This is a genomic window from Paraglaciecola sp. QJM3NY_14 (assembly GCF_056173245.1).
Genome location: NZ_CM149664.1, coordinates 4,959,745 through 5,075,087 on the forward strand (window position 1 = coordinate 4,959,745; position 115,343 = coordinate 5,075,087).

Annotated in this window: 99 protein-coding genes and 1 tRNA gene (1 of these 100 running past the window's edge); 47 read left to right on the forward strand and 53 right to left on the reverse strand. The window is 45.1% G+C overall.

Annotated elements, in window-relative coordinates; genetic code table 11:
- Positions 1-69: 69 nt before the first annotated feature.
- Together AC0VYA_RS21220 and AC0VYA_RS21225 are read left to right on the forward strand one after the other, a co-directional pair.
- Positions 70-1,113, forward strand: coding sequence for a GGDEF domain-containing protein (locus tag AC0VYA_RS21220; RefSeq protein ID WP_475489596.1), 1,044 nt, complete (start codon positions 70-72; stop codon positions 1,111-1,113).
- Entirely contained in the window at positions 1,106-1,327 is a 222-nt protein-coding gene (locus tag AC0VYA_RS21225) for a histidine kinase (protein ID WP_041714145.1), read from the forward strand. Before AC0VYA_RS21220 ends, AC0VYA_RS21225 begins: the two co-directional genes overlap by 8 nt.
- A 13-nt stretch (positions 1,328-1,340) precedes the next feature.
- Here AC0VYA_RS21225 and AC0VYA_RS21230 read toward each other — a convergent pair whose 3' ends face one another.
- From AC0VYA_RS21230 to AC0VYA_RS21265, 8 genes are all read right to left on the reverse strand, one after another.
- The gene (locus AC0VYA_RS21230; protein WP_475489597.1) at positions 1,341-2,447 is read right to left on the reverse strand and encodes a Fic family protein; all 1,107 of its coding nucleotides are present in this window, start codon (positions 2,445-2,447) and stop codon (positions 1,341-1,343) included.
- A 51-nt stretch (positions 2,448-2,498) separates the two neighbouring features.
- Complete coding sequence (locus tag AC0VYA_RS21235) at positions 2,499-4,673, reverse strand: hypothetical protein (protein ID WP_475489598.1); 2,175 nt, start codon at positions 4,671-4,673, stop codon at positions 2,499-2,501.
- A gap of 396 nt (positions 4,674-5,069) precedes the next feature.
- Positions 5,070-6,674, reverse strand: coding sequence for an ABC-F family ATPase (locus AC0VYA_RS21240; protein WP_475489599.1), 1,605 nt, complete (start codon positions 6,672-6,674; stop codon positions 5,070-5,072).
- A 213-nt stretch (positions 6,675-6,887) separates the two neighbouring features.
- A complete protein-coding gene (locus tag AC0VYA_RS21245) occupies positions 6,888-8,384 on the reverse strand; it encodes a methyl-accepting chemotaxis protein (protein WP_011576871.1) in 1,497 nt (498 codons plus the stop codon).
- 226 nt (positions 8,385-8,610) lie between these two features.
- Positions 8,611-9,171: a DUF6436 domain-containing protein gene (locus AC0VYA_RS21250; RefSeq protein ID WP_475489600.1), complete on the reverse strand. Its 561-nt coding sequence runs from the start codon at positions 9,169-9,171 to the stop codon at positions 8,611-8,613.
- Between the two features lie 72 nt (positions 9,172-9,243).
- Complete coding sequence (locus AC0VYA_RS21255; protein WP_475489601.1) at positions 9,244-10,740, reverse strand: methyl-accepting chemotaxis protein; 1,497 nt, start codon at positions 10,738-10,740, stop codon at positions 9,244-9,246.
- Positions 10,741-10,877: 137 nt separating this feature from the next.
- Positions 10,878-11,963, reverse strand: a complete 1,086-nt coding sequence (locus AC0VYA_RS21260; protein WP_475489602.1) for a DUF2855 family protein — start codon at positions 11,961-11,963, stop codon at positions 10,878-10,880.
- A gap of 1 nt (position 11,964) precedes the next feature.
- Positions 11,965-13,383, reverse strand: a complete 1,419-nt coding sequence (locus AC0VYA_RS21265; protein ID WP_475489603.1) for an NAD(P)-binding protein — start codon at positions 13,381-13,383, stop codon at positions 11,965-11,967.
- A gap of 155 nt (positions 13,384-13,538) precedes the next feature.
- Here AC0VYA_RS21265 and AC0VYA_RS21270 point away from each other — a divergent pair, with 155 nt between their 5' ends.
- The gene (locus AC0VYA_RS21270) at positions 13,539-14,126 is read left to right on the forward strand and encodes a TetR/AcrR family transcriptional regulator (RefSeq protein WP_475489604.1); all 588 of its coding nucleotides are present in this window, start codon (positions 13,539-13,541) and stop codon (positions 14,124-14,126) included.
- 76 nt (positions 14,127-14,202) lie between these two features.
- Here AC0VYA_RS21270 and AC0VYA_RS21275 read toward each other — a convergent pair whose 3' ends face one another.
- The gene (locus tag AC0VYA_RS21275) at positions 14,203-15,450 is read right to left on the reverse strand and encodes a malic enzyme-like NAD(P)-binding protein (protein WP_011576877.1); all 1,248 of its coding nucleotides are present in this window, start codon (positions 15,448-15,450) and stop codon (positions 14,203-14,205) included.
- 607 nt (positions 15,451-16,057) lie between these two features.
- Positions 16,058-16,273 carry a 50S ribosomal protein L31 gene (gene rpmE / locus AC0VYA_RS21280; protein WP_011576878.1) on the reverse strand — a complete coding sequence of 72 codons (216 nt, stop codon included), beginning with the start codon at positions 16,271-16,273 and terminating at the stop codon, positions 16,058-16,060.
- Between the two features lie 225 nt (positions 16,274-16,498).
- On the opposite strand from rpmE, the gene priA reads away from it, so the two are divergent.
- The 4 genes from priA to hslU all read left to right on the forward strand — a co-directional run bounded on the left by priA (position 16,499) and on the right by hslU (position 21,480).
- A complete protein-coding gene (gene priA / locus AC0VYA_RS21285) occupies positions 16,499-18,676 on the forward strand; it encodes a primosomal protein N' (RefSeq protein WP_475489605.1) in 2,178 nt (725 codons plus the stop codon).
- A gap of 131 nt (positions 18,677-18,807) precedes the next feature.
- Positions 18,808-19,338, forward strand: a complete 531-nt coding sequence (locus AC0VYA_RS21290) for an SPOR domain-containing protein (RefSeq protein ID WP_011576880.1) — start codon at positions 18,808-18,810, stop codon at positions 19,336-19,338.
- Between the two features lie 207 nt (positions 19,339-19,545).
- Entirely contained in the window at positions 19,546-20,070 is a 525-nt protein-coding gene (hslV, locus tag AC0VYA_RS21295) for an ATP-dependent protease subunit HslV (RefSeq protein WP_006990951.1), read from the forward strand.
- Positions 20,071-20,148: 78 nt separating this feature from the next.
- Positions 20,149-21,480, forward strand: a complete 1,332-nt coding sequence (gene hslU / locus AC0VYA_RS21300) for an HslU--HslV peptidase ATPase subunit (protein ID WP_011576881.1) — start codon at positions 20,149-20,151, stop codon at positions 21,478-21,480.
- Between the two features lie 116 nt (positions 21,481-21,596).
- Here the strand turns inward: hslU and AC0VYA_RS21305 are convergent, their stop codons facing one another.
- The 5 genes from AC0VYA_RS21305 to nhaA all read right to left on the reverse strand — a co-directional run bounded on the left by AC0VYA_RS21305 (position 21,597) and on the right by nhaA (position 26,969).
- Positions 21,597-22,730 carry a serine hydrolase domain-containing protein gene (locus tag AC0VYA_RS21305; RefSeq protein ID WP_475489606.1) on the reverse strand — a complete coding sequence of 378 codons (1,134 nt, stop codon included), beginning with the start codon at positions 22,728-22,730 and terminating at the stop codon, positions 21,597-21,599.
- 677 nt (positions 22,731-23,407) lie between these two features.
- Positions 23,408-24,451, reverse strand: coding sequence for a PA2778 family cysteine peptidase (locus tag AC0VYA_RS21310; RefSeq protein ID WP_475489607.1), 1,044 nt, complete (start codon positions 24,449-24,451; stop codon positions 23,408-23,410).
- Positions 24,452-24,478: 27 nt separating this feature from the next.
- The gene (locus AC0VYA_RS21315) at positions 24,479-24,853 is read right to left on the reverse strand and encodes a PA2779 family protein (RefSeq protein ID WP_041714147.1); all 375 of its coding nucleotides are present in this window, start codon (positions 24,851-24,853) and stop codon (positions 24,479-24,481) included.
- A gap of 287 nt (positions 24,854-25,140) precedes the next feature.
- Entirely contained in the window at positions 25,141-25,650 is a 510-nt protein-coding gene (locus AC0VYA_RS21320; protein ID WP_011576885.1) for a hypothetical protein, read from the reverse strand.
- Positions 25,651-25,763: 113 nt separating this feature from the next.
- Positions 25,764-26,969 (reverse strand): Na+/H+ antiporter NhaA, encoded by a 1,206-nt coding sequence (gene nhaA / locus AC0VYA_RS21325; protein WP_011576886.1) that lies wholly within the window; start codon positions 26,967-26,969, stop codon positions 25,764-25,766.
- Between the two features lie 122 nt (positions 26,970-27,091).
- Here nhaA and AC0VYA_RS21330 point away from each other — a divergent pair, with 122 nt between their 5' ends.
- The 7 genes from AC0VYA_RS21330 (at position 27,092) to secF (ending at position 36,528) form a co-directional block, all read left to right on the forward strand.
- Entirely contained in the window at positions 27,092-27,979 is an 888-nt protein-coding gene (locus AC0VYA_RS21330) for a LysR family transcriptional regulator (RefSeq protein ID WP_011576887.1), read from the forward strand.
- A 288-nt stretch (positions 27,980-28,267) separates the two neighbouring features.
- Positions 28,268-29,647 carry an N-acetylmuramidase domain-containing protein gene (locus AC0VYA_RS21335; protein ID WP_475489608.1) on the forward strand — a complete coding sequence of 460 codons (1,380 nt, stop codon included), beginning with the start codon at positions 28,268-28,270 and terminating at the stop codon, positions 29,645-29,647.
- Between the two features lie 47 nt (positions 29,648-29,694).
- A complete protein-coding gene (locus tag AC0VYA_RS21340; protein WP_006995027.1) occupies positions 29,695-30,126 on the forward strand; it encodes a 3TM-type holin in 432 nt (143 codons plus the stop codon).
- A 467-nt stretch (positions 30,127-30,593) separates the two neighbouring features.
- Positions 30,594-32,768, forward strand: coding sequence for a glutamine synthetase III family protein (locus AC0VYA_RS21345; RefSeq protein ID WP_475489609.1), 2,175 nt, complete (start codon positions 30,594-30,596; stop codon positions 32,766-32,768).
- Positions 32,769-32,979: 211 nt separating this feature from the next.
- Entirely contained in the window at positions 32,980-33,549 is a 570-nt protein-coding gene (locus AC0VYA_RS21350; RefSeq protein WP_475489610.1) for a hypothetical protein, read from the forward strand.
- Between the two features lie 169 nt (positions 33,550-33,718).
- Positions 33,719-35,545 (forward strand): protein translocase subunit SecD, encoded by a 1,827-nt coding sequence (secD, locus tag AC0VYA_RS21355; RefSeq protein WP_475489611.1) that lies wholly within the window; start codon positions 33,719-33,721, stop codon positions 35,543-35,545.
- A complete protein-coding gene (gene secF / locus AC0VYA_RS21360) occupies positions 35,542-36,528 on the forward strand; it encodes a protein translocase subunit SecF (RefSeq protein WP_473477018.1) in 987 nt (328 codons plus the stop codon). Before secD ends, secF begins: the two co-directional genes overlap by 4 nt.
- Positions 36,529-36,616: 88 nt before the next feature.
- On the opposite strand, the gene AC0VYA_RS21365 is transcribed toward secF, so the two are convergent.
- Positions 36,617-37,417, reverse strand: a complete 801-nt coding sequence (locus AC0VYA_RS21365; RefSeq protein WP_475489612.1) for an RMD1 family protein — start codon at positions 37,415-37,417, stop codon at positions 36,617-36,619.
- Between the two features lie 327 nt (positions 37,418-37,744).
- Entirely contained in the window at positions 37,745-39,094 is a 1,350-nt protein-coding gene (gene gorA, locus AC0VYA_RS21370; RefSeq protein ID WP_011576894.1) for a glutathione-disulfide reductase, read from the reverse strand.
- Between the two features lie 267 nt (positions 39,095-39,361).
- Here gorA and prlC point away from each other — a divergent pair, with 267 nt between their 5' ends.
- From prlC to ubiB, 5 genes are all read left to right on the forward strand, one after another.
- Positions 39,362-41,404, forward strand: a complete 2,043-nt coding sequence (gene prlC, locus AC0VYA_RS21375) for an oligopeptidase A (protein ID WP_475489613.1) — start codon at positions 39,362-39,364, stop codon at positions 41,402-41,404.
- Between the two features lie 30 nt (positions 41,405-41,434).
- Positions 41,435-42,142 carry a DNA-3-methyladenine glycosylase I gene (locus AC0VYA_RS21380; RefSeq protein WP_475489614.1) on the forward strand — a complete coding sequence of 236 codons (708 nt, stop codon included), beginning with the start codon at positions 41,435-41,437 and terminating at the stop codon, positions 42,140-42,142.
- Positions 42,143-42,287: 145 nt separating this feature from the next.
- Entirely contained in the window at positions 42,288-43,088 is an 801-nt protein-coding gene (ubiE, locus tag AC0VYA_RS21385) for a bifunctional demethylmenaquinone methyltransferase/2-methoxy-6-polyprenyl-1,4-benzoquinol methylase UbiE (protein ID WP_011576897.1), read from the forward strand.
- Positions 43,089-43,730 (forward strand): ubiquinone biosynthesis accessory factor UbiJ, encoded by a 642-nt coding sequence (locus tag AC0VYA_RS21390; protein WP_011576898.1) that lies wholly within the window; start codon positions 43,089-43,091, stop codon positions 43,728-43,730.
- Positions 43,731-43,733: 3 nt separating this feature from the next.
- Entirely contained in the window at positions 43,734-45,368 is a 1,635-nt protein-coding gene (gene ubiB, locus AC0VYA_RS21395) for a ubiquinone biosynthesis regulatory protein kinase UbiB (protein ID WP_475489615.1), read from the forward strand.
- Positions 45,369-45,430: 62 nt separating this feature from the next.
- Here the strand turns inward: ubiB and AC0VYA_RS21400 are convergent, their stop codons facing one another.
- Complete coding sequence (locus tag AC0VYA_RS21400) at positions 45,431-46,351, reverse strand: hypothetical protein (protein WP_475491107.1); 921 nt, start codon at positions 46,349-46,351, stop codon at positions 45,431-45,433.
- Between the two features lie 145 nt (positions 46,352-46,496).
- On the opposite strand from AC0VYA_RS21400, the gene tatA reads away from it, so the two are divergent.
- From tatA to hemB, 7 genes are read left to right on the forward strand one after another with little or no spacing between them, the layout of a single operon-like run.
- Entirely contained in the window at positions 46,497-46,751 is a 255-nt protein-coding gene (tatA, locus tag AC0VYA_RS21405) for a twin-arginine translocase TatA/TatE family subunit (protein ID WP_011576901.1), read from the forward strand.
- A 14-nt stretch (positions 46,752-46,765) separates the two neighbouring features.
- Positions 46,766-47,065, forward strand: a complete 300-nt coding sequence (gene tatB / locus AC0VYA_RS21410; RefSeq protein ID WP_006995013.1) for a Sec-independent protein translocase protein TatB — start codon at positions 46,766-46,768, stop codon at positions 47,063-47,065.
- 6 nt (positions 47,066-47,071) lie between these two features.
- Positions 47,072-47,881: a twin-arginine translocase subunit TatC gene (tatC, locus tag AC0VYA_RS21415; protein WP_011576902.1), complete on the forward strand. Its 810-nt coding sequence runs from the start codon at positions 47,072-47,074 to the stop codon at positions 47,879-47,881.
- Entirely contained in the window at positions 47,878-48,462 is a 585-nt protein-coding gene (locus AC0VYA_RS21420; protein WP_475489616.1) for a hypothetical protein, read from the forward strand. The genes tatC and AC0VYA_RS21420 overlap by 4 nt, the downstream gene beginning before the upstream one ends.
- Before the next feature lies 1 nt (position 48,463).
- The gene (locus AC0VYA_RS21425) at positions 48,464-49,252 is read left to right on the forward strand and encodes a TatD family hydrolase (protein ID WP_475489617.1); all 789 of its coding nucleotides are present in this window, start codon (positions 48,464-48,466) and stop codon (positions 49,250-49,252) included.
- A gap of 3 nt (positions 49,253-49,255) precedes the next feature.
- On the forward strand, positions 49,256-51,151 hold the full coding sequence (locus tag AC0VYA_RS21430; protein ID WP_475489618.1) for a sensor domain-containing diguanylate cyclase: 1,896 nt from the start codon (positions 49,256-49,258) through the stop codon (positions 51,149-51,151).
- A 49-nt stretch (positions 51,152-51,200) separates the two neighbouring features.
- The gene (hemB, locus tag AC0VYA_RS21435) at positions 51,201-52,202 is read left to right on the forward strand and encodes a porphobilinogen synthase (protein WP_475489619.1); all 1,002 of its coding nucleotides are present in this window, start codon (positions 51,201-51,203) and stop codon (positions 52,200-52,202) included.
- A gap of 196 nt (positions 52,203-52,398) precedes the next feature.
- Here hemB and AC0VYA_RS21440 read toward each other — a convergent pair whose 3' ends face one another.
- Positions 52,399-53,910, reverse strand: a complete 1,512-nt coding sequence (locus tag AC0VYA_RS21440) for a Ppx/GppA phosphatase family protein (protein ID WP_473477037.1) — start codon at positions 53,908-53,910, stop codon at positions 52,399-52,401.
- The gene (rhlB, locus tag AC0VYA_RS21445) at positions 53,907-55,172 is read right to left on the reverse strand and encodes an ATP-dependent RNA helicase RhlB (protein ID WP_006995006.1); all 1,266 of its coding nucleotides are present in this window, start codon (positions 55,170-55,172) and stop codon (positions 53,907-53,909) included. The genes AC0VYA_RS21440 and rhlB overlap by 4 nt, the downstream gene beginning before the upstream one ends.
- A 101-nt stretch (positions 55,173-55,273) precedes the next feature.
- On the opposite strand from rhlB, the gene trxA reads away from it, so the two are divergent.
- From trxA to AC0VYA_RS21470, 5 genes are all read left to right on the forward strand, one after another.
- Positions 55,274-55,600 carry a thioredoxin TrxA gene (trxA, locus tag AC0VYA_RS21450; RefSeq protein WP_008303866.1) on the forward strand — a complete coding sequence of 109 codons (327 nt, stop codon included), beginning with the start codon at positions 55,274-55,276 and terminating at the stop codon, positions 55,598-55,600.
- Positions 55,601-55,867: 267 nt separating this feature from the next.
- Positions 55,868-57,133: a transcription termination factor Rho gene (gene rho, locus AC0VYA_RS21455; RefSeq protein WP_006995004.1), complete on the forward strand. Its 1,266-nt coding sequence runs from the start codon at positions 55,868-55,870 to the stop codon at positions 57,131-57,133.
- 273 nt (positions 57,134-57,406) lie between these two features.
- Positions 57,407-57,898, forward strand: coding sequence for a 5-(carboxyamino)imidazole ribonucleotide mutase (gene purE, locus AC0VYA_RS21460; RefSeq protein WP_011576909.1), 492 nt, complete (start codon positions 57,407-57,409; stop codon positions 57,896-57,898).
- Positions 57,895-59,037, forward strand: coding sequence for a 5-(carboxyamino)imidazole ribonucleotide synthase (locus AC0VYA_RS21465; protein ID WP_475489620.1), 1,143 nt, complete (start codon positions 57,895-57,897; stop codon positions 59,035-59,037). The genes purE and AC0VYA_RS21465 overlap by 4 nt, the downstream gene beginning before the upstream one ends.
- Positions 59,038-59,121: 84 nt before the next feature.
- Positions 59,122-59,197, forward strand: a tRNA-Thr gene (locus AC0VYA_RS21470).
- Positions 59,198-59,627: 430 nt separating this feature from the next.
- Here the strand turns inward: AC0VYA_RS21470 and AC0VYA_RS21475 are convergent.
- Together AC0VYA_RS21475 and AC0VYA_RS21480 are read right to left on the reverse strand one after the other, a co-directional pair.
- A complete protein-coding gene (locus AC0VYA_RS21475) occupies positions 59,628-60,407 on the reverse strand; it encodes a hypothetical protein (RefSeq protein ID WP_475489621.1) in 780 nt (259 codons plus the stop codon).
- 162 nt (positions 60,408-60,569) lie between these two features.
- Entirely contained in the window at positions 60,570-60,917 is a 348-nt protein-coding gene (locus AC0VYA_RS21480; RefSeq protein ID WP_473477050.1) for a hypothetical protein, read from the reverse strand.
- 125 nt (positions 60,918-61,042) lie between these two features.
- Between AC0VYA_RS21480 and AC0VYA_RS21485 the strand changes: the two genes are divergently transcribed.
- The 3 genes from AC0VYA_RS21485 to AC0VYA_RS21495 all read left to right on the forward strand — a co-directional run bounded on the left by AC0VYA_RS21485 (position 61,043) and on the right by AC0VYA_RS21495 (position 65,275).
- Positions 61,043-61,945: a LysR family transcriptional regulator gene (locus tag AC0VYA_RS21485; protein WP_475489622.1), complete on the forward strand. Its 903-nt coding sequence runs from the start codon at positions 61,043-61,045 to the stop codon at positions 61,943-61,945.
- 354 nt (positions 61,946-62,299) lie between these two features.
- Positions 62,300-64,627, forward strand: a complete 2,328-nt coding sequence (locus AC0VYA_RS21490; RefSeq protein ID WP_475489623.1) for a Tex family protein — start codon at positions 62,300-62,302, stop codon at positions 64,625-64,627.
- Between the two features lie 207 nt (positions 64,628-64,834).
- Positions 64,835-65,275: a hypothetical protein gene (locus tag AC0VYA_RS21495; RefSeq protein ID WP_475489624.1), complete on the forward strand. Its 441-nt coding sequence runs from the start codon at positions 64,835-64,837 to the stop codon at positions 65,273-65,275.
- A 71-nt stretch (positions 65,276-65,346) separates the two neighbouring features.
- Here AC0VYA_RS21495 and AC0VYA_RS21500 read toward each other — a convergent pair whose 3' ends face one another.
- The 3 genes from AC0VYA_RS21500 to bioH form a co-directional block, all read right to left on the reverse strand.
- On the reverse strand, positions 65,347-66,348 hold the full coding sequence (locus AC0VYA_RS21500; RefSeq protein ID WP_475489625.1) for a putative metalloprotease CJM1_0395 family protein: 1,002 nt from the start codon (positions 66,346-66,348) through the stop codon (positions 65,347-65,349).
- A 34-nt stretch (positions 66,349-66,382) separates the two neighbouring features.
- On the reverse strand, positions 66,383-66,646 hold the full coding sequence (locus AC0VYA_RS21505) for a hypothetical protein (protein ID WP_011576914.1): 264 nt from the start codon (positions 66,644-66,646) through the stop codon (positions 66,383-66,385).
- 68 nt (positions 66,647-66,714) lie between these two features.
- The gene (gene bioH, locus AC0VYA_RS21510; protein WP_475489626.1) at positions 66,715-67,491 is read right to left on the reverse strand and encodes a pimeloyl-ACP methyl ester esterase BioH; all 777 of its coding nucleotides are present in this window, start codon (positions 67,489-67,491) and stop codon (positions 66,715-66,717) included.
- Between the two features lie 108 nt (positions 67,492-67,599).
- Between bioH and AC0VYA_RS21515 the strand changes: the two genes are divergently transcribed.
- Positions 67,600-68,274, forward strand: coding sequence for a ComF family protein (locus AC0VYA_RS21515; RefSeq protein ID WP_475491108.1), 675 nt, complete (start codon positions 67,600-67,602; stop codon positions 68,272-68,274).
- Here AC0VYA_RS21515 and AC0VYA_RS21520 read toward each other — a convergent pair.
- Positions 68,258-70,816, reverse strand: a complete 2,559-nt coding sequence (locus tag AC0VYA_RS21520; RefSeq protein WP_475489627.1) for a M14 family metallopeptidase — start codon at positions 70,814-70,816, stop codon at positions 68,258-68,260. The two genes, AC0VYA_RS21515 and AC0VYA_RS21520, sit on opposite strands and share 17 nt — an antisense overlap.
- A 159-nt stretch (positions 70,817-70,975) precedes the next feature.
- On the opposite strand from AC0VYA_RS21520, the gene nfuA reads away from it, so the two are divergent.
- Both nfuA and AC0VYA_RS21530 read left to right on the forward strand, forming a co-directional pair.
- Positions 70,976-71,554: a Fe-S biogenesis protein NfuA gene (gene nfuA, locus AC0VYA_RS21525; protein ID WP_011576918.1), complete on the forward strand. Its 579-nt coding sequence runs from the start codon at positions 70,976-70,978 to the stop codon at positions 71,552-71,554.
- A gap of 12 nt (positions 71,555-71,566) precedes the next feature.
- Positions 71,567-71,845 carry a hypothetical protein gene (locus tag AC0VYA_RS21530; protein ID WP_041714148.1) on the forward strand — a complete coding sequence of 93 codons (279 nt, stop codon included), beginning with the start codon at positions 71,567-71,569 and terminating at the stop codon, positions 71,843-71,845.
- On the opposite strand, the gene AC0VYA_RS21535 is transcribed toward AC0VYA_RS21530, so the two are convergent.
- A complete protein-coding gene (locus tag AC0VYA_RS21535) occupies positions 71,790-73,133 on the reverse strand; it encodes an MATE family efflux transporter (RefSeq protein WP_473477067.1) in 1,344 nt (447 codons plus the stop codon). The two genes, AC0VYA_RS21530 and AC0VYA_RS21535, sit on opposite strands and share 56 nt — an antisense overlap.
- 115 nt (positions 73,134-73,248) lie before the next feature.
- Between AC0VYA_RS21535 and AC0VYA_RS21540 the strand changes: the two genes are divergently transcribed.
- A complete protein-coding gene (locus AC0VYA_RS21540) occupies positions 73,249-74,298 on the forward strand; it encodes a polysaccharide deacetylase family protein (RefSeq protein WP_473477069.1) in 1,050 nt (349 codons plus the stop codon).
- On the opposite strand, the gene AC0VYA_RS21545 is transcribed toward AC0VYA_RS21540, so the two are convergent.
- The 6 genes from AC0VYA_RS21545 to AC0VYA_RS21570 are packed head-to-tail and all read right to left on the reverse strand — an operon-like array spanning position 74,295 to position 78,722.
- Positions 74,295-74,912: a GNAT family N-acetyltransferase gene (locus AC0VYA_RS21545; RefSeq protein WP_475489628.1), complete on the reverse strand. Its 618-nt coding sequence runs from the start codon at positions 74,910-74,912 to the stop codon at positions 74,295-74,297. The two genes, AC0VYA_RS21540 and AC0VYA_RS21545, sit on opposite strands and share 4 nt — an antisense overlap.
- Before the next feature lie 2 nt (positions 74,913-74,914).
- Positions 74,915-75,553, reverse strand: coding sequence for an SCO family protein (locus AC0VYA_RS21550; RefSeq protein ID WP_011576922.1), 639 nt, complete (start codon positions 75,551-75,553; stop codon positions 74,915-74,917).
- On the reverse strand, positions 75,550-76,467 hold the full coding sequence (gene cyoE, locus AC0VYA_RS21555; RefSeq protein WP_473477077.1) for a heme o synthase: 918 nt from the start codon (positions 76,465-76,467) through the stop codon (positions 75,550-75,552). The genes AC0VYA_RS21550 and cyoE overlap by 4 nt, the downstream gene beginning before the upstream one ends.
- Before the next feature lie 9 nt (positions 76,468-76,476).
- On the reverse strand, positions 76,477-77,454 hold the full coding sequence (locus AC0VYA_RS21560) for a COX15/CtaA family protein (protein WP_011576924.1): 978 nt from the start codon (positions 77,452-77,454) through the stop codon (positions 76,477-76,479).
- Positions 77,455-77,464: 10 nt separating this feature from the next.
- A complete protein-coding gene (locus AC0VYA_RS21565) occupies positions 77,465-78,025 on the reverse strand; it encodes a hypothetical protein (RefSeq protein WP_475489629.1) in 561 nt (186 codons plus the stop codon).
- Positions 78,009-78,722, reverse strand: a complete 714-nt coding sequence (locus AC0VYA_RS21570; RefSeq protein WP_475489630.1) for an SURF1 family protein — start codon at positions 78,720-78,722, stop codon at positions 78,009-78,011. Before AC0VYA_RS21570 ends, AC0VYA_RS21565 begins: the two co-directional genes overlap by 17 nt.
- Before the next feature lie 69 nt (positions 78,723-78,791).
- Here AC0VYA_RS21570 and AC0VYA_RS21575 point away from each other — a divergent pair, with 69 nt between their 5' ends.
- Entirely contained in the window at positions 78,792-79,001 is a 210-nt protein-coding gene (locus AC0VYA_RS21575) for a DUF2909 domain-containing protein (RefSeq protein WP_011576927.1), read from the forward strand.
- 61 nt (positions 79,002-79,062) lie between these two features.
- Here the strand turns inward: AC0VYA_RS21575 and AC0VYA_RS21580 are convergent, their stop codons facing one another.
- From AC0VYA_RS21580 to lexA, 6 genes are all read right to left on the reverse strand, one after another.
- Positions 79,063-79,944: a cytochrome c oxidase subunit 3 gene (locus AC0VYA_RS21580; protein ID WP_011576928.1), complete on the reverse strand. Its 882-nt coding sequence runs from the start codon at positions 79,942-79,944 to the stop codon at positions 79,063-79,065.
- An 11-nt stretch (positions 79,945-79,955) separates the two neighbouring features.
- Positions 79,956-80,558, reverse strand: coding sequence for a cytochrome c oxidase assembly protein (locus AC0VYA_RS21585; protein ID WP_011576929.1), 603 nt, complete (start codon positions 80,556-80,558; stop codon positions 79,956-79,958).
- The gene (locus tag AC0VYA_RS21590; RefSeq protein ID WP_475489631.1) at positions 80,555-80,782 is read right to left on the reverse strand and encodes a hypothetical protein; all 228 of its coding nucleotides are present in this window, start codon (positions 80,780-80,782) and stop codon (positions 80,555-80,557) included. Before AC0VYA_RS21590 ends, AC0VYA_RS21585 begins: the two co-directional genes overlap by 4 nt.
- A gap of 18 nt (positions 80,783-80,800) precedes the next feature.
- Positions 80,801-82,399 (reverse strand): cytochrome c oxidase subunit I, encoded by a 1,599-nt coding sequence (gene ctaD, locus AC0VYA_RS21595; protein WP_011576930.1) that lies wholly within the window; start codon positions 82,397-82,399, stop codon positions 80,801-80,803.
- Between the two features lie 10 nt (positions 82,400-82,409).
- On the reverse strand, positions 82,410-83,534 hold the full coding sequence (gene coxB, locus AC0VYA_RS21600) for a cytochrome c oxidase subunit II (protein ID WP_473481393.1): 1,125 nt from the start codon (positions 83,532-83,534) through the stop codon (positions 82,410-82,412).
- Between the two features lie 408 nt (positions 83,535-83,942).
- Complete coding sequence (gene lexA, locus AC0VYA_RS21605; protein ID WP_011576932.1) at positions 83,943-84,566, reverse strand: transcriptional repressor LexA; 624 nt, start codon at positions 84,564-84,566, stop codon at positions 83,943-83,945.
- Positions 84,567-84,759: 193 nt separating this feature from the next.
- Here lexA and plsB point away from each other — a divergent pair, with 193 nt between their 5' ends.
- Positions 84,760-87,195, forward strand: coding sequence for a glycerol-3-phosphate 1-O-acyltransferase PlsB (gene plsB / locus AC0VYA_RS21610; RefSeq protein WP_473477088.1), 2,436 nt, complete (start codon positions 84,760-84,762; stop codon positions 87,193-87,195).
- Positions 87,196-87,288: 93 nt separating this feature from the next.
- Here plsB and ilvA read toward each other — a convergent pair whose 3' ends face one another.
- Both ilvA and ilvD read right to left on the reverse strand, forming a co-directional pair.
- The gene (gene ilvA / locus AC0VYA_RS21615) at positions 87,289-88,839 is read right to left on the reverse strand and encodes a threonine ammonia-lyase, biosynthetic (RefSeq protein WP_475489632.1); all 1,551 of its coding nucleotides are present in this window, start codon (positions 88,837-88,839) and stop codon (positions 87,289-87,291) included.
- On the reverse strand, positions 88,839-90,686 hold the full coding sequence (gene ilvD, locus AC0VYA_RS21620; protein WP_473477092.1) for a dihydroxy-acid dehydratase: 1,848 nt from the start codon (positions 90,684-90,686) through the stop codon (positions 88,839-88,841). Before ilvD ends, ilvA begins: the two co-directional genes overlap by 1 nt.
- A 449-nt stretch (positions 90,687-91,135) precedes the next feature.
- On the opposite strand from ilvD, the gene AC0VYA_RS21625 reads away from it, so the two are divergent.
- The 3 genes from AC0VYA_RS21625 (at position 91,136) to AC0VYA_RS21635 (ending at position 94,733) form a co-directional block, all read left to right on the forward strand.
- Positions 91,136-91,756 (forward strand): TRIC cation channel family protein, encoded by a 621-nt coding sequence (locus AC0VYA_RS21625; RefSeq protein WP_473477094.1) that lies wholly within the window; start codon positions 91,136-91,138, stop codon positions 91,754-91,756.
- 97 nt (positions 91,757-91,853) lie between these two features.
- Positions 91,854-93,368, forward strand: a complete 1,515-nt coding sequence (locus tag AC0VYA_RS21630; RefSeq protein WP_475489633.1) for a YifB family Mg chelatase-like AAA ATPase — start codon at positions 91,854-91,856, stop codon at positions 93,366-93,368.
- A gap of 234 nt (positions 93,369-93,602) precedes the next feature.
- Entirely contained in the window at positions 93,603-94,733 is a 1,131-nt protein-coding gene (locus AC0VYA_RS21635; RefSeq protein ID WP_475489634.1) for a PepSY-associated TM helix domain-containing protein, read from the forward strand.
- On the opposite strand, the gene ilvY is transcribed toward AC0VYA_RS21635, so the two are convergent.
- Entirely contained in the window at positions 94,730-95,584 is an 855-nt protein-coding gene (ilvY, locus tag AC0VYA_RS21640; RefSeq protein ID WP_006994967.1) for an HTH-type transcriptional activator IlvY, read from the reverse strand. The two genes, AC0VYA_RS21635 and ilvY, sit on opposite strands and share 4 nt — an antisense overlap.
- A 144-nt stretch (positions 95,585-95,728) precedes the next feature.
- On the opposite strand from ilvY, the gene ilvC reads away from it, so the two are divergent.
- Both ilvC and AC0VYA_RS21650 read left to right on the forward strand, forming a co-directional pair.
- Positions 95,729-97,213, forward strand: a complete 1,485-nt coding sequence (gene ilvC, locus AC0VYA_RS21645) for a ketol-acid reductoisomerase (RefSeq protein ID WP_475489635.1) — start codon at positions 95,729-95,731, stop codon at positions 97,211-97,213.
- Positions 97,214-97,768: 555 nt separating this feature from the next.
- Positions 97,769-98,101 (forward strand): hypothetical protein, encoded by a 333-nt coding sequence (locus AC0VYA_RS21650; protein WP_011576940.1) that lies wholly within the window; start codon positions 97,769-97,771, stop codon positions 98,099-98,101.
- Positions 98,102-98,257: 156 nt separating this feature from the next.
- On the opposite strand, the gene AC0VYA_RS21655 is transcribed toward AC0VYA_RS21650, so the two are convergent.
- From AC0VYA_RS21655 to AC0VYA_RS21675, 5 genes are all read right to left on the reverse strand, one after another.
- Positions 98,258-98,905: a YiaD family glycine zipper/OmpA-like lipoprotein gene (locus AC0VYA_RS21655; RefSeq protein WP_006994964.1), complete on the reverse strand. Its 648-nt coding sequence runs from the start codon at positions 98,903-98,905 to the stop codon at positions 98,258-98,260.
- A gap of 198 nt (positions 98,906-99,103) precedes the next feature.
- Complete coding sequence (locus tag AC0VYA_RS21660; RefSeq protein ID WP_011576941.1) at positions 99,104-100,336, reverse strand: multidrug effflux MFS transporter; 1,233 nt, start codon at positions 100,334-100,336, stop codon at positions 99,104-99,106.
- A gap of 171 nt (positions 100,337-100,507) precedes the next feature.
- Positions 100,508-101,047: a histidine phosphatase family protein gene (locus tag AC0VYA_RS21665; protein WP_475489636.1), complete on the reverse strand. Its 540-nt coding sequence runs from the start codon at positions 101,045-101,047 to the stop codon at positions 100,508-100,510.
- On the reverse strand, positions 101,047-101,637 hold the full coding sequence (gene can, locus AC0VYA_RS21670) for a carbonate dehydratase (RefSeq protein WP_475489637.1): 591 nt from the start codon (positions 101,635-101,637) through the stop codon (positions 101,047-101,049). The genes AC0VYA_RS21665 and can overlap by 1 nt, the downstream gene beginning before the upstream one ends.
- Positions 101,634-102,530, reverse strand: a complete 897-nt coding sequence (locus tag AC0VYA_RS21675) for a DMT family transporter (RefSeq protein ID WP_475489638.1) — start codon at positions 102,528-102,530, stop codon at positions 101,634-101,636. Before AC0VYA_RS21675 ends, can begins: the two co-directional genes overlap by 4 nt.
- 73 nt (positions 102,531-102,603) lie before the next feature.
- Between AC0VYA_RS21675 and AC0VYA_RS21680 the strand changes: the two genes are divergently transcribed.
- Positions 102,604-104,067 carry a M20 family peptidase gene (locus AC0VYA_RS21680; protein ID WP_475489639.1) on the forward strand — a complete coding sequence of 488 codons (1,464 nt, stop codon included), beginning with the start codon at positions 102,604-102,606 and terminating at the stop codon, positions 104,065-104,067.
- 29 nt (positions 104,068-104,096) lie between these two features.
- On the opposite strand, the gene AC0VYA_RS21685 is transcribed toward AC0VYA_RS21680, so the two are convergent.
- The 6 genes from AC0VYA_RS21685 to proB all read right to left on the reverse strand — a co-directional run bounded on the left by AC0VYA_RS21685 (position 104,097) and on the right by proB (position 112,614).
- Positions 104,097-105,992, reverse strand: coding sequence for a hypothetical protein (locus AC0VYA_RS21685; RefSeq protein ID WP_475489640.1), 1,896 nt, complete (start codon positions 105,990-105,992; stop codon positions 104,097-104,099).
- A 240-nt stretch (positions 105,993-106,232) separates the two neighbouring features.
- Entirely contained in the window at positions 106,233-106,721 is a 489-nt protein-coding gene (locus AC0VYA_RS21690; RefSeq protein ID WP_475489641.1) for an invasion associated locus B family protein, read from the reverse strand.
- Between the two features lie 63 nt (positions 106,722-106,784).
- Positions 106,785-108,194: a nidogen-like domain-containing protein gene (locus tag AC0VYA_RS21695; protein ID WP_475489642.1), complete on the reverse strand. Its 1,410-nt coding sequence runs from the start codon at positions 108,192-108,194 to the stop codon at positions 106,785-106,787.
- Positions 108,195-108,436: 242 nt separating this feature from the next.
- Positions 108,437-109,729, reverse strand: coding sequence for an NAD(P)/FAD-dependent oxidoreductase (locus AC0VYA_RS21700; protein ID WP_041714152.1), 1,293 nt, complete (start codon positions 109,727-109,729; stop codon positions 108,437-108,439).
- Positions 109,730-110,217: 488 nt separating this feature from the next.
- Positions 110,218-111,468: a glutamate-5-semialdehyde dehydrogenase gene (locus AC0VYA_RS21705; protein WP_475489643.1), complete on the reverse strand. Its 1,251-nt coding sequence runs from the start codon at positions 111,466-111,468 to the stop codon at positions 110,218-110,220.
- Between the two features lie 48 nt (positions 111,469-111,516).
- Positions 111,517-112,614, reverse strand: coding sequence for a glutamate 5-kinase (gene proB, locus AC0VYA_RS21710; RefSeq protein WP_473477122.1), 1,098 nt, complete (start codon positions 112,612-112,614; stop codon positions 111,517-111,519).
- Between the two features lie 301 nt (positions 112,615-112,915).
- On the opposite strand from proB, the gene AC0VYA_RS21715 reads away from it, so the two are divergent.
- Positions 112,916-115,343 carry the 5' portion of a M1 family metallopeptidase gene (locus tag AC0VYA_RS21715; RefSeq protein WP_475489644.1) on the forward strand. Its footprint extends 23 nt past the window's final position, so 2,428 of the gene's 2,451 nt are visible here — the first part of the coding sequence; its start codon is at positions 112,916-112,918; its stop codon lies beyond the right edge, outside the window.

The following is a 115,343-nucleotide window of genomic DNA, read 5'->3' on the forward strand; positions in this document are numbered from 1 at the left end:
AGTGGCATCTAAGCTGCTTAAAGAGTCGTTTAAACGTCGAATTACAATCATAAGAATGGGGAAACCACCATGAGCGTATCTAAATTACGCCCCAACCAGGACATCGAACCTAGTGCAACCGCATTGACAGCCGGTACGTCCGTTGCCAATAGCGAATTGCGCAAGCAAACCCTAATGGTGGTGGACGATTATCATTCTAATTTACAGGCGATGAATGCGCTGTTTGAATTTCAATACCAAGTTGTTATGTTCGATAACGCAACAGACGCATTAATACACGCCCAGCAAGAGTCAGTAGATTTAATTTTACTGGATTTAGACATGCCCGATATGCACGGCTATGACGCCTGCACTGAATTGAAATCGAACCCGTTAACCGCGCACATCCCGGTCATCTTCGTCACTGCCTCTGACAGCACTGACGATGAAGCCCACGGCCTACTGTTAGGCGCTGTAGATTATATTACCAAGCCGGTTAATTTGACCATTCTGCGTGCCCGGGTACGCAATCATATGGAGCTGGTGTACTACCGTAAGCAATTAGAAATATTATCCAGTGTTGATGGCTTAACGGGCGTGGCAAATCGTCGCCAGTTGGATACAGTATTGTTGCAACACTTTGCATCAACCATCAGATTTGGTCGCTGTATGACCTTAATGATGATCGATATTGATGATTTTAAACCGTACAACGATTTGTACGGCCATATGCAAGGTGATGATTGCTTGAAACGTGTAGCTCAGGCTATCCAATCAGTTCGTCGTAGAGAAACAGATTTCGTCGGTCGCTACGGCGGTGAAGAATTTGCCATGGTGTTGCCTGATACAGACTTAGATGGTGGGCTTGTGATGGCCAATAAGCTGTTACAAACCGTCAGGAGCTTAAATATTGAACATCAAGGGGCAAGTGCAGCCGACAGAGTGACCATCAGCATAGGGTTGACAGTGTTTGAAGCAAAACACGAACAACCGACACAAATGACAGTGGAAGAGCTGATTGAACTAGCCGATAGGCAATTGTACGCGGCCAAACATGCTGGCAAAAATCGTGTGAGCCATTCTCAAATTCCTGAACTTCCAGCCCAATTAAAAAGCGAAAACGATCATGAATAACGACGAAGCAAGCCAAATTCGTAAACACATCCACAATGTCAGGAACCCCCTAAACAGCATCGCTCTGCACGCTGAGTTAGGGAATATGCTACTTGAAGGGCAAGCCAGTAATCAGGAACTGCAAAATGCTTTCTCAGTCATTTTACAGCAATGCCGGGAATGTGACCGAGAGCTAGGAAAAATCCGCAGTTTAGCGGCGCCTGATCGCCCCTAGCGGTCGTGATTAACTATGAACTCGATACACGGAACAACACTTCATCCATTTCCATCCACGCGTCGAATATTTCCTGACAATCATAAATAATGGTGTTAATAGGTTCTTTCACCCTATGCTCATTCAAAATCCCGCATTCCAGCAGTTCAGTAATCGCTGTACTGGCTTCGAGCAATGTCCATCCAAATTGTCCTGAAAGATAAGCAGGAGTAACGATCGGTTGCTCTGAGATGTGCGACAGTAAAGTGGCTGCATGCTGGCTGAGTTGTCTTAGTGTTAGTTTTTTTTGAATGAATGAATTTGCCACTATGAGCCTTTTGCACAAGGTCTCAGTCGTGTTGATACTCCATTGAATAGCCTCATCCCAAAAATCGAAAACCTGCTGCCATTGCCCTTGCATAATAGCACTTGGCGCATCTAAGTAACCATTATGTTGGTGAGCCAAACGAAATAGAAATGGACTGATATATGCCTTTTCATCCCGCATAATTTGACTCAAAAGCGCATCAACTATTGCTCTGTTAAGGCGCCCATTACCATCATTGAATGGATGGATCAGAATAAATTGATTGGATAACATAATGATATCTTCAATGCCTACTTGCTCGATATTGTTAACGTAGTTAATCCAGTCGGTCATTAAATCCGAGACTTTTTCAGGGGGCGGTGGAACGATATGCGCCGTATCGGGTGAGCGCCCTCCGATCCAATTTTGCACATCTCTGAAACGCCCTCCATTGTGATGATGAGGATCAAGTGACTTATGCACTTCACACAAAGTGCCCAGTGTAAGTGGTCTTTTGCGTAATGATTGTAAAGCGCTTCGATACCGTTCGGATTGTAGTGTTACAGATTCAGCCAACTCATCCTTGCGCTTAAAGCCCAAACGCATCAGCGATAGACGCTTTCGAGAGACTAACCTGCCCTGCTTTAGGCTGAACCCCCCAGCTAAATAACGTGACGTAAAACGCTGCAAGTTGCCGACTTGACAATGCGTTTCTAAAAACGTCGATACTAGTGGTGTTGGTAACGCTAATGCACAAGTTTGATTGGCAAGACTTTCAGGCATTAAGCATCGGTAGTTTGCATTATTGCTTGGCCATACTTTTTCGATATACATAATGTGTTCCAGCAAATGAGGGCTGTCGAGACAGCCCTTAAAGGTTGCTCTTTAGAGTGAATAACCTAAAGTTTGGGTTTGAAATCCGAACATCTGATTGTTCGACTCATATCTTCCCCCAGCGCCAAATCCTCCCTTTCCGAAGACTTCAGCTTTTGCCTTTAAGCAGTAGTTTCCATTTATCTTAGTGATGCTATTACTAGCACTACTGACATTCCACGAGCGATCAACAGTCACTACCAAACCATTAACAGGAGAAGGCGAGTAGCTACTCGTGATCACTGCATTGCGACTGAAGTCAGGAATGATGTCGGTATTCGTGAAACATTGTTGTACTGACTTAGATTTATAGCACCTAAACAAACAACCCCCTTTGGATAAATCTAAACGTACCTGTTCAAGTCTAAATCCTTTGAAACTTATGAGTTCAGGACGCTGCATACACAATCCGTTATTAATTGAATCGATACAGTTCGAAGAATTGGGAAGAAAACACTTATTCCACTCACCCTGATTTGAACAATAGTTTACGAAGCGGTCGACCATGTCTTTCGCAGAGTCACATAAATCTCTTTGGCTAACGTTTCCTTCGTAGAAACTTAACCCCATTGCCTCTTCAATTTGGCCTACTGCGTCTGGGTCAATTCCATTCAAATCTAACATCCAACAACGTCGCTCCAGCTGACTGTCCAACCGTCCCCAAGTCTGCAATATGTCACGGTACTCAGTGTAGTCAGAAAACACGTCAAAATGGCTCGTGCCAGCTAAAGCACTCGGTATAGGGTAATCCCGTTCTGTTGACTCTATATTGACTAAATCTTCATCATTGCTATTGGCAAAACTGGTAAGCACAGTCATATATTCCGTGATGCTATTGAGCCTAAGGAGGTTACCGGAATCTGAACCACCGGTTTGCGTACCAATAATGTCGAATGTATAGCCTTCAAACTCTTGCTCTAAACTACTCGCTTCACTGGAGGTAAAATTGCCATCCGCGCTATAACTTTCCAGCGATGCTTTTAACTCAAGAGTTTTGCTCTTTATTTCACTGTAACTACTTTTTTCACTTACCACACGGATCGTAAATAGAATTTTTCTGCCTGTGGTAACTGTATCAATGAATTTGTCACCACAGAATTTACGAAACTCTTTTGGCTGATTATTCACTAAGTAGTTAACATAAGGAGTAGACATACCTAAAGTGAGAGCTTGTTTAGCTTGATATCGATTTTGTTTATCGATAAACGACGAAACGATAACTGAACTTTCAGTAACCTTGGATGTTTCGCTATATAACGAAGAGCTTCCTGACCCCCCGATAGAAAAACCACCAAACGATATCGAACCGCCTCCTGAACGCTTAACATCTAGTGTTGTAGCGAGAGATTCGTAAGTATCTACTTGGCTGAAGGAGTATTTTTGATCGTTAATATACTGAACAGAATCAAGTTGAGCGGCGCCTGAGAGATCCCAGCATGAATTCCCGTACACCTCACCCTTGAGTGCATCGTAGCCTTTGCTCAGCGCAGCGAGTGCAGTTTCTTGTTCTGTTTGGTTTGTGCTTAAGGCTGAATAGGTTCCTTTGCGAGCTAGTTGATAATTTGTTCTCACACTTTCTAATGGTTTGGTTACCGCGCCCCCATTATCATAGTTCGCATTAATCGAATAATACTGCGATGTTTTGTACGGGCTACAACCAACGCTATTGCATGCCCTAACCGCATATTTGACGATTTTGTCGGCGCCAGGATTTTGGATAGAGCTAAGGTTATTACCAACGGAAACGGTGCTTGAAGGTGCCGTCTGGGTTTGGGTTTCACTATCTTGTGGTATCTGATCTTTATATTGTTGGCGCAGCTCGTAGTGAAAATTAGATCCTCGGCCTGCGTTGCCGCCTTGCCACTTTACTTCTACGGAATTACTTCCTTTGGTTCGAAGTACCGCAATACTTTTTGGTACCGATGGCGCCACATCCGGTGGCGGGTCAATTGGTCCCCCACCTCCACAATCCGAATTGGTATCACACTGTATACTGGCTGACACCGATGTTTTTAATTGCCAACCCCATCCTTCTTCAGATCCCACAGCGGCTTGGTTAAACTCAGCGTCATCCTCATAAAAGCTAGATGTTTCTTGCACTTGGCTCTGGGGAGTTTCGACAGCATATGCATTTCCCACTAAACCTAGACCACTTAATAACAGCACTATTTTATTGTGTTTTAACATTGCGTAACCCTTTTGTTATGCGCGTTTAGGCGCATCAATCAGCTAGTTATTCCGTTAGTTATGCTCGAAAAACTGACACTACTTCGAGCATATTTAGTTACCTGCCTCATACTAAGAAGCAAGTTACACTACGTTAGCAAGGGTAAAAAAAAGTTACAATTAAAGGGTTGTTTTTTTACCTAAATTTAATGAAAACGTCATCTTTCAAAAGTCACTGATGAAGGAATTTTGGCTTTGAAACACCGTCAGCATTTTTCACGATCGAAAATTTTTATGGCAGAAAAACCAGAGGGATATGAATATCGATATTGGGGTGAGGGTTGATAAAGAAGTGTTATGCAGTGTAGTGGCATTATTAGCCTGCGAGAGAACCTCGCAGGCTAATAAATTGAGTTGCTATGCAGCGGCGCTTGTCTCTTGACGGCTTGCGAAGTACTCATCATACGTACCTTGGAAGTTAATCACTTCTCTGTCCTTGATCTCAATAACGCGGGTGGCTAAAGAGGATACAAACTCCCGGTCGTGACTTACGAAAATTAAGGTCCCATCGAATTTTTTAAGCGCCGCATTAAGTGCTTCGATTGCTTCCATATCCATGTGGTTTGTTGGCTCATCCATGATCAGTACGTTGATATCAGACATCATCAACTTGCCAAACAATAAGCGGTTTTTCTCACCACCTGAGCACACGTTCACTTTTTTGTTGAAATCATCTGCGCTAAACAATAAGCGACCTAACATTGCTCGAACCGCTAAGTCATCGTGCTTAGGAGTGCGCCACTGAGACATCCAATCAAACAAAGTGATATCCATGGCAAAATCTGCCGAGCTGTCTTGTGGGCAATAACCAACAACAGCATTTTCTGACCACTTGATAGTGCCCTCATTCAATTTAAGCTCGTCTACCAAGCAGCGTAAAAAAGTCGTTTTGCCCACGCCGTTTTCACCGGTTATGGCTAATCGAGCGCCAGCTTCTAGGATCAACTCGCCACCACTAAACAATGACTCACCGTCAAAACCGTGGCCAAAGTTCTCTAAAATCAAGGCTTGGCGATGTAACTTACGGTGCTGCTTCAACGTGATTGATGGCGTACGGCGACTGGAAGACTTCACCTCATCTAACTGAATTTTTTCTAAACGTTTGGCACGAGAACTGGCCTGTTTGGCTTTTGATGCATTAGCCGAGAAACGCGCAACGAAGCCTTGTAAGTCTTCCATTTCAGCGGTTTTCTTGGCGTTACTGGTTAACAGTTGCTCTTGAATCAAAGATGACGCTTCGATAAAGGCTTCGTAATTTCCCGGGTAAATACGCAACTCACCATAATCGATGTCAGCCATGTGTGTACAAACCGAGTTCAAAAAATGGCGATCGTGAGAAATAATGATCATGGTGCATTTACGCTGATTTAGCACATCAGCCAACCAAGAAATGGTGTAAATATCCAAGTTGTTGGTAGGCTCATCCAATAACAGAATATCTGGGTTTGAAAACAATGCTTGAGCAAGTAGTACTCGTAACTTCCAACCGGGTGCCACTTGGCTCATTAGGCCATAGTGGTAGTGCTCAGCGATACCTGCCTCTAACAGAATGTCACCAGCGCGGGCTTCAGCAGTGTAACCGTCCATCTCAGCGAAATCTGTTTCAAGCTGTGCGACTAACATGCCATCTTCTTCTGACATTTCAGGCTTGGCGTAAATTTCATCTCGTTGCTGTTTAACTTTCCACAAGGCTGAATCGCCCATAATCACAGCATCTACAACACTATACTCTTCAAAAGCGAACTGATTCTGGCTCAAAATACCTAGTTTATCACCAGGGGTGATGGAAATATTGCCAGATGAAGGCACTAAGTCCCCACTTAGAATCTTCATAAAAGTCGACTTGCCGCAGCCGTTTGCACCAATAAGGCCGTAACGATTACCGTGACCAAATTTGGCCGAAATGTTTTCAAATAAAGGCTCAGCGCCAAATTGCATGGTGATGTTTGCGGTAGATATCAAAAGAAAATTCCTAGGGATGGTGTCTGTATTTCAAATAAAGAGGGAGTAACATTATTGCCGTTAAGGCTTAGCGGGGCGCACTATAAAGAAACATGGGGAATATGTCGAGGTATGTTGCTTAATTAATCAACAAAAAAGGCGCTTTGTGCGCCTTCATGCATGGTTTGTTCTATCTTGCCCAAACGTCTAAATCTGGTTGTTTTCCACCGAGCGCTAGGTGGAAAACTGCGATAACTGTAAATTAAGATCTTTGGTTCTGCCCGAGAGCAAGCCTGCTTCGTGATCCATGGCAGCGATCTTTGTGAGCTCATCTTGGTTAATAGACTTCAATCTTGTGGCGGCACTTTGAATTGTCTCGCTGTTGTGTATTTGTTGCTCACTGGATTCCGTCATCATATTGACCGCTTCCGTCATCTGCAAAATATTATGCTGAACCTGGCTCATTAGGTCGCGAGCTTTTTGTGTTCTAGTGTTAGCAGTTCCACTTAACGATAGGCAATCAGCCATAGAATCGCTGGACAATTTTGATGAACTCAACAGGTTCTCAACAATGAGGTTTACCTCTTCCGTGCTCTTTTTAGTGCGCGAAGCGAGCGTTCTCACTTCATCTGCGACCACAGCAAAACCACGGCCATGCTCCCCAGCCCTTGCGGCTTCAATAGCGGCATTCAATGCCAATAAGTTAGTCTGATCTGCTATCGATTTAATGGTCTCAAGTACTTGTGAAATACTTTGGCAATTATCAGCGAGATTGCGCACATTCTCATTCGTTTCACTCAGCTTGGTCCCTAGGTTAGTCACGTCTTCTTTCGTTTCATCCACCGTTTGTTCTGCTTCGTGGACATGGCTGTGCGCCTCTGTAGATTGCTGTTGCACGCGCTTAGTGTCTTCGTTCATGGTGCGTGAGGATTGAGCCAGTTCAATTGAAGCCGTATCAATATACTGCACTTCAGTCATACTTTTTTGCTTAATCCCATGTAACTCCGTGCTATTTTGGTTGGTGATCACGGAGGTACTATTAATTTGCTCTGCAGCCCCGCGCATACCGGTGATCAGATTGTCGAACATGCTAAGTAAATTATTGAACGCCACCACAGAATCGGCATTGAGTGTTTGATCCGCCCTGACCTTCAAATCGATTGCTGCTCTGTCGCTCATGATTTTTTCGATGCTGCTGGTAAGGGCTGCAGCAGAAAGTGACTCAACTTGATTGTCTTTTGCCATTTTAGCCAGCATCAAGGCTTGCACCAGAGCATAAACGGCATGCACGATAATAAGATAAAACAGCAGACCACCATCCGCTAAAACGTACACCCCCATCCCTTTTGATTGCATCACAAAGAAACTAAGATGGTGCACAACCACCACTAAAATCGCGGTCACGTACAACCGCCAATTTCGGTAGTACGCCAAGAACGAAAGCAGCACAAAGATCCCAAAATGCATCTCTACTAGCCCATGCATCTGGTGAATATGAAGTGCCGTAAACAGCATTAAGCCAATGGCCACCACATGTTGAGTTAAACGTGACTGAGGCTTTAGGTGAATAAAGGTTAAACATATAACACTCGTCGAGCCCCCAACCAGAATGGCTTCTATCCAGGTTTGATTAAAATTGGCCAAGGCTAAGCTGATGATCGCTAACGCAATGAAGGTAATTTGCATATTTTTGTTTGCGCTAGTGACCCAAGCATAATGACGGTCTGACATGATTGTTCTCCAAAGACTTGTGCTGCTAACACTACTGACAATATTCACACTTTAACGGCAGCAGAAACAGTTCGTTTAAGATGTAAATTAATGATATTGCGCTTCTTAGTTTCGTCGCGCACTATCGCTAACAGCGTTAAGCGCATCTTAGAAACGCCCCCACGAGTGTGCGTTGTAACCTACGTTGAATAAGCGACTTAGATCATAAAGTAGACTCACTCAGTACTTATGACGTCGTACTTGCGTTCGCACAGTAGCAACCATAGCCATCGCTGACCACAGCGCTTCCCACATGTTTGTTTTCGATAACATTGGTTAAAAACCTATCAACGATGGCCGTGTCAGTTGAGCACAAGTAACCAGAGGAATAAGGCCCGAAATAACCAAGCTGCCCTTGCTCGTCGAACACCATGATGGCAGGCAATGAGGGCAAGATAATTTCTTTAGGTATGTCATTTACCGATGCATGAACAGAATGATAGGCAGATTTGTTTAAAATGGTATCAATACGATTGACGTGTATATCATTGGAAAAATTACAGCTGCAATCGGCTTGCTGAATATGCACCACCGTTTTAGCTAATGATGGATATTGTGCATGCATACTTGACGTTACTGTTGGAGCAAATTCTGCGGACATGGCGGCCAAAGCCAAGGTTTGTGCTGGGTCAAATTCCTTCTGCCTTTGCGCGCTTGTGTATGCCAATCCGCCAAGTGTCAATAAAACCCAAGCGATTAACGCCCCTACTACCACAAGACGTTTAAAAGAGTGTGTTAGCAATGGCATTTAGTTGGTTCCCCATATCACTAAACTAAAAACGTTACTAAGCGGGCTTACAAGCACATTCAAAGCGATGCATTAAGAACGAAAGGCCGACATTTGACGATTTAATGCTTCACTCATGTCATTTAGGACTTGAGCATCTTTATTCATCGATGAAATCGTCTCCAATTCTTTCCTATTACTTTCTTTAAGAGTAAGTGCGGCATGTTGGATCACATCACTGTTGCACGCTTGTTGCTCACAAGACTCGCTCATCTTTGCAACCGAATCAGATACATCTTGGATATTGTGCTGAATTTCACTCATGAGCTCGCTGACAGAACCCGTATGCGCAGTGGTGACCTGACTAAGCTCTACGCAATTTGTCATTGATGAACTCGAGTCTCTTGATGAGCTTACCAGATTAACGATGATCTCGTTGATCTCTTCTGTGCTCGATTTCGTGCGAGAAGCCAAAGTGCGCACTTCATCAGCTACAACCGCGAAACCTCGACCGTGCTCGCCAGCTCTTGCTGCTTCAATCGCAGCATTCAAAGCAAGCAAGTTAGTTTGATCTGCAATAGATTGAATGGTTTCAAGAACCTTGGAAATGTCTTGGCAATCTGCCGCTAATCTTTGAATAGTTTCACTGGTCTGCTGTAGCTTTGTTCCTAACTGTGTAACGTCTCTATGCGTTATCGCCATGGTTTGTTGAGCTTCATCTGTGTTTGCTTTAGCTCTGTCAGATGCGGCCTTGACCTGCTCATTATTACCATTCATGGCATTCGTTGATTGCATCATGTTCTGTGACGACAATTCTATGTGTTCCACCTCTTGAATACTTTGCTCTTTCGCTTGGCGCAGCGAAGCATTGTATTGGCTATTAGAGGTAGAGTTATGGTCGATTTGGTGCGCCGCTGAACGCACATCATTAATCAACTTATTAAATAGGTTCAATAAATTGTTAAAAGCAGAAACTGAGCTCGCACCCATTTTCTCATCTGCTCTTTTGGTTAAATCAATCGCTTGTTTGTCTTGCATGATAGCTTCAACACTGGAAACCAAAGACGCCGTCCCAAAAGATTCTTTACGATTATCGTTGGCCATTTTGCCAAGCATTGTAGCTTGCAAGATAGCATAAAGCGCATGAACAGCGATTAACCAAAATGCTAAGCCCCCCTCAAGCAATATGTATACGGGCAAACCATTCTTTTGTAGAAAAAAGAATGACACATGATGTAAAGCCACGACTGCTATCGCAGTAATATACACGTGCCAGTTTCGATAGTAGGCTAAAAAGGATAGCAACACGAATATACCAAAATGCATTTCAACCAGGCCATGCATTTGATGGATCTGCAACGCGCTGTAGAGCATCAAACCCGCCGCAACAATATGCTGTGTTAAGCGAGATTGTGGTTTAAAGCGAATGGCAGCAATCCCTATAAACGTAGTAGATACACCGACAAGTATGGCTTCCCACCAGGTTTGGTTTACCCCTGCAATGGCTAAACTAATGATAAGCAAAGCAACAAAGGTCACCTGCATTCCTTTATTGGCACTGTTTACCCATGGGCGGTCAATGTTGTTCAATGCGCTTCCCCGCTATCAATACATAAATATAAGACGATTACATGTCTCGCGCTTCTTGATGAGAAGCAATAAAAAAAATCGCGACCAAGCAGACACTTAGCCACGATTCACTTCTACTTACTATCGGAAGATTGGACCTAAAGTTTAATAATTAATCCTTGTTGAGGCGGGATATTACCTTCGCATACTTGTCCGTATGTCTCAGCCAAGCGGCCTAAGCCATTCAGCTCTTTTACTTCAAGCCAGCTTCTACATTTCATCGCAGTTTCTGCCAGAAAACCCATTGTGCGCTGTTCAAAGCCTTGCGGCCCCCAGTCTTTAATGCGTTTTTGAATATGGCCTGGGGCAAAGAAGAATTCACTTCGGTCAGACTCAGCAGCACTTTCTGCTGAGAACTCATCCCAATGGGTCAGGCCTACGTTGATGCAATAGGTAAGATTATCCCCAAGATGCGCACCCAATGTCGTCAAAATATCCGAACTTCCCGACATATCCACAATCACGGTGGGTTTATTTGCGTCAATGTCGCCTATTTGGTTATAGCTTACGACTTGGTCATATACCCCAACTTTTTGCACAAAAGTCATATTTCCATTCGATGTTAAACCCACACTATGAGGCGCAGTAGCATCTGCACTCAGTGCATAACCTAGCCCCAAACTGGTTTTACTCGATGCACTGATGACCACCACTTGCTCGGCGCCAAACCAGTTGTTGTCCTGCAAACGATCCCATAAACAAAATGAGGTGATATGCAGAGGAAACAACAACATACGTTCATTATCAAAGTCTGGATTATAGCCTTTTTCACCCATTAAACGTTTGTAGCTATTGTATCCTGGCGGCAACATTGCGCGGTGCGCTGCGCCATCAACCAAGCGCTGCTGAGAAACGTTAACCGGTGTCATCACCACCTGCTGTGCTGGCGGAAAGTAACCAAATAAGCGCTCGCCCACGTCTATGCCTTCGGCCTTAGATTGGGTAACCTGGGCAAATCCCCATACTGGAATGATGCCCCACTGTTTGTCGTTATTGTCCGCAGGTGGGAAGAACTGCCAATAACCGAGCCTGTCTCCCATCATGGCGTATGTAATATTGTTGGCGGTAAACGAAAAGCTTTCCACTTTAAGTAAAATTTGCCCTTCTCCGACGGTTTCAATGGCCGGGGTTTGCACCAATCGATGGCTCATTAACTGTATTTGTTTTACCTGAAACTCACTCATTTTATGCTCCTTGAGCAGCCTCAGCTGCTAGATATTGTTGCAGTTTAGCCATAGCAGGCATGGCATGTTCACGCAGTCGCCCAAGGATCATCATTTTTTCCGTGTCGGCTTTATCCACGCTGCGCACAAGTTGACTAAAGCCATCTAGGCGATTTTTGAGCAACCACGCTTTTAGGTCGTCGTCTTGAGACCAAATATGCTGATTGCGCATAAAGGCCGCCGTCAATCGCACCCAATCCATCACCGTATTTGGCAAAGGCACTACGCCGCAGATATGGTTTTTAGTTTTTTCATCTGGGTACTTGGCGCTGGCTTCAATATGAGCAATAAACGCAGCACTAAAGGCGGGTTGATAAGAGCGTACCGTTTGCGGCGTAATGGTGTTGCCATTAAAAATAGGCTTTACCTCTAAATTTGTAATGGCACTGGCGGAGCAATCCACGTGAATATGTTGCGGGCTGGTTTTTATCTCGCCTTGTTCAAGTTGGATACTGTCTTGCCCTATGTGGGTCACTCTGCCCATACGCACCACATTTTTGATTCGCTTAAGCTCGGCTAATTCCAATTGACTCACTGTGGCGCCGTGAAACATTTTTGGCCAAACATTTTCATCTAATCGCATAAATACATCGCCCTTCTCAAGGCGCGAGAACATATCATCTACCGAAGTGGATTGGGCGATAGCTTCCATTTGAGCCGCTTGCGCGCCAATCGCGTCAGTAAAAAATTCAGGTGTAGGTTGGGTGTTTTTGCGGTCAATCAGCCAAGCGTCTCGTGGCATTATCCATTGAATATCATCTGGGCTAACCTTATTTTCTAGTAACCATAGGCAAGCATCGATACCGGTTTTGCCACCGCCTATGATCACAAACCCTGCTGGCTTATTGGTTATTTTCACCAAATCGTTTATCGGCATAAATTGGGCGCTATCATCCACAGAAAAATTTGGCGTATGGGTACTTGGCACTGACGTTTTCAAATAAGTCGCATCAACCATTTTTTTGTTAATGATCACCTGGTGCTCATCCCCATTGATAACAGAAACGAACTTGCCATCGCCTTTGTAGTCAGTCATTGGGAAGTAACTCACCCGCCCTGAAGGCAAGAAGCGCTCGCGCATGATGTTATCGAAATAGGCGCTAACTTCAGCTCCAGTAGCCAGTTCATTTAAGCCTTTGTTTAAGCCTCCTTTATCGATACAACCTTTACTTAACTCCGTCGAGCTGACGCCATAAAACGCGGATGGCTGATGCAAAGTAACGAAAGGATATGCCACGTTCCAGTGGCCGCCAGGCTTGTGATATTTGTCCACTATCATAATGTTGGCGTCAGTCTCGCTAAGTAAAACATCGGCAAAAGCCATGCCTACGGCGCCAGCGCCAACAATTAAATAATCTGTTTCATGGGTGAAGGTCGTCATGCTTATTCCTGTGTTGCTTCGATTAAGGTGTTTGCACACGAGATTCAACACGGGTGCAGTCTTTTTACGTTTCTATCGTTGCCAAAAAATAACGATTGAACATAACAGCGTTATATTAAAGAATAACACCGTTATATTTGTCAAGAGAATGTTAATTGAATATTGCGAAACGTAAAATACTTCAAGCCGCATCAGAATTATTTTTAGAAGGTGGAATTGCGGCCTTAAGCGTACGCTCAATAGCCAAGCACGCTGGAGTGTCGACCATAGGCATTTACAGCCACTTTCAAGGCAAAGAAGGAATTTTGGATGAACTGTACATCCAAGGTTTTGAGTTAGTGATGCAAGCTATGGATTTCGAGCAACATGACCTATCGCCAAAAGAAGTCATGCGTCGAGGTATTCGTGGTTACTTCGCCATGGCTGAGGCTCACGAAGGTCATTACCGATTGATTTTCGGCGAGAATGACAGCCGCTATACTCCCTCAGAAGAAGCGAAGGCTGTGGCCGAAAAGGCGTTTGGCCAATTGCTAAAAGTGACAGCTCTTTTACTGCCCGATGATGCCAACATGGCCCTTAAACACAAAAACGCCTTAGAAATTTGGGCTTTTGTGCATGGCTACGTCAGTTTAAAGCACCATGCTGTTGCCAGCATTTTCGAAACACCTGATTGGTATGCCATGGCGGAAGATGCTTTATGCATGCACATTGACGCGATCCTAGCCACACGCACTCATCAATGAGTAACTCGCTAATAAAAAAGCGCTAATTGTAGAGAAAATGTGTCATTAGCGCTCTTAAAGTCGATTAACCAACAAGCTAATCTTGCATATAACCCGGTGGCAGCGCTTTCAATGTGGTGACACCTGAGTCAATCGCGGCCTGCGCGACTGCGGTAGCCACTCGTTGCAACAAACGCGGATCCATTGGCTTAGGAATAATATACTCACGACCAAAGGTTAAACTCGTTAAATTACTGGCGGCCAATACTTCTTGTGGCACCGGCTCGCGCGCAATACTTCGGATCGCTTCAACAGCCGCTATTTTCATTTCATCGTTAATGACCGATGCGCGTACATCCAAGGCACCACGAAAAATAAACGGAAAGCACAGCACGTTATTCACCTGATTCGGATAATCTGAGCGCCCTGTAGCCATGATCACATCATCACGCACAGCATGAGCCAACTCTGGTTTTATTTCTGGATCAGGATTTGAGCAAGCAAAAATAACTGGGTTAGGTGCCATCAATGCCAATGCTTCGGGCGGCAACACATCAGGACCAGACACCCCAACAAATACGTCTGCGCCGTCTAGCGCATCTTCCAAGGTACGCTTGTCAGTATTATTAGCGAATAACTTTTTATGGTGAGTAAGGTTATCGCGTCTGGTATGAATAACGCCTTTGGTATCAAGCATATAAATACGTTCTCGCTTGGCACCACATTTAATCAATAACTCCATGCAGGCAATAGCCGCTGCACCCGCTCCCATACAAACGATGGTAACGTCACAAAGTTCCTTACCTTGTACCTCCAGCGCATTGAGCATTCCTGCTGCGGTCACAATAGCGGTACCGTGTTGGTCATCGTGAAATACCGGTACATTGCAGCGCTTAATCAATTCTTGCTCTATTTCAAAACACTCGGGGGCTTTTATATCTTCTAAGTTGATGCCACCGAATGTGTCGGCAATATTCGCCACGGTGTTAATAAAGTCTTCAGTGGTGTTGTGCTTTACTTCTATATCGATGGAATCTAGCCCAGCAAAGCGTTTAAACAATAGCGCTTTACCTTCCATAACCGGTTTCGAAGCCAGTGGGCCTAAATTGCCAAGGCCAAGAATAGCGGTACCGTTTGAAATAACGGCGACCATGTTGCCTTTGGCAGTGTATTTGTATGCCGCATTTGGGTCTGCAGCAATCTCTCGTACAGGTTCAGCGACGCCAGGGCTATAAGCTAAAGCTAAGTCGGTCACAGTTTCCGCGGGCTTTGTTAGCGCAATCGCTATCTTTCCTGGTACTGGCTTAGCATGGTAGTCCAATGCTTGTTGACGAAAATCAGACATCGTGGTCTAGATCCTTAAAGTGTAGGGTTGAATCAGAGTACGTTAGCTTTCTTATGGTCTTATTCCCGACTCACGGTTCCACAATTCGCTTAAGTGAAATCACGTGTCCGAACGGCTTATTATTATTTTAGTGAAAGCCCGTTTAACGTTAACTTATCAGGTATGTATCTACATAGCTGATATGCCTGACTACATCATAAATTAAGCAAGATAGCCAAGGCTAATAACCGTGGTGAATTATGAGTAATACCAATCCGCATTAACAAGTGCCCGCCTCAGAATGCGTCCAGCGGTTTTTGATTAAGGCGTCGCTATGCCGTAATGGTTGTTCCCTTTCAAATAGTGAGAACGCAGAGCAAAAGCCGCTGGGGCATTCCTTTCAGGCGAGTTTTAAAAGGGCTTACACTGCGTTGCATGACTTCGAAAGAGAATAACTATTCATTCAGTCATGCGCCTTGTTTAAGCCCTTTTACACTCTCGCTGAGTGAACACTTATTAACGTGGAATGGTATACTATTTGTCTCAAGAACTGAGAACGTTATAAGGTTGTTAAATTGCGGGCACAAAAAAAGGCGCTAGAAGCGCCTTTTTCGTCACGTTTTTACGCTTACTTCTTAGTGCTAAGTGCGCTGAAACGTTTGTTGAACTTGTCAACACGACCGCCAGTATCAACGTTACGTTGCTTACCAGTGTAGAAAGGGTGACACGCTGAACATACGTCCAGGTTAAGATCTTTCTTCAAAGTTGAACGAACAACGATAACATTGCCACATGAACAAGTTGCTTTCATGTCTTGGTAGTCTGGATGTATACCTGTTTTCATGGATTACCCCTAAGTAAGGCCGTATCGCTATCCAACCCGAAGTTGAACACCATACGAAAATTAAATTCGATTTATGCGATCAATGCGGCTTGCCGCAAAGAGCCGGGCATATTAATGTAACGCCTTGCCCTGATCAAGCTCTATTGGCGAATATATGGTCAAATAAGCAAACTTCAACCGCCAATTCACTTTAACACCACCAACTTACAAGATGATTAGCCCGTTATGCCCATTATCCGCGTTGCCGTTCCTGTTCCTAAGCGCCAGTTTTTTGAGTACCAACATAGTAGCGCGCTAGAACCAGGTATTCGGGTACGTGTGCCATTTGGGCCGCGCAAACTAATTGGTGTGGTGCTTGAAACCACCGAAGAATCACAATGGCAAAGCGACAAACTCAAAGCCATTCTTGATGTACTCGACGAAACATCCATATTCAGTTCAGTACAACTTAAGCTATGCCAATGGCTCAGCCAGTATTACCAACATCCTATTGGAGACGTATTGCATAGCGCTATGCCTGTTTCCTTACGTAAAGGCGGTTCGAGTCAACCTAAGCCAGTGAGCTTTTTACGTACCACCGACGCAGGCCAACAAAGCGCCCCTGAAAATTTAGGCAAGGCCCGCAAGCAACAGCAACTACTTGCTCAGTTACAACAGGGCGAAGCTAGCTATTCCAGTATTCTTGCTCAATATGCTAGCACCACTGTCAAGGCCCTAGTGCAAAAGACGTTAATTGAGCAGGTTGAGCGCATTCCTTCCCTTGATACCCAATGGCTGGCCCACTTAAATATTGGCGAAAAACCACTTCCGAATGTTGAGCAAGCCATAGCCATTAGCCAAATCACGGCAAAAATAGGTGAATATGCGAGCTTTTTAATTGAAGGGGTGACCGGCAGCGGCAAGACCGAGGTTTACCTGCAAGCAATAGAAAGCGTGCTTACCCAAGGTAAACAGGTACTTATTCTGGTACCAGAGATCGGCTTAACGCCGCAAACCGTTGAGCGCTTTGCCAAACGCTTTAATGTACTTGTGGGCATATTACATTCTAATTTAACCGACAATGAACGTTTACTGGTGTGGCAGCAGAGTCAGGCGGGGCAACTACCAATCATCATTGGCACCCGCTCCGCTATTTTCACGCCAATGAAAAACCCAGGCATGCTGATTGTTGATGAAGAGCATGACTCATCTTACAAACAGCAAGATGGTCTGCGTTACCACGCAAGAGATTTAGCGGTGATGCGCGCCGCGCAAGAAAAAATCCCGCTTATTCTAGGCTCAGCCACGCCCGCGTTAGAATCGTTGAACAATGCGCTAAATGGCAAATACCAACACCTGCTTTTGAATGAACGCGCAGGCAATGCCTCTCATCCTAAGCAACAAGTGCTGGATATTCGAAATCAGCCATTAGAATTTGGATTAGCGAAAGGCATCATCGAGCGGATTGGACAACATTTGGCTCAAGAAAGTCAGGTGATGCTCTTTATTAACCGCCGAGGATATGCTCCTGCCCTTGTCTGCCATACCTGCGGCCATGTAGAAGAATGCCCTGGTTGCAACAAGCCTTACACCCTGCACAAACAATTATATAAGTTGCAGTGCCACCATTGCGGCAGCGCCAAAGCAATACCTAAGCGTTGCCAAAGTTGCAACAGTACCGAGCTCAGCGCTATGGGTTTAGGCACAGAGCAACTCGAACAAGGCTTACAAGCACTCTTCCCCCAATACACCAGTGTGCGTATCGACAGCGACAGTGCCAGAGGCAAAAATCGCCTAAACGATATGCTGGATAAAATTAACCGTAACGAGTATCAAATATTAATTGGTACGCAGATATTGTCTAAGGGTCACCATTTTCCCAATGTGACCTTAGTGGTAATCCTCGAAGTCGATGGCGCTTTGTTTAGCGCCGATTATCGCGCAGCTGAGCATTTAGCCCAACTAGTGACTCAGCTGGCTGGCCGCGCAGGGCGTGCTGAAAAACCCGGGGAAATGTGGTTGCAAACACATGACCCAAGCCACCCCTTGTTGCAAGATTTGCTCAACAATGGCTATTCGCACTTCGCTCGCTATGCCTTACTTGAACGTGAGCAAGCCATGCTACCGCCACACACTTACCAAGCGTTATTCAGAGCGCAATCAAGCGACCCGCGCTTGGCGAATCAATTGCTTATGGATATTTCCATGCAGTTTAGCTATTCCAAGCATGTACAGTGTATTGGCCCTTTGCCCGCATTAATGGAAAAGCGCCAAGGGAAGTTTCGTATGCAATTGGTGTTAAGCAGTGGTAATCGCGCCGCTTTGCAACATGCCTTGAGTCAAGCCATGCCCAATATTGAACAACTCCCTCTTGCCAGCAAAGTACGCTGGGCGCTGGATGTAGACCCGCAAGATTTTATGTAAATAGCTCTAGGACAAGGTGACGCGGTTCATCTTGTTAATAATATTTCACTGATTAACCAAATTCTGATTGAGGATTAGGCTGAGCAAGGTAAAATCCGCGGTTCTTCTAGCCTTAGTATTCGGATGTAAAGATGGCTCACAAAGATTATGTTGCCCGCGGGCGCAACCCCAAAAAGGCCCCAGAGCCTGAAAAGCGCCCGTTACCATGGGCGCGTATCGTTATTACTTTGGCCCTCGTTTTTGGTTTTGGTTATTTTTTATGGTCAATCAACGATAAGGCTGAAGATCCAGCCAACAAAAAAGACAATGCCCAAGCAAAACAAGTGGACCCACTGCCAGAAGTTCCTAAAGAAGAATGGGAGTTCATCAAAACATTACCCGAATACAGCGTTGAAGTTGAAGTTGAAGAGCAAGCCGCTTCAGACAAGCGCTATTTAATGCAATGTGGCTCATTTAGAAAACAAGGCCAAGCAGAAGAGTTGAAAGCACGCATTGCCTTTCAAGGCTTTGAAGCTCAGGTTCGCCCTAGCGAAGGCAGCTCTGGTCGTTGGTATCGAGTGATTATTGGCCCTTACGAAAGCAAACGCCTAGCTGAAAAACAGCGTCACACCTTACAGCGCGCAAAAATCAATGGCTGTAAAATTTGGTTGTGGAATTTGTAATACTCGCCGACTCACCTTTGTCCCCCCTTTGTGAAAATAGCCGCAGTAATAATGCGGCGCTGTTCTGATTTACAGTGTTTACCTCGTTTACGTTTTGACACTTTCTTATTACTTGAAAATTTATGAATCCTCCCCACATCTAACTCAATTGTCGCAGTGCCCCGTCCTATTAAGGAAGCATTGCAGTTAAACCATTGAGGAATTCCTGTGACTACAATCGTATCTGTACGTCGTGGTAACCAAGTTGTTATCGCTGGCGATGGCCAAGTTTCACTTGGCAATACCGTAATGAAAGGCAACGCTAAAAAAGTGCGCCGCCTATATAACAACAAAGTCCTTGCTGGCTTTGCCGGTGGTACCGCTGATGCCTTTACCTTATTTGAGCGCTTCGAATCAAAACTCGAAATACATCAAGGTAATTTAACCCGAGCTGCGGTCGAACTGGCCAAAGATTGGCGAACGGACCGCATGTTACGCAAGCTAGAGGCCCTGCTCGCGGTAGCCGACGAAACCGCATCTTTTATCATCACCGGCAACGGTGACGTTGTTCAGCCTGAAAATGACTTGATCGCCATTGGTTCAGGAGGCCCATTTGCCCAAGCTGCCGCGAGTGCATTGTTAGATAACACAGAACTGTCCGCCGAGGAAATCGCTGAAAAAGCCTTAACCATAGCCGGCAATATCTGTGTGTTTACTAACCATAATCACACCGTAGAAAAAATCGATTATTAACCCAGTGTTTGCGCAAAAAATGCTGCTATTACGCCGTTTAACGGCTGTTTAAGACCAAATTAGATAAGGGTTGAATGTATGTCAGAAATGACCCCAAGAGAAATCGTCCACGAATTGGACCGCCACATCATTGGCCAGAAAAATGCTAAGCGCGCCGTATCAGTTGCACTGCGTAACCGCTGGCGTCGCATGCAGTTAAGCGGTGATCTTCGCCAAGAAGTCACCCCGAAAAACATCTTGATGATCGGCCCTACCGGTGTGGGTAAAACTGAAATTGCTCGACGCCTAGCCAAGTTAGCTAACGCGCCTTTTATCAAGGTTGAAGCCACTAAATTCACCGAAGTGGGTTACGTGGGCAAAGAAGTTGAAACGATCATTCGTGATTTAGCTGACATCGCCGTGAAAATGGCCAAAGAGCAAGAAACTAAAAAAGTAAAATACCGCGCTGAAGAAGCCGCTGAAGAGCGTATTTTAGACGTGCTATTACCGCCAGCTGAAAATCAGTGGGGCGAAAAAGAACAGAACGAAGATAAAGGGACGCGCCAAACCTTCCGTAAAAAATTACGCGAGGGTCAACTTGACGACAAGGAAATCGAAATCGATGTTGCTTTGCCTCAAGTCGGCGTAGAAATTATGGCGCCTCCGGGTATGGAAGAAATGACCAATCAACTTCAAGGCATGTTCCAAAACTTATCTGGCTCACAAAAGAAAAAGAAAAAGTTAAAGATCAAAGAAGCCTTCAAGTTATTGATTGAAGAAGAGGCAGCGCGCCTAGTCAACCAAGAAGACTTGAAAGCCAACGCCATTGAATCTCTTGAGCAAAACGGCATAGTGTTTATCGATGAAATAGACAAAATCTGTAAGCGCGAAGGCTCTAACAGTGGCGGTGATGTATCACGTGAAGGCGTACAGCGTGACTTGTTACCATTAGTCGAAGGCTCAACCGTGTCGACTAAACACGGTATGGTTAAAACCGACCACATCTTGTTTATTGCTTCGGGTGCATTCCAAATGGCTAAGCCATCAGACTTGATCCCTGAGCTACAAGGTCGCTTACCCATTCGCGTTGAATTAGAGGCATTAACCGCTGGAGATTTCATTCGCATTTTGACCGAGCCAAATGCTTCGTTAACTGAGCAGTACATCGCTTTGCTCAAGACAGAAGGCGTAGACGTTGATTTCACTCAAGATGGTATTGAGCGCATTGCTCAAGCTGCATGGCAGGTTAATGAACGTACTGAGAATATCGGCGCACGTCGTTTACACACTGTGATGGAGCGTTTGATGGAAGAGATTTCATTTGATGCATCAGAAAAAAGCGGCGAGCAGCTAACGGTTGATGCCAAGTACGTGAACGATCACCTAGAAATGCTGGTAGAAAACGAAGACTTAAGTCGCTTCATTTTATAAGGCCAACTCCATTAAAAACGGAATTTAACGACAGAAAACTTAAAGGGCGAATTCAGTGTACTGTATTCGCCCTTTTTATTTGTGTTGCCCTAAGGTCTAATTTTTGAGAGATAAATTTAGCCTAAACACGCATAGGCTTGTTCAATCAAACTCTGACTGCGCGTATCGCCCACTAAATCTGGGCTCATTTGACTGCACACGTAACCGATAGATAAACCGTTGGCTGGATCATGACAGCCAAACGACCCACCCCAACCACTGTGCCCAAAAGTACTCGGTTCTTTGCCATAGGTATTCGCTAACGCATTGACGACTAAGCCCATGGCCCAGTGGACGGGCAAGCCAAGTAAGTCATCCGTTCTTGTGCTGTTTACCTCCGTGGTTTTGGCGAGCGTAGATGAACTAAGGAAACCATTTTCAGGGCGATAAAGTTCGTACAACCTCGCAATTGACGCAGCGGTTCCATGACCATTAATGGCAGGCAACTCAGCTTGGCGCGCTTGTGGGGTAAGCATGAAATCGGCACGCAATAATGGGTTTGTCATCCCCTTCAATGCATGAGCAGGCATGTTCTTAGGCATATAAGGGGCACGCGTTGGTGGCAGCAAATCCGCAACTCTAGCGTGTTGGCTTTCAGGCAAGCCGATGTGAAAGTCGATATTATTTGGCTGACAGACCTCTTTATTAAGATACTCCCCCAGCGTAACGCCTGACACTCTTCGAACAACTTCCCCCACTAAAAAACCAAAGGTGACAGCCTGATAACAGGTTCTTGACCCCGGCGGGAAAAATGGCGTTTGGGCGGCAAGTCGCTTGCAGCAATCATCCCAGTCAAGTAAGCCCCCAACCGATATCGGCAGGTCAAAGGCGTTCAAACCGCTTTGATGTGATAACACCTGAGCTACGGTCATATCTTGTTTACCGTTTGCTGCAAATTCAGGCCAATATTCAGCAACACGGTCACTGTACAGAAGCTGCCCTTTTTCGACTAAATGCGCGACACATAACGCGGCAACACCCTTGGTCGTAGAGAAAACATTGACTAACGTGTCTTGCTGCCAAGGCGCTGAAGCACCTGATTGGGTATAGCTGCCTGCATAGATATCAACCACCGGTTTACCTTGGTGAAACAAAGAAAATCCGGCACCTTGCTCAGGCGTAGCACTTTGCGGATCAAAATTCGCTTTAAAGGCTGCAACCACTGGCTCAAACTTTGGATCCCAACTACCTTGTACTTCAACAAACGACATAATGTTCTCCCACTGATTCGGTCACTACCAGTGGGTAATAACCATACGAATGCTCTGTTTTATCACGGTTAAAAACACAAGTAACATCAGCTTTTTTTATGCCTAATTATTAGCCTCACCTGAATATCGCTATACCAATCAACCCGGCGACCATTTCGCTTACGATCCCCCTTTTTTACATGGACACCCATGATAATAAATTTATGCTTTCTTCCTCATGCGTCTTTAAAAATAAAGTGAAGAGCACATGAACTAGCGCGTAGTTGTTATGGGTGTCTTGATAATTTTATTGATAATTTTCCGCCTTTAAAAATAAGGTTTAGAGCACATGAACTAGCACTTAGTTGTTATGGGTGTCTCGTTAATTTGTTATGGGTGTCTCGTTAATTTGGTTATGGGTGTCTCGTTAATTTCGACGAACATTTCGCTTACAACCCCCTCTTTTTATATGGACACCCATGATAAGAAATTTGTAATTTCTTCCTCATGCGCCTTTAAAAATAAGGTATAGAGCACATGAACTGGCACTTAGTTGGTATGGGTGTCTTGATAATTTTCTTGATAATTTTCGACAGATGCTTTGATACGTATCAAGTTGCTAGGCTACAAACGAGAAAGGTCGATTGCTTGGGCAATCGACCTTTGGCTTCGCGCTCTACTGTTGTCGCCAGTTGTGGTCAGCGGATCAGCGGGCATTGAGTTGCTGCGCTTTCGTTACGATTTTGCCCTTTTTGGATTAACTCGGGGATCTGTTTTTGGGTATCAAGCAAGTTGGCGTTGTTTGGTTCATAGGCCAAAGCCCGACTGATTAATATGTTCGCTTGAGGGGCGCACCCTAACGAAGCCAGCGCGTACGCGTAGTTGTTTAGATAAGGAAGGTTTTCACTAATCTCGAAGTGATTTTCGGCGTTATTTCCAACGTTAGCATTATCTCTCTTTGCATGGCTGTACTGGTAACCTTGCTGAAACCAATTCACCGCTTTTTTTGGGCTGTCAGCAAGGTAATCATTGGCGAGTAGAAAGTAGTTCAACCAATTCTCAGGCCAAGTCTTAATGGCAGTTTGCAGCGCCTCTCGCCCTGCTTTTTTCTGACCTGTAGCAAGCAAATCTTGCGCGGCTTGAGTGTAATTAAGTGAGCTAAATTGATAGCTCATTTTATCTGGCGGGACAGCGGCTAACAGCCAGTAATCAGCGCGCGCCCACGTGCGCTCAAATGTGGTGAAATTCAGTCGGTGATTTTCAGTTTCACCTGTATGTAAAATCACTTCTTTGGTGTTCAAGTCGTAACCAATCACTAATGCATAATGCCACATAGGCAACAGTGCTACAGAAACGTTTTGCAGCACCACTACAGGCACATCATCACGAATTAAACCCAATAGGGTCTGTAAATTACCTTTTTCAGCATAAGCAAGTAAGCCCTGTTGACGACTCGCCGAGACCATTTCAAGCTGCAAGCTGCCTTCTAATTCAGGAACAAATAGGTTCGGCGCTATCTCATCGGGAGTGCTTTCATCACCGTAATAATTGAACACCTCAGCCAATGTCGTTGGGCCGCAATAGAATGCTCGTTGAGGGTAAAAAGGTACATTTTCGATGAGATGCGTCGCTGCAAAGTCATTTTTCTCAGCAAACAGCTTTTCTGTTTGCGGTGCGTTTTGACAAGCACACAACATACACAAAAGGCTGACAATAATGCCAACCTTAACGTTATGAAACATATAGGTATATCTCGAGTTAAATAAGCTCTAGCTGTTGATGGGGCGAATAAACGGGTACACATCTGTTACGCCGAGTAAATCGAGTAAAGCAACCACGGCAAGAACGGTCACAATAGCCCCCACAATGCCACCAGCTGGCATATTGTTCATTTGCTCGTTCAATGCGTTTAATTCATTTTGTGTCATATGGTTGATACGACTCTTTGCGTCAGCTGTGCTTACACCTAGCGCCTCGAGTTGAGCTTGTACTTCGCTGCTATCAACCATTGATAACACTTGCTGCTTATTGAATTGATAATGGGCTTGATTAAGTACATCGCTTGAGCTGTAAACACCTGCTGAGGCGGTTCCTAACGATATGGTCAAAAATAGGGCGGTTACTAGTGTGATAATTTTAGTCATTAAGTTCTCTTTGTAATTTTGCAGTGAGTTAAGCGTTACGTGGCACTTACCTCTCACTTTGTGAAACTGAACTAGCACATTACAAGTCTTATGCCATCACTAAAAAACTTAAAAAATTTAGAATTAACTGTTACTTATCAAACAATTAGATTGAAGACAGGTAAAGGTGAAAAAGTATCCTGTCGCAAATAACCAACGAAAAAGGGAAAAGCTGCAAACTGAATGTAATAAGTTCACAGCCCACTAAACTCCCTCTACCCGCCGACCTATAAGCTTACAGCCAGCAATTAACGTTGCTGGCAGGGATAGGTCGTTTTGATTGCTTGGTAAATCTCCTCAGCGACACTTTTCCTCGCATCGATTTTGTTGGGTAAGGCCCCCACTATAGCCATCACTACCTCAGGATCCACATCTGCGTTGGGCAAACAAAATTCAGCTAAATAGGTATCAGCATCAGTAGCCCGTGAGCTGCCCAGTCTCGTGCGAATCGCTCGCTTAGAAAAGCTATTCATATCGTTTCCGCGCTCTAGGCCACGCATAATTTGGGCGTCTGTCAGTACAGCACCATGCAGAAACCCCTTAATGAATTGATAACAGGTTGAGTCAACGACTTGAGATAATTCAGACTCGCGCTGGTCTGACTGATGCTTCAGATTCTGGCAGTTTTGCCAGACGCCTAGCTTAGTATTATCGGTCGAAGCCAAAAGCGAATGAGGGATGAGCATACAAGCCAAAGTTAAGAATACGGCACTGTATACGCGTATGCTGAATATGTTAGATATCGCAAATTTACACATAACGTTCTCCTAATTATCGCACTGCCTAGGTACTGTATTGAGTGACCTTATTGAGCGACCTTATTAAATGACCTAATTCGGCAATCTTTAAATAACCTTACCGGTCACTGTCATTAAGCGTCTCTGGCAGCTTCTCGCTCAGCACGCTCTTTTGATTTCGCATTACTTCTGGCCAACAACACAGCGCCCAGCACAGCTGAGACTAACGACCCTAGCAATACCCCTGCTTTCACACTCGTTTGATAAGCCAAACCTTGCTCTTCAAACGCTAAGCTGCCGATAAACAAACTCATGGTAAAACCAATACCGCACAGCAAACTCACGCCATATAACTGCACCCAAGTGGACCCATCAGGTAATTTGGCTAATCCTGTCTTAACCGTTATCCAGCACACACCAAATATCCCTAGTTGCTTACCGACAAATAGCCCCACTGCAATGCCTAAGGTAATGGGGTTTAGCAAATCAGATATGCTTGCACCAAATAGCGATACCCCAGCGTTTGCAAAGGCAAAAATAGGCAGCACCACAAAGCCTACCCACGGATGCAATTTATGCTCTAGGTGCGGCAGCATTGGGTGCCCATCTTCATTCTTAAGTTTAAGAGGGATAAACCACGCCAGCGCGAAACCGGCTAATGTTGCATGAACGCCAGATTTAAGCACTGCAGCCCACACCACTACGCCTATCAAGACATATGCAGCCTGGCGACGCACGTTAAATCTGTTGAGTAAAAATAGCGCTACAAAGCCTGCGCACGCCACGATTAACGATGTGGTTGAAAGATCTTGTGAGTAAAACAAAGCAATAATAACAATTGCCCCGATGTCATCGAATATCGCGACGCTAAGTAAAAACAGCTTTAAGCTCAAAGGCAGAAACTTGCCAAAGATGGTGAATACACCAACAGCAAACGCAATGTCAGTAGCAGATGGAATAGCCCAACCGTTTACAGCGACTGGATCGTCAATGTTGAACCAAACGTAAATGAGTGCAGGAAATACAATTCCCGCTATTGCGGCAACAGCAGGCAAGGTTATTTGTGAAACAGATGATAACTGCCCGCCTAGCACTTCGCGTTTTACTTCTAGGCCGACTAAAAAAAAGAATATCGCCATTAAACCGTCGTTAACCCATAGCAACAGCGGCTTGGCGATTTCAAAGGCTCCAAAACGAATACTGACCGGAATTTCCAGCAGCCCGTTGTAAAAATCATATGCAGGTGAGTTGGCAAGGACCATGGCAATGGCTGCAGCTATCACCAGTAATACGCCACCGGCTGCTTCATGTTGAATTAATTTGCCGAGATAAGACTGCATAATTCCCCCCCTCAAACGAAGATAATCTTAATTAATATACGCAGAGGCCTCTGTTAGTTATAGTCGTTTTCATCTTCGTTTCGATCAGGTTTTTCCTGATAACAATTAAGTGAGTTCAGAACGTGAATCAGTTAAATTACCAGCACTTATATTACTTTTACGTCACGGCGACCGAAGGCAGCATCATAAAAGCAGCCAGCGTTCTGCACCTCACACCACAGACCATCAGCGAACAAATTCGTACCCTTGAGGCATACTTCGGTTTTGACTTGTTTGACAGAGTGGGTAAACGCTTACAGCTCAATAGCCAAGGTCAACTCACCTATAATTTTGCTAAAAACATTTTTAGTATGGGTAACGAGTTACTGCTTTCAGTGAGACACCAACAGCAAAACCAACAACACGTGTTGTCCATAGGGGTGACCGATGTGTTGCCTAAAATTCTTGCATTCGAAATGTTTCAACGCAGCTTAACAGTCCATCCGAATGTGCGCCTGGTATGTAAAGAAGGGGATCTAAATAGCCTTACCGCAGAGCTGGCACTGAGTAAAATTGATGGTATTTTATCTGACCAACCACTACTCAATACCAGCAATGTTAAAGCTTATAATCACTTGCTTGCTCGCAGTGGATTAAGCTTTTTTGTTGCTCAGGACCTAGCAGAGAAGTTCGTTGACTTCCCCCAGTGTCTAGATAACCAACCCTTCTTATTACCCGGCGATAAATCAGCCCAAAAGCTATCGATACTTGCTTGGTTTGCCAAACACAATATCAATCCACAGATTGCAGCTGAATTTGACGACTGCGCACTAATGAAACTATTTGCTCAACGCGGCTACGGGGTATTTTGTGCACCAACTTCCGTAGAGCATCATATAGAAAAACAATACAAGGTACGGGTGATTGGTCGCACTGATATGATCACGGAACATTTGTATCTGATTTCCCCGGAGCGAAAAGTCACCAACCCTCTATTATCACCGTTAGTCATTAAAGGCGCGGCTCGTTAAAGGCATTGCTCAATGAGGGCACAGCTTAATGAAGGCACAGCTTAATAAAAGAGCAGCGTCTTAAAGGTATTGCCATTTAGTCATCGGGCGCACAGCGTAAAAATGCTACAGAAACACTCTGTATGTTTTTTGTACAAAAAAACTGGCTTAACTGGCTAAACCTGCTATCAATTTAATTGAAGGTCATTGATATGCAGGAGGCACCGTCATGTTCCCTTTTAAGCGCAGAATATTCACTTCACCATCCGACTTACCACATTTAACAATGCTGACATGGGTGAGCACCTTATGCTAGATGCTGTCAGCGCCGACGTACTTAACGTGCGAAGTTTGCCGTCAACCACCAGCGCCATCGTCGGACAGCTCACGCGGGGTATGGTGATGGTAACCACCCCGATGCAGCAGGGTTGGGTGCAATTTCGTTTCGGTGGCACATTCGGCTTTGTATCAGGTCACTATCTGCAAGCCGTACGCGACTTAACCCGCCTAACGGGCACAGTAAATACACAGCTGCTAAACATTCGCCAAGAACCACATGCAGGCGCAACCGTACTAGCTAGCGTTGCCCTTGGGGCTTCAATTAAAACCTTAGCGGTGGTGGGCGATTGGTTAGAAGTTGAGTTTAATGGGCACCAAGCCTACACGTTCGCAAAACACGTCGATTTGGTGTACGCCGATAACGGCTATTACGCGAGTGTCACTGCCAGTGCATTGAACGTGCGCAGTGCTCCGCATCATCAAGCTAGCATTTTTGGTCAACTCGCTGCTAATAGCCTCGTTTGGGTGGAAGGAGATCAGCAAACTTGGTCGCAAATACGCTTTAATGGCAATCGCGGGTATGTGGCCAGCACCTATTTGCAAGTCGCGCCGGTAGCTGACGATGGCACGCCTGCAAAACAAAATGATCACCAGGATCCGAATGACGAATTACTCGATAACGAGCTTCCTACTGCTGCTACAGCCCTAGAGCCGGCAGAACAATTAACCCCAAATCTTATTCTCACGGTGGCTGGTAGCAAAGAGCAACGTGCTGTGGCTGCAACCTGGAATCGCTGGGGTGCGCTGCTAACAACGCTCTGTGCTGAAAAGGATATTGATGTGGCCTGCGCGGTCGCTGTTTTGTGTGTAGAAAGCCGAGGTAAAGGTTTTGAGCAAAACAACAGTGACCGTTTGATTATTCGGTTTGAGAATCATAAATTTTGGAAATATTGGGGCAAGCACCACCCTCAGCAGTATCGTCAGCACTTTTCGTATGATCCGAAAAAAGTCTGGACTAAGCATCAATGGCGAGCAAATCCAAGTGATCCATGGCAGAACTTTCATGGTGTGCAATCAAAAGAGTGGCAGGTATTCGAGTTTGCACGCAGTTTAGATGAAAATGCCGCCATGTTATCGATCAGTATGGGTGCACCGCAAATAATGGGCTTCCATTATGAACGCATTGGTTATCAATCTGTGGTCGAGATGTTCGACGCCTTTTGCCAAGGCATACCCGCGCACATACACGGCTTATTTGAGTTTTTTGACCACATTATGCATCAGCATTTACGCGACCATGCTTTCGAGAACTTTGCAGCCTTATACAACGGGAGCGGTCAAAAAGCCTTATACGGCCGGCTGATAAAAAACCACAACGACGCATTTACCAAATTACACCCGAATGCATAACTCAAGCACCACAAATCACCTCACGGACACACCCGAGGAGCAAGAACATGAACGTATTTTCATTTATCAGTAATTTGTTTGAACCTGCCGTAAAGCTAGTTGACGATCTACATACCAGTGATGAAGAACGCTTGCAGTTACAAAGCCAAATTAAAGCCGTTGAAAACGAACTGTTAGCCAAGGTCATAGACTATGAAAATCAATTACTACAAAGCAAGACCGCGATCATCACAGCGGAGTCTACTGGGCAATCTTGGATCCAGCGCAACTGGCGTCCTATCACCATGCTCACGTTTTTAGCTCTAGTGGTACTAGACAGTTTCGGTTGGTTACCCAACCCCTTGGCTGATGAGGCTTGGACATTGTTACAAATAGGCTTAGGTGGTTATGTTGCGGGTCGTTCAGCTGAGAAAATCACCCAGCAATATTTACAGGCCAGACCTGCTGATGGCAAAGCAGCTTCATCGGCAAAGGGTTAGTGAATGCGTTAACGAGAGCGACCCTGCTATATTCTGCGGGTCGAGCGTATAAGATATGTTCGCTCTTCACTTAATGAGTGATGCATTGCGTCCTTTACTGTCACATTTCACCTGTTCGGCTTTACCTCATATTCCCCCTCTCTTTTCGCACCAATAAGAAGCAAAGATTGATAAGCCCTCTTTTTTAGCACCAATTTGGTGCGAATTCCAAGATGATATGACACTTAGTTGCCCTTCGCCCTGCTCGCTAAGCCCTGCCTTCTGTGCGCTGGTAAAGGCTTTAGATAGGCTCAATTGCTTGCTAAACAGGCAGTTCCGTTAACATATTGGATATTTTCAAATTTGCTCGTTAAAACAGCAGTTTTTGGCGCAGTTATTGTATAGCACAAGTTATATCCAGAAGACGCATAACACTGGTCTCACCGCCGCTGCGCTCACAACCCATTACTTATCAACAAGGAATACCTATGTCGGGTCATGCTTCACGCCTTAACGCTATTACGCAAATCACTAACAGAGCACCAAAAGAGTGCGCCGGTACTAAGCCGCTAACAGATATTTGGGCGACAGATGTATTTGGTCTAGCAAAAATGGAAGAAGCCCTGTCGAAAAATGCATTTAAAGCGATTAAAAATACCGTCACGACTGGCGCGCCGCTCGATCCAGCTACCGCGGATGTAGTTGCCTCAGCGATGAAAGTATGGGCTATCAGCAAAGGGGCAAAGTTCTTTTCGCATGTCTTCTACCCTATGACCAACATCACGGCCGAAAAGCATGATGGCTTCATCATTACTAATCCAGAAGGTGCTGCCATAACTGAGTTTACGGGCAGCCTGTTGATTAAGGGGGAGCCTGACGGTTCATCTTTCCCTAATGGTAGTTTACGTATGACCAATGCGGCACGTGGCTATACCGCGTGGGATCCCACCAGCCCCGCTTACATTATGCATACTGCTAATGGCGCGACGTTGATGATCCCTAGCGTATTTATTTCGTGGACTGGGGAAGCGCTGGATAAAAAGATCCCATTGTTGCGCTCAAATGCCGCCATGGATAAAGCAGCCCGCAAAGTACTTAGCCTTATGGGCGAAGAAACAATTGCGCCGTTGAACGCTAGCTGTGGTGCAGAGCAAGAATACTTTCTTGTGGATGAGCATTTTGCCAACTTGCGTCCAGATTTGTTACTTGCAGGTCGCAGTTTATTTGGTGCAGCTCCTGCGAAAGGCCAGCAGTTCGATGATCATTACTTTGGTGCTATTCCAGCCCGTGTTCAGGTGTTCATGCAAGCCTTTGAGGACAAGCTTTACCGTTTAGGTATACCGGCTAAAACTCACCATAACGAAGTGGCGCCCGGGCAATTTGAAATAGCGCCTTACTTTGAATCCTCAAACGTGGCCGCTGATCATCAACAATTAATGATGACATTGATGAAAAGCACGGCTAAAGAGCACGGTTTCTTGTGCCTGTTACATGAAAAGCCTTTCGCTGGCGTCAATGGCTCTGGTAAGCACGTAAACTGGTCAGTGGGCAACGCCACCCAAGGCAACTTGCTAGACCCAGGTAGCACACCACACGATAACCTAAACTTCTTGCTGTTCTGTGGCGCGGTTATTCGCGGTGTGCACAAACACGGCGGTTTATTGCGTGCGGTTATTGCTTCGGCATCAAATGACCATCGCTTAGGTGCAAACGAAGCACCACCAGCCATACTTTCGGTGTATTTAGGCGACCAATTAGAAAGCGTATTCAACGACATCAAAGCCGGTAAATTACTTGAAAAAGCCAAAGGCGGTTTGATGGACCTAGGCTTGTCGCAAATATTAAAGTTTGAACGTGACCCAGGGGACCGTAACCGTACCTCACCTTTCGCCTTTACCGGAAACCGCTTTGAATTCCGCGCGGTAGGCTCGTCTCAGTCAGTTTCTGGGCCACTGGTCGCTATGAATACCATGCTCGCCGATTCATTAGATTGGATAGCGGAAAGGCTTGAGGCTGCACTTGCCAACGGAACAGATAAAACTGCGGCGGTTATTGTGGTGCTAAAAGAGCTAATGGAAATGCACGGTGATGTGGTTTTCGGTGGTGACGGCTACAGTGAAGAATGGCATAAAGAAGCGGTAGAAGTTCGCTGCCTCAAAAACCTACCCACCAGTGCCGATGCCCTACCTGAATTTAAAGCGCCAGAAGTAATCGATTTATTTGTTAACACAGGCGTGTTGTCACAAGACGAGTTATTTAGCCGTTTTGAGGTGTACGCTGAGCAATATATTTTATCTCTTGAGGTAGAAGCAAAACTCGTTATTGATATGGCGACCACGCAAATATACCCTGCAGTGACTCAGCATCTAACCCACTTAGCGGATGTCAGCCAAACCTTATCAGGCCTAAGTTTAAGTCTAGAGAACACCGACTTAAACGAAGCGGTAGAACAGGCCAATGGCATGATGAGCGCGGTAAAAGAGCTGAAAGTAGCACTAGCAGAACATAATTTTGCGAGCACGGAAGAACACATGTCGTTTAGCGCGAAAACCTTGTGCCCATTGTTGCTAAAAGTACGTGAACACGCAGATACACTTGAAGGCATGGTAGCTGATGACTTATGGCCGCTGCCTAAGTATCAAGAGATGTTATTTATTAAGTAACCCTGAGCCAAGTTGCGCTCGATGAGACGACTTACATGCTAATGGCTAAGTAAGCTAACAAGTAGATAAGTAAAAAGGAGCCTAGGCTCCTTTTTTATTGCTCACGCAAGTTCGCCGCAGGACAACGTATTTTGTCACACTTTATTACTTGTCTTTATGCTACTCACCTTTATCATGGCGCGACTTTTGTTTATGGAAAATGTTTAATTTTATGTTGGTTTGGCGCGCGTTTATATTCAGCATAGGTATTGCTCTTTTTACAGCAATAGCAAGCCCTGCCTGCGCCACAGCAAATATCAGTTCTCCACTAAATTTAGTAAGTGATGTTGTATATTCACAGGCAATGTCTGACAGTGACTCTGTCGTAAACGATAGTGCGCTGCAGCACAGCTTAACCTTAGGTCAGGCACTATTAGCTGACGTATCGTTTTCCAAACGGTCAAAATCCCCCCAACTGCCTGACAATACCGATGAAGATCGTTTGTCAGGGAGCAAGAAACCGACATTTCAAGTTAGATTTAATCACAATGTCAGCTTACCGCCTTTTGAGCGTCAAGCTGCGAGCGCGTTTGGGTCCGTGTTTCAAAACGAGCCAAGCTTTGTATTGGTATACGAATTTTTACCTGAAATTTTAGGCCTAAAACACTTTTTAGCGCCATTAACCACACACATTTCCGTTCCTTGGTATTTGCGTGCTGATATGTCAAATAGCCACAGTCGCCTTGCAGGCTGGAAAGACAGTAACGCTCAGTATACTGCTGCCATTACCTACCTTAGTTAAACCGTTCTCTCGCCCTTTTACGGGCGTCACTTTCTTATGCTGTTTAAGTGCCGGTGAGTGCTTAAGCAATAGATTTTTTGCGTTCGCGTGTCAAAACGCTAACGCCTCCTAGCGAGTTTGCGCTGCAACATCACACAGCCAAGCCTACTGGGTAATGAAGAGAACGAACATGCGAAAAACAACAGCAAAGCCCAAGTACACTTGGCAAATTTTGGTGATTATCGTCACCGTTATCATTTTAGGCTTAAATGCCATTCCGACGTTTTATGGCAATCACAATGCCTTACTCGTCAGTGCAGTTAACCCAACACAGTCATTGCCCAATACACAAACGTTACGCAAGGCAGTACAACAGCAGAACATCAACGTAGAGCAAATCATCAATAGTGAATCGAGTAGTAAAATCGTTATTGACGGAGACGACGAAGCTTTACTCGTAGCGCAAACCCAACTTAAAACGACCTTAGGCGACGACTTTCAAGTACGCTTAGGCAGCCAGTCAGCCGCACCAAAATGGTTACAAGGCATGGGAATGTCCCCCATCAAGCTTGGCTTAGATTTAAGCGGCGGCGTGTTATTTGTGCTTGAGGTCGATACTCATAAAGCCGACCAAGAACGTTTAGGCAACGCAAAGGACGAAGCGCTGCAGCTTATCCATGATAAAGGTTTGCGTGGTATGAGCGGGAAGCTAGCCGACTCACAAGAGAAGATTAACCTTCACTTTCTCACTCACCAAGCAAGCCAAGTCAAAAAGGTGGTCAATGAGTTACAACAGCAACTACCCGGCATAACCTATACCGCAAGCGGCGATCGCGATGCCGCGCTGGTATTTTCAGATCAAAGTGTCACTACCTTTCATCATGAAATTATGGCCCAAGCTCTGACCACCCTGCGCGGGCGTATTGAAGAGCTTGGCATCACAGAAGCCGTTACCCAGCGCCAAGGTCAAAACAGAATACGTATTGAGTTACCAGGGGTGAAAGATCCAGAGCAAGCCAAGCGTATTATCGGTGCCACCGCATCGCTGGATTTCTACGAAATGGCCCAAAGCGGCACAGTGGGAGCCAAAACCTTTACTGATGAAAATGGTCGTCGTCTGCGCTTGGCACCTAAACCCATTTTCACTGGCTCAAATATCGAAAATGCGACCTCAGGGCGTGATGAGATGGGTATTGCACTAGTAAACCTAGCGCTTGACGGCATCGGCGGTAAGAAGATGTCTGACTTCTCTAAAGACAATATTGGCAATCCTATGGTCACAATATTCTCTGAATACCATAAAAACAGCGCAGATGAGATGGTCAAAAGCAGCAAGGTCATTAGTGTAGCAACCATTCAAAGTCAGTTAGGCAACCGCTTTAGCATCACCAATTTAGATAGCCCACAAGCGGCTTCCGATCTCGCTTTATTATTGCGTGCAGGCTCACTAGATGCACCTATCACCATAGTGCAGCAACGCACCATTCAAGCGTCGTTAGGACAAGAAAACGTCGGTAATGGCATCATGGCACTCGCTATAGGCTTGGGTTTTACGTTGGTCTTTATGGGCTTGTGGTACCGCAAATTAGGGCTTATCGCCAATACCAGCTTGATTCTTAACTTAGTATGTTTATTAGGCTTAATGGCGCTATTGCCCAATGTTGTACTCACCCTACCCGGCATCGCTGGTTTGGTGCTCACGGTGGGCATGGCGGTCGATACCAACGTGCTGATCTTTGAACGTATAAAAGAAGAGCGAAAACGCGGGCGGAGTAACTTTTTGGCGATTGAAACGGGCTACAAAGAAGCCTTCGCCACTATTTTAGACGCCAACGTCACGACCATGATCACCGCCCTCATACTGTTGAGTATCGGTTATGGGCCGGTCAAAGGATTTGCGATGACCTTAAGTTTGGGCATTTTAACCAGTATGTTTACCGGCGTATTCGTTGCTCATGTATTGACGTCATTGGTTAAACCGCAAATAGCCATCAAACAAAAGGAGCTAAGATCATGAGCGCAAACACATTGAAAAATGCAACCAGTACGCAAGAAGCGACAAACACAATCAGCCAATCTACGGGAGTCCACTCACCCATGGCCATGTTCAGTAAGGTACGTTTGGCTGGTTTTTATCTCGCCATCTCATTGATGCTGCTTTCGGCTATCGGCTTAGGCTTTAAAGGGCTGAACCTCGGGCTAGATTTCACGGGTGGCTACATGACTGAGTTCACTACCTCGCAAAGTATCAATAAAGAGCAAATGCAAGACCAGCTTGCCACGCATCTAACTGGCGATTTTGAGTTAAACAGTAGTGGGGCAAACACCCAATGGACGATTCGCCAAGCTGATGGTGCCAACCATGTCATCGACAAAGACTGGCTTAACAACTTCGCGGCGCAATCGGGCTATGACATCAGCCCACAAGACTCGGTTTATATTGGCTCACAAGTAGGCTCTGAGCTGATTGATAATGGCGGATTGGCTTTGATCGTCGCTGCAATTGCCATGATGATATATCTAACATGGCGCTTTGAATGGCGCTTAGCCTGTGGCTCGCTCATGGCGTTAGTGCATGATGTACTCGTGGTTTTAGGGTTATTCGCCTGGCTGGGTTTACCGTTTGATTTGACGGTATTGGCGGCCGTGCTGGCCATCATTGGTTACTCGCTGAATGACTCTATTGTCATCGGTGATAAGTTACGTGAAGTGATGCGCGCGAAAACCAATATGAGCATGAGTGACATAGTCGATACAGCCGTAAAATCGACCTTAACACGCTCACTAATTACCTCCGGTACTACACTCGCTACCATAGGCGCCATCTGGATATTCGGCGGTCAGCCGCTACAAGGTTTTGCTATTGGGCTGTTCGCCGGCGTGGTATTTGGTACCTTGTCGTCTATTGCTGTATCGGCAACGATCCCTCAGCTTATCGGCTTAAATCCTGAGTTTTATCAGCACAGAGCCCAAGAGTTGTTGCTTAACGATGAACCGTAAACCTAACCGTTAGCCCTTCTGGTTATTAGCGTATAAAAAAGCCCGCTCTTTAGCGGGCTTACATCATTAATATAAGTCACTTATTGGCTCATAGGCCTAAGAGTATCTGCATTTCCTTTGCGCCAAACATCACAATTTCCACTGCAATTAGAATGATAATGATCCATTCTAAGAACGATGAATGTTGGTGATTCTGTTCACCCGCAAGCATGTCGAATAATTCATGTATGGTGGCTAACTTTTTGGACAGCAACTCAACCCGTTGATGAATTTCTAAATAGCGTGCGGCCAAATTGTAGGTGCTTTCATACTCTGGGTATTCCCAGAAAAATTCAGGGGTATCAAGCAATCCATAATGCAAAATAATATCGCTTTTGGTACTGAACAACGTACCGCGGATCTTCGCTATATTGCGTCGCGATAATTTGATTTTACCGGTTTTAGCCAACGTTTGCGGAATATGCGCGTGGTCTTGGATTGTTTGTTGTGCCTGACTTTCATATTCGTTTAGCTTTAACGATTGTGCTAACGCATGGCTCACCGCCAAACGCGACAAATGATCATCTTGGGCCAAACTCACGGTATCCTGACTGATACGAGATTCAGGTGCATCTAACACAAAGCGAAAATGCTCTTGGCTAGCGGCAGTTAATAAACCTTCAGCCAAACTTAACCGATGCAATAACGCTAACCGTTCATCTTCATCCACACCCCAAAATACGGCAATACCGTAGTCAAATAACCACACTTCACCACCAGGTAACGCAATATGTACCGCGTCGCGATAACGCGCGCCGCGCTCTGCATTTAACCAATCTTGTTCAGAACTTAAAATCGACTCTTCATTACCTAAGTAAATGGCTGAAATGCGATTATTACTAAATTTCACAATGTATCCGGTAGGCCCATGGCCAGTAAGAGAAAATCGCGCTAATGTAAGGCCGAATTCAATCCGTGTACAGTGGAATTTTTGTGCAATTTGAAAATATTTTTAAGATGATTTTTTCGTCTGAAAGCCCGCTGTTAAATCGTAGATTTCACACTCATGGAACTCGCTCAACACGCCTTTATTAGAGCGACACAAGCTGCTTTATGCGCTATAAAGTCGGCTCATAAAAAACGCCCCTGTTAGCAAAAATAACAGAGGCGTTGAGAGAGTATTTTCGTTTATCTTTTTAAAAGTGTTTAACGACACCTCAAGCGGATAAAATCGTGACTAGTTAAGCGTAACGAACTCTTCAGCGCTAGTAGGATGAATGGCCACACAGGCATCAAAGTCCGCTTTAGTTGCGCCCATTTTCATCGCCACCCCAAAGCCTTGCAGTATTTCATCCATACCGTAGCCAATACCATGTAAGCCAACGACTTTTTGCTCTTCACCCACGCAAATCAGCTTCATGCGCGTCATTTGTCTGTGGCTGGTCACCGCCGTGTACATGGCGGCAAAACTCGAGTTATACACTTTGACATTATCTTTGCCAAACTCGGCTTCCGCTTCAAGTTCAGTTAAGCCCATTGTACCGATAGCTGGGTGACTGAAGACAACGGTTGGGATCAGAGTGTAATCCATGTGTGCGTCTTTCTGACCGTTAAACAATCGCTCCGAAAGTAAACGACCCGCTTTAACCGCCACAGGTGTAAGTTCTACTTTACCTATGTTATCGCCCACCGCATAAATACCATCAACACTGGTGTTCTGGTATTTATCCACTGCGATATAACCACGTTGATTCACCGTCACTCCGGCTTTGTCTAACCCCATGTTGTCGTTTGCTGGTGCACGACCAATAGCCCAAATGACGCTATCCGCTTCGATTTTCTCACCGCACTCGAAAGTCAGCGTTAAGCTGCCATCTTCGTTCTTTTCAAGTTTCTCTGGTATACGATGGGTATGTAGCGTTGGGCCGTCTTGAGCCATTATCTCAACCAAGGTTTCACTTAACATGGTATCAAATGAACGAAGTGGCGCATGCTTGCGCACAACTAGGTGGGTTTCGCTACCAAGAGAATGTAATACACCTGCTAGTTCAACGGCGATATAACCGGCACCTACTACCACAACGCGTTTAGGTTGTTCCGTTAATTCAAAGAAACCGTCTGAATCGATGCCTAACTCTGCACCAGGAATGCTTGGTGTAACAGGGCGACCACCAGTGGCAATAAGGATGTGGTCAGCGGTGTAATGCTTGCCGTCAACTTCTACGGTATTTTTATCCACGAAACGAGCAAAACCATTGATCACCGTGATGTCGTTGTTGCCCAACACGCGATCGTAAGAGGCATGGATACGTTTGATATATGCTTCGCGACTGTCTACTAGTTTTTTCCAGTCGAATTTATTCACCGTCACGTCGAAACCGTAATCGGCGGCATAATGATTAATGGCTTCAGCGACCTGAGCACCAAACCACATGGCTTTTTTAGGCACACAACCTACGTTAACGCACGTGCCACCAATATGGCGTGCTTCAATTAACGCTACTTTTTTGCCGTGCTTGGATGCTCGGTTTGCTGAAGCAATACCGCCACTGCCGCCGCCGATACATATATAATCAAAATCTGCCATTTTTACTCATCCTAAATTAACTAGCTGTGACTACACGATATAAGGTTCGTCTGATTAAAGACAAATGAATTTTTTAATCGGGTTAATCGAAAATAATAAACCTGAGCATTATAGACCTATCAAGCAGAGAATAACTTGCAACAAAACTACAGCTGCTCAAATCGCCTATAAACGCATTGATTTTAGCCTAGATCCATACAAACACTTGAATTCGCGTATGAACTGCCTTACTTACTAGTCATTATTCCCTCTACTTGAGAGTTCATTATGTCCCTAAGCCCGTTGCAAGATTTGTCTGGATTACCACGTTTTTCAGAAATTAGTCCCGAGCAAATTCAGCCCGCTGTTAAGCAAGCGATTGAAGATGCTAAACAAACCATAGAAACCTTGCTTGCCCAGCCAACTTACACATGGGACAACTTCGCCGCTAAATTAGAAGACAAAGACGATGAACTTGGTCGCATGTGGTCACCGGTTTCACACATGAATTCAGTGGTCAGCAATGACGAACTGCGTGAAGCGCACGACGCTTGCTTACCCTTGTTATCTGAATATGGCACTTGGGTTGGTCAGCATAAGGGCTTATACCAAGCCTACCTGCATATTCAAAATAGTGCGGAGTTCGCTGAACTGGATGAGGCAAAACGTAAAGTCATTGAGAACACAGTGCGTGATTTCGAGTTATCGGGCGTCGGCTTAGATGACGAGAAAAAACAGCGTTACGGCGAGATAAAAAGCCGCTTGTCAGATTTATCCTCAACGTTTAGCAACAACGTGATGGACGCTACGCTAGGCTGGCAAAAACACATCACCGATGAAACTGAGTTGGCCGGTTTACCCGAGTCCGCCTTGTCCGCTGCCAAACAACTTGCTGAAAGCAAAGAGTTGGATGGCTGGTTGTTCACCCTTGATATCCCTAGCTATTTACCTGTGATGATGCATGCAGATAACCACCTATTGCGCGAAGAAATGTACCGCGCATTTACTACACGCGCGTCTGACCAAGGGCCAAATGCAGGCCAATGGGATAACGGCCCACTCATCGATGAAACCATGGCATTGCGCCAAGAGCTCGCCAACTTATTAGATTTCGCCAATTACGCAGAACGCTCTTTGGCCACGAAAATGGCAGAATCGACCAGTCAGGTAAAAGGCTTTTTGCAAGACTTAGCGCAGCGCTCTAAACCGCAAGCCCAACAAGACTTAACCGAACTGGCAGAATTCGCCAAAACCCAATATGACAAGCCTGAGCTACAAGCGTGGGATTTGGCTTATTACAGCGAAAAACTCAAAGAGCAGAAATACGCCATTTCAGATGAAGCCCTGCGTCCGTATTTCCCTGCCCATAAAGCAGTGGATGGCTTATTTGAAGTGGTATCACGTTTATACGGTCTACAAATTAGCGAACGTGATGGTGTAGACACTTGGCACGAAGATGTGCGCTTCTTTGATATCAAAGACGCAAAAGGTGATTTACGCGGCAGCTTTTACTTAGACCTGTACGCTCGCGAACACAAACGTGGCGGCGCCTGGATGGACGAGTGCCAAACGCGTCGCGCCAAACCTGATGGCACAATGCAACTGCCGGTGGCTTATTTAACGTGTAACTTCAGTGGCCCAGTAGGCAACAAGCCTGCGTTATTCACTCACGATGAAGTGATTACCTTATTCCATGAGTTTGGCCACGGCATTCATCACATGTTGACCCAAATCGACGTTGCTGGCGTATCAGGCATCAACGGTGTTGCATGGGATGCGGTTGAGTTACCCAGCCAGTTTTTAGAAAATTGGTGCTGGCAGCCTGAAGCATTGGCGTTTATCTCAAGCCACTATGAAACGGGCGAGCCACTCCCCCAAGACTTGTTGGATAAAATGCTAGCGGCACGTAACTTCCAATCAGCCATGCAGATGGTGCGTCAATTGGAATTTAGCTTATTTGATTTCAGCTTACACGAGCAATATAACAGTGAGCAGAAAACCTCAGTGCAAGGCTTGTTAGATGACGTACGTAGCAAAGTAGCTGTGGTTATTCCACCTGAGTTTAACCGCTTCCAGAATAGTTTTGGGCATATTTTTGCTGGTGGTTATGCAGCAGGTTATTACAGCTATAAATGGGCTGAGGTGTTGTCATCAGACGCATTTAGTCGATTTGAAGAGGAAGGCATATTTAACCAGCAGGTAGGTCAAGATTTCTTGAACAACATTCTTGAAAAGGGTGGTAGTAAAGAGCCCATGGAATTGTTTGTTGCGTTTAGAGGCCGTGAGCCGAAAGTTGATGCATTATTGCGCCACAGCGGTATTGAAGGGTAAACAAGTAGATTTTTAATGTTAGGAGTCAGGGTGAGCGACAACGTTTTAGCCAATTTGGAACATTATCAGGCCATTTACCAACGTGCCTGCGAACGAAAAGGCGGCCCTGGCGCCGTTGAAAGTTTACTTAGTGACCCCCTTGCCGATAAAGACATCGCTCAATTGGGTGATGATCGTTTCTTAGCTGAATTTAGCAAAAAGGTCTTTCAATCAGGTTTTGTATGGCGAGTGGTACGCAATAAGTGGCCTGAGTTCGAACGTTTGTTTTTCGAATTTAATATCGACAAAGTACTGCTTATGCCGGATGAAATGCTTGAAAAGCGCGCTCAAGATCCAGCCATTATTCGCAACTATAAAAAAGTGCAAACCATTCGCGACAACGCCATCATGATCGACTCTGTTCGCCGTGATCACGACAGTTTTGCGCAGTTTGTCGCTAACTGGCCTGTGGCTGATATCACTGGTCTGTGGGGCTATTTGAAGAAGCATGGCGCTCGCTTAGGTGGCAACACAGGTCCTTACGCGCTGCGTGCATTAGGCAAGGATACCTTTTTGCTGACCCGCGATGTCACGAGCTACTTTAGCCAACGGGATATTATTTCAGGTGGAGTGACATCCAAGCGTAGCTTAAGTGCAATCCAAGCAGCGTTTAATCAGTTACAGGCGCAAAGTGGCCGCTCTATGCAAGCCCTCAGTACGCTTATTGCTATCAGCGTAGGAGACAATTTAGCAGCCTGATCTGCCAGTGTATTAGCGCAAGGCAATAACGCATGTGCCGGTGAATAATCTTTTGCGCCAGTTTAGACGTATAACGCTGTAATTTTTTTAGATTGGCACTGTGAATTTCGATACACTAGCGCCATGAGTTTATTAAGGAATTGACATGAGCGTTAGCGAGCAACACGGGGCTTCAGATACCAGCCACGAGCAAGCCCCAGAATCATCAGAAAAAACCCACTTTGGTTTTCAACAAGTCGATAAGAATGCCAAAGCCTCTATGGTTGCTGAGGTTTTTCAATCGGTCGCCGCGAAATACGACATCATGAACGACGTCATGTCTATGGGTATTCACCGCTTATGGAAACGCTTTACCATAGACTGCAGCGGTGCAAGAGCCGGCCACAAAGTACTCGATTTAGCCGGTGGCACAGGTGACTTAACCGCTAAGTTTTCACGTATTGTAGGCGACAGCGGTGAAGTGGTGTTAGCCGATATCAATGATGCAATGCTACGAGTAGGCCGTGACAAGCTGCGCGACAAAGGCATTGTCAGTAATGTGAAATACGTACAGGCTAACGCCGAAGCCCTGCCCTTTCCTGATAACAGTTTCGATATCATTACTATTGCCTTTGGCCTGCGCAACGTGACCGACAAAGACAAGGCCTTAGCGTCTATGTACCGCGTTTTGAAACCCGGCGGGCGGTTATTGGTGTTGGAGTTTTCAAAACCTACCAGCGAAGTATTGAATAAGGTTTATGATGCCTATTCATTCCATTTACTGCCTAAAATTGGCGAGCTGGTTGCCAAAGACGGTGACAGCTACAAATACTTAGCAGAATCGATTCGCATGCACCCAGAGCAAGATGTGCTGAAAGACATGATGCAAGAAGCCGGTTTTGAGCAAGTGACCTATCACAACCTAACAGGCGGTATTGTTGCTCTGCACCGCGGGTTTAAGTTTTAAATGTTAGTCGGGCAGCTGATAAGCGCGGGCGTTGAGTTAACCCTTAACCAACTTTTGCAGCTCGATCCTGATTGTAAACCTCGCTTAAAAAAGTTAGCGGGCAAACAACTTCAGGTCACCATTAATGAATTGCCTTGGTCTTTACTGTTTACTTTTTCTGAGCAAATTGATGTCAGCGCCTTGCAGCAAGATCAACAGTCAGCACCCGCTGATGCCGCAGCAGATTGCCATATTACTCTTAGTTTAAGCACGCTTAGCGCATTAAGTGACAGCAGTAAAATCAGTCAGCTGATTCAACAAGGAAAGCTAGATTTAGACGGTGATATCGATGTTGCCCAAGGATTTAGCAATCTAATGAAAGAGCTGGATATTGATTGGGAAGAACAGTTATCTAAATACACAGGTGACGTGGTTGCTCATCAAACCTTTAGTAGCGTGAAAGCGTTCTTCAATACGGCTCAACAAGAAGTGGAAAAACTCGCTGACCAGCTCAGCGCGCATTTAACCCAACCTGAAGCCGTCGCGGTGACCGAAATCGAAGTTGCGGATTTTTGTGATCAGGTAAATCACCTACGTAGCGCCAGCGATAGGCTTGAAGCGCGAATCGATCACCTCATTGCCTCACAACAGGATGACCAATAACTCGTGCGGATCCTTCGTTTATACCAAATCAATAAAGTTTTTTTACAACACGGCTTAGATGAACTTATTCCTGACAAGTGGCTGCCTTGGTACGCTAAATTAGGACGCTTCGGCTTTTTCTGGTTGCGTAACAAGCATAAAGATAAATCCCCCGGTGCCCGTATTCGTTTAGCGTTGCAGTCTTTAGGGCCAGTATTTATTAAATTTGGCCAAATGTTGTCTACCCGTAAAGACTTGCTAAGCCAAGACATTGCTAACGAATTGGCCATCCTGCAAGACCAGGTCGCGCCTTTTGACAGCGAGGTAGCTCAGCGAATTATTCGCCATGCGCTTGGCGTCAGTGACCTAAGCGAAGTCTTCAGTGAATTTGAAGAAACACCTTTAGCGTCAGCATCCATCGCCCAGGTGCATGCAGCCAAACTGATTGGTCATAGCGAAGAAGTCGTCGTTAAAGTGATTCGCCCAAATATAGGCTCCGCGATCCATGCTGATATTCAGCTTATGCGTACGTTTGCTAATGCATTACAAAAATTACTGCCAGATGGTAAACGCTTACGCCCGGTTGAAGTTGTCGCAGAATACGAAAAAACGATCGTTGGCGAGTTGGATTTACTTAACGAAGCCGCCAATGGCATTCAATTTAAACGTAATTTTGAAGATTCTACCGCGTTGTACGTGCCGCATATTTACAGTGATTACTGCCATGCAAATGTGATGGTAATGGAGCGTATTTATGGCACTCCCATTTCTGATGTTGCCACGTTAGAAGCCCGTGGCACCAATATGAAAAAGCTTGCAGAACGCGGGGTAGAGGTATTTTTCACCCAAGTATTCAGAGACAGCTTTTTCCATGCTGACATGCACCCCGGCAATATTTTTGTCGCCCTGGATAACCCTGACGACCCACAATATATCACCATAGATTACGGTATTGTCGGCACGCTCAATAGCGAAGATAAACGCTATTTAGCGGAAAATTTTATCGCTTTCTTCAATCGTAATTACCGTAAAGTAGCTGAGCTACACGTTGATTCAGGTTGGGTGCCAAGCACCACCAGCATTGATGAATTTGAAGCGTCGATTCGCCGCGTGTGCGAGCCCATTTTCCAAAAGCCTCTGGCTGAAATTGAATTTAGTAATGTGCTACTGCAGTTATTTAATACCGCTAGACGCTTCAATATGATTATTCAGCCGCAATTGGTGCTGTTGCAAAAAACCTTGCTATACATCGAAGGTTTAGGCCGCCAGTTGTACCCGCAATTAGATTTATGGCAAACCGCCAAACCCTTTTTAGAAAATTGGATGCGTGAACAAATTGGCGTAAAAGCCATGTATAACAAGGTTTCGGCGAATTTACCGTTCTGGTCTGAAAAGTTGCCAGAAATTCCCGATTTAGTGTATGACTCTATGCGCCAAATCAAACGCTATCCCGAGCAACAAAAGTTGCAGTTCGAAAAGCAGCAGTGGCAGGTGAAACAGCAACAGCGTAGATTAGTATTTACTATTATTGGAGCAACGTTGTTGGTAGTGTCCAGTGTGATGCCTGTTTACATTCAGCATTGGTGGATACCGGCGAGTATCGCTACATTTGGTGTTTTTAGCTGGTTAATTGCGTGGCGCTGCAGAGTGCCAGAGTAGCCCCTATGAAACTGATAATGAAAGGCACTTTTGGTGTCTTTTTTGCTTTCTGATACGCTCCTTTACGAGTGCCCAAAAAAGCCTTCAAGTCGCAAAGCCAAGCCATAAGAGGGCGAGAAATGTTCGTCCCTGCGCAACAAGATAAAAGGTTCGACTTCATAAAACAGCCATTCTCTCAACGTGTTTTGCCGCCAGCGCATGCTCACGTAATGCTCGTTTATCTGATAGTTTGGCTTGCTTAATCCTTCAATGTAGTAGCCGGTGATAATGGCAGTTTTACGATTGAATTGATGCAAGCTTTGCCAGCTGTGGCGCCATAACCAGTCTTTGGTTCGATCCCGGTAATAAAAGTTATTGTCAAAGCGATACAGAGTGTCAGCGTTGGCGCTGTAGTCAAACTTGGTTGAGAAATGGCTGCCGAAACCGTCATCACTGTAATAATAAACAGAACCTTCAACACGCATTAGCGTATCTGTCGCCAGTGAATAATGGTTACGATAACGGCTCTTTACAAAGGTTTGCAGGCCGCGCCCGACGCCAATGCGATGTGAAAATCCACTGTTGGGTCGAGAGCGCCAACTAAGCGCTAGGTTGAGTCGATCTGTATCACCGAAACTATTGTCGCGACCTAAGCGTTCATTGCCCAAACCGGCTTCATCGTCGTAATCTGACAGGACTATATCTAAGCGGTTTTTTAAATTAGGTAAACGTACTCGCACTCGAAAACGATTTTGAAATTGGTCTAACTCTCGCGTACGCGGCTCCCAACCTAAACGAATTCTCGCTTCTGCTTGAGCGACCTCTTGATGCATGACACCGTCGAGAAAAAAGAAATCATCAAACCATATTGCCGTATCTTGCACCGATTGCGCGATATTATTATGCATATCATCGAGCCAAGGATAGACCGGTTCTGGCTCCTCTTTTTGCGCTGTACCTTGCTCATCTTGGGCACTTTGGCAATGAAATGCACTAAACGACATCAGCAAAATCAGGTATTTAAAATTCAATGCCGTACTCCCTGTATTCTAAGGTATTACTGTGCATTGAAATGTTTGCTTAATCAAATCCAGTGACCTTTTTAATTTGCTACGTATAATGGGCTCAAATATTTAAGAGGAGTTTGTTATGTTCGGTATTAGCCCAATGCAGTTAATCATTATTTTAGTGATCGTCGTTTTACTTTTTGGCACTAAAAAACTTCGTAATATGGGCGGAGACTTAGGCTCTGCGGTAAAAGGTTTTAAGAAAGCCGTATCAGATGATGACAAGGACGCAGACTTTAAAGCTGATGAGAAAGTCGAAGATAACAGCAAAGCAAATGACCAGACTGTACAACAGAATGTCAAAAGTGAGTCAGATACTAAGGCTAAAAGTGAGTAACGCGAGCATTACCCATGTTTGATATTGGCTTTCTCGAATTACTCGTTATTGGCGTGGTAGCTCTTTTGGTGCTGGGCCCTGAGCGTTTGCCTGGCGCAATTCGCTCGACCATGCGCACTGTGCGCAGTGTCAAAAGCATGGCCACGGGATTTCGGCAAGAAGTGGAACAGCAATTTAAAATTCACGAATTACACGAAAACCTGAAAAAAGCTGAGCAACAAGGTTTAGAGAATCTATCACCTGAATTGCAAAAATCCGTAGATGAACTGCGAGACGCAGCGAAGTCTGTTCAGAAACCATACGAAAAAAAGTAGTCACGGATGTCAGATCCAAATAGCTTAATTGCCCACCTAATCGAATTACGTGGCAGAGTGTTAAAAGCAGTATTGAGTGTGTTTGTGGTGTTTTTGTGCTTGGTCTATTTCGCCCAAGACCTATACCACTGGCTCGCGACCCCTCTGCTTGACACCTTGCCAGATCAAGCAGAAATGATTGCCACGGACGTTGCATCACCCTTTTTTGCACCGTTTAAACTGACCTTGGTGTTGTCGTTTTTTATCGCAATCCCTGTTGTGCTGTATCAAATTTGGGCCTTTATAGCCCCCGGTTTATACCGTAATGAAAAACGTTTAGTGGCGCCTCTGTTGTTTTCCAGTACCTTGTTGTTCTATTCGGGTATGGCGTTCGCCTATTATGTGGTGTTCCCTCTTGCTTTTGCTTTCTTCACTGGTGTCGCCCCTGAGGGCGTGACAATTAACACTGATATCAGCAGTTATTTAGATTTTGTGTTGAAAATCTTTTTTGCCTTCGGTTTATCGTTTGAAATCCCCGTGGCAATCGTCTTGATGTGCTGGACGGGTGTCAGCACTCCAGATTCATTGCGAGCAAAGCGGCCTTACGTCATTGTCGGTGTGTTTACGTTAGGTATGCTGCTAACTCCGCCTGACATCATTTCGCAAACATTACTGGCGATACCCATGTGGATATTGTTTGAAGTCGGCATTTTAGTCGGCAGCATGTACGTCAAACGCAAAGAACACGCTGACGATGACGAGCACAGCGACGAACCGACTGAAATGCGAAAAGAAGAACAGACAGAGCAAGAAAAGAAGGAACAGGAACAATCATGAAGAATGTCATTATTGCCATTGGATTACTGCTAAGCAGCATCACCACAGTTCACGCGCAAGATATTGTAAGCCAGTTACAGGCTTGTCGCGCTCAAACAGACAATGCTGTTCGCCTTGCCTGCTACGACAAACTTGCTGTTAAATATGCGGAAAAAAACATCAAGAATGACCTACATGTCACTAAGGTGAGCACACCAAACAGTAACGCCGCAACACCACCTGTCATAACGCCGACTAAGTCACCAGCTACATCTCCTGTAAGCGTTAGCGCAGAGAAACGCGCGCCAACAGATAACTATGCCAGCCGAGAAGATCAAGTGAAGCGCTTTGGTTTGTCGAAGGTGACGGAGCCACAAGAAAAAGTTGAAAAAATAACCTCAGTTATTACATCAGTACAAAAAAATCCTTACGGCAAACTGATCATCACCTTGGAAACAGGCCAAGTTTGGCGCCAGACCAACAGTACATCACTGAGACTAAAACCGGGACAAGAGGTTTATGTTGAAGAAGGGGCGCTGGGTTCTTACTTCTTAGGCAAAGAGTCAAGCAACAAGCGTATTCGAGTGAAGCGGTCAAAATAACATGCAATGGTTTGACGTTGGCGTAAACGTACCTAGCGATGTCACTACCTTGCCCCCTATGCTTGAGCGCGCAACTAACGCCAACGTCGCAAAAATAATGCTTACGGGCACCGATATAAGCATCAGCCAACAAGCCTCAGCGCTTGCTAAAGCGCATCCTGGGCAAGTATTTAGCACTGCGGGTATTCACCCTCATTATGCACAGCACGCCGCTATTGATTACCGACAGCAGATCAAAGTCCTTGCTGAGCAACCTCAAGTGTTAGCGATTGGTGAATGCGGCCTTGATTTCAATCGTGATTTCTCACCACGAGATATCCAACTCGCGGTATTTGAAGCGCAGCTTGTTATCGCTTGCGAAACCGGCCTTCCGGTTTTTTTACACGAGCGTGATGCGTTTGACGCCCAGTATCAATTACTACACCAATACCATAAGCAATTAAGCGGCGCGCTAGTGCATTGTTTTACGGGCAATACTGAGCAAATGCAGGCGTACCTTGAGCTAGGTTGCTATATTGGTATCACGGGTTGGGTGACCGATGAAAAACGTGGCGGTAATTTAAGAGAAGCCGTCAAGCATCTGCCAATAGAGCGCCTCATATTGGAAACTGACGCTCCTTATTTGAAACCTAAAAAACTGGGTAGCGACAAGATCACTGGTGTTAAACAGAATGAACCTTGCTATTTACCCGTTATTGCCAAAGCGCTAACGGCGTTAATGAATACACCGTTAACTGCACTGGCTGACGCTAGTTTGCGCAACAGCCACGACTTACTGGCTATAGGTTAAGCGGTGGCAATAAACACATTATTTCACAGCGTGCTGACTCAACGTGCTGCCATTCAGCTGATGTCAGTTACCTGTATTTTACTTTTTTTGGTCACGGTTTTTTCAATTAAGCTGCAAACACCAGAGTCACTGACGAATAGCCAATTAACTGTTCTCACCGATACTCAACAGCAATACAAAATCAATACACTGCCAGATGCAAACAGCCCTCAATGGAAAGCAGTTGATGGTTTTGAGCTTGGCCTGCCCATGTCAGACACGCCCCATTGGCTGAGTTTTACGATTCCCAATTTACGCTCCAATGAACATTGGTTACTTGAGTTGAACAATGGACTTATTGATCACATCTCTGTGTGGTTTATTGAAGAAGGCGAACTTCTCGATCATTATCAAACGGGCGACACTCTGCCATTTGCATCTCGCAGTATGCCCTACGAAACGTTCATGTTTTCCATCCCTAAATTTGATGAAAACTTACGTGTTGTTATGCGACTTAGCAGTGATGGTACGTTACAGGTGCCAATCAATCTTTGGGCCGAGTCTGCGTTTTTAGTATTCAATGGTGAGCACAGCATCCTGATAGGGCTTTTCTTTGGCATCTTGTTCGCCATGGGGATCAGTAACTTGTTTTTCTTCGTGATCAGCCGCCAGCCTGTGTTTTTACTTTATGCAGGTTATGTATTCAGCTTTGCGCTGCTACTCGCTGCGATGCAAGGCATTGGGTACAAGTATATTTGGTCCGACAGCCCATGGATGCAAAAACACAGTGTGTCTATCTGGGCCAATGCCACGGTCTTTTACGCGATCGTATTTACCAATATTCTGTTAGATATCAAAAGTATCAGCCTGCGCTTGCACAAAATTTTAAATGGGTTGGCCATTTTATTTGCTCTGAGCTTAATCGCGGGCTTGTTTATTCCCAAATCATGGTTTTTGGAACCCTTCTTATTTGCACTTTGCGGGATAAGTTTGTTCATATACGCAGTCGGTATTTGGTGTTGGTATAAGCAAGTCCATTTAGCGCGCTTTTACATACTAGCTTGGACATCACTGTTGGTCAGCTCCTTGATTGCCTGTCTTGACCACCTCAATGTGCTGACCCTGTCTATTTCATCTAACTACTTGCTGATGCTAGGTGTCATCATTGAAACTTTCTTATTGGCTCTCATGCTAGCTTTGAGCGTTAATCACCAGCGCCGTCAGTTGTTTAGAGCTCAGCGGGAAGCATTGCGTAAAGAACGAGATATGCGTGCAGTGCAAGACGAAGTGCTCGAGCAGCAAAACAACGCCCAAGAAGAATTGGAGTATAGCGTGCAAGAGCGCACGTTAGAGTTAGAGATAGCCCTTAGGGAGTTATCAGAAATTAACCGCGAATTAGAAGAAAAGAACACATTAGACGCGTTAACGGGTATTCGTAACCGGCGCTATTTTGATAAGAAATATTTAGCAGAAGTGCGCCGAAGCCGCCGTGAGCGCACCGAACTAGTTGTGGCTATGATTGATATTGATCACTTTAAGCGCGTGAACGATGAGCATGGCCATCTAGTAGGTGATGAATGTATTAAGTTTGTCGCCGAGCGCTTGAAAAAAGCTCTTAAGCGCCCCAGTGATGATGTATGTCGCTATGGGGGAGAAGAGTTCTCTGTCATCTTGCCAAGCACCGATATTAAAGGCGCTCAGGACTTACTTGAGCAATTAAGGCTGGATATTCAAGACACCCCCGTTTATAGCGCGGGTGTGATTGTTAATTTAACTGTGAGTATTGGCTTAGCCAGCGCCATCATGGACCCCCAGCAGAGTGAAGATGTGTTAATCGGCTTTGCGGATCAATTACTTTACCAAGCTAAAAATAACGGACGAAATTGCATCGTGGCGCAGCAGCTGCCGACCTCTGAATAAATGCAATTCTCTCGAATTTATTAAGACCTAACCTTACAGGACATCTAACATGGCCGAAATTTATCCTCAAACACGAATGCGCCGTATGCGACGCCACACCTTCACCCGAGACCTCATGGCAGAAAACCAATTAACCGTCAAAGATCTCATTTATCCGGTATTCGTGTTAGAAGGCAATAATCAGCGTGAGACAATTGAATCAATGCCCGGCGTTGAGCGTTTATCTGTCGATTTGTTGGTTGAAGAAGCAAAAGAGTTACACGCACTGGGCATTCCAGCGCTTGCGCTGTTTCCGGTTACGCCCCTTGAGCGCAAATCAGAATGTGCCAGTGAAGCGTTTAACCCTGATGGTTTAGCCCAGCATGCCGTACGCGCTTTGAAGGCCGCTGTACCCGATATGGGCATTATCACAGATGTCGCCTTAGACCCATTCACCTCTCACGGGCAAGACGGCCTGCTGAACGAAGAGGGTTACGTACTTAACGATGAAACGATAGAGGTACTTATCAAACAGGCCTTATCCCACGCTCAGGCGGGTGCTGACATTGTTGCCCCATCAGACATGATGGATGGCCGCATCGGTGCCATTCGTCAAGCGCTGGAGAGCCACGGATACATCAATACATGCATCATGGCTTACTCCGCTAAGTATGCGTCCAACTACTACGGCCCATTCCGCGATGCGGTCGGCTCTGCTGGCAATATTAAAGGTGGCAACAAAAAGAGCTACCAAATGGATCCTTCAAATTCCAACGAAGCAGTGCGTGAAATCGCCCTTGATATTGCCGAGGGCGCAGACATGGTTATGGTGAAGCCTGGTATGCCATATTTAGACATAGTGCGTCGTTGTAAAGACGAATTTGCTGTGCCGACTTTTGCTTATCAAGTAAGTGGCGAATACGCCATGCACAAAGCTGCATTCATGCAAGGCTGGTTAGATGAAGAATCTGTGATTATGGAATCTTTGTTAGCCTTTAAACGCGCCGGCGCAGACGGCATTTTGACCTACTTTGCCAAACAAGCAGCGCAAATTTTAGTGCGAGATAAATAGAAATTAGATTTGTGAGGTTTTGATACAAGCGCTGGCAGATTTGCTGGCGTTTTTGTTTGTATACACAAGTAAAGATGTACGCACATGAGCTTTGCGAGAAACACTGTCAAGAGGAATACTTTCTTATGCGCTGCTGGGTACGTGAGTTAAAAAAAATGGTCAGAAAACTAAGGTAGAGCGCGCGTTGAAAATAGCATTACTCGCAGGTGAGGTGCCAACCCATTTTGTGTTGCTGCCACTTCTCATTAGCCAATTCTGCATCGATTAAAGGATGCGCTTTCAACCAGCCTTCGGGGAACACTAAGCGCCAGTCATTTTCTTCTACCTCTAAGCGAAATTGCGGTAGAAGGTTATCTTTACGGCGTATCGACAAAATACAAGCTAGACGCAGCACCCTTACTAGGCTGCGCATAATGCCCCGGGTTTCACTGTGGTTTTGATCGAATACTTCAGGTGATATTTGCTGACGATGATTCAATACCAGCGTTTTTATGCCATCACGTTGTAAATTGGTATACCCCACCATAGGCACGTGACCTAAAATGTAAGCACCGTGCTTGTGATGCAATTTGTATTCAATGTGTAAACCCGTTTCATGCAACATAGCGGCCGCAACCAGCATAGCCTCACCATCGATACCGTCAACGTCAGTTTGCTCACTAAGTTGTTTAAACAACGTCAGGGCGACCTCAGTGACCCGTTCCGCTTGCTCAGAATCAATGTGAAAGTGCTGCATATGCTGATGGATAGTTTGCATACGGCGGTCATTCTGCTGCATGTTTTCCAGCATGCCATAGATAAGACCTTCTCGTAGTGCGCCCCCTGATATCTGCATATCGCGGATAGACAACGATTCGAATAAAGCGATGAGAATGGCTAAGCCACTGGGGAAAATAATCCGCCTGGATTCATCCAAACCATCAATTATTAAGTTGTCGAGCGTCGCGCAATCAATACATTGCTGGCGCAAGTTGTAAAGATAGTCGAGCCTAATGGCATCACTGATCCCTTGGGCAACTAAGATTTCTGTAATCGCTTGAGGTGTACCTGATGCGCCTAAGCACTGCTGCCAGTCAAAGCATACGAACTTATCTGCAACAGCATCGACCATCGCTTTGGCTGCATCAATCGCTGCTGCAAAGTTTTCCTCGCTGAGGACATCACCTGCAAAGTGACGCTCTTTAAACGTCACGCAGCCCATGTTGAGACTAACCAGATGAATGGGGGTCATATCGTTACCGATAATGATCTCGGTACTTGCGCCACCAATATCAATAACCAAAGAATTACCTTGATTGGCAGAGGTGTATGCCACGCCCAAATAAATTTGCCGTGCTTCTTCTTCACCACTGATAACGCTTAGTGTGTGATCGAGGATTTGTTGGGCTTTTACGGTAAATACGTCAGCATTTTTAGCTAAACGTAACGTGGCGGTTGCCACCACACGAATGTTGTCTCGAGGAATGTCCTGCAGACGCTCTGCGAACGTTTCGAGGCAGCGCCAGCCGCGCTCTAAACTTTCATCGTCAAGCATCATGTTATCGTCTAGCCCTGCGGCTAAACGCACTTTTTGCTTCACTTTACCAATAATTTGTACACTACCCGCTACCACGCGAACTATCACTAAGTGAAAACTATTTGAACCTAAATCAACGGCTGCATATAGCTCTTCGGGGTGATTTTGCGGTAATCGGGTAGATGTAATCATGGCTTCCTGCGGTTACGCGAGCCTGATGATTGGCGCTTCTGAGGGTTGCGACCATTCTGCATTCGCTTTTTATGGCGAGGCTTAGGTGGTGTCACATCCCGAAGTAGTGCATCAGCTTGATATTCTGTTACCGGAATAGCATGCTCAATGTAGGTTTCAATCGCTGGTAAGTTTAACGCGTAACGTTCACAAGCAAAGCTGATTGAGCTACCGCTTTGACCAGCACGACCGGTGCGGCCGATACGATGTACGTAATCTTCAGCATCGTCTGGTAAGTCATAGTTAAACACGTGACTAACCATAGGAATGTGCAAGCCTCGAGCGGCCACATCGGTAGCAACCAGTATATCTAGCTTGCCAGACGTGAAATCTTCAAGGATTTTTAAGCGCTTGTTCTGAGGAACATCACCGCTTAATAGACCCACTCGATGACCATCTGCTTGTAGCCAGTCGGCAACTTTCTCACAGCTGTGCTTAGTATTCGCAAAAACAATGGCTTTATCCGGCCATTCTTCTTCCATCAAACTAAGTAGCAAGGCCATTTTGTCTTCATCAGAAGGATAAAAGAGCTCTTCTTTGATGCGCGTGCCGGTTTTGCGTTCGGGCTCAACTTGCACGTGAGTGGGATTATCCATGTGCTCATAAGCTAGCTCTTGTACTCGGTACGACAACGTCGCCGAGAACAACATGCTTAAACGCTCTGTCGGTTTAGGCATGCGATTGAAAAGATAACGAATATCTTTAATAAAGCCTAAATCGAACATACGGTCCGCTTCATCAAGTACAGCGACTTGAATACCGGCTAACGAAAAAATGTTCTGCTTGTAGTAGTCAATGATCCTGCCGGTAGTGCCGATAATAATATCTACACCTTCTTCCAGCTTTTCCCGTTGACTTTGATAACCCTCGCCCCCATAAATCAAACCGAGAGACAAACCAGTGTGTTGACTTAGCAGTTCAGCATCGTTAAAGATCTGAACCGCCAACTCTCTGGTTGGCGCCATAATAATGGCTCTTGGTTGTTTTTTAGTGGGCTGCGGATTACTTAGCAAGTAATGAAAAGTTGCCACCAAGAACGCGATAGTTTTACCGGTTCCGGTTTGCGCTTGACCTGCTATGTCATTCCCTTCTAATAGAGGGGGCAAGCTTAACGCTTGAATGGGCGTGCAGTGACTAAAGTTTGCGGCGGATAACGCCTTAACGACTTGCTCATTGATTGGCAAGTCCGCGAAATGTGTTTCGGTTAAATGAGTTGTTTGCATAGCTTATAGCTTATCAGTGCTTGCATTAAAAAACAGTTTCTATATAACAATCACGATCACGCTGAATTATATCGGCGCTAGAATTAATGACGGAGAAAAGAATGAGCGACAAAATTATCCAGTTATCGGACGATAGTTTCGAGGCAGATGTTATCAATGCTACTGGTCCTGTACTAGTTGACTTCTGGGCGGAATGGTGCGGTCCGTGTAAGATGATTGCGCCAATTTTGCATGAAATTGCTGACGAATTCGACGGCAAGTTAACAGTTGGCAAGCTGAATGTCGATGAAAATAACGAAACACCACCTAAGTATGGTATTCGTGGCATCCCTACTTTGCTTTTATTTAAAGGCGGAAATGTAGCTGCAACTAAAGTCGGCGCACTATCTAAAAGCCAATTAGAAGAGTTTTTGAACGAAAACATCTAATTAAATGCTGAAAAATTAAGCCCGACCAAATCGGGCTTTTTTATTTCTTGTATACTCTTTGTGCAAAGTTTTGTTCAATGTAATACCTTTTAAACCACTATTTTCACTAGACGTACCGTGATTTTGGTGCTAACTTTTCATTGTTCACACCTGAACAGACCTGTACTTTCGCACCAATCAGAGATTTTTATAAGTAAATACCTTTGAACCATTCAATCAATTTTTGCTGATATGGCAAAACTTTCAAGCATGAAAAGACCCACCAATATGAACCTAACGGAACTCAAGAACAAACCCATCAGTGAGCTGGTTGGACTGGCCGAAAAAATGGGCCTAGAAAACATGGCTCGCGCTCGTAAGCAAGACATTATATTTTCAATTTTGAAAACCCACGCCAAAAGTGGTGAAGATATTTTCGGCGACGGCGTCCTAGAAATACTTCAAGACGGCTTTGGTTTCTTGCGTTCTAACGACGCATCATACTTGGCGGGACCAGATGATATCTACGTATCACCTAGTCAGATTCGTCGCTTTAACTTGCGCACCGGCGATACCATTTCAGGTAAAATTCGCCCACCCAAAGACAGCGAGCGATACTTCGCCCTGTTGAAGATCAGCGAAGTTAACTTTGACCGCCCTGAAAACGCCCGTAACAAAATCTTATTCGAAAACTTAACGCCACTGCATGCCAATGAGCGTTTAGTCATGGAGCGAGGCAACGGCAGTACCGAAGATATTACTGCTCGCGTACTTGATTTAGCCTCTCCAATCGGCCGTGGTCAACGTGGTCTTATCGTTGCACCGCCTAAAGCCGGTAAAACGCTTTTACTACAGAATATCGCCCAATCAATTGCAGCAAATCATCCAGAATGTTTGCTCATGGTATTGTTGATTGATGAGCGCCCAGAAGAAGTGACCGAGATGCAACGCCTTGTACAAGGTGAAGTGGTTGCTTCTACCTTTGATGAGCCTGCGAGTCGTCACGTACAAGTGGCTGAAATGGTGATTGAAAAAGCCAAACGTCTAGTCGAACACAAGAAGGATGTGGTTATCTTACTTGATTCAATCACACGTTTAGCCCGAGCGTACAACACCGTAATCCCATCATCCGGTAAAGTACTTACTGGTGGTGTTGATGCTAACGCATTACACAAGCCTAAGCGTTTCTTTGGTGCGGCGCGTAACATCGAAGAAGGCGGCAGCTTAACCATTATTGCTACCGCGCTTATCGATACAGGCTCTAAAATGGATGAAGTTATCTACGAAGAGTTTAAAGGTACGGGTAACATGGAATTACACCTGAACCGCAAAATTGCGGAAAAGCGTGTTTTCCCAGCGATTGACTACAATCGCTCTGGTACTCGCCGCGAAGAATTACTGACCACCCCAGACGAATTACAAAAGATGTGGATCTTGCGTAAAATCGTGCATGAAATGTCAGAAATTGACGCAATTGAATTCTTAATTGGTAAGTTGTCTATGACCAAAACCAATAATGAGTTCTTCACTGCGATGCGCAAGCAAAAAAGCTAGCATCACAGCATAATACGTTTTTTAAAATCCGCTGCAGGTTCGCCCGCAGCGGATTTTTTTTTACGGTGTTTTATCTTCTGAAAAAAGTAAAAACCGATAAAAAGACGCAGAAAGTTGCTCAATTAACGTTCAAGCGGGACTCGTTGTTTGAATTGAGCTACAATCCGTTTCCGAAATTTACTGGTCAGCAATATCTTGTCTATCAGCATGAGATTTCATCTGCTTGTTCAAGTCCGCTGCACCAAATAAAACCGAAATATAGTGGGAGTGAAAATGCCTCAAGTTGCGATTGTTATGGGTTCAAAGTCTGATTGGCCCACCATGGCCCAAGCGGCAAAAATGTTAGATGCCTTAGGCGTAAGTTATCACGCCCAAGTGGTGTCGGCTCATCGCACCCCTGCCCTGTTAACAGAATTTTCAGAAACGGCAGCCGACAAAGGTTACCAAGTGATTATTGGTGGCGCTGGCGGCGCTGCGCACTTACCTGGCATGATAGCCGCGCATACTCACCTGCCGGTATTTGGTGTGCCTGTGCGTTCAAGCCAGCTAAGTGGAGTAGATTCTTTGTACTCAATTGTACAAATGCCCAAAGGCGTTGCTGTAGGTACCTTAGCTATAGGTGAAGCTGGCGCAGCTAACGCCGGCTTACTTGCCGCGCAAGTTGTTGCTTTGCATGATGAAACCGTACGCGATGCGATTATTCAATTCAGACAAAAACAAACGGCTGACGTATTAGCCCAACCCGCACTGGAACTACCTGAATGAACGTGTTGATTTTAGGCTCCGGCCAACTCGCCAGAATGATGGCGCTAGCAGGTGTGCCTTTAGGGATTGAAGTACGAGCGGTAGATGTAAGCAACCATAAAGTGGTTAACCCCATAGACAAAAAGGTGATGGATATTCACCTTGAAACGGCTATTGAGGCCGCCGACGCGATTTCTGTTGAGTTCGAGCACATTCCAGAGCCTTTACTTGAACAAGTCAATCGTAGCGGTAAGCTGATGCCAAGTGTTGAAGCCATCGCAGCCGGAGCTGACAGAGTTAAAGAAAAAGCGTTACTCGACAAGCTCAATATCGCCAATTGCCCTTACATGATTGTGGATGACGCGGCTAAGCTCGAACAAGCCGTTGCACAACTAGGCGAAAAACTGATCATTAAAGCCAGCCGCGACGGCTACGACGGTTACGGTCAATGGCGCTTATCTAGCAAAGAGCAACTGCCTGATATCAAGCAAGCACTGGCCGAGCTTGATTTAAAGAAAGTGCCTTTAGTGGTTGAAAAAATGCTCAGCTTTGAGCGTGAAGTGTCATTAGTTGGCGCACGCGGTAAGAACGGACAGATCGCTCTTTATCCTTTGGTTGAAAACCTACATCATCAAGGCCAGTTGCATACCTGTGTTGCACCTGCACCGGCCATCACCCCTGAATTAGTCACTCAAGCCGAGCAGATTTTTACCGCCCTCGCTAGCGAGCTAAATTACGTTGGCGTACTGGCAGTGGAATTCTTCCAGATGGGTGACACGCTGCTAGTCAATGAAATCGCCCCACGCGTGCATAACTCAGGGCATTGGAGCATGCAAGGTGCCGATACCTGTCAGTTCGAAAATCACCTGCGCGCTATCTGTGAATTACCACTAGGTTCAACCCAAGTGTTGGCACCAAGCGTAATGCTTAACGTAATTGGTTGTGATTTACCGCCAAAAGACATGCTCAGTGTACCTAGAACCCATTTACACGGCTATATGAAAACCCCACGCGCCAAGCGCAAGATGGGCCACATCAATATCACTGGCAATGATTACGCTGAACTGGGCGAAGCGATGCAGAAACTGCAAAAGTGGTTACCGAAAAGCTATTTCCCGACACTGAACAGTGAAGCAGAGCGCCTTTTACAGATAAAATAATAACTTTTGGTTGACAACAAAAGTGGAATCAATAGAATGTCGCCTCGCTCTAGCACATAGCTGCTTAGAGCGGGAATCTAGTGTGCCGACTTAGCTCAGTTGGTAGAGCAACTGACTTGTAATCAGTAGGTCACCAGTTCGACTCCGGTAGTCGGCACCATTTCCCTTCTTTGTACTAAAGTCCCTGTTTGTTTATGCCCTTCGGGCACTAAAATTTTATATTCTATTCGCTACGTTTATTTATGACTTTCAGCCACATTATGTACTGCGTACACTGAAAATATAAGCTTCGTGTAACAGAATCAATGCTGGATATGACAGACCATCCCTTGCAGCGAACTAGCGCCACCGTCAATGGCGAATCGCTCACCCGACAGAGGTTGTGCTTCTAAAAGCCACGAGCTCTCCTGTCTGGTCATTTGGCAATTCGATTAAAAACATAGAAAATTGAAGTCGGTACAAAAGCAGCGACGGCATCACCAACTTGAATGAAGACCTCCGTAGCCTAAAGCGAAATGTGCGCTCTCGGCTTATTTTTCTATTTCAGTCCATGCGAACTTGTTACTTCAAAGGCGTTCACTCATCGAAGCTTACTGGAGTGAATGTTGTCTCAGTACTTCTTTATCAGTCATTCTTACTATACGAAAACGAAAATCATAGTCGGAAAAATTATCATCTCCGCATACAGCAGGCCCCTCACAAGGATTTAATCTAACTGTGAAATTTCGAATATCACCTATAGCAGGTAAAATTTCTAACAACTCTTGAGTATTCCAAGCACCATTATATTTTCCAACGAATTGGTCTTCACAGTCTTTAACAATACTCCCGGAAAAACAAAATGGAAAATGTGCCCAAGGACTATCATCCTCGTAAAAAACAACAGAGAATTGTATTGGACTTGCAGCCCCCTCCTCCTTGCAAATCCAACCTGAACCCTCTCCCCCATATCGACCATCTATTATTAGCGTGTCCCCTGCGATAGGATAAACACAACTTTGTAAAGAATGAAAATCAAAAGGCTCCCCACTGTCAACATCACCTTGAATAAGCGTGGAAACGATCACATTGCTATGCCAAACAGCGTAAATTTCATCGGAGCCAGCCCAATCCCAACCGGTTTCGTCTACTGCTGTGAATCCAATAGCTTCCACTTTAAACATTGGCTGCAAATTATGTATTGCAACCCTTGGGGGTAACTCTTCAAGATGATCGAGAGCTTTAGTCGCAGAACTGGGCGGTTTAACATCTTCTATTAAAGAATCACATCCGAGTATGCAGAAACACATTAAAGTAGTGCAGACTGCTACTAGTCGCTTTGCATAATAGTTATTTCCGAATAGTGTTGGTTTATATAGTGGCTTTCTCATCTTTAGGCTTCCTTACGATGATATTAAGGTAAAATATAAAAAGATTAGAAGTACACGCGGTGAAACATCAATAGTCAAAAAGGGCACATAAGCAGACAAAGTCGGTGCTATCGTGAACATCCACAATGAAGAAATGAACCGCATGCTTTAGTCGACTCCATTCTATGCAGGGCCGTGCATGGCCAGAAACTCTTCTGGCGGCAGTGGTTTTGGAAGGGCGAGGATATATACGACCCGTTCTTTCACTGCTCCCTCTGCATGCAATGCCTTAGCGGGGATCACTATTTTATCTCCCGCTTTGACTTGGGTTCGCATACCGCTTTTGGCATCGAAGAAATCTGTCTCTCCTTCCATGATATATGCGTGTACCTCGTCGGCATGCCAGTGTTCGTGCAATCCTTCTGATGGACCAGAAACAAATGTTGTTGGCCAAGTTCCCTGTTTGATTACATCGTTAAGTACGTCTTCGGTGGAGTCAAAAAATTCACTGTAAAATCGTAGGCTCATCATAATTTCCCTAAATGTTGAAGCGTATATGGCAGACAACAACGCCATGACATGTATTTGAGCTTAGCCATAGTCGCTAATTAGATAAAGGCACCTATACTCATCACTTTAGTGTAAAGAGCGCACGAATGGATTTCGAAAACGTAAGGGTTTTTGTAGATGTAATGGAACACGGAAGTTTTGCGGCCGTAGCTCGTCAACGCAACGTTGACCCATCATCTATTTCTCGCTCGGTAGCAAGTTTAGAATCACAGCTGGGCTTTCGATTATTCCAAAGAACAACCCGCAAGATTGCCCCTACCGAAGCAGCCAGTGAATATTTTTCTCGGGTGAAAGATCTAATTGGTGAGTTTGACCGCGCTAGTGAAGCCGCTCTAGATTTGGTTAGCCTGCCTAATGGCTCTTTACGCATAACCGCTTGTACTTCATTCGGGCAACGAGTGCTAGTGCCGATATTGCCAGAATTTCGTGCCTTGTACCCAGACCTTACGCTTGAATTGTTACTAATGGACAGCCTCGTCGATCTTGTCAAAGAGCAAATCGATGTGGCTATCCGATTCGGGCAACGACCGGAGGGTAATTTCACCGCACACAAATTGGTTTCAAGACGATTTCATGTTTGTGCAAGCCCTACCTACGTAAAAACCAATGGTTCCCCTAACGACCCAGTTGACCTGAGTAAACTTGATTGCCTATTGTTTTCAATGCCGGGGTATTGCAGAACGTGGCAGTTTCGGGATACATACAACAATACATTCGACGTGCCTGTCACCGGGCATTTACTGATATCACATGGGTTGACCATGACCGCTTGCGCTGTGGCGGGTCTTGGCCCCGCTCTATTACCAGACTGGCTGTGTCAAGATGAGATAAAAAGTGGCCTTCTGATCGATATGTTTCCAGACTATGCATGTACCGCAACAGAGTTCGATACTGCGGCTTGGTTAGTCTATCAAAAATGTTCCTATTTACCCGTAAAAACCCGAGTGTTTATCGATTTTTTAAAAGCAAAAATAGTCACCCATGCCTAAAGGTGTTAACGCAAGTTCATAAAAACGTCACTGTCGCTGCAACAAAGAGGAAATAAAATTGAGTGGCATTTTCACCACAAGGCTTCACCACGTTGAACGGGTGTTAAAATAACAGCATAAAAGCCAAGCTATTCATTCTGGCTTAAAGTAAATGTTCAACAATTGTCGAAAATTTAAAATCAGTATCGCGAGATTTTATATCATCACTTTACTGCCCAGCTCTGCAATTTCAAAAATAATCGGTAATAATGTGTCGCTACTCTGGTATTTTACCGTCGAGGCCATATATCGCCTTGTTAAGCCATTTGTTAAATACAGTAAATCTGCATAACTTCGCCAAAATAGGGCCGTTACATGATCATTGAAAAAATCGCGAGTGAACTTCAGGTAAAACCCACTCAAGTACAAGCTGCCGTCACCTTGTTAGATGAAGGCTCGAGTGTCCCTTTTATTGCTCGCTATCGTAAAGAGGCCACAAATGGCTTAGATGACATTCAACTCCGTCAGCTTGAGCAGCGTTTGATTTACCTGCGCGATATTAATGACAGACGTAACGTGATCCTCAAAACGATTGATGAGCAAGGCAAGCTTACAGACCAACTTAAGCGCAGTATTTTAAGCTGCGACAACAAGACCGAATTAGAAGATTTATACCTGCCTTACAAACCTAAGCGTCGCACTAAGGGGCAAATAGCCATCGAAGCAGGCTTACAGCCTCTTGCAGACACTTTATTTGCCGACCCGACCTTATCGCCTGAGTCTGAAGCCGCAAAGTTCATTGCTGCAGATAAGGGCGTAGCTGACGAAAAGGCAGCGTTAGAGGGGGCAAAATTCATCTTGATGGAGAAATTTGCTGAAGATGCAGCATTGCTACAAAAAGTGCGCCAGTACTTAATGGAAAACGCTCATATCAAAAGCAGTGTGGTTAAAGGCAAAGAAAAAGAAGCGGCTAAATATTCAGATTACTTTGCGCACAGTGAACGCCTCAGTAAAATACCATCGCACCGCTGCCTAGCCTTGTTTCGCGGCCGAAATGAGAACTTTCTGCAAGTATCAATGGATGCTGATCCGCAAAAAGAAGAATCAGACAAAAGCTCATTCGGTGAACACATCATTGCCCAGCATCTGGGTTTGAATTTTAGTAACCGTGCGGCGGATGCGTGGTTAGCGAGTGTCGTTCAGTGGACATGGAAAGTAAAAATTGCTCTTCACATGGAAACAGAATTGTTTGGTGTGATAAAAGAAAAAGCCGAACAAGAAGCAATTCAGGTGTTTGCTAAAAATTTAAATGACTTGTTGATGGCGGCGCCTGCTGGGGCGAAAACCACCATGGGCCTTGATCCCGGTTTACGTACCGGCGTAAAAGTGGCAATCGTTGATGCCACAGGTAAAGTGTTAGCCACCAGCACCATATTCCCCCATGTGCCACAAAATTTGTGGGACAAAAGCCTGCGAACGCTAGGTATGCTGTGTAAGCAACACAAGGTGAAGTTAATCAGCATTGGTAACGGCACAGGTTCACGTGAAACAGACAAGCTCGCCGCAGAGGTTATTAAAGCTAACCCCGAACTGGGTTTGAGCAAAATTATGGTCAGTGAAGCAGGCGCATCGGTTTATTCGGCCTCTGAGCTGGCATCAAATGAACTACCCGATATGGATGTGTCGCTTCGCGGCGCTGTATCCATCGCTAGGCGCTTACAAGATCCACTCGCAGAGCTGGTTAAAATTGAACCCAAAGCTATCGGTGTTGGTCAGTACCAACATGACGTAAGCCAAAGTAACTTGGGGCGCTCACTTGACCGTGTTATTGAAGATTGTGTAAACGCCGTTGGCGTGGATTTAAACATGGCTTCGGCCGCGCTATTAAGTCATGTATCAGGCTTAAACCGCACACTTGCCACCAACATCGTAAATTTCAGAGATACCAATGGCGCGTTTAGCAGTCGTAAAGACTTGTTAAAAGTAGAACGCTTAGGGCCAAAAGCCTACGAGCAAGCCGCTGGCTTTTTACGCATAGTAAATGGCACTAACCCGCTTGATGCCTCGGCAGTTCACCCTGAAGCTTACCCTGTGGTCCAAGCCATAGTGAGTAACTCAGGCAGTGCTGTTAATGATTTAATTGGTAACACTGAGCTATTGAAAAAGCTTGAGCCGCAGCAATTTGTGGATGATTCATTCGGGTTGCCCACAGTGACTGATATCATCAATGAGCTACTTAAGCCAGGCCGAGACCCTCGTCCTGAATTCAAAACCGCCACCTTTAAAGAGGGCGTGTCGTCGCTTAACGATTTAAAAGAAGGCATGATTTTAGAGGGCGTAGTGAGCAACGTCGCTAATTTTGGCGCGTTCGTTGATGTAGGTGTCCACCAAGACGGTTTAGTGCATATCTCGGCTATGACTGACAAATACATTTCTGACCCACGGGAAATCGTCAAAACCGGTGACATTGTTAAGGTCAAGGTAATGGAAGTAGATGTGGCGCGTAAGCGTGTGTCATTCACCATGCGCTTGAATGACGATATCAGCGCCAAGCCGAATCAAAGCCGCGGCAACAGTGACAATAAACCTCGTCAAGGCATCAGGCCAAGTGGTAAGACTCAAAATAAGAAACCCGCACCTGCTTCTGCTAATCAAGCGATGGGCAATGCCTTTGCCGATGCCTTTGCCAAAGCGAAAAAATAGAAAAGGTTAAAAGCGAATATGATAACCGGTGACACCGTTCACCGGTTTTTTTATGTCTATAATAAATACATCCTATTTGCTCGTTGGTCGCCACTTGACTGGGGTAACCTTTACACAGCCTTTACATACCCGACAGAAACTATCAATCCTTCTTTAACGTCATACACACAGAAAACGCTTTCCAATAATTGATAACGTGAGTCCATTATGACGATGAAAAAACTACTTCCTTTAACGCTTGTGGTACCTATTGTATTAAGTGCCTGCGCAGGCAAGCCTAAACCGCAACCTAAAGAGCCCGATATGCTCGCTACAAACATCAAAAATACTAACAAGAAAGTGTTTAATTTCAGTATTAGCGCGAACCAAAACTCGGTTAGAAGTAAACTAGAGCATGGCGGTGCTGACGGCCCGCCACAGAAGAGAGGTAACAAGAACAAAGCCAAAAGTGACGATCCGAAAGAAAGACGACTCGATGAACTATTTGCCCACCTTGAAACGAAGCTCAGCGAGTCAGGTTATTGCCGTGAGGGCTACACCGAAATAGACACTTACGAATCAAGTAGTCGACTGCATATCCTCGGCATGTGTAACGAAACGGCCACCCCAGAGGATAAACGTAAATTCGCCAATAATTACGGTTATTAATATGAGCGGTGTTTGTGAATTTAATTTATAGGAAGTTTGGTCGATGGCGCTGGTGATAAATACCAGCTTTATTAGGCTGAGAAATTCAAACCATAGCTTTTGGGTTCGCTTACCCCTTGGTAAAACCGTTGAACAACACGCTCCGCTACTAAGGTATTGTCGTCTCTGCTAGCTTGAGTAGCAAATGCACTGCCTGCCTCACTAGCAAAAACGTCACCTAGTTGCTCACTTTTCAAGGTGGCTTTAGCGACTTCAGATGTATCTAGGTCTCGGATTGGCGTACCTTCATCAGTACCGCGTACTATTTCATCTAACTCAGGGCCAAATTCTGATTTGGCAGTCGATTTACCTGCCGCATTTACATTTTCACCTTGGGTATCACTCTGTGTATCATTTTGAGCAACAACACCAACACCTTCACTTTTTTCTTCTGCTAGCTCTTTGCGTGCTTCAAACGTTTTTTGGCTGGCTTCAGCCGCTACCCTCAAGTCTTGCGCCGAGGGCTCAGCAGGAGCGAGAGCTGCAGATTTGACTTGCTGCATTTTGCGAATAGTGTCTTCAGGAGAATTCTCAACTGATACATCAATAGACACCTCTCCGCCTGTGGCATAACGCTTGCCGTCCGGTCCGGTTGTGTACTCATACTTGGGTGCGCCAGCGTATTGGCCACCTGTGTTGGCATGAGCTTGCTCGTGAGTACGTACTTCAGTATCGCGTTTTTTCAACTCGTCTATTTGAGCTTTTTCTTGCTGCTCTTGCTGGGCTTGTTGTTCTTGTTCAGCGTCTTGTTTACCCGCACTTTCTTGCTGGGCGTTGTCCTGATCAGCGTTTTTCTGAATATCCGATGCAGGTTCGCCTTGGGATTGCACTTGAGGGCGCTCATATACAAGAGGTTGAGCAGGGCTTTTTACTTTGTCATGATCACTGGCTAATCCCGATTCTGCGGCTGAATTTTCAGACCCAGTCAACGCTGGTACTGTTTCGCGCAGGGTATTATCTCTGCGCGCAGCTTCAGTGTTGATATTGGCGGTAGTAAAAACAACCGCCGTTGGGATAGGCGTTACAATGTTCATTTTATATCTTAATGATACCTATTGGTTAGTGAACCTATGCAAAGGTGTCTAGTAAAGTGCCTATGGTGTCATTAGCTACATCTACTACTTTAGCTGAGGCTTCAACTCCTATCGCACCTGTTTGAAGCTCTATCACGCTACTAGTCAGGTTAGCACTGGATAGGCTGCCCTGCTGTGCATCGCCATTTAAGCTGGCAATCTCTCTGGATGCCTGCGTAACTTGCTCTGTGCCGCGCTGCACGCCCTGTAAACCACTGGCAAAAGCGCCGCTGATGTTGCTGTTATTTGAAATGTCCACACTGAGTACCTCTACTAACCTCTCGTGGTTAATTATTAACCAAAAAATGTTATTTTAACAGCGACTTTTTACCTGAGGGTGTTTTCCATCAGATCAACCAGGAAATCCTCTGTGTGCGATATAAATGGCGCATGTGAAGCATGGGGGAAAATCGTAACACTGTGATTTTTAGCTAAGCTTTGCTGTACATACCCTTGAAGCTTTACAGGCACTAAGCTATCAAGGCGCCCCAACATCCAATGTATCGGCATTTTCAAAGCCGCTATTTGGTCTCTTAAATCAACATGCTCTAAAATATCTAACCCCGCTGTCAGTGCGGCAATATCCGCCTGGGGCGACGCTTCTATGCTGCTTTTTATCTTTCTAATATCTGTTTTCGCTGAATCACTGCCCATGGCCTGTATTGCCAAAAAGCGCTCTATAGTTTTGCTCAGGTTTTTCACTAGTTGCTGCGAAAACGCTTGCAGAATATTCGGATCAATCCCCGCCCAATCATTGCCTTTTTGGAATTTGGGTGATGTGGCTATCAGTATCAACTGTTTAACGTTCGTAGGCTCAAGTAATGCAACATGTTGAGCAACCAAGCCACCTAACGACCAGCCTGCAAGCACACTGTTCTCAGGGAGCACATTTGCCACACACTCAGCCAGATTTTTTAAATCGTACGGCTTAGGCATTATTTGATTGTTCTCACCAAAACCTGGCAAATCAACATAAGTAACGCTGAAATGTTGCTCGAGCTGCTTGGCTATTGGCTGCCAAACACCGCTATTCACTCCCCATCCATGAAGTAGAACGAAATTAGGACCACTGCCTACCGTACGTGTTTTCAAAGTCGTGTGCATATAAATCTACTACCCTTAAGAACTGGTGTGTCAGTGTAGAGATGAAAAAAGTGAAATCAAGTGAATGGCTTAGAAGTGCTCACCCTTAATTGGCTAGGGCTTACAAAAGTGAAAAGCATACAAGCGGCCAAAATAGCACAACAATGTTTGCTGTGCAGGCAAGACAGCGACGCGCTTATTTGTGATTACTGCAGGGATGACTTAACCTTGTTTGAGTGTGAAAAATACGACTACAATTTATTGAATTGGCCCAAAGCGAAACGCGGTTTAAAGCATCTGACGGCAAATAACGTGTTAGCGCTAGCTGATTATCAGTGGCCTCTGTCGCGATTACTCACTAGCTTGAAGTTTTCTAATAAAATCCTGCACGCCAACGCTTTGGCCAAACTTTTTGTTGCACATGCGCTGAACAGCCGCTGCGCAATGCCTCAAGCGCTCATGCCAGTTCCGCTGCACCCGAGGCGCTATCAAGAACGCAAATATAATCAAAGTATCGAGTTAGGGAAACGCATTTCAGCCCTAACCGGCATCCCGTTAGTGACTGATGCGATCACTCGACATAAAGCCACACAAACGCAAACGTCTCTCTCCAGCGCTCAGCGAAAAGCCAATATGAAAAATGCGTTTACGCTTCAGCGTCCCCTAAGCTATCAACACATCGCCATATTGGATGACGTGATCACCACAGGCGCTACCGTTGAGGCCGTGCACCAACTGCTAAATAAGCATCATCCAAGTTTACGAGTGGATGTATGGTGTATGTGTCTTACCCTGGAGCATTAATTAAACTGGACAAGAATATTGCATTGCTCAACAAACGCCTTGTTCCGCGCCAATAACCACGAAAGTTTGGGTTGTCGGTAAACGCAATCACTTTACCTTTTCCAACACTGTGAGCCACGATAGAAGCGCTATTATTAATAAGCTCTTGCAACTCATCAGCAGCGTAACCAGACACGAGGGAGCGTGAAGTGTAACGCCCAACTGTGATAAACGGCGTTTTGGGCGCACGCATCACGACTGTGCTGTTTTTAAATGAAGGTAAATGCGAACGGGGAAAGCCAAAGGTAAGTGGATGACTGGTATCTAATTGCGTCTCAAATACCGCCCCTGCGATACGCTGCTTAGCCGCTAATCGGTCTTTATCTGCGTAGGTTAAGTCTTTTTTGGAAAACGCACGTTTGATTTCATCTTCATTTAAAAACGATGCCTTAAGCCAGTCTTTGTCAGCAAACCATTTTGCCGCTGTTCGCTGGCCTATCATTACTCCACCCGCAGACAACCATTTTTCCAGCGATCTAACTGTTTTCTCGGGTACGTCAGAATAATCTCCGCTAACCCAAATGATGTGACTATAGCGAGAGAGATCAAGACGAGAAAAGTGAGGTAAATCAGTGACAGTGACAGGCATCCCCACCACGGTATCCAAATAATGCCACGCTTCACCCACTTCATATTGTGATGTGCCATCACCGCCAACTAGCAACACTTGAGGGCTCTTGACGGCGAACATTTCACGGCTGCCAATGTCGATACCTTGTGCCGTTAGGCCTGATAAAATGGGCCAAATTTTAATGCTCGTTTCATTTGCAGCGCGATTAAGCAATGCCACTAGGTTGTCAGGCTGTTTCAGCGCTAATGGGATCAGTACCGAACCCGCGCTAAAACTAATATTACCTTGATCGGTTGCGGCAGCAAAATCAGATCCTGCAATTTTAACTTGCACGCCCTCGCGGAGCAGTTGGCTTAGTAACTTAGGTGCTTTTGAGTCGGCCCAAGAAAATCCATACGCGTACGCGCTCTCAGTATTTATTGAGAGAGTATTTTTCGGCTGATTATTGGGCTCATTGGCAACAGGCATTTTGCGCCACAACTTTCGCTCCACTGGGGAGTATTGAATATTGAATGCAAGTGGTAAGTTCCAGCTTGATACATCATAAAAACTATTATCATTAAAGCTTTTACGCTCAGAGAAAAGCGATTTCACTAAGCGATATTGAGGCTGGTTTAACGGCACAAAAATACTGGTCAGTGGTTGATAAGTCAGATCATCTACGCGCATTTCTTTATCCAAGTAATTATACCTGATTTGATGTTGCTGCAATATCGACTTAAGGTCAGAAAAGCGGGTTGCATCTTGTGATTCACTAAGAAGATAACCCACCGTTTTATCGTCTTTTATCAGTTCGTTGGTTTGTTCAGTGAATTCTGTTGGGTAAGCCAACAACTCGGCTTTATTGGCCAGTGCCCCCTTGAACGTTGAAAGAGACGTGGTGACTTGATTTTGAATGGTATCAGTGAAATTCAGTTCACCATTGATAGACTCCTGTTTATGTCCACGACTGCTGGCCTGCTCAAATAGAATCCCTATGCTACCTTGGGCGTCTGGATACGTCGAGCCTTTGCCATAATAGAAATCATCGTAGGCTTCTTGAGTGAAATACAGCTGTTTTGTTTCATCCAGCGCAGCTGCATGAAATTTGGCTAGCTCGGCTGTCAGTTCGGTATTACGTTCGGGCGTCCAAGGATTATTACGCGACGCGATCCCCGGTTGAAAGAAATAGCTACTATTGGTACCCATCTCATGAAAGTCTGTAAGTACATGGGGGCGCCAGCGCTGAAACTGCGCAATACGCGCCTGTGATTCAGGGTGCGTCAGCAATAACCAGTCGCGGTTTAAATCAAACATATAGTGGTTTGTTCGACCACTCGGCCAAGGCTGCTGATGCTCTCTGTGATTTGAGTCTGCCACTAATTGCTGGCCACGATTGCCATTCGCCCACTGGGCAAATCTTGCTAAGCCATCAGGGTTAATGCTCGGCTCCATGAGTACTACGTTATTTTCAAGCAATTGCTGAACAGCCTCATCTTGCGCTGCCGCTAAATAATAAGCCACCAGCAATGCTGCATTGGCACCGGATGATTCATCACCGTGTACGCTGTAGCCCATCCACAATATGAGAGGATCATCTGAGGCACTTTTTTGCCCGAACGAAGCGAGGTGATTGTTACGAATAGATTCAATATTTTGTTGGTTTTTAGCTGCCGTAAACGTCAGTAACAATAGAGGCCTATTTTCATGGGTTCGGCCGGTTTCCTGCAGTGACACTCGATCAGATTTGTCGGCCAAAATGCGCATGTACTCTACTAGTTGATCATGGCGCACATGCCATTCACCCACAGACGCCCCGAGGACTTGGGAAGGGCTAGGGATAGCATCGTTAAACTGCGTATTGGCGGGTAAATATTCGTTATCGGTGAGCGCTTGCGCCGAGACAGACAAAAAAACAGAACACACAAAACCCCAAAACCAACCGCACTTCATACGTTTACACCTTTTGTTACATCAAAATCAGTCTAAAAATCATCCTGAAAGGTTCGCATGTTTTAGCTGAAATTGACATAAGTAAACATTATTACTTGAGTGTTTTAGTCAAGTAATTTTGATACAATCTCGATATGTTTCAAATACAGGACCTTTTTTATGATTTCTATCTCAGATACAGCCCAAGCGCATTTTTGTAAATTGCTTGAAAAACAAGAGCCTGACACTAATATTCGGGTTTTTGTCGTTAACCCCGGTACGCCTAGCGCTGAATGTGGTGTTTCCTATTGCCCACCAGACGCCGTGGAGTCAACCGACACCACCCTAGAATTTAATGGGTTTGATGCCGTTGTTGATGCAGAAAGTGCTCCTTTTTTAAGTGAAGCAGAAATTGACTTTGTGACTGACCAAATGGGCTCTCAATTAACCCTGAAAGCACCAAACGCCAAAGCGCGTAAAGTTGATGACGATGCCCCACTAGAAGAGCGCATTAATTATATGATTGAAGCAGAGATCAATCCGCAACTTGCCAGCCACGGCGGTAAGGTTATGCTGATGGAGATCACCGAAAAAGGTGAAGCTATACTTCAGTTTGGCGGCGGTTGTAACGGCTGTTCAATGGTTGATGTGACGCTTAAAGATGGTATTGAAAAGCAAATGTTAGCCCAATTTTCTGGCGAGTTAACAGCAGTAAAAGACGCTACCGAACATGAAGCCGGCGAGCACTCTTACTACTAATTAGTCGTTAACATGCTTAAAAAGCAACTGAGTAAATTAGTCGCTGATCCACATAAAAGCTGGGGTCGTTTTAAATACGGCCTCGGCTTTTTTGTTATTGGCGTCATACTGATACTCATTGGCAGTCAAAATTGGGTGTGGCTGCAAATTCCAGGACTGATAGGGCTTGGCATTGGCTGTGTGTTGGCCTTGTATGGCTATATAGGTATTTTGGCCTACCGCATGCAGAATGCGTTTAGTTTATCAAACGCCCACCGCGATAAAGATAAGCAAAGTAACCGCCAAGACTAAGGCCCCGCCCGAGCATTAACAACAACAATGCTACCCACAAAGCATAGTTTTGATATTCTTGCAGTAGCCACCAGCTAGGAAAAAAGAAAAACGTGGCGCTAAGCAACATACTGTTTTGCATTGCCTTTGCTCGTGTTAGCCCCACAAACACGCCGTCCAGTAGGAAACACCAATGACTCACGATGGGCAACAACCAGATGATGAATAGGTACTGCGCAGCGAAGTTTCTAAGTTCTGGCAAATCCGTCAGTATTGCGATGATCTGCTGACCAAATACTACAAAGCTTAAGCTGTAACCGCCGGCCACTACGGATGACCAAAATAAACCGCGCATTACCACGCGATTAATTTCACTGGCGTCCTTTTTCCCTTTAGCTTCACCTGTTAACGCCTCAACAGCGTAAGCAATGCCGTCTAACCCTAGCGCAATCAGTGCAAAAAATTGCATGATAATCGCGTTGCTCGCGGCCGTTAATGGCCCAAATCTGGCCCCTTGAAAAATAACGAACGCCAAGCACAATTGCAGTGCCAAATTACGCACAAAACTATAACCGTTTAGGCTCATCAGCTGCGCCAATGAAGACCACCGCCACAAGCCCCAATGAGGCCTTTGTAAGCCCATTCCTTTTATCGCCACCCAAACGCCAAGTATCAAAATACTGTATTCAGCAGCAACACTTGCTACCGCGACACCCTTAACGCCTGCATCGAACACGAATACCAGTAAGACACTTAACCCAGCATTGAGTAAATTGGCAAATATTTGAATATAAAGAACTTGCTTTGTTTTTTGTTGGCCTATCAGCCAGCCAATGATGGCCAGATTGACTAAAGCGGCTGGAGCCCCGGTAATACGCACACTAAAATATTGTTGAATAACATTAAGAAGTTGCGCTTCTGGTTGAGCGAAATGAATTCCTAATGTCAGTAGAGGTGTTTGCGCGGCCCATATTGCCAGACCGATAACCAAAGCTACGCTGCAGCTTTGCCAGAACACACGACTCTTGTTTTCATTGTTTTGCTCGCCTTTGGCCTGGGCGCTTAAGCCTGTGCTCGACATACGAATAAAGCCACACAACCAATAGGTCTGAGTTAAAATTAGAGAGGCTATTGCTGCGCCAGCCAGATAATGACTACTGCCCATATGACCTAACACAGCAGTATCGACCATACCAATAAGTGGCGTGGTTATATTGCTTAAGATCATTGGTAGCGCTAACAGAATCAGCTGTTTATGAGAGGCCAAGTGCCAAAAACGGTGTTGTTCACGAGCTGGAGATATAGCCAAGAAAAATCTCACTTAATAGATAAAAAATAAATATGGGAAAGCAGTTTCTCGTCCGCTATGCACTAAGCATTCAATGTTACACTAGCGCCATTCAAAGCCTCACAAAGGGAACATTATGGATCGTATCATTTTTTATGTAATGGTTTGTCTTGGTTTTTGCATCTCAATCAACTATGCCCAAGCCAGTGACAACGCGGTTATCCTTCTTTATCACCACGTGAGCGAAGATACGCCTGCTTCTACCAGTGTTTCACCCGACACATTTAACGAACATATGACTTATTTGGCTGAAAACTATAATGTTTTACCATTAAAAGACATAGTTACTACGTTACAAAACGAGCAGCTCCTACCTGAAAACGCTATCGCGGTAACCTTTGATGATGGCTTTAACAACATTTATCAAAACGGTCACCCGATACTCGCTAGGCTCAACTTACCGTATACGGTTTTCATCAATCCTGACTTGGTTGGTAAGGTGAATTATCACTTGAGCTGGGAAGACATGCGGGCCATGACTAAACAAGGTGCCAGCTTTGCCAACCATAATTTACGTCATGAGCATTTACTTAATCGGTTAGCCAATGAGAGTGATGAAGCATGGCTAGCTCGTCGTATCAGCGATATTCAACAAGCCGAAAAATTACTAGAAGATAATTTAAACGTACGAGATAAATTCTTAGCCTATCCTTACGGTGAATACTCCCCTGAACTACAAAAACAGCTTACACAATTAGGTTACGTGAGCTTTGCTCAGCACTCTGGTGCTATTGCAAGCTTTAGTGATTTTTCAGCGCTTCCGCGCTTTCCGGCAGCCGGTATTTACGCGAATTTGGCACGTCTAAAAGTGAAAATGGCCAGTCTTGCTATGCCAGTACAAAATCCATCGCCAAATACACCACTCGTTAGTGGCGAACCTTTTACCTTCGAATTCAGCGTGCAAAGCGATGATATAAACAACGCACAAATTACCTGCTATTTTCAGGGTGATGCACAGAAAATCACCGTGAACCAGGCATTGATCAGAGTGGATTTTAAACAAAAATTGCCTGCCGGGCGCTCCAGAATAAACTGCACAGCGCCGAGCAAACGCGCGCCCTCACGTTATTATTGGTACTCAAAACCTTGGTTTATTACCTCAGATAAGGGGCAGTGGTTAGATTAAAGCGTTTTTCTCATATGCAGGTAGGTGCCCAATTTCATTGGGCTGCTATCCACAGTAGAGCGCTCAATGTTAAAGCCAAATTTTTGATAACAATGTATAGCGGGCGCATTGTCTTGCTTAACATCTAAGGTAAGAAATTGTTTGCCTAACTCATTAGCCTTTTCTGTAAAATGAGTTAGGAGTTCACTGCATAGTCCTTTTCGCTGAAACGCCTTTGCAACACCGATATGCCCGATACACAATTCATCGTCTGCAGGACGAGCAAATACTTGCTGTAATGACTGGCATCGATTCAACACTTCAAGAACATCAGTACCTTGGTAATACTGTGTCATGCTTTCAAGAGTTGCTTGTACATACATTGCCCCCATTTCACGTTGCCATGCACAGCCTATCCCAGCAAGTTGCCCTTGCAACTCTATGACCCAATGATTACCAAAGCCAAATTGGCCATGTTGATGTAAAAAAGCTTGGTTCATGTAACTGCGCGCAAAATATTGATGCTGCAGGGATTGTTGGTTAAATAAAAGGGGAATGGCTTCAGGCGCAGAAGAGATAATCAAGGCTACCGCTTCTTGCGTGTCTTGAGCTGTTGCCTGACGTACGCGAGGCACAGTTATTTGGTTGTCGCTAAGATAGTCATGTCATGCAGAATCCGTTTACTGTCGCTCACTGCAACTTTGCCTGGGGCAAACTCTGGTTTAAAGCGACCCACAACATGACCTTGCGGATTTACCACCACCACAGATGAACTGTGATCCACCAAGTAGTTTTCGTCGTCTGTGCTTTGTGACGTCGAATACATCATGCCCATTGCGCGAACGAAAGGAAACAAATCAGCATGCTCGCCGGTTGCGGCTATAAAGTCAGGCTCAAAAAAATCGATATATTCCGCTAGTCTTTCTGTTGTATCTCGCGCTGGGTCGACCGAAATAAACGCCACCTTGACCGGGTAAGGCCCTTTAATGCGTTGCAACTCAGGATAAATGCTGCTTAAGTCAGCCAGCGTTGTGGGACAAATATCAGGGCAAAAAGTGTAGCCAACGAAAACGAGCGTCCATTGATTTTGCAAGTTTTTATTGGTTAGTGGTTGGCCTTTACTGTCAGTCAAAGAAAAATCAGGCAAGGCTCTCGCTTGCGGGTAAAGCTTAATATACTGCGTTTCATCACTCTTTGGGGGCGCTATGGTCACTGCGATCACAACACCGACAACCAATGCCACTAAGGCGATTAACGCTACATTTAATCTGCTCAAAAAGTAAATCTCATATAATGGTCAACCAGTAAGACCACAAACAGTACCATTAAATGGATAATCGAAAACTTAAACGTTTTCATAGCGGTGTGTTCGTCACTGGCGAATTTTAATTTCCATGCATAATACAAGAAGCCAGCATTTAATGCGCTGGAGCCTAGCAAATATATCGCGCCTGTCATGCCAATCAGATAAGGTAACACGCCAATGAGCGCTAATAGCACCGTGTACAGTAAAATGGATGTTTTAGTAAATTCGATCCCGTGCGTGCATGGCAGCATGGGGATTTTAGCCCGAGCGTAGTCTTTTTCACGGTGAATCGCCAACGCCCAGAAATGTGGGGGGGTCCAAATGAATATGATGAGCACTAAGAGTAATGCATGCGCATGGATATCATTCGTTACCGCCGTCCAACCGAGTAATGGTGGCGCTGCACCAGCTAACCCGCCAATAACAATATTCTGAGGCGTAGCGCGTTTTAAATACATGGTATAAATAAATGCGTAACCCACTAAACTGGCTAACGTCAACAAAGCGGTTAAGCGATTGACCCATAATTCTAAAATAAGGTAGCCCACCACCGTAAGTACGCCTGCAAAAACGAGCGCTCGCTGGGGTGAAACTTTGCCTTTAGGCATCGGACGATTCGAGGTCCGCGCCATTTGCGCATCAATTTTACGATCAACTACGTGGTTAATAACCGCTGCTGCAGAAGATAAAAAACCAATGCCGGTCAAACCAGCCAAAAGTATTTTCCAACTGATCCAAGTTTCACTCGCCAAACACATCCCTACCAAAGCGGTCAGTAGGAGCAACATTACCACTTTAGGTTTTGTCATCTCGTAATAATCACGCCAGTGGAGGCCTGATTTATTTACTATGTTATGAGGTGCAACACCAACAGATTTGCTCATTGGTCTCTCCTATGTTTTGCGATAGAGGGTGTAACTAAGTAACACCAAAATTTGTAGTAGTGTAGCGGCAACGGCATTATGCATAACGGCCACACCGACCGGCAGACTGAATACCACATTGCTGACACCCAAAATGACCTGAATGCCTAGTACTAATACCATGATAGTGGCAATTTTTTTTAACAATCCAGAGCTTGCTACCCCGTAAATGCGAATAGCCAACCAGCACAGATAAATAAACGTAATTAGCGCGCCAGCCCTGTGCACTATATGCATGGTCATACGCTGGGCATAATCGTGCACCCCGTACTCGTAGTTATCTGCTTCTGGCAAGCTAAAGGCTCCTATAAAATCTAGGCGCTCGTACCAGTTGCTCTCGCAAATTGGCATTTCGGTACAAGCTAGCGCCGCATAATTTGCTGATGTCCAGCCGCCTAATGCTATTTGGCCTATAAGGATGGCGATCCCTATCAAGCCAAACTTTGCTAGACGTCGGGTTTGCTGATCACCACCTGGTATGCGATATGGTAGAAGGCGTAAGTAAAGCAGAAACAACGATGACAACACGGCAAAGCCGCCTAAAAGGTGACCCATAACGACAATAGGTAAAAGGTTAAGGGTGACGGTCCACATACCTAGCATGCCTTGAAATATGACCAGGCACAGCAGGAAAAACGGTAACTTAATAGGTCGATGATAAGCACGCTTTACTATGCTCACCACAAAGATGATCAAGATGAGTAAGCCTAGCGCACTCGCGAAGTAGCGATGGATCATCTCGTTCCACGCTTTTTGGGGCTCTAAAGGTCGTTCTGGAAACGCCAGTTCTGCAGCATTTATCTGCTCTTGCGCCACGGGCACTTTGTAGTGTCCGTAGCAACCTGGCCAATCTGGACATCCCAGCCCTGCATCGGTCAACCGCGTGTATGCACCTAGCACAATCACAGTTATGGCAAGAATAAGGCCTGCCAACACCAATTTCCTCATGAACGACCCTCTAACCAATACGTGATAATTTCAGCAGTTTGCGTAGGTCAGATAAAATGTCACGACTATGCAAAATGGCTTGCTGTTGCTCAACTTGAAGTGGATAACGCAAGATCACGTTATTCAAGGTATCAGCAATGAAAATAGCATTTACCGGCTCACCTTTAAACACATTATTAACACTTTCTACGTTAGTTTTTAACAACTTAACGGCACTATGCTCATTCAACCGCCTAGCGACACTGACGTCACTATCAGGTGTACTAATGACAGTTGCACGTACTCTGTCATGCTCTTTTCCAAGCGCTGTCCATACTTGCTCAACACTGTACAAGGCATTCTCACACTCAATACTGCACTGTGAAGGTAAGACGTACACCAGCTGCCACTTAGGCTCAACAGCTTTGTCTTGAATAGCGCTCATGTCTAATATGGGAGATAGCAACTCTCCTTTGTTAGTCGCTGCTTTATTGAACCAGTTATTATCTAAAGCCAATTTGGCTAACACCACAGGCAAAATAAACACCACGGCGAGTGTGATAATCAAACGTTTGTTACTCGTGTTGTTCATGGGATCCCTTCTTATGTGCAGCGCGAAAACGTGCGCGAAGTGCGAAAAAGTAAACTAAAAAAGCGGCGATGCCTAAACCCATCCACTGCACAGCATAGGCATAATGCTTCTCAGGAGGCATAACCACGGGTTGCCAGTTGCGGATGAAATCATCACTACTGTCCGTTAGCGTTATCACGAAAGGTGGCAACTCTAACTGTATAACTTGCTCTATAAAGTGGATATCGACTTGCTGTATGACCTTAGGCCATATTGCTTCTGGCGTTGCTGTTTCTGTGATCATCGGGTTGTCTGTGGGCTCAACGACTCTCCCTAGTGCGCCCGATAACGTGTTTGGCAAAGTGACTTGTGGTAGATCATTGCGCATTAAGTTACCTGCAATCCAACCAAAATTAATCAGCACGTTTTGAGTCTGCCGCCGTGCTACACCATACACATCAAACCCTGGGCGGCCTTGATGGATACGATTATCGACTAAAAAAATCTTTTGAGGATCAATTGCGCCACTAAAGCTTACCGGCAAATCCTGAATATCCTTATCGATAGAGAGTACCCTCTCGAATGACAATGACGCGTTACTCGATACAGAAGCAATACTTTGCATTCTCTTGCCTTTATCTAATCCTCTGTGCAATTGCCAATTAGCCAGTGCAAACATGATGACAACTGCGCACAAAGTCACTAGTGTAGAAATCATAGGTAATCGCTTAATAAGCCTAAGCATGCCTAATCAACAATAAAAATAACAGCGAGAGGAAAGAACAAAGTGCTCATCAAGATAATCATCGGAATACTACTTATCGTTATGATTTATAACTTATTTAAAGCCATGACTGTAATGCTTAAAAACGAACCAAAACAAGCGAATATGAGCAAATATATTGGAAGACGGGTATTAACCTCGGTGGCAATTGTAGTGGTCATACTTATCGCCATGGCCACTGGTCTTATTGAGCCCAACCCACGTCCTTACTAATATTTTACTTTACACGACGTACCCACAAGCCCGTTCTTAACCTGTGAGTACGTCACCTTAATTACAATATATATACGAAGAAAAACAGCATTACCCAAACCACATCAACAAAGTGCCAATACCAGCTACCTGCTTGAAAAGCGAAGTGATTTTCAGGAGTAAAATGCCCTTTAAAGATCCTAAGTAGCATAATAAACAGGATAATTGCGCCCAACGTCACATGAAGTCCGTGAAAGCCGGTTAATAAGAAGAAGGTATTGCCATACACACCCGATTGCAGGGTTAGTCCCATTTCTTGATAAGCATGAATATACTCTTCAACCTGCAACGACATAAAAATCGCCCCAAGCAGCACAGTTATACCAAGCATAAGTTTCAAGCGGCCACGTTTATTCTCTTCAAGTGCCACATGCGCAAAATGACAAGTAACGGATGAAATTAATAAGATGACGGTGTTAATCAGAGGTAGGCCATACCAGCCCATGGCTTCTGTTTCTGTGCCGCCAGGGGTTTGCACCAGCGGCCACATGGCTTGAAATGCAGGCCATAACACTTCATTTGTAGCGGCATTGTTGCCAGAGCCACCTAGCCAAGGTATTGAAATCATTCGAGCGTAAAAAAGCGCACCGAAAAATGCTGCAAAAAACATGACTTCAGAAAAGATAAACCAAGCCATCCCTTGTCGATATGAGCGTCCTAATTGATCGCTATATAAGCCACTCATCGACTCATGAATCTGATTTCTAAACCAACCAAACAACATAAATATCAGAGTCGCAAAACCGGCTGTCAGAATATATCCACCGTAACCAGACGTGCCTTTGGTTTGTTCAATCACAAAGTTACCTGCACCAACGGCAATTAAAAATAATGCAATGGCTCCCACTATCGGCCAAGGACTGCTATCCGGAACATAATACTTTTCATAATCTGGCTGAGCCATTATTCGTTCTCCTATTGACCACTATTCATTACAAGATCACCTGCTGTCGCCGTGACGTCATACAGGGTGTATTGCAATGCAAAATAGGTAATGTCTTCAGGTAACTGTGGGTCCACATAAAACCGCATGGGCATAACCGCTGATTCACCTGCTTGCAAAACCTGTTGCTCAAAACAGAAGCATTCTGTTTTGTTTAGAAATAACGCCGCCGTACCAGGTGAAACCGAAGGTACAGCTTGACCGACAACAGGGAGAGCAGTCGGATTTTTAACAGTAAAATTAATTTCATTCATCTGCCCCGGATGAACCCGGACTTGACGTTTTTCTGCTTCAAACTGCCACGCCATGCCGGTATTGGTTCGTGTGATGAAATCGATGGTTATTGTGCGAGACTCATCGATTTCCATGACCTCATAAACCGCCGCGGAGTTAGCCGTTTTACCATTTAACCCAGTTAAGTCACAAAACACATCATAAAGAGGCACTAATGCAAAACCGAAACCAAACATCCCCAATACGATAGCGAGTAATTTAATAACCATCTTGCCATGACTGCTCGGCTTTTCAGCACTGGCAGCATCTGACGTATTAGGCTCCTGCCTGTTGTCTGTCATAGCGAGTGCCAGAACATCCCTGAGTAAGACTGAGCCAGACCCTGCTGAGCGTACTGCGCATTGGTATATTCACCTTGTGATGCGAAATGCTCGGTATCATTGAGAGGAAAATAAGCATCACTTTGCAAGCTATTGCAAAAGCCAAACGCAATTAAGCCGAAAGTAAATGCAACAGAACGCTTCAAAAGTTGCGTCTTGGAAAACCTCTTTTTAGCTAGCAACATAATATGCTCCTGTACCGCCTATTTAATAACAGGCGGAGTTTCGAACGTATGATATGGAGCAGGTGAAGGTATTTCCCATTCTAGACCTTCTGCCCCTTCCCAAACTTGGTCACTTACCGGGTCACCTTGTTTACGGCATGCCTTAATAAGTAACGCCAAGAAAATCAATTGAGATAAACCAAACGCAAATCCACCTAAGCTTATCCATTTATTAAAATCAGCGAACTGCAATGCATAGTCTGGAATACGTCTTGGCATACCGGCCAAGCCAACAAAATGCATCGGGAAGAACAATACATTTACAGAAATCAATGAACACCAGAAATGCCATTTAGCTAACGTAATATCAAACATTTTTCCTGTCCATTTGGGTAGCCAGTAATATACCGCCGCCATAATTGAGAAGATGGCGCCCGTCACTAATACGTAATGGAAATGCGCAACAACAAAGTAAGTATCATGGTATTGGAAATCCACAGGCGTTATCGCCAGCATCAAGCCAGATAAACCACCTATCGTGAACAGCACGATAAACGCTAGAGCAAACAACATAGGTACTTCAAAACTCATGGAGCCTCGCCACATAGTTGCTACCCAATTAAATACTTTCACACCGGTGGGCACAGATATCAGCATAGTGGCTAGCATGAAAAACATCTCAGCAAAGACCGGCATCCCAGTCGTAAACATATGGTGAGCCCAGACGATAAACGACAGCAATGCAATAGATGCCGTGGCGTACACCATAGAGGCATAGCCAAATAAGCGTTTGCGTGCAAAGGTCGGTACTATTTGCGAGATAATGCCAAAGGCGGGCAGTATCATGATGTAAACCTCAGGGTGCCCAAAGAACCAGAAAATATGCTGGAACATCACAGGGTCGCCGCCACCTGCGGCATCGAAGAAGCTAGTACCAAAAAACTTATCTGTTAACACCATAGTCACTGCGCCGGCTAATACAGGCATAACCGCAATAAGCAAAAATGCTGTTATTAACCACGTCCAAACAAAGAGCGGCATTTTCATCCATGTCATCCCTGGGGCGCGCATATTGAAGATCGTCACTATGACGTTAATCGCCCCCATAATGGATGAAATCCCCATGATATGTACCGAGAAAACAAACAGAGCAGTACTGTCACCACTGTACGTAGTTGATAGAGGAGCGTAGAACGTCCAGCCAAATGCAGGACCGCCACCTTCCATAAATAACGAAGACAGTAAAATCAAGAACGCAAAGGGTAAGATCCAGAAGCTCCAGTTGTTCATGCGAGGCAAAGCCATGTCTGGCGCGCCAATCATCATAGGCACTAACCAGTTAGCTAGCCCTGTAAAAGCGGGCATAACAGCACCAAACACCATGATCAAGCCATGAACTGTGGTCATTTGATTGAAAAAGTTAGGCTCAACTATCTGCAGGCCCGGCTGAAACAATTCCGCCCGAATGACCATCGCCATCGCGCCGCCGGTTAAGAACATGATAAATGCGAACCAAAGGTACAGCGTGCCTATGTCTTTGTGGTTTGTCGTGTACAACCAGCGCTTAATACCAGAAGGAGGCGCATGATGCTCGTGATGATCGTTTTCGTGATGGATCGTGTCGGTTACTGTGCTCATGATCGTCTCCCTACTGCCCGTTTAATGCAGCGTTAATGTCTTTCGCCTGAACTAGATCACCCGTATCGTTACCCCACGCATTTCGCTCATAGGTAATCACTGCGGCAAGTTCTGACATTGTTAACTGTTTAGCGAAGGCGGCCATTGCGGTACCTGATTTACCGTTAAGCACGATATCAATATGCGCAGCCATATCGTTTAGCGCAATGTCACTCCCTTTTAATGCTGGGAATACCCCTGGCAACCCTTCACCATTAGGCATATGACAGGCTGCACATGCAGAATTGTAAATTTTTTGACCATTGCTCATGAGCTCTTCTTTACTCATGTTCATTGCTAGTAATCTTTGTTCTTCAGCTTTTGCCTGTTCTTGGATGGCTTGACGCTCGCCTATCCACTTATCATATTCGGCGGGCTCTTTTGCGATAACCACAACCGGCATGAACCCGTGATCCTTTCCGCATAATTCAGCACACTGCCCACGGTAAATGCCCGGTTCATTGACCTTAGCCCAAGCATCATTAATAAAACCTGGATTAGCGTCTTGCTTGATTGCGAAGTCTGGTACCCACCAAGAATGAATAACATCGTCTGAGGTAATAAGAAAACGCACGCGTTTATCGGTAGGGATCACCAGAGGTTGATCTACTTCTAAGAGGTAATTAACACCCTTGTCTAATTTACCTGTGATTTCATCGGCTTGAGTTGCCATGCGAGAATAAAATTCGACGTCGTTATCCATGTACTTGTAGTGCCACTTCCATTGTGACCCTGTTACCAACACCGTCACTTCCGGTTCACTGGCATCCTCCATAGCGATCAACGTTTTGGCTGCAGGGATAGCCATTACAATGAGGATAATAAAAGGGATGACGGTCCAAGCGATTTCAACTTTAACACTCTCATGGAAGTTTGCAGGCTTAGCCCCACGAGATTTACGATGAAATAAAATGGAGTAGAACATAGCGCCAAACACACCAACAGCGATAACCACACATATGATGAACATCAACATATGTAGGTCATATACCTCGGCGCTGATATCAGTCACACCTTTGCGCATGTTTAATTGGTACTGATCTAAGTCGGACACTGAATCTGCAAAAGCGGTGCTGCAATTAAATGCACCTAACATTGCCATAACACTCAACGAAATTTTCTTCACTCGACCCCCTGCTTGTCAAACGCGTAAAATAGTGGTGATAACCATCAAACTCTACGTTCTAATTTATTATTGTAAGGTTCAGCACGCGACAAGTTTTGTTACTGACTTGTTAATCGTGTAACAAGCATTACTCAAAATAGGGGGAGTAGTCCAGTTTTTTTGTATATTTTATATTCAATTGACCAAATTTTAATCAGCCTATCAGTGTGTTACGTTAACAACTCAGTAACAAACACATAGATTAAATGATATGCGAAAAGGCAATATAAGATAGGTAAGATGGGATGTTTTCATGGAATAAAATAATATTTTCGAACTCCATTGCGAAGCTCGAAAATGATCAATAACTTAACAGCAAACTGCCTAAAAAATGTTCAACTACATCCAGTCAGCATTACGAATAACACCAACAGCAATACCTTCGATATTAAAAGGCTGCGTCGCTAGATCGACTTTAATAGGTTGGAAATCCTCGTTTTCAGCATGTAGTACGACTTGTCGACCTTTTCGCTCAAGCCGTTTAACGGTTACATCTTCATCTACTCGCGCAACTACCACCTGACCATTATGCACATCCGTTGTTTTATGCACGGCCAGTAAATCACCATCCAAAATACCAATGTCTTTCATACTCATGCCGCTAACTCTAAGTAAAAAATCAGCGCTGGGTTTAAATAAACTTGGGTCAACTTTGTAATGCATTTCAACATGCTCTTGAGCCAAAATGGGCTCACCGGCGGCAACACGACCAATAAGCGGCAAACCTTGGTCTTCTAATTGATCTTCTAAAGGCTCAGTGAGCCTGATACCTCTTGACGTGCCGGGCAAGATCTCAATTGCTCCTTTACGAGCCAGAGCCTTGAGGTGTTCTTCAGCCGCATTTGCCGATTTAAAACCAAGGTGCCGTGCTATTTCTGCACGAGTTGGCGGCATGCCTGTTTCTAGCATGGTGGTTTTAATCAGTTGCAAGACTTCTTCTTGTCTGGGAGTTAGTGGACGCATACACAGCCTGTTGTTTCATACAGTTTAACTGTGAGTATATACAGTCGTTGCTAAATCTCAAATTTTTCTTCTTTGTTGTTTATTAAAGATAATTTTCTATAAGACCTCTGACCTGTAAACTGATTACGCAGGGTGGAAAAGCCGAATAACGTGGTATCCTATACAGGTCTTTCATTATCTAGGTACCACTCTTATGGCATGGCTGCATAAACTGCTGCTGACAATGATATCTGTTCCGCTAAAATGGCTGGTTAAAGTTAATAGCATTCCTACAGATATAGCGACCGAACTTGGGATCGATACCACCAAACCCATTATTTATCTATTGCGCACACACTCGGTCACTGATCAATTTGCTTTAAAAATGTCTACCAATTCCTTAGGCTTGCCTAAGCCCTCCGAGCCGGTGCAAATCGGTGGTAAGGAATTACCCGCATGTTTGTTTTTACAACAACCACGTTCTTTGCTTACTCGAAAAGTGAAGATCACCAAAATTGCAGATGATGTTACTCGTCTGTTCCAGATCCACAGAGAGCACCCAGAGTTAGACTTGCAAATCGTTCCCGTTTCCATTTTTTGGGGCAGAGCGCCCGGCCGAAAGCTATCCGGCTGGTCAGATATTATCGCTAACCAGGTGTCGCCTAACTGGTTACGTAAGTTTTTTATTGTGCTGTTTTTAGGTAGAGATAACTTCGTTTGTTACAGCAAGGCTGTATCCTCTCGTACCATGGCAGATTTAAAAGGCAGTGATGAAGAAATAGGCCACAAGCTTATCCGCCTAGCGGGCACGCACTTTCATCGTCGCCGCCAAAATCTCATAGGCCCAATGTTACTCGAACGACAAGAATTATATAACGCAGTATTGGGCGCAGACTCTGTTCGCCAAGCAGTTAGCGACGAAGCGCGCAGCAAGAAGCAGTCAAATCACCAGATACAAGCCAAAGCGAAGAAATATGTCGATGAAATTGCCGCAGATTATCGCGAAGGGTTAGTAAGAATTGGCGACCGCTTACTCACAAAAATATGGAACAAAGTGTACAACGGCATTGAAGTAAAACATGCCGATAAAGTCAGGGCGTTAGCGCAAAATGGCCACGAAATTATCTACGTGCCGTGCCATAGAAGCCACATGGACTACCTCCTTTTAACTTATGTCATCTATCACGAAGGGTTAGTGACACCGCATATTGCTGCGGGTATCAATCTCAATTTTTGGCCGATTGGCGGAATTTTACGAAAATGTGGCGCATTCTTCTTACGTCGCAGCTTCGCCGGCAACAAGCTGTATACCGCGGTATTCAGAGAGTATTTAGAGCTACTTTTCAACAAAGGCTATTCCGTGAAGTATTATCCTGAAGGAGGCCGAAGTCGAACAGGTCGCTTACTACCGCCTAAAACGGGTATGTTGGCCATGACCCTTCAGGGACTGATTAAAGGCATTAACCGCCCCGTCAGTATTGTACCTGTATACATTGGCTACGAGCACGTAATGGAAGTCTCAAGCTATTTGAAAGAGCTCAAAGGCACAGACAAAAAGAAAGAATCTTTTTTTCAGGTGTTCTCCGCGGTACGTAAGCTGAAAAACTACGGAAACGGATTTTTAAATTTCGGTGATCCAATTAATTTAAGCAACTTTCTTGATAGCGAAGTGCCAGATTGGCGTGAAGCACAAAATTTAGAACCCGATAAAAAACCGCGCTGGTTAACCCCTGCCGTGAATACCTTAGCCAATGATGTTATGGGCCGAATCAACCAAGCGGCCGCTGTCAGCGGTATGTCACTGTGCGCCATGTGCTTACTTTCCGCTAAGAAACACGCAATGGCACAGGATGAACTCGAACGCGCCATTGACGACTACCTAGACTTGTTAAAGGCCGCGCCTTACAGTGACTTATCTAGCATCCCTGAGCTTGATGGCAAAGCATTGGTAGAAAATACGTTAAAGCTAAATAAGCTGGAAGTATCCCAAGACAGTTTTGGCACTATCATCTCCCTAAAACGCAAAAATGCGGTGGCATTGACCTATTATCGCAATAATATTTTGCATTTGTTTGCCCTACCTGGCTTAGTCAGCGCCATTGTATTTGCCCATAAAGGCTTGGCAAGGCCGCAAGTCATCTCCCTCGTTGGCCAGCTATATCCTTTGCTGCAGCGCGAGCTATTTATTTATATGAGCCACGAAGAAGCAATGAATTATACAGATCGCTTACTTAGCACGATGATCGATATGGGTTTACTGCGTGCTGAAGATGACACACTGTGCCCGCCCGCTGCCACTAGCAAAGCGTTTTATTCATTCTGGTTGCTGAATCGAAGCATTCAAGAAACCCTGCAACGTTATGCTGCCGTGCTGACCATTCTTAAGAAGGAACAAACCATTGGCCGTGGTCGCTTAGAAAAACAGAGTCGAGAATTTGCAGAGCGTTTAGCGGCGTTACATGGCATTAATTCACCAGAGTTTTTCGACAAAAATGTACTATCTACTTTCATTCACGCCTTGAAAGATAACGAATTAATCAACGCATCTAGCGAAGGGCAGTTGCAGCATTCAGATACCAGCGAAGCACTGCTAGCAAGTGTGGAGGAATTAATTTCGCCTGAGATCACTCAACGACTTCAGCAAATTTAAATCGTGTATACGCTAATGAGTGAATATTGAGCACATAAAAAATGCGCTAGGTGATTAACCGAGCGCATTTTTTTAACCGATAACCGCAAATTATTAGCTGAAAATACCGTTCACGTCTGATAAGAAAAACTTATAGGCGGGATTTTCGGTTTCTTCAGAGTATTGGTAGCCGAGTTGACCTAAGTGTTGCTCAAAATCAGCACGTTCGTTATCAGGGAAATCAAACCCCGCTAGCACTAAACCTTCCGCAGCACCATGGTTACGGTAATGAAACAAAGTAATGTTCCAGCGTTCGCCCAAGGTTTTTAAAAAGGTCATTAGGGCTCCTGGCTGTTCAGGAAACTCAAATGAGAACAAGTGCTCATGAAGTAGAGCAGGGGGGCGACCACCGACCATGTAGCGCACATGCAGTTTTGCCATTTCATTGTCTGACATGTCCAGACAAGGGTAGTCATTTGCACTCAAAGTGGCCATCAACTCAGCAAACTCTTCTTGGCCCCTTCGCAACTTCACACCCACAAAAATATGCGCTTCTTTTTCACTTGAAAAACGATAGTTGAACTCTGTGATGGTTTTACCACCTAGCAGTTCGCAGAAGTGCTTAAACGCGCCTTTTTTCTCAGGGATTTTAACGGCAAATACGGCTTCTTTTTGCTCACCTAATTCACAGCGTTCAGACACATAACGCAAAGTGTGAAAATTAATATTAGCACCACATAACACGCCACCAAAGACTTTACCCTTAACGTCATTTAGCCTAGCGTATTTACGCATGGCTGCAACAGACAATGCGCCTGCTGGCTCAGCAATCACGCGGGTATCATCGAAAATATCTTTGATTGCCGTGCATAACTCATCATTGTTAACGGTAATGACTTCATCTACGTATTGCTGACACAAGCGAAATGTTTCAATACCTATGGTTTTCACTGCTACACCGTCTGCAAAAATCCCTACAAAGGGCAAAGGAGTAGGCTCACCAGCCTTCAAAGCCGCTTGTAAACAAGCAGATTCGCTGGACTCTACAGCGACAATTTTGATACTGGGCTTGAGCTGCTTTAAATACACACTCATGCCAGCGGCTAAACCGCCGCCGCCCACTGCGATAAAAACGATATCCAGATTCGGGTTTTGCTCAAGCATTTCCTTGGCGATGGTCCCTTGCCCGGCAATAACGTCTGGGTCGTCAAATGGCGGGATCATGGTATACCCATGCAACGCAGCTAAACGTTTAGACTCTTCACTGGCTTGGTCGAAGCTAGTACCATGAAGCACTACGTTGACGTTAGCACCTCCGAAGTTGCGCACCGCGTCCACTTTAATGTCAGGGGTGGTTTCTGGCATCACAATAGTGGCCTGAATATTCTTGCGAGAGGCACAATAAGCAATACCTTGGGCGTGGTTGCCCGCTGATGCGGTAATGATCCCCGCGTTTAGCGCTTCATCATCTAAGTGACTGATCTTATTATATGCACCACGCAATTTGAACGACTTAACCGGTTGCTGATCTTCTCGCTTAAGCCATACATCATTCCCTAAAACAGCGGAGAATTTGTCTAGATGGACAAACTCGCTGTTTACCGCCACGTCATACACTGGCGACATTAAAATCTTTTTTAAATATTCTTGGGCACTGGTGGTCATTAGTCTTCCAATTTGCTTGCATCGCGCACAGCACCTTTATCCGCACTTGTTGCTAATAAGGCGTATGCCTTAAGCGCGAGTGACACTTTACGCTCACGGCTGACTGGCTTCCAAGGATTAGCGCTCTGCTCCATTTTTTCTCGTCTGGCTTGAAGCACTTCATCACTAATATCAACACCAATTTTACGCTGGGGGATATCAATGGTCATGCTGTCGCCTTCTTCCACTAAACCGATACCACCGCCGCTAGCGGCTTCTGGCGAGCAATGGCCAATCGATAAACCAGACGTACCGCCTGAGAAGCGGCCATCTGTGATAAGAGCGCATTTTTTGCCTAATCCTTTGGCTTTCAAGTAAGTCGTGGGGTACAGCATTTCTTGCATTCCCGGTCCACCTTTAGGGCCTTCGTAACGGATAACAACTATGTCACCAGCAATCACTTCGTCGGCTAAAATAGCTTTCACTGCGTCATCTTGGCTTTCGTAAATACGTGCGCGACCAGTAAATACGTGAATGGACTCATCCACACCGGCTGTTTTTACAATACAACCGTCTTGCGCAATATTGCCGAACAACACGGCCAAGCCACCTTCTTCACTAAATGCATTTGCGCGGCTACGAATACAGCCGTTTTCACGGTCGGTATCGGCGGTAGGGTAACGGCAATCTTGGCTAAATGCTTTTGTGGTTCGGATGCCAGCAGGGCCTGCACGGAAAAACTCGAGGGCATGGGCGTTTTCAGGTTGGGTAATATCCCACTCACTTATGACTTCACCAATAGATTTGCCTAACACATGTGGAGTGTCTTCGTGCAACAAACCGGCGCGATTCAACTCGGCTAATATGCCAAGCACACCACCAGCACGATGCACATCTTCCATGTGGTATTGAGGGGTAGAAGGCGCAACCTTACATAGGTGCGGTACGTTGCGAGATAAGCGATCAATGTCATCCAAGGTAAAAGGCACTTCACCTTCCACCGCTGCCGCCAATAAATGCAAAATAGTATTGGTTGAACCGCCCATGGCGATATCAAGACTCATGGCATTTTCAAATGCTTTAAAGTTGGCAATGTTCCGCGGTAAAACTGATTCATCGTCTTGCTGATAATAACGGCGACACAACTCAACAATTTGCGTACCCGCTTGTTTGAACAAACCTTCGCGGTCAGCGTGCGTCGCAAGCATTGAACCATTACCTGGTAATGACAAGCCAAGCGCTTCCGTTAAGCAGTTCATTGAGTTGGCAGTAAACATACCTGAGCACGAGCCACATGTAGGGCACGCAGAACGCTCAATTTCACCACTTTGCTCGTCGTTCACGTTGTCATCAACACCCGCTACCATGGCATCCACCAAATCCAATTTAATGATTTGATCTGAAAGCTTGGTTTTACCCGCTTCCATCGGGCCACCAGAAACAAAGATAACCGGAATATTTAGACGCATTGACGCCATTAACATGCCAGGGGTGATTTTATCGCAGTTAGAAATACAAACAATCGCATCGGCGCAATGCGCGTTAACCATATACTCAACCGAGTCAGCAATGATTTCGCGAGAAGGTAAGCTGTAAAGCATGCCGCTGTGACCCATCGCAATACCGTCATCTACCGCAATCGTATTGAACTCTTTTGCCACTCCACCAGCCGCTTCAATGCTACGCGCCACCAACTGCCCCATATCTTTTAGGTGCACGTGACCCGGTACAAACTGAGTAAATGAGTTAGACACCGCGATAATCGGCTTGCCGAAATCCCCATCTTTCATACCAGTCGCACGCCAAAGCGCGCGAGCGCCGGCCATATTTCTACCTTGGGTTGTGGTTGCTGAACGTAACTTTGGCATTGTCTCTTCTCTCTAACTTAAATAGTGCATTAATAGTGTAAAAATCCGTCGAGGTCGCAGGTGAAACGGTATGCGCGAAAAACCTCGTCCGGTTGTCGAAATTGATATCTCTAAAAATGTTGCCGCTAAAAGCAAAAAACCCCCCGAACTTTCGTGCGGGGGGTTAAAATTATCTGACGTTAATTCAGATCTATCCCCGCGGAGAACATGTCTCCACCACTGTCACCAAAATAATTACTTTGCTGCACGAGTCGGAATAGAACATTAGATAAATTTCTAATTTAAATTTGGTATATCGTCACTGCCTATATTGGTAACACGAACCCCCACAACGGATCAAGCAATGCTATAGGCTTTTTTTGTGTCCTTTATACACAAACGCTGAGTTTGGCTATTTAGAATTTGTCATTTATCGGTATCATTCAGCCTCAAATAGCAGTGAGAAAAATATGAGTACCTGGTTACATTGGATTGATTTAATGGGCGTGGCTGTTTTTGCCGTCTCTGGCACATTAATGGCGTATAAAAAGCATATGGATGGCTTTGGCGTCGTCGTTTTAGCCTCAGTGACGGCAATTGGTGGCGGCACTCTGCGTGATATTATTTTAGATCTGCCTGTGTTTTGGGTGCAAGATCATAGCTTCTTCTTTGCTATTCTAGGCGCAGCGCTTTGTACCATCATATGGCTACGTATTAGCCATCGCTTCCCCCTGCGATATTTGCAAGTTGCCGACGCCATAGGGTTAGCCTTTTTCAACGTCATGGGCTTACAAAAAGCCCTTAGCTACGGCGCATCCCCTTTTATCGCGATAGCCCTTGGTACCATGACCGCTGTGTTTGGTGGTTTAATTCGTGATGTGATTTGTCGCGAAATTCCATTAGTCTTGAAAGGCGATTTGTATGCAACGGCATGTATCATTGGCGGCGCCACGTACATTGCGGGATCTTATCTCGGCTTATCCACTTATAGCTGCATGATCATGGGCTTTGCGGTAACACTGACCACCCGTTTAGCCGCCATGAAATGGCACTGGCATTTACCTGTATTCAACCCGGAACACATGGAATGAAGCCTTAAACTGCTTTGTTCGTTATGCTAAGTGGCGCTAACCTGCTCACTTGACTAGCCTTATGGCATTCGAGTTTGACGTGCAAAAGGCCTTGCTTATGTCATTAGCGGTAGTATTTTCAAGAGCGAGTGTCGGCATTGATGCGCCGCTTATTACTGTAGAAGTGCACTTAGCCAACGGGCTGCCTTGTTTTAACTTAGTTGGTTTGCCTGAAGCATCGGTGCGCGAAGCCAAAGATCGCGTGCGTAGCGCCCTGATAAATTCAGGCTTTGAATTTCCTGCTCGTCGTATAACCGTTAACTTAGCCCCCGCAGACTTACCGAAAGAAGGCGGTCGATTCGATCTTGCCATCGCTATCGGTATTATCGCTGCTAGTAATCAACTAAAAGGCGCAAGCCTTGAGGGAATTGAGTTAGTAGGGGAGCTTGCACTTTCCGGTGAAATACGCCCCATCAAAGGCGCGCTGCCCTTTACTTATGCATGTTTTAAGGAGGGTCGTACCGCTATATTACCCGCTAAAAATGCGAATGAAGCTGCTCTTATCAGCGGAGCGAAGATAGTCCCCGCATATCAATTACTTGATGTGTTTCACCATTTAGGCAAGCAAAAAACTCTCCCCTTATTTACATCTGACAACATCTTGCAAGAAGCCGAATACAACGTAGATTTACAAGATGTGGTCGGGCAAAGTTCAGCAAAACGTGCCTTAGAAATAGCGGCAGTCGGCGGACACAACTTGTTATTCACTGGCCCACCAGGCACAGGTAAAACGATGTTAGCCAGTCGTTTGATCACTATTTTACCGCCCATGACCGATGAAGAAGCCCTCGCCAGCGCCGCCATTCATTCGATCGTAGGTAAACCGGTTAATCCACAAACGTGGAAGCAGCGCGCTTTTCGCCATCCCCACCACACGAGTTCGGCCGTCGCGTTAGTCGGTGGTGGCAGTGTGCCAAGGCCCGGGGAAATATCACTCGCTCATCACGGCGTGTTGTTTCTAGATGAATTACCAGAATTTGATCGCAAAGTGCTTGATGTACTTCGAGAGCCGCTGGAGTCAGGCTCGGTGTCTATTTCACGTGCCGCTAGACAAGCGCAATTTCCGGCTCAGTTTCAGTTAGTCGCAGCGATGAACCCGAGCCCAACGGGCAGCCTTAATGACGGGCGCTGTACTGCTGACCAAATATTGCGTTATTTGAATCGTATTTCGGGACCATTTCTAGATCGCATCGATTTACAAGTTGATGTGCCTAAGCTCAACGGCAATGAGTTCTCTGAGCAAGTTAAGACGCGAGGATGTAGCAGTAAAGAAACCAGAGAGCGAGTCGTATTTGCGCGTAATATTGCCCTTAAGCGCAGCAACAAACCCAACACTATGCTTGGCAGCAAAGAGGTGCAAGAGTACTGTCAGCTTTCAAGTAACGATCAACGTTTTTTGCAAGTTGCCGTTGAAAAATTAGGCTTGTCACTGCGTACCTACCATAGAGTATTGAAGGTATCTCGCACTATCGCAGACCTTGCTAATCAGCCTAACATAACCCGCCAACATCTGGCTGAAGCCCTTAATTACCGAGCCTTTGACCGTATGTTGGCGCAGCTTGCTTACAATTAAATTTTCACTTTATGTGAGTGTTTCTTGTGAATTAAAAATCTTTCAGGTTATGCTTTCTTAACCGAGGCTATTAATAGTCCTTATTCTACCCACTCCATTAAATAATTAGCCACTCAGCAATAATTTATTGGAATTGGAATTGGAATTGGTATTAGCAAAAAATCCCCTGGCGCATCAAGGCTCACATTGCATTCATTTTCATTTCGCAAATACATCAGAAGGCTCCACTTGTGGTTGGGCTTAAGTCTCGGCGTATTACTGACAATAATATGCCTTTCAGGGGCGGTGTTAGTATTTTATGTTGAGATAGATACTTGGCTACACCCAGAACTCGAACGTTCGCAGCTGGCCACAGATAGCAGTTGGGACAGCGCATTACATACACTCAATAAAACGTATCCGAATAAAAAAGGCCCTTGGCGAATTGAGGTGAGTGACAGCAAAAGAGCGATATCAGCTCGTTATTACAACCCCGTAGAGACTCGTAGTGAAGGGTTTGCCCCCCTAATGGTGTGGTTAAGCAGTGACGGCCTATCAGTGCTTCGCGAAGACTATTGGGGGCACTATTTGGCCACTTGGCTATACAATTTACACTACACGTTGCTCTTTGGTGAAATAGGCACTTTCGTCATAGGCTACATAGGTCTAGCGACATTATTCTTGCTAGTGAGCGGATTAGTTTCATGGTGGCCGAAGCAAGGCCAGTGGCATAGGGCGTTTACATTTAAACGACGCCGCTCACGTATCGGTTTGCTTTATGATTGGCACAAAATACTGGGACTCGCGAGTGTCGTTCCCTTGTTACTGCTTGTTGCCACTGGCGTGATGCTATCCCTGCCACAAGAAACAAATAAGGTCCTGGGGCTGCTGTTTTCGCCAGTGCAAACAGCCTCTAAACTAAGCGGTGTTGCGAATACGACAATACAGCATACTGTGCCGATTTCTGATGCAATTAATGCAGCGAGACAGGCACACGTTGCTCAAAATGGCGCTGACCTACAGCAATCACGTCTGGCATGGATCCAAACCCCCGACAACAATTTAAGTGCTCAACAATTCTATACGTTTCGCTTCCAAATACCTGAAGATCCATCTCATCGCTTCCCCAATACATTTGTATACGTGGATGCCCACTCAGGGCAGATCATTAGTACATATTCTGCGTGGAAGCATGGCCCTGCAAATAGCATAAAAGGTTGGTTGCATGCTTTGCACAATGGCAGTGTAGGGGGCTTAGCACTTCGAATTTTGTGGGTAATTTGTGGCTCAATTGTATTCGCTTTATTTAGCTTAGGCTTCACTCGCTGGCGATTGCGCACGAGCAAAAAAGGGTCTTCAACTTTGAAAACGCAATCCCTTCGTTAGCAGTTAAATAGCGCCTGAATAGCAGGCTCACTTTGCCGCTTACTGATGCAACACAAACCAATTTGGTAAGGCTCAATGTCATCCAACCGAATACGGTTTACACGCTGACTTATGGTGGAATTGTCTAACACTATTTCAGGCACAATGCCCAAGCCGCAACCCAGTGCTACCATGCTTACAATCGCTTCATTACCCGCTACCGTTGCGTACACTCGCGGTCGAATACCTTGCTCAGCAAACCAGTGGTGCACAATTCGTTTTGATGGTCCCGAGTCAGGCAGAATGACAGAATGTTCGCGCCAATCCACTTGGCTCAAACGGGTTAGCTGGGTTTCTTTTGGTGCGATAAGCAGTAAAGGCACCTCGCCAAGGGGTAAGAACGTCAAGTCAGGAGGGAAGTCAGGGGTATGAATGGCAATGGCTGCATCCACTTCTTGTTTCATCACCTTACTAGCAGATAGAGCAGGGTCGCCGGTGTTTAACTTTATCTCTACTTGGGGATATTGATGACGAAAGCTATCAAGTAATTTTGGCAAATGGCTTTGACTGGCCGTCACTGAACAAAACAAACTTAATTCGCCTTGAATTTGCTCGTGATCTTGTTGCAGCTCCCATTTGACTTTCTTCCATTCAGACAAGGTTTGCTGTGAAAAGCGCAATAGTTTTGCTCCAGCGGCGGTGAGCTTTACTTTTCGATTGTCCCGCACAAACAGTGGCGTGCCACAGTCATCTTCAAGGCGTTGAATGACACGACTAAGGGTAGAGGGACTGACAAACAACGCTTCAGCAGTTTTGCTGAAGTGCAAGCTACTGGCTAAATGTTGGAATAATTCCAAGCTTCGAATGTCCATCTTACTCCTTCACAAAAACGTTATTGCAGAATATGAAATATTAAGTTGCAAATATATCATTTTATTCAATAGATGAAATACCCTATTCTCTCAATCACACGAGATCGTCACTGACTTGTTGCACTTACTAGGATTTATAAAAAAATGGCAAATTATTTCAATACATTATCTTTACGTCAGCAACTTGACCAAATTGGTCGTTGCCGATTCATGCAGCGCAGCGAATTTTCAGAAGGCTGTAATTTCCTTAAAGGCAAAAAAATAGTCATCGTAGGTTGTGGCGCTCAAGGTTTAAACCAAGGCCTTAACATGCGAGATTCTGGTTTGGATGTTGCTTATGCGCTTCGTCAAGCCGCTATCGATGAAAAACGCGATTCATTCCAACGTGCAAGCGGTAATGGTTTTACTGTTGGTACGTACAAAGAGCTTATTCCAAGTGCTGATTTGGTTTACAACCTAACGCCTGATAAACAGCATTCAAGCGTTGTTGAAGCTATTATGCCTCTTATGAAAGAAGGTGCTTCATTAGGTTACTCTCACGGTTTTAACATCGTTGAAGAAGGCCAACAAATTCGTTCAGACATCACAGTCGTGATGTGTGCACCAAAATGCCCAGGCACTGAAGTACGTGAAGAATACAAGCGTGGATTCGGTGTTCCGACATTAATTGCGGTTCACCCTGAAAACGATCCTCAGCAACAAGGTTGGGATATCGCTAAAGCACTCGCAAGCGCAACAGGCGGCGATCGTGCAGGCGTACTTGAGTCTTCATTCGTAGCCGAAGTTAAGTCTGACTTAATGGGCGAGCAAACGATCCTTTGTGGTATGCAACAAGCTGCGGCCGTTCTTGGTTACGAGAAAATGGTGGCTGACGGCATCGACCCCGCTTATGCCGGAGCGTTGATTCAGTTTGGCCTAGAAGCCATCACCGAAGCACTTAAAATCGGTGGCGTGACCAACATGATGGATCGCCTATCGAACCCAGCTAAAATCAAGGCATTTGATTTATCTGAGCAACTTAAAGACATGTTAAAGCCACTATTTGGCAAGCATCAGGACGATATCATCAGCGGTGAATTTTCACGTACTATGATGGAAGATTGGGCCAATGGTGACGCTAACTTATTGAAGTGGCGTGAAGAAACAGGCCAAACAGGTTTTGAAAATGCGCCTGAATACAATGGTAAAATCGATGAGCAAGAATTCTTCGATAACGGTGTATTCATTGTGGCCATGATCAAAGCGGGTGTTGAGTTAGCATTCGACGTTATGGTTGAAGCGGGCATTTTACCTGAGTCTGCTTACTACGAGTCATTGCATGAAACGCCGCTCATTTCTAACACGATCGCCCGTAAGCGCTTGTACGAAATGAATGTAGTTATCTCTGATACTGCAGAATATGGCAACTACCTGTTCGCTAACGCGGCCATTCCTTTATTGGCTAATAAATTAATGCCAAGCATTGGTACAGAGTTAATTGGTAAGCCTTTCGCTGCAGCTAGCAATAGCGTTGACAATAAAACACTTGTAGCCGTTAACAAAGCCATTCGTGAGCATGGCGTTGAAAGTGTAGGCGATACACTACGCGGTTACATGACTGACATGAAAGCCATAGTTGAAGCGGTGTAACCCTTCTAGTAACGAATAGTAAATTGAACGATTTCTGTCGTTAGGTGCTGTAAAAAGCCCTCTTTGCCCAGCCAATTTGGCTGGGCTTTTTTATGGGTGATATTCTAAAACTCACGTTAAAACAAATTCTTAAAAGGGTGGAAATGCAGGATCAAATTCAGTTTATTGCTAGGATCTGTTACTTATGTGCGACCAATTATTTTACCCGACATGACTAGTTAAACTTTCCAAGAAGAGTTTTCAATAACTGATTTTGTCTCAAACTATGTCCCAATCCTTAAATAAAATAAAAAGAGTGTTACCGAATACATACACCCATTCGGGAGCATTTTTATCTTATAAATCAAAGGTCAAAAATTTAACCATGCCAAATGAGTACAACTTTTTAACAATTTCGGCACTTATCGAATAGCACTGTAGCAAAAAAGAAACATTAAACGATGACTTATTGCCGACATCCCTTACATAGCGCGATCAGCAACATGGCCCACGTATTGCTTATAGGATGATCCCGAACTCCCTAAGTATGTACCCACTAACACAACAGGAAATCCAATGAGCGAAAGAATCACTAGAATGACTAAAATGGGCGATTGGGTATTTGAAGTAAAAATGGTTAGAGCACTCAAAGTAGCCAACCATGGCGATCCCTATTCAGCTGTAGCTATGCTTACAGCAAATGGCGAGCAGATGTATATTGATACACAGCTTACCAAAGACAATGAAGAACTTTCTAAGAGCGACTTCTTAACCATTTACAAGTTCTGCGAATCATTAGATATGAAATATGTATCTTATGACCGGATGAAAAACGGGGTTCGTAGCTCAAAAGTAATTGAGATAGAACCGGCTAAAATTCAGCGTCCCGCTATTCGTTTAGTTAAGTAAATCTTCAGAACTACCCACCGCTTCAGAAAATCTTAAAATCGTATTATCGACGTATTGCTTTCATTGTTAAGGATAACAATGAGGCACGTTGCATTGCGCCCCACTGCTTTTAACGACTCCCTTATTTACCATTACTCCCTCAAAACTGACTACGACTTAATTCTTACTCATCGGAATAATTTTCAGCTCTACCCGACGATTTTTCTGACGACCAGCTTGAGTAGCATTATCTGCGATAGGAGTGTACTCGCCCATGCCCAAGGTCGAAACGCGTCTGTTATCAACGCCGTTTTGGACTAAATAATTTTTAACGCTGTTTGCTCGTGCCTCAGATAAACGCTGGTTCATGTCATCGGCGCCAGTATTATCAGTATGCCCTTCTACCATCAATGTAGTTTTTTCATACTTGTTTATCACCAAAGCAACATCCTTTAGTACAGGATAAAAGCTACTGTCAACGCTGGCATTTCCAGAACTGAATGTGATGCTGCCAGGCATGTATAGACGTAAAGTATCACCTTCTCTGTATACTTCTACACCGCTGTCGGCAAGCTCCTCACGGAACTCCTCCTCTTGCTTATCCATGTAATTACCAATGGCTGAACCTGCTAGTGCACCTACCGCTGCCCCCCAAACATAACGGCTCTTATCGTTGTCACCAGTGCCTTTACCAATTAACGCACCTACGATAGCGCCGATGCCTGCACCCTTTTGTGTATTCGATGCGCCGCCCATAGAATTCGACGCGCAACCACTTAATACTAGGCCCGATAGTGCTACACCAATAACTAGTTTCTTGTACATCTGACACTCCTTATAAAACGTCTTTGACCTAACTTTGCAACTGCACTTCGCAAGGTAAAATTTATAATGTGAATTATCCAACCTATAGCTGAACGATATATGAATGATTGAGAGAAAGCAGGAACTGTTCCAATGTAACCCCCGCGTATCATCTTTCGCATCTGGGGTTTAAATTGATTGACTATTAGTTGGGTGAAACTAAGTGTTGCTTTGGGGGCGTTCAGCAAACCAGAAAAACAAAGAGGTGATAACCCCGAAGGCTACGAACCCGACGGCGATAGGGGTCATTGTCCTATCTATAAAGCTACCCACAAATACCGCGACAGGAACTGATACCATGCTACTTAACGACCCTATTATCGCTGCCCCAAGACCCGCGGTATCCCCCAGAGGTTGCATTGCCATAGAGTTGAGGTTTCCAAATAAAATACCAATGCAAAAGAACGCGGCAAATAAGATGCTGACTAAGCCATATAGTGGCGGAAGGCCTTGATATATTAGGCACATTGCAAGTAGCAAAGTGGTAAAACCTAACCAACCAAAGACAGCCCAGGTACACAATTTACGCATGCCTAAGCGCATGACTAACGTACCGTTAATAAATGAAGCAAAGCCGATAGAGAAAGCCAGCAAAGCAAAATACAGAGGAAAAAGCTCGCCTGTATCATAAATCACCTGAAAAACGGTTTGAGAGGCACTGATGTACGCCAGAAAACTCCCAAACACGAACCCCATTGCCAAGGTATAAAACATCACCATTTTATTGCTCAAGATATAGCGGCTAGAAATTGAGAGTTGCTTCCAGCTAAAGGGAACGCGTTTATCTTTAGGCAATGTTTCGGGCTGGCGACTAAAATACCAAATACCAGTAAGAAGACCGATCACTAAAAAAGATGAGAATATATGCTGCCAAGAAAACCAAAATAAAATAGCTTGGCCAAAGCTGGGCGCGAGCATGGGCACCAAAATAAACACCATCATGATAAAAGACATCACCCGGGCCATCGCTTCGCCTTTATACTGATCTCGTATAACGGCTAAAGCCGCGATCCGAGGTCCAGACACACCAAAAGCTTGTATTACTCGGCCCACTAAGAGCACGGTCAAAGACTCAGCGAACATACACACAACCGTACCCAAACCAAAAATAATCAGCCCGGTAATGATGGTAAAGCGGCGTCCCTTTGCGTCCGACACGGGGCCGAAATATAATTGGCCAAATGCCATGCCAATGAAAAATAGCGAAACGATTAGGTGCGTATCTTGTGGGTCAGTAATCACCAAATCTAAAGCGATTTGATTCAACGCCGGTAACATGGCATCAATGCTTAAAGCCACCAAAGAAGTCATCAACGCCATCAGAGCCACAAACTCAACTAACCCTAGGGCAGGTTTAACCTTAGCATCAGTAGTAAAGCGGGCGTTGGCCATGAGAATTCCTTTGTTAGACTAAATGATAATTCTATCATCGACTGAAGTGTGACTTGAATGTTTTATCTGCTTTGATGGAAAATTAAGGTAAGAAATAGTGAACAAATTCACAGGGTGTTGACCCTCATTACACATGTTGTGCTGATATATCTGCGCCATAAAACGAAAAATCTAATAAGGAATAATGATGCTTTGCGTGCTAGTACGACCACCTGCTTTTGTCACAATAAACAGACGCCCATAATCCTTCTCTGATAAATCATCTGCCTTACCGCCTATGGCGCGAATTAAGTCTGGTACAGTATTGCTGTGCCCAACCACCAGCACACTGCTTTGTTGTGCAATCCGCTCTATCAATTCCTTCGGGTGGCTAGGATCATATGAACTAATCAGTAAACCTTGTTGCTGTGCACTTTGCGTTGCAGTTTGCATGGTGCGCTTATAATTCGTTGAATACACCGAGGTTAATGGCACATAACGAAAATACTCGGCCAATGCGGCTGCCCGCCTATACCCTATGTCAGTTAATGTGGGATCAGCACCGGTTTGCTTTTCAAAATGACGCACAAAATACCAACGCTGTAGTGATTGGCCCTCAACTAGGCCGCTTGCCGCAAAACTTGCATTGACCGTTGCATTTACTGCTATGCTCAGAACCAATGCAATAAATAATGCTAGTCCCAAACGTAGGAATTTGTCTGTTTTGATCATCACGATCCTTGCTTCGCTAAATCTTTAATTCGACCATTTCTGAGGCTGTATATCCAACTATGAATGCGTATTTTTTGCCCTCGGGTTTGTGCGTCTTTGAAAATATTGCTGCGACGAATATTATTAGCTTGCTCGATGACATTTAGCTCACACAATCTCGCCGAACGCTGCTCGTCTGAAAGTGTTGTTAGCTCTTCTTTATGGACTGTCGCGATATCTTTTATGTGCCCAAGCCAGTTATCAATTAGCCCCAATTGTTGGTCTCGTAGTGCAGCGTCAATCCCACCGCAGCCATAATGGCCACACACAATGACATGCTTTACGTTAAGTACTTCAATTGCGTATTGCAGAACCGACAAACAATTGAAGTCGGTGTGCACCACCAAATTCGCCACATTGCGGTGAACGAAGATATCTCCAGGCACCAAACCCAAAAGCTGATTAGCTGGCACGCGACTGTCGGAACAGCCAATCCAAAGATACTCAGGCGTTTGACGCTTAGAAAGCTTGTCGAAAAAGTCTGGGTCAGCTTCTTTCATGCCTTGTGACCAAACTTTGTTGTTCTCAAGTAGCTGTTTTATATCGCTCATACACCCTCGCTGAAACGTTTTATCGGTAACTTACCCATAGCGATAGCATTACCCAAAATGACAAACAGTACCCCAAGCACAGAAGCGAAATACCATTGATACCCTTCAAATAGAGTGGAAACAATCAAGGCCACTATAGGGTACACCAGCGCTACATAGGCAGTTTTGCCAGAACCCATTTGCCGAATCAGTTTCATATATGCGCCAAAAGCTATGACTGAGCCGAAAAGCGTTAAGTAGGTCAATGCCGCGTAATACTGCCAATGACTTGGCAATGTCCATGTTGCGCCGCTTAACAGAGCAAAGGTATAAATACCCAAAGCACCATAACTCATTGCCCAAAAATTCATTTGAATAACAGGCGTACCATAATCAAGAATACGCTCCGATATTACATTGCCAAACCCGGCGAATAAAAATGAAGCCAAAGCTAACGCAATTCCTAAAGCGAGTACCGTATCAGCCTGCACCTGAGAAAACTCAGGATAAAAAATAAAGCCCATGCCTAACATGCCAAACGCCGCTCCAATGACCACTTCCATGCGTATCGGCTTTTTAAGGATAACTCTTCGCAAAACCACATTGATGTAAATCATGCCCGAACTCATCAAAGCCACCAGCGCGCTAATAATGTATTGCTGGCTCAAATACAGCAAACTATATTCTAAGCCATACAAGCACAGTCCTGCAGAAGCCATCTTGATATGTAAGTGAAGGGGTAGGCGCAGCGAAAGGCCTTTTATTACGCAGTAACCCCCTAAAATAGCGGCAGCTAAAGTAAAGCGAATAGCCACTGACAAAACAGGGTTAATTTCACCTAATTGAAAGGTAATTGCGATCCACGTTGTACCCCATATCAAAGCAACTGTTGAAAACAAGATTGAATTTGACAACTAGATCCCCTGAATCAGATAGCGTTATACTGGCTGGCGATTCTAACTTTAAACGGACAATAAGTGGCGCAATATGAAAAAAATAATAATAAGTTTTGCGGTTTTACTATTGGTACTGTGTGGCGTTTTATTTTACCGAGCTAGCAGCTTTTTTGAGAATAAACAGTACGTAGTCGATGCGCCTATGATTCCAGTCACTGTTGATGAGCAAGCCGTGTTATCTCGGTTCAGCAAAGCGATTCAGATCCCTACTATTTCCTTTGACGATCGCAGTCAATTTGACCAAGACGCGTTCATTGCCTTTCAAGATTATCTAAAAGAGAATTTCCCACAAGTTCATCAACACGCTGAACTTACAGTCATCAATGATTTCAGTTTGCTTTACCACCTAAAGGGCAGTGACCCAAGCCTGAAACCTGCGCTATTTATGGGCCATATGGATGTAGTACCGGTCGACGAGGCAACAGCAAACCAATGGGAGCAAGCACCATTTAGTGGCAAGGTGGTTGACGGCACCATTTGGGGCCGAGGCACAATAGACGACAAAATCAGTGTGGTAGCCCTGATGGAGTCAATGGAGATGCTGCTTGAACAGAATATTCAGCCTAAACGCAGCATTTACTATGCATTTGGTCACGATGAAGAAGCCGGCGGGAAAGATGGCGCGCGCAAAATTGCTGACTTTCTAGCGACACAAAATGTCGAGTTCGAATTTGTACTAGATGAAGGCGGCGTAGTAACCCAAGATATGCTGCCCGGTGTGACCGAGCCTGTTGCCGTTATTGGTATTGCGGAGAAAGGCTTCGTTAATTTACGTTTGACGGTTAACGCGCCAGGAGGGCATTCTTCACAACCTCCTGAACATACCGCTGCCGGTATTCTCGCCCAAGCTATTGTAAAAGTAGAAGCAGCCCCATTTGCTACAGACATGCGCTTTATTCAAGATACCTTCAAGCACATAGGTTTCGCGACCGATTTAGCCACTCGATTGCCTATGTCTAACTTATGGCTGTTTTCGCCAGCAGTTGAAAGTATGATGCTAAAAAGCCCCAGTTCAGCTGCGAGTATTCGCACCACTACGGCGGTCACTATGCTCAAAGGCAGCTCTAAGTCGAATATTTTGCCTACTGAAGCACAAGCAGTGGTGAACTTTAGAATTTTACCCGGCGACACCATAGACAGCGTCACGCAACATATCACTCGCGCCATAGACGACCCCAGAGTCAACATTGAGGCCTTTATGACTAATGAAGCATCACCGGTATCGTCCACCGAAAGCTACGGTTATAAATTGATTGAGCAAACTATTCGTCGCTTAGATCAAAACCTGCTTGTCGCGCCGTATTTAGTCCAAGGCGGAACGGATGCCTCTAATTTTTATGGACTATCGGACAATGTATATCGATTTATGATGGTGCGCCTTAACCCGAAAACCATGAAACGTTTTCACGGAGTAAATGAGCAAATTTTGGTTAAAGATTATATCCAAGCGATTCAATTTTATTACGCAATGGTTGAGCAGGCGGCACAAGGCTAACCTGCTTATCCTGTTAAACCATGTGTAATTTAAGACGACTCGTTAGGGTCTTCTTGGCGCAGTTTACCGGCCGCTTGCTCCTCAAGCTTGCGTTTTTCCGCTTCGCTTGTCTCACCCTCTAATCGCTCAGGCTTCGCTCGGCTTGCTTCGTTCACCCGATAGATATTTTCAGCGCTGGATAAATCTTGCTCATTGGTGATCGAAGCAATGGCTTCACGCTTGCGTAAAAACTGGGTAATTTCCCCAACAATGCCTTGTAGCTCTTGGTTGTTCTTGTCCATTTGCATGACATAACGTGGCATTTCCAAGTTTTTAGTACCCGTAGTAGCAAAGGTTGATGTCATGACGCGAGAGGTAATGATCCAAGGTGTAATGGAGCTGCGTACCACGACATTTTCAGAGCGGGTTGAATCATGAATAGACATGCCAGTAGAGACCTTACTTTCGGTAAATGTCCCCTCCGTTTTCATCCACATTAGCAGGCTACTGAATTGCATTTCAGACCAAAATAAATGTGTGCCTCTGGCCAAAATAGTCGCCCCTGCAGAGACGGTTAACCAACTAAACAGCAGAACCAGAAATCCGCTTAGCTGCAAGCCAAATGCTTGCAAAATTACGTCAACCCGAGCTTGGCTTAAGCCGTCCATGTTCATTAGCTGCTGAGCCATAAATTGATACAACTGATATCCATCTTGCACAGTAAAAAAGAATAACAAAGCGCCGACAAATATCATGACTTGCGCGGCAACCGTTGCCAGAAGGCGAAACGCTTTAAACTTCTCGCTAAAGGTTAACTGACTGTACTCTGGCTGCGTTTCAATAAGCAGTTTTCCCTTAAAACTGCCCTTGCCTTGGCTTTGCTCTTGTAGCTTAGGATCAAATTCTTGATACATGCGATTGGGAATTTCTTTATAGCGACGATTAGCTAAAACGATGTTTTCAATATTGATAAATATTTCGTTCGGATGCACCGACTCTTGTAAATTTTCACGAAATTCACTTACTTCTGTGCTCGGGTTTGCCAGCGCTAAACGCTCACGTATCATGACCCAGGACAAAGCGATAACAGCCAAGACGAGTACGATCAGTAGCAATAAGTTCCACCATGCATCGAACGCTACCACATCGGCTAGTACCTGCTGTACATCCTGAGCTGTGCTGCCATCCAATTGGTTGTAAGCAAAACCGATGGCAATCGGCACCACAATGGCAAACACGAGTAATTTCGCTAGGCTGGCAGCCGTCTTCGCTTGTAACTTGCGCATGTTCGGCGCTGCTAGTGAATGCGATGTGCCTCGCCACTGGGCAATCAAATACACTAGCAACAATACAGATAGAATAGGGGTAATAATGACCCCCGCATTACCCACTAAGCCAGATGCCGACACAAAGTAAGCCGCGCCAAATGCGATTAACCCAACGATGGTGGCACACACTAAACCGCCCAACTCCTGTACAAAATTGCGGATCGGGTAGGGGCTAAATATTAAGCGAGGCAATAGGGTATGAATAAGGCGCGCAATCCAGCCTTCTGGCTCAGTAAAGGTGGCATTTTTTCGCCCCATTAACATGGATTCTAATTCTTGTGCGTCATAGGCCGTTTGCAAGCGTTCACGCTGGGCGTTTTGCTTTTCACTCGAATTATGATTGTAAGCAAGAGAAGTAGGCACGGAGCGCCCAACAAAATACTTAAACAGTTGAAACAAACCTATACCGGCATGCCGCAAGCCCAAGGTAAGAAGTGCTAAACCCAGTAATGCATTCACCCAAGCCAACACCATGTCTGTCTTTAAGTCTTCTGCCACGCCTAAAAGCGCAATGACCCCAAGTACGACAATCGCCACACCACTGACCGCCTTAGCCAAACCTTCAGGTTTAAATGGGTTACTGATCCCTAAGGTATTGGTACCAAAATCATATGCCATTGCAATACATCCTTTTAAATGTTCGTAGTTTTTGTACTATTTTTCAGAAACTTAAAGTCTATTGACTGTCGATACAAGTCTTAGTTTCATTAAGACTAATAAAGACGGGTGCCGGGCGCTAATACGAGAGTCTAATCGCAGCGACAATATAATTGAGACTCAGTTGAAAGAATGAGGTGCTTAATTTGAGATGGTTCACATGAGGTGGGCATAGAACACAGCCACCTCGAATATTAGAAATTAAGATGCTTTGCGCGTAGCAAGTAAAGCTGCATATGCGTCTGCAAACCCTTCAAGTGACAAAGGTAAGGTCAGTTGCTTACTTTTTTCTAACGCGAATGCGACTTTTGCGACTTGACCACCACGCATTTCCGCAAACAAAGTTTTATCGATTTTAATCACACTTTGACATGCCACAGATGTGCACTGGGACAAGGCAACTTGAATAGCGTTGTTATCATCAATCTTAATGCCAACGCCGCTGCTTTTATTCAAATTTGGCGGCATACGCAGCATTAAAACGGGAAAGCTGTTCGACATAGAGAAATTTATGTTGGCACCCAGCAAGACCTTCGTTCCCTCAGGATCCATCGCCACCAACTGACTAACAGAACAATTTCCGTGCTCGCCACACAGTAAACTCCACGAACCAAAATTCTGCTTACTCTGTGCTTGTACCGCACTAGAAATGCTTATGCCGAGAATAAAAAAAGCAAAAATAAAACGCATTACACAACTCCGTTTAGGCAAAAAAAAGAGGAGCCATCGCTCCTCTTTTCAATCGATAAAGTCTTAAGCGCGACGCTTTCTTGCGCGTAAGAATACCAACAAAGATAACGCGAAGATACCAAGTCCAGCAGGTGCAGATACCGCCTGAGGGTCGTCAACGAATTCGGTAATTGCATTTTGGTTCATGTTAATTGTGCCAGCTGCATCAAAGGTCAATGCGGTTACAAATGCATTGGGATCCGTTGGATCTACCATTTCTGAAGTCTCAATACCAAGAATACGGAAACGGTCAACCGCGGTGGTGAAGTCAAACCTTACACCGCCAAGCAAATCTTCCCCAGTATCGTACCAATCCATCAAGGCTACATCCCACAACCAAAGGTCATAAACATCATCGCCAAAACCAGTAGGTAACATAACCGAGGTAATGCTGGGGCCGCTATTGACGATATAGTCATAACCAACCGCTACATCTGGGTCGATAAAAATCGGTGTTTCAGGCTCGATAATAACGAATTCAAAGTTGTAGTCAGTTGGTGTTTCAGGATTAATTACTGGAATAAGCGGGTTTTCAGCGTTGTCACCCGGTAATTCACCGTCACGAATGGCAAATTTCCAAATACCTGCCGTACCTGTGTTGCTGTCAGCTGTATCTAAGTTTACGACTTCACCAGTGCGTGAACCTGGAAGTGTGAAGAAGTTTACGCCATCACCAGCATCATAACCCGCTTGAGCAGGTGTACCACCAAGGCCGTTCTCACCGTCTGAAGCACCGCCAGTAGTCCAGTTAATGTCTTCATAACGGAACTCCACATCGAAGTTGCCAGCACCGGTGTCAGCACGGTCAATCAGAACTAATTGAAAGGTATTCGTTAGCGAGCTATCTGAAGGGTAAAAACCTACACCATCCCAAGTGATAACCATAGTTTCAGCATTAGGCGAGCCAATAAACACGTCACCACAGTCGTCACAGCCTGTGTCTACATCAGCCCAGAAAGGAGCGATCATAGCAATCGTATTTAAATCAGCGGGCATTGGAATATCATCATTTTCGGTTGTGATAAATGCTGGATTAGTTTGCGCTTGAGGCATATCAATACAATCGACACCACAATCGCCACCGCCGTCAAAGTCATCATCTCCAATCAAAGTGTTGGGGAATGGATCTGGTGTGAACTGACCAACAGCACCATTGAAGCTAATATTGCCGTTATTGTTTACGTAGAAGGAATCGTGAGTACGGCCGAAAAAGTTAACGCCCGAGTCAAAACCTAAGCCTTCATAATCGTTGAAGAAAATTTCTCCGCTTGATCCATCATCATTTTTTTCTAGTGCTATTTGGCCAAAACCTGACTCACCTGCACCCTCCCAACCTTCCAATAACACACTTGCGTTTGCCGAGAGAGAAGAAATACTGGTTGCCATAACACCACTGAGGGTAACGGCCTTTACTAACTTCTTGAAATCAAACATTTATTACATCCTTTTGTTTACACCGAAATCATTCAGGGATGCGCCGAAGCAATTACTAGACCATAAGATAAAACATCACAAAAAACAGATAGTTATCATGAATAACGGGAGTTAGTAGATTCTAAATGTAAAATTATTTGACAGTTTTCGTAAAGTGTGAGGTTAATTAAATACTCTTTGAGCAGGATTTAGGCAACAGAAAAAGCCAAGACGAGTGCTTGGCTTTAGTAACTCATTGACGGTTAATGTAATTTCAGTTTTGGCCCAACAAATTTGCTCACTCTGCGACTCAGCATGGTTAGGGTTGCTTTTAACCATCCATGCACTGCGAACTGGTGCATACTGTAGAGTGAGGTGTACACCAAGCGCGCTAGCTTACCTTCCACAAACATGCTGCTGTTAGACAGGTTACCCATTAAGCTGCCTACTGTGCTGTACTTACTCAAGTGAACAAGCGAACCATAATCACTGTATTGATAGTTTTCAAACTCCTTACCTTGGAGTTGATTAACTATATTTTTGTACACTGTCGATGCCATTTGATGAGCAGATTGCGCTCGAGGGGGTACCCAAGTACCGTCTTCTTGCTGAAACGCACAGCAGTCACCTAGCACGTATATGTCTTGGTGGTTCTTAGCCCTTAACTGCGGATCGACCAAAATTTGTTGCGCGCGATTGGTTTCAAACATATCGAGCTCTTTAATCAGATTAGGCGCTTTAACACCTGCTGCCCATACCATTAAATCTGCTTCGATGAGTTCGTCATCAGCAGTGACAAATCCATTTTTCTCAGCCCTTGTCACTTTTGTATCTTCATACAGCTTTACGCCAATTTTTTGTAACGCGTTTTTGGCTGCATAGGCGATGCGCTCCGGCAGTGCTGGCAATATTCTGGGGCCCGCTTCAATGATCGAGATCTCTAGGCGCTGGGCCGACATGGCAGGCATACCATAAGCCCGGGATAAATTTGCAACATGATGTAATTGTGCTGCTAACTCAGTACCCGTTGCGCCAGCTCCGACAATCGATACTCGTAGCATCGATTGTTGAGTATTGGGCTGGTTGACCTTCAGCATTTGGTTGAGCAACGCACGATGAAAACGCTCAGCTTGCTCTAAAGAATCCAAGAAATAGCTGTGCTCTTTCACGCCTGGCGTACCAAAGTCATTACTCACACTTCCAACCGCTAATACGAGTATGTCGTACTCAATACTGCGCTCAGGCAGGATCAGCTGGCCTTCTTCATCATAAAGTGCGTCCAGCGCTATCGATTTATTTTGCTCATCGATACCTTTCAATGTGCCTTGCTGAAATTCATATTTAAGACGACTAGCATGAATGCGATAATCCACTCCATCGGAGTTTTTATCGATAATGCCAGCCGCCACTTCGTGTAAAAGTGGCTTCCAAACATGTGTTCTGACCTTATCGACCAAGACCAGCTCCACAGCTGCGTGCTTACGACAATAGCGGCTTAGTTGAGCAACTAACTCAAGACCACCCGCCCCGCCGCCTACAACGACTATTCGTTTCATAAAAATTACCTTTTAAAGTTGCGATAGAATAGGGTTTAACCTTGCCATGGGCTGAAGACATGAAAAACAGCGCAGAAGATTGGAATAAGCAGCTGGTGGAACAAGCAGCGAAGAATTGGCTAAGGAAAGATACAGAATCATCAGTTGTGATTAAACATCTGATTTTAAATGAATAAAGGGTATCAAAAATGAACAGAGAAGAGGTAAGCAAGTACACACTAACTCTTTGCTGTATGGCGAAAAAATAACTGTTCATCGAAGACGAAATGATGGCGCTCAGAGCGTATATCGGCCGGAAAATGTTGGTGCGCTTAGTGATAACGGCCCAAACAGCGCCCTTATCATTCACAGATAGCCTGGCTCGAAAAAAAGTAAGCAGCAGTGCCGCTAACACCTTGTACACAGTAAACTCCAAGTGAAGCAGGGCCCGAGTTGTGAGCCCTGATCATATTTATAAAAAGCGCTAATCTAATAGGCTATTGAAATAGCTACCCGCGTACTTCACCATCACCCAACACAATAAATTTTTGAGTGGTTAGCGACTCAGCGCCCATTGGTCCGTAAGCGTGTAATTTACTTGTCGATATACCAATTTCTGCGCCTAAGCCTAATTCGCCGCCATCCGAGAAACGCGACGAGGCGTTAGCCATCACCACGGCTGAATTCAAAGTACGAATAAACTGCTGTGCTCGGCTGAAGTCTTGTGTGGCAATCACCTCTGTATGCCCTGAACTGTATGTTTCAATATGCTCAATCGCAGTATCAAAATCATCTACTATACGCACTGCGATTTCCATCGCTAAGTACTCAGCATGCCAATCATCTTGTGTAGCAAGAGATGCATTATCGAAATATTCTAGGCTTCGCTCACAGCCGTGAACCTTAACCTTATGCTCGTTAAATAACGCTTTCACCTTCGGCATAAACGTTGGAGCGATATCTTGATGCACTAACAAGGTCTCAAGTGAGTTACATACGCCTGTGCGCTGAGTTTTGCCGTTCTTTAGTAGGTTGAGTGCCTTATTTTCATCAGCGGCATCATCCACATATAAATGACATACGCCCTTGTAATGCTGAATCACAGGTATTCTGCTATTTTCGCTTACAAATCTAATCAGACCTTCACCACCCCGTGGAATAATCAAATCAATATCTTCGTTAAGGGTCATCAGTTCATTCATGACTGCGCGGTCAGGATTTGGCACAACAACCACTGCAGCGGGGTCAATTTCGTGCTTCTCTAAGGCGTAACTGATACACGCGGCAAGCGCCAAGTTCGAATGTAGGGCTTCTTTTCCGCCGCGTAATACAACGGCGTTACCGGCTTTTAAGCATAACGCTGCGGCATCAATAGTCACATTCGGGCGAGACTCGTAAATCATAGCGATCACGCCTAAGGGAATACGCATTCGCCCTACTTGAATGCCGCTCGGCATTTGTTGCATATGGTCAATACTGCCCACGGGGTCTGCTTGCGCTGCGATATCAAAAACCGCATTTGCAATACCTTGGATGCGCTGCGGCGTCAGTAATAAACGATCAAGCATGGCATCGTCCAAATTGTTATCTCGCCCGGCTGCTAAATCTTTTTCATTGGCTACAATAATGGTTTCAGTTTGGCCCAACATCCGCTCTGCGATGTCTTTTAGCAGTGTTTCTTTTTGAGTGGCAGACAGTTTAGCTACCTGACGCGAGGCAATACGTGCCGCTTTGGCCGCTTGAGCGATTGAAAATTCCATTCTTAAACACCTTTTAAATTGATAACAAACTTCGTTGAACCGCGATAGCTAGAGTAAAACCAAATCGTCACGATGAATGGCAACCTCACCCGATGAATAACCCAGAATAGGTTCGATTCTATCGCTTCGTTGCCCCTTTATTTGCTGCAACTCACTATTGCCATATAGGGAAAGGCCTTTCCCTATTATCTGGTCTTTGAACCGAATATCAACCGCTTCACCGGGTTTAAACGCCCCTAAGACACTGGTAATACCTGAAGGAAGCAGCGAAGCGCCTTTATGGATCAGCGCCTTCTGAGCCCCCTCATCAATGACTAACGTACCTTTTGAGCGCAACGTATGCCGTAACCACTGATTACGAGCACCGTCTTGGTTTTTCATGGGCAAGAATAACGTTCCCGGCTGCTGCCCTTGAGCAAGTTGCTCAAACACATCTGGATTGCGGCCGTTGACGATTAACGTTTGGATCCCACTTTTAGCACACTTCTCGGCGGCCTGAATTTTGGTGCGCATGCCTCCAGTACCCACACTTGTACCGGCTCCACCGGCTAAGTCATGAATACTTTGATCAATCTCATGTACCGTCGGAATGAACTTGGCAAGTGGGTTTTGCCTTGGGTCTGCTTCATACAAGCCATCAATATCAGAACAAATAATCAAAGTATCAGCTTGGGCAACTAACGCGGTATAAGCCGCTAAGTTATCATTGTCGCCTACTTTTAATTCATTAATAGCAACCGTGTCGTTTTCATTCACGATTGGTAGCGCATTGTTACGCAGCAGTTCTCGTAACGTGTTTTTGATATTGACGTAGCGCGTGCGATTATGCAGATCATCAGACGTCAGCAAGATTTGTGCGCAGTCGAAATCAAATAAACGCGCCCAATTCGCCATCATATGCGTTTGCCCAATCGCAGCCATCGCCTGCTTTTCAGCGATCGATGGGTGATGTTTATAGCCAATTTTACCGCGTCCAGCTGCAACACTACCTGAAGAGACTAAAATCACCTCTTTCCCCTGAGCGCGGCTGGTCACAATAAATTGCGCTATGGGTAACAAGTATTTACTACTACACGCTTTGCCGTCAGGGGCGATAAGGGCACTACCGACTTTGATAACGGCCCGTTGCCACGAGAGTTGTGACATGAGAAATCCTACCGAGTTAATATGCCTTTAGAGTACGACAAACCCGCCTAGAAACAAGTATTAGTCGTTATAAGCTATGGTCTTTTAGGAAGAAATTATATTTATCAGATAAACCCGCTAAAATACCAATCTCACAATTTGAAGGTAAAAGTCAGCTTATGTGTACAATTTGCTTACAATGTTATTGTGCGCGATTGTTCACGTGTTCAAGATTTGCTGATTTTTTTGTTATATTATCACCTTCGTGTTGGAAAATAATAACGAATTCAATGCAGCTCGAAATACAAAATCAGGGAATCAAATGTTTAATAAAATAGTCACTACAGCGTTAATTTCGCTGTTATCGATCAGTGCTGCGAATGCCGCTATCGAACAAACCAAAGGCGACTTTAAAGATAAGTTCCGCCAGTTAGATGAGTCACTTCCTACGCCAAATGTATACCGAAACGCCGCTGGGCAACCGGGGCATCAATATTGGCAGCAAGCTGTAGACTACAAAATTAAAGTGCATTTAAACGAGAAAAAGCGTCGTTTAGAAGCCAGTGAAAGCATTACTTATAAAAATAACTCGCCTGACACGTTAAGATATTTGTGGCTGCAGTTAGATCAAAATAAATTTAGAAATGACTCCATGTCAGCTATGACGACCACCTTTGGTGGTATAGGGGCTCGTGGTCCTGCTACTCAAGGCGCGACCAGCAGTAAGCCTGCACAACTAAGCTTAGCCGCATTGCGCCGAGACCAATTTGTGGCCGATCATGAACTTGGCTACGACATTCAAAAAGTCGTTGATTCTACAGGTTCTAAGCTGCACCACGTTATTGTCGGCACGAACATGCGTATCGATTTGGCACAGCCTTTAGCGCCTGGAAAGTCTGTCGATTTTGCGATTGATTTTGCTTACAACATAGTGGAAGAAGATGCCGTATCGGCTCGTTCTGGTTATGAGCATTTCCCTGATGACGAACGCGATGGCGGCAATGATATCTTCTTACTTGCCCAGTGGTTCCCACGCCTACACGCTTATACGGACTATGAAGCATGGACCAATAAAGAGTTTATTGGCCGCGGTGAATTCACTCTCGAATTTGGTGATTATGATGTTGAAATGACCGTTCCAGCGGATCACATCGTAAGCTCTACAGGTGTGCTACAAAACCCTAAGCAAGTACTTACTTCAACTCAGCGCAAGCGCTTGAAAGAAGCTGAAACCGCAAAACGTCCTGTGTTTGTCGTAACCGCTGATGAAGCATTGGAAAATGAAAAGGCCGGTACCAGTAAAGAAAAAACCTGGAAATTCAGTGCTCAAAACGTACGCGACTTCGCATGGGCATCGTCACGTAAGTTCATGTGGGATGCCAAAGGTCATCCACAAAAAGGTTCAGAGCAGTCATTAGTCATGGCGATGTCTTTTTATCCTAAAGAAGGCGGCGATTTATGGAAGAAATATTCGACTGAATCAGTAGTGCATACATTAGATGTGTACTCTCGCTTTTCATTTGATTATCCCTACCCGACGGCGCAATCGGTCAATGGTCCTGTCGGTGGCATGGAATACCCCATGATTTCGTTCAACGGCCCGCGTACTGAATTACAGGACGACGGCAGCCGTACCTATTCTCAGGCTGAAAAGCGCTTCTTGATTGGCGTCGTTATTCACGAAGTAGGACATAACTACTTCCCAATGATTGTTAACTCAGATGAGCGTCAATGGTCATGGATGGATGAAGGGTTAAACAGCTTTTTAGATGGCGTTGCTGGTCGCGAATGGGATCCAACAATTCCTTGGGGTGTGGAGCCGCGTGATGTAGTAGGTTACATGAAATCTTCATCTCAGGTGCCTGTGATGACCCAATCTGATAGCGTATTGCACCTTGGCCCTAACGCGTATACCAAACCAGCCGTGGCCCTTAATATATTGCGTGAAACTATTCTTGGTCGTGAGCTATTTGATTTTGCTTTTAAAGAATACGCCCAACGCTGGATGTTTAAGCGCCCAACACCGTCAGACTTTTTCCGCACCATGGAAGAAGCCAGTGGTGTTGATTTAGATTGGTTCTGGCGTGGATGGTTTTACACCACAGATCACGTTGATATCTCCTTGGATAAGATCTCTAAACTGCGTTTAGATACCAAAAATCCAGACATCGATTTTGATCGTCAGCGCCAAGAAGAGTTAGATAAGCCTCTGTCTTTGACCGACGAGCGTAATAAAGCCGAAGGTAAAGAGCTTTGGGTTGACAGATTCTCTGACATTACCGACTTCTACGACGAGAATGATCGCTTCACAGTGACCAACAAAGAACGTAATAAATACAACAAATTCCTAAAAGACCTTGAGCCTTGGGAACGCACAGCATTTGATCGTGCCGTCAAAGAAGACAAAAACTATTACGTGCTTGATTTCTCAAACAAAGGCGGCTTAGTCATGCCAATCATTCTTGAGCTTACCTTTGCCGATGGCAGCAAGGAGAATCAATACATCCCAGCTGAAATCTGGCGTCGAACCCCTAAAGCGGTGAGCAAATTGATCGTGACTGACAAGGACAAAGAATTGGTTAGCGTTTCAGTCGATCCGCGTTGGGAAACCGCCGACGTTGATGTAAGCAATAATGATTACCCTCGTAAGATTATTCCTTCACGTATCGAAGCTTACAAAGCGAAGAAGAGCACTAAGAAAGTGTCTCGCGATATCATGCAAGACATCAAAACTGAGCTCAAAGGCGATG

Excerpts from the sequence above, each read along its gene's own strand:
- AC0VYA_RS21220 (WP_475489596.1), top strand. The coding sequence starts at position 70 with ATGAGCGTATCTAAATTACGCCCCAACCAGGACATCGAACCTAGTGCA.
- AC0VYA_RS21225 (WP_041714145.1), top strand. The coding sequence starts at position 1,106 with ATGAATAACGACGAAGCAAGCCAAATTCGTAAACACATCCACAATGTC.
- AC0VYA_RS21230 (WP_475489597.1), bottom strand. The coding sequence starts at position 2,447 with ATGTATATCGAAAAAGTATGGCCAAGCAATAATGCAAACTACCGATGC.
- AC0VYA_RS21235 (WP_475489598.1), bottom strand. The coding sequence starts at position 4,673 with ATGTTAAAACACAATAAAATAGTGCTGTTATTAAGTGGTCTAGGTTTA.
- AC0VYA_RS21245 (WP_011576871.1), bottom strand. The coding sequence starts at position 8,384 with ATGTCAGACCGTCATTATGCTTGGGTCACTAGCGCAAACAAAAATATG.
- AC0VYA_RS21250 (WP_475489600.1), bottom strand. The coding sequence starts at position 9,171 with ATGCCATTGCTAACACACTCTTTTAAACGTCTTGTGGTAGTAGGGGCG.
- AC0VYA_RS21260 (WP_475489602.1), bottom strand. The coding sequence starts at position 11,963 with ATGAGTGAGTTTCAGGTAAAACAAATACAGTTAATGAGCCATCGATTG.
- AC0VYA_RS21265 (WP_475489603.1), bottom strand. The coding sequence starts at position 13,383 with ATGACGACCTTCACCCATGAAACAGATTATTTAATTGTTGGCGCTGGC.
- AC0VYA_RS21275 (WP_011576877.1), bottom strand. The coding sequence starts at position 15,450 with ATGTCTGATTTTCGTCAACAAGCATTGGACTACCATGCTAAGCCAGTA.
- rpmE (WP_011576878.1), bottom strand. The coding sequence starts at position 16,273 with ATGAAAACAGGTATACATCCAGACTACCAAGACATGAAAGCAACTTGT.
- priA (WP_475489605.1), top strand. The coding sequence starts at position 16,499 with ATGCCCATTATCCGCGTTGCCGTTCCTGTTCCTAAGCGCCAGTTTTTT.
- AC0VYA_RS21290 (WP_011576880.1), top strand. The coding sequence starts at position 18,808 with ATGGCTCACAAAGATTATGTTGCCCGCGGGCGCAACCCCAAAAAGGCC.
- hslU (WP_011576881.1), top strand. The coding sequence starts at position 20,149 with ATGTCAGAAATGACCCCAAGAGAAATCGTCCACGAATTGGACCGCCAC.
- AC0VYA_RS21305 (WP_475489606.1), bottom strand. The coding sequence starts at position 22,730 with ATGTCGTTTGTTGAAGTACAAGGTAGTTGGGATCCAAAGTTTGAGCCA.
- AC0VYA_RS21310 (WP_475489607.1), bottom strand. The coding sequence starts at position 24,451 with ATGTTTCATAACGTTAAGGTTGGCATTATTGTCAGCCTTTTGTGTATG.
- AC0VYA_RS21315 (WP_041714147.1), bottom strand. The coding sequence starts at position 24,853 with ATGACTAAAATTATCACACTAGTAACCGCCCTATTTTTGACCATATCG.
- AC0VYA_RS21320 (WP_011576885.1), bottom strand. The coding sequence starts at position 25,650 with ATGTGTAAATTTGCGATATCTAACATATTCAGCATACGCGTATACAGT.
- nhaA (WP_011576886.1), bottom strand. The coding sequence starts at position 26,969 with ATGCAGTCTTATCTCGGCAAATTAATTCAACATGAAGCAGCCGGTGGC.
- AC0VYA_RS21335 (WP_475489608.1), top strand. The coding sequence starts at position 28,268 with ATGCTAGATGCTGTCAGCGCCGACGTACTTAACGTGCGAAGTTTGCCG.
- AC0VYA_RS21340 (WP_006995027.1), top strand. The coding sequence starts at position 29,695 with ATGAACGTATTTTCATTTATCAGTAATTTGTTTGAACCTGCCGTAAAG.
- AC0VYA_RS21345 (WP_475489609.1), top strand. The coding sequence starts at position 30,594 with ATGTCGGGTCATGCTTCACGCCTTAACGCTATTACGCAAATCACTAAC.
- AC0VYA_RS21350 (WP_475489610.1), top strand. The coding sequence starts at position 32,980 with ATGTTGGTTTGGCGCGCGTTTATATTCAGCATAGGTATTGCTCTTTTT.
- secD (WP_475489611.1), top strand. The coding sequence starts at position 33,719 with ATGCGAAAAACAACAGCAAAGCCCAAGTACACTTGGCAAATTTTGGTG.
- secF (WP_473477018.1), top strand. The coding sequence starts at position 35,542 with ATGAGCGCAAACACATTGAAAAATGCAACCAGTACGCAAGAAGCGACA.
- gorA (WP_011576894.1), bottom strand. The coding sequence starts at position 39,094 with ATGGCAGATTTTGATTATATATGTATCGGCGGCGGCAGTGGCGGTATT.
- prlC (WP_475489613.1), top strand. The coding sequence starts at position 39,362 with ATGTCCCTAAGCCCGTTGCAAGATTTGTCTGGATTACCACGTTTTTCA.
- ubiE (WP_011576897.1), top strand. The coding sequence starts at position 42,288 with ATGAGCGTTAGCGAGCAACACGGGGCTTCAGATACCAGCCACGAGCAA.
- AC0VYA_RS21390 (WP_011576898.1), top strand. The coding sequence starts at position 43,089 with ATGTTAGTCGGGCAGCTGATAAGCGCGGGCGTTGAGTTAACCCTTAAC.
- AC0VYA_RS21400 (WP_475491107.1), bottom strand. The coding sequence starts at position 46,351 with ATGTCGTTTAGTGCATTTCATTGCCAAAGTGCCCAAGATGAGCAAGGT.
- tatA (WP_011576901.1), top strand. The coding sequence starts at position 46,497 with ATGTTCGGTATTAGCCCAATGCAGTTAATCATTATTTTAGTGATCGTC.
- tatB (WP_006995013.1), top strand. The coding sequence starts at position 46,766 with ATGTTTGATATTGGCTTTCTCGAATTACTCGTTATTGGCGTGGTAGCT.
- tatC (WP_011576902.1), top strand. The coding sequence starts at position 47,072 with ATGTCAGATCCAAATAGCTTAATTGCCCACCTAATCGAATTACGTGGC.
- AC0VYA_RS21420 (WP_475489616.1), top strand. The coding sequence starts at position 47,878 with ATGAAGAATGTCATTATTGCCATTGGATTACTGCTAAGCAGCATCACC.
- AC0VYA_RS21425 (WP_475489617.1), top strand. The coding sequence starts at position 48,464 with ATGCAATGGTTTGACGTTGGCGTAAACGTACCTAGCGATGTCACTACC.
- hemB (WP_475489619.1), top strand. The coding sequence starts at position 51,201 with ATGGCCGAAATTTATCCTCAAACACGAATGCGCCGTATGCGACGCCAC.
- AC0VYA_RS21440 (WP_473477037.1), bottom strand. The coding sequence starts at position 53,910 with ATGATTACATCTACCCGATTACCGCAAAATCACCCCGAAGAGCTATAT.
- rhlB (WP_006995006.1), bottom strand. The coding sequence starts at position 55,172 with ATGCAAACAACTCATTTAACCGAAACACATTTCGCGGACTTGCCAATC.
- trxA (WP_008303866.1), top strand. The coding sequence starts at position 55,274 with ATGAGCGACAAAATTATCCAGTTATCGGACGATAGTTTCGAGGCAGAT.
- rho (WP_006995004.1), top strand. The coding sequence starts at position 55,868 with ATGAACCTAACGGAACTCAAGAACAAACCCATCAGTGAGCTGGTTGGA.
- purE (WP_011576909.1), top strand. The coding sequence starts at position 57,407 with ATGCCTCAAGTTGCGATTGTTATGGGTTCAAAGTCTGATTGGCCCACC.
- AC0VYA_RS21465 (WP_475489620.1), top strand. The coding sequence starts at position 57,895 with ATGAACGTGTTGATTTTAGGCTCCGGCCAACTCGCCAGAATGATGGCG.
- AC0VYA_RS21475 (WP_475489621.1), bottom strand. The coding sequence starts at position 60,407 with ATGAGAAAGCCACTATATAAACCAACACTATTCGGAAATAACTATTAT.
- AC0VYA_RS21480 (WP_473477050.1), bottom strand. The coding sequence starts at position 60,917 with ATGATGAGCCTACGATTTTACAGTGAATTTTTTGACTCCACCGAAGAC.
- AC0VYA_RS21485 (WP_475489622.1), top strand. The coding sequence starts at position 61,043 with ATGGATTTCGAAAACGTAAGGGTTTTTGTAGATGTAATGGAACACGGA.
- AC0VYA_RS21490 (WP_475489623.1), top strand. The coding sequence starts at position 62,300 with ATGATCATTGAAAAAATCGCGAGTGAACTTCAGGTAAAACCCACTCAA.
- AC0VYA_RS21495 (WP_475489624.1), top strand. The coding sequence starts at position 64,835 with ATGACGATGAAAAAACTACTTCCTTTAACGCTTGTGGTACCTATTGTA.
- AC0VYA_RS21500 (WP_475489625.1), bottom strand. The coding sequence starts at position 66,348 with ATGAACATTGTAACGCCTATCCCAACGGCGGTTGTTTTTACTACCGCC.
- bioH (WP_475489626.1), bottom strand. The coding sequence starts at position 67,491 with ATGCACACGACTTTGAAAACACGTACGGTAGGCAGTGGTCCTAATTTC.
- AC0VYA_RS21520 (WP_475489627.1), bottom strand. The coding sequence starts at position 70,816 with ATGAAGTGCGGTTGGTTTTGGGGTTTTGTGTGTTCTGTTTTTTTGTCT.
- nfuA (WP_011576918.1), top strand. The coding sequence starts at position 70,976 with ATGATTTCTATCTCAGATACAGCCCAAGCGCATTTTTGTAAATTGCTT.
- AC0VYA_RS21530 (WP_041714148.1), top strand. The coding sequence starts at position 71,567 with ATGCTTAAAAAGCAACTGAGTAAATTAGTCGCTGATCCACATAAAAGC.
- AC0VYA_RS21540 (WP_473477069.1), top strand. The coding sequence starts at position 73,249 with ATGGATCGTATCATTTTTTATGTAATGGTTTGTCTTGGTTTTTGCATC.
- cyoE (WP_473477077.1), bottom strand. The coding sequence starts at position 76,467 with ATGAGCAAATCTGTTGGTGTTGCACCTCATAACATAGTAAATAAATCA.
- AC0VYA_RS21560 (WP_011576924.1), bottom strand. The coding sequence starts at position 77,454 with ATGAGGAAATTGGTGTTGGCAGGCCTTATTCTTGCCATAACTGTGATT.
- AC0VYA_RS21565 (WP_475489629.1), bottom strand. The coding sequence starts at position 78,025 with ATGAACAACACGAGTAACAAACGTTTGATTATCACACTCGCCGTGGTG.
- AC0VYA_RS21570 (WP_475489630.1), bottom strand. The coding sequence starts at position 78,722 with ATGATTTCTACACTAGTGACTTTGTGCGCAGTTGTCATCATGTTTGCA.
- AC0VYA_RS21580 (WP_011576928.1), bottom strand. The coding sequence starts at position 79,944 with ATGGCTCAGCCAGATTATGAAAAGTATTATGTTCCGGATAGCAGTCCT.
- AC0VYA_RS21585 (WP_011576929.1), bottom strand. The coding sequence starts at position 80,558 with ATGACAGACAACAGGCAGGAGCCTAATACGTCAGATGCTGCCAGTGCT.
- AC0VYA_RS21590 (WP_475489631.1), bottom strand. The coding sequence starts at position 80,782 with ATGTTGCTAGCTAAAAAGAGGTTTTCCAAGACGCAACTTTTGAAGCGT.
- ctaD (WP_011576930.1), bottom strand. The coding sequence starts at position 82,399 with ATGAGCACAGTAACCGACACGATCCATCACGAAAACGATCATCACGAG.
- coxB (WP_473481393.1), bottom strand. The coding sequence starts at position 83,534 with ATGTTAGGTGCATTTAATTGCAGCACCGCTTTTGCAGATTCAGTGTCC.
- lexA (WP_011576932.1), bottom strand. The coding sequence starts at position 84,566 with ATGCGTCCACTAACTCCCAGACAAGAAGAAGTCTTGCAACTGATTAAA.
- plsB (WP_473477088.1), top strand. The coding sequence starts at position 84,760 with ATGGCATGGCTGCATAAACTGCTGCTGACAATGATATCTGTTCCGCTA.
- ilvA (WP_475489632.1), bottom strand. The coding sequence starts at position 88,839 with ATGACCACCAGTGCCCAAGAATATTTAAAAAAGATTTTAATGTCGCCA.
- ilvD (WP_473477092.1), bottom strand. The coding sequence starts at position 90,686 with ATGCCAAAGTTACGTTCAGCAACCACAACCCAAGGTAGAAATATGGCC.
- AC0VYA_RS21625 (WP_473477094.1), top strand. The coding sequence starts at position 91,136 with ATGAGTACCTGGTTACATTGGATTGATTTAATGGGCGTGGCTGTTTTT.
- AC0VYA_RS21630 (WP_475489633.1), top strand. The coding sequence starts at position 91,854 with ATGTCATTAGCGGTAGTATTTTCAAGAGCGAGTGTCGGCATTGATGCG.
- ilvY (WP_006994967.1), bottom strand. The coding sequence starts at position 95,584 with ATGGACATTCGAAGCTTGGAATTATTCCAACATTTAGCCAGTAGCTTG.
- ilvC (WP_475489635.1), top strand. The coding sequence starts at position 95,729 with ATGGCAAATTATTTCAATACATTATCTTTACGTCAGCAACTTGACCAA.
- AC0VYA_RS21650 (WP_011576940.1), top strand. The coding sequence starts at position 97,769 with ATGAGCGAAAGAATCACTAGAATGACTAAAATGGGCGATTGGGTATTT.
- AC0VYA_RS21655 (WP_006994964.1), bottom strand. The coding sequence starts at position 98,905 with ATGTACAAGAAACTAGTTATTGGTGTAGCACTATCGGGCCTAGTATTA.
- AC0VYA_RS21660 (WP_011576941.1), bottom strand. The coding sequence starts at position 100,336 with ATGGCCAACGCCCGCTTTACTACTGATGCTAAGGTTAAACCTGCCCTA.
- AC0VYA_RS21665 (WP_475489636.1), bottom strand. The coding sequence starts at position 101,047 with ATGATCAAAACAGACAAATTCCTACGTTTGGGACTAGCATTATTTATT.
- can (WP_475489637.1), bottom strand. The coding sequence starts at position 101,637 with ATGAGCGATATAAAACAGCTACTTGAGAACAACAAAGTTTGGTCACAA.
- AC0VYA_RS21680 (WP_475489639.1), top strand. The coding sequence starts at position 102,604 with ATGAAAAAAATAATAATAAGTTTTGCGGTTTTACTATTGGTACTGTGT.
- AC0VYA_RS21685 (WP_475489640.1), bottom strand. The coding sequence starts at position 105,992 with ATGGCATATGATTTTGGTACCAATACCTTAGGGATCAGTAACCCATTT.
- AC0VYA_RS21690 (WP_475489641.1), bottom strand. The coding sequence starts at position 106,721 with ATGCGTTTTATTTTTGCTTTTTTTATTCTCGGCATAAGCATTTCTAGT.
- AC0VYA_RS21695 (WP_475489642.1), bottom strand. The coding sequence starts at position 108,194 with ATGTTTGATTTCAAGAAGTTAGTAAAGGCCGTTACCCTCAGTGGTGTT.
- AC0VYA_RS21700 (WP_041714152.1), bottom strand. The coding sequence starts at position 109,729 with ATGAAACGAATAGTCGTTGTAGGCGGCGGGGCGGGTGGTCTTGAGTTA.
- AC0VYA_RS21705 (WP_475489643.1), bottom strand. The coding sequence starts at position 111,468 with ATGGAATTTTCAATCGCTCAAGCGGCCAAAGCGGCACGTATTGCCTCG.
- proB (WP_473477122.1), bottom strand. The coding sequence starts at position 112,614 with ATGTCACAACTCTCGTGGCAACGGGCCGTTATCAAAGTCGGTAGTGCC.